At 40.5% G+C, this 115,343-nt stretch carries 112 protein-coding genes and 1 pseudogene (2 of these 113 running past the window's edge); 69 read left to right on the forward strand and 44 right to left on the reverse strand.

Annotated features, from left to right (window positions below; all coding sequences use genetic code 11):
• The 8 genes from F3J02_RS08715 to F3J02_RS08750 all read left to right on the forward strand — a co-directional run.
• Window positions 1–719, forward strand: the 3' portion of a protein-coding gene (locus tag F3J02_RS08715; protein WP_167248614.1) for a metal-dependent hydrolase. Its footprint begins 172 nt before the window's first position; only the last 719 of its 891 coding nucleotides appear in the window; its start codon lies beyond the left edge, outside the window; its stop codon occupies window positions 717–719.
• Window positions 720–891: 172 nt separating this feature from the next.
• Window positions 892–1,482, forward strand: coding sequence for a LemA family protein (locus F3J02_RS08720; protein ID WP_167248615.1), 591 nt, complete (start codon window positions 892–894; stop codon window positions 1,480–1,482).
• A 36-nt stretch (window positions 1,483–1,518) separates the two neighbouring features.
• The gene (locus F3J02_RS08725; RefSeq protein ID WP_167248616.1) at window positions 1,519–2,571 is read left to right on the forward strand and encodes a TPM domain-containing protein; all 1,053 of its coding nucleotides are present in this window, start codon (window positions 1,519–1,521) and stop codon (window positions 2,569–2,571) included.
• Window positions 2,565–3,125, forward strand: a complete 561-nt coding sequence (locus F3J02_RS08730) for a TPM domain-containing protein (RefSeq protein ID WP_167248617.1) — start codon at window positions 2,565–2,567, stop codon at window positions 3,123–3,125. Before F3J02_RS08725 ends, F3J02_RS08730 begins: the two co-directional genes overlap by 7 nt.
• Before the next feature lie 422 nt (window positions 3,126–3,547).
• A complete protein-coding gene (locus F3J02_RS08735) occupies window positions 3,548–4,036 on the forward strand; it encodes a pilin (protein ID WP_416224646.1) in 489 nt (162 codons plus the stop codon).
• A gap of 98 nt (window positions 4,037–4,134) precedes the next feature.
• Entirely contained in the window at window positions 4,135–5,820 is a 1,686-nt protein-coding gene (locus F3J02_RS08740) for an O-antigen ligase family protein (RefSeq protein WP_167248619.1), read from the forward strand.
• Window positions 5,821–5,844: 24 nt separating this feature from the next.
• Entirely contained in the window at window positions 5,845–6,579 is a 735-nt protein-coding gene (gene tfpZ, locus F3J02_RS08745; protein WP_167248620.1) for a TfpX/TfpZ family type IV pilin accessory protein, read from the forward strand.
• Between the two features lie 82 nt (window positions 6,580–6,661).
• On the forward strand, window positions 6,662–8,302 hold the full coding sequence (locus F3J02_RS08750) for an O-antigen ligase family protein (protein ID WP_167248621.1): 1,641 nt from the start codon (window positions 6,662–6,664) through the stop codon (window positions 8,300–8,302).
• Window positions 8,303–8,353: 51 nt separating this feature from the next.
• Here F3J02_RS08750 and bfr read toward each other — a convergent pair whose 3' ends face one another.
• The 6 genes from bfr to gmk form a co-directional block, all read right to left on the reverse strand.
• Entirely contained in the window at window positions 8,354–8,818 is a 465-nt protein-coding gene (gene bfr / locus F3J02_RS08755; RefSeq protein ID WP_004657459.1) for a heteropolymeric bacterioferritin subunit Bfr, read from the reverse strand.
• A gap of 245 nt (window positions 8,819–9,063) precedes the next feature.
• Window positions 9,064–9,258, reverse strand: a complete 195-nt coding sequence (locus F3J02_RS08760) for a bacterioferritin-associated ferredoxin (RefSeq protein ID WP_004776027.1) — start codon at window positions 9,256–9,258, stop codon at window positions 9,064–9,066.
• 171 nt (window positions 9,259–9,429) lie between these two features.
• Window positions 9,430–9,810, reverse strand: a complete 381-nt coding sequence (locus F3J02_RS08765; protein ID WP_004657462.1) for a RidA family protein — start codon at window positions 9,808–9,810, stop codon at window positions 9,430–9,432.
• A 165-nt stretch (window positions 9,811–9,975) separates the two neighbouring features.
• Entirely contained in the window at window positions 9,976–12,093 is a 2,118-nt protein-coding gene (locus F3J02_RS08770) for a RelA/SpoT family protein (RefSeq protein ID WP_167248622.1), read from the reverse strand.
• A gap of 328 nt (window positions 12,094–12,421) precedes the next feature.
• The gene (rpoZ, locus tag F3J02_RS08775) at window positions 12,422–12,700 is read right to left on the reverse strand and encodes a DNA-directed RNA polymerase subunit omega (RefSeq protein WP_004803954.1); all 279 of its coding nucleotides are present in this window, start codon (window positions 12,698–12,700) and stop codon (window positions 12,422–12,424) included.
• 73 nt (window positions 12,701–12,773) lie between these two features.
• Window positions 12,774–13,397 (reverse strand): guanylate kinase, encoded by a 624-nt coding sequence (gene gmk / locus F3J02_RS08780; RefSeq protein ID WP_167248623.1) that lies wholly within the window; start codon window positions 13,395–13,397, stop codon window positions 12,774–12,776.
• 103 nt (window positions 13,398–13,500) lie between these two features.
• Here gmk and ispH point away from each other — a divergent pair, with 103 nt between their 5' ends.
• From ispH to F3J02_RS08880, 20 genes are all read left to right on the forward strand, one after another.
• Entirely contained in the window at window positions 13,501–14,451 is a 951-nt protein-coding gene (ispH, locus tag F3J02_RS08785) for a 4-hydroxy-3-methylbut-2-enyl diphosphate reductase (RefSeq protein WP_167248624.1), read from the forward strand.
• 140 nt (window positions 14,452–14,591) lie between these two features.
• Window positions 14,592–15,038 (forward strand): pilus assembly FimT family protein, encoded by a 447-nt coding sequence (locus F3J02_RS08790; RefSeq protein ID WP_167248625.1) that lies wholly within the window; start codon window positions 14,592–14,594, stop codon window positions 15,036–15,038.
• A 9-nt stretch (window positions 15,039–15,047) separates the two neighbouring features.
• Window positions 15,048–15,563 carry a type IV pilus modification protein PilV gene (gene pilV / locus F3J02_RS08795; protein ID WP_167248626.1) on the forward strand — a complete coding sequence of 172 codons (516 nt, stop codon included), beginning with the start codon at window positions 15,048–15,050 and terminating at the stop codon, window positions 15,561–15,563.
• A complete protein-coding gene (locus F3J02_RS08800; protein ID WP_167248627.1) occupies window positions 15,553–16,596 on the forward strand; it encodes a PilW family protein in 1,044 nt (347 codons plus the stop codon). The genes pilV (F3J02_RS08795) and F3J02_RS08800 overlap by 11 nt, the downstream gene beginning before the upstream one ends.
• Window positions 16,593–17,306, forward strand: a complete 714-nt coding sequence (locus F3J02_RS08805; RefSeq protein WP_167248628.1) for a pilus assembly protein PilX — start codon at window positions 16,593–16,595, stop codon at window positions 17,304–17,306. The genes F3J02_RS08800 and F3J02_RS08805 overlap by 4 nt, the downstream gene beginning before the upstream one ends.
• Before the next feature lie 29 nt (window positions 17,307–17,335).
• Entirely contained in the window at window positions 17,336–21,178 is a 3,843-nt protein-coding gene (locus tag F3J02_RS08810) for a pilus assembly protein PilY (RefSeq protein ID WP_167248629.1), read from the forward strand.
• A gap of 9 nt (window positions 21,179–21,187) precedes the next feature.
• Window positions 21,188–21,823: a type IV pilin protein gene (locus tag F3J02_RS08815; RefSeq protein ID WP_416224643.1), complete on the forward strand. Its 636-nt coding sequence runs from the start codon at window positions 21,188–21,190 to the stop codon at window positions 21,821–21,823.
• A complete protein-coding gene (locus F3J02_RS08820) occupies window positions 21,817–22,296 on the forward strand; it encodes a type IV pilin protein (RefSeq protein ID WP_167248630.1) in 480 nt (159 codons plus the stop codon). Before F3J02_RS08815 ends, F3J02_RS08820 begins: the two co-directional genes overlap by 7 nt.
• A gap of 380 nt (window positions 22,297–22,676) precedes the next feature.
• Complete coding sequence (locus tag F3J02_RS08825; RefSeq protein WP_216076273.1) at window positions 22,677–23,303, forward strand: GspH/FimT family pseudopilin; 627 nt, start codon at window positions 22,677–22,679, stop codon at window positions 23,301–23,303.
• The gene (gene pilV, locus F3J02_RS08830; RefSeq protein WP_167248631.1) at window positions 23,300–23,788 is read left to right on the forward strand and encodes a type IV pilus modification protein PilV; all 489 of its coding nucleotides are present in this window, start codon (window positions 23,300–23,302) and stop codon (window positions 23,786–23,788) included. Before F3J02_RS08825 ends, pilV (F3J02_RS08830) begins: the two co-directional genes overlap by 4 nt.
• A 1-nt stretch (window position 23,789) precedes the next feature.
• Entirely contained in the window at window positions 23,790–24,818 is a 1,029-nt protein-coding gene (locus F3J02_RS08835) for a PilW family protein (RefSeq protein WP_167248632.1), read from the forward strand.
• Window positions 24,815–25,585 carry a PilX N-terminal domain-containing pilus assembly protein gene (locus F3J02_RS08840; RefSeq protein WP_167248633.1) on the forward strand — a complete coding sequence of 257 codons (771 nt, stop codon included), beginning with the start codon at window positions 24,815–24,817 and terminating at the stop codon, window positions 25,583–25,585. Before F3J02_RS08835 ends, F3J02_RS08840 begins: the two co-directional genes overlap by 4 nt.
• 13 nt (window positions 25,586–25,598) lie before the next feature.
• Window positions 25,599–29,771, forward strand: a complete 4,173-nt coding sequence (locus F3J02_RS08845) for a PilC/PilY family type IV pilus protein (RefSeq protein WP_167248634.1) — start codon at window positions 25,599–25,601, stop codon at window positions 29,769–29,771.
• On the forward strand, window positions 29,755–30,330 hold the full coding sequence (locus F3J02_RS08850) for a type IV pilin protein (RefSeq protein ID WP_167248635.1): 576 nt from the start codon (window positions 29,755–29,757) through the stop codon (window positions 30,328–30,330). Before F3J02_RS08845 ends, F3J02_RS08850 begins: the two co-directional genes overlap by 17 nt.
• A gap of 163 nt (window positions 30,331–30,493) precedes the next feature.
• Window positions 30,494–30,751, forward strand: a complete 258-nt coding sequence (gene rpsP / locus F3J02_RS08855; RefSeq protein WP_004660208.1) for a 30S ribosomal protein S16 — start codon at window positions 30,494–30,496, stop codon at window positions 30,749–30,751.
• Between the two features lie 16 nt (window positions 30,752–30,767).
• Window positions 30,768–31,316, forward strand: a complete 549-nt coding sequence (gene rimM / locus F3J02_RS08860; protein WP_005275908.1) for a ribosome maturation factor RimM — start codon at window positions 30,768–30,770, stop codon at window positions 31,314–31,316.
• A 45-nt stretch (window positions 31,317–31,361) separates the two neighbouring features.
• Window positions 31,362–32,102: a tRNA (guanosine(37)-N1)-methyltransferase TrmD gene (gene trmD / locus F3J02_RS08865; protein WP_005185455.1), complete on the forward strand. Its 741-nt coding sequence runs from the start codon at window positions 31,362–31,364 to the stop codon at window positions 32,100–32,102.
• 193 nt (window positions 32,103–32,295) lie between these two features.
• Window positions 32,296–32,667, forward strand: a complete 372-nt coding sequence (gene rplS, locus F3J02_RS08870) for a 50S ribosomal protein L19 (RefSeq protein WP_004657502.1) — start codon at window positions 32,296–32,298, stop codon at window positions 32,665–32,667.
• A gap of 137 nt (window positions 32,668–32,804) precedes the next feature.
• Window positions 32,805–33,698 (forward strand): tRNA pseudouridine(55) synthase TruB, encoded by an 894-nt coding sequence (truB, locus tag F3J02_RS08875; protein WP_167248636.1) that lies wholly within the window; start codon window positions 32,805–32,807, stop codon window positions 33,696–33,698.
• An 11-nt stretch (window positions 33,699–33,709) separates the two neighbouring features.
• Window positions 33,710–34,477 carry a sulfite exporter TauE/SafE family protein gene (locus F3J02_RS08880; RefSeq protein ID WP_167248637.1) on the forward strand — a complete coding sequence of 256 codons (768 nt, stop codon included), beginning with the start codon at window positions 33,710–33,712 and terminating at the stop codon, window positions 34,475–34,477.
• A 14-nt stretch (window positions 34,478–34,491) separates the two neighbouring features.
• On the opposite strand, the gene F3J02_RS08885 is transcribed toward F3J02_RS08880, so the two are convergent.
• The 4 genes from F3J02_RS08885 to serA all read right to left on the reverse strand — a co-directional run bounded on the left by F3J02_RS08885 (window position 34,492) and on the right by serA (window position 38,099).
• Window positions 34,492–35,349, reverse strand: coding sequence for an EamA family transporter (locus F3J02_RS08885; RefSeq protein WP_167248638.1), 858 nt, complete (start codon window positions 35,347–35,349; stop codon window positions 34,492–34,494).
• A 39-nt stretch (window positions 35,350–35,388) separates the two neighbouring features.
• On the reverse strand, window positions 35,389–35,859 hold the full coding sequence (locus F3J02_RS08890) for a GNAT family N-acetyltransferase (protein WP_167248639.1): 471 nt from the start codon (window positions 35,857–35,859) through the stop codon (window positions 35,389–35,391).
• Between the two features lie 22 nt (window positions 35,860–35,881).
• Window positions 35,882–36,763: an EamA family transporter gene (locus tag F3J02_RS08895; protein WP_167248640.1), complete on the reverse strand. Its 882-nt coding sequence runs from the start codon at window positions 36,761–36,763 to the stop codon at window positions 35,882–35,884.
• Window positions 36,764–36,866: 103 nt separating this feature from the next.
• A complete protein-coding gene (gene serA, locus F3J02_RS08900) occupies window positions 36,867–38,099 on the reverse strand; it encodes a phosphoglycerate dehydrogenase (protein ID WP_004657532.1) in 1,233 nt (410 codons plus the stop codon).
• Window positions 38,100–38,446: 347 nt separating this feature from the next.
• Between serA and F3J02_RS08905 the strand changes: the two genes are divergently transcribed.
• Complete coding sequence (locus tag F3J02_RS08905) at window positions 38,447–39,856, forward strand: FAD-binding oxidoreductase (protein WP_005201297.1); 1,410 nt, start codon at window positions 38,447–38,449, stop codon at window positions 39,854–39,856.
• A 257-nt stretch (window positions 39,857–40,113) separates the two neighbouring features.
• On the opposite strand, the gene F3J02_RS08910 is transcribed toward F3J02_RS08905, so the two are convergent.
• Complete coding sequence (locus F3J02_RS08910) at window positions 40,114–40,902, reverse strand: xanthine permease (protein WP_167248641.1); 789 nt, start codon at window positions 40,900–40,902, stop codon at window positions 40,114–40,116.
• Between the two features lie 136 nt (window positions 40,903–41,038).
• On the opposite strand from F3J02_RS08910, the gene F3J02_RS08915 reads away from it, so the two are divergent.
• Entirely contained in the window at window positions 41,039–41,803 is a 765-nt protein-coding gene (locus tag F3J02_RS08915; protein WP_167248642.1) for a DNA polymerase beta superfamily protein, read from the forward strand.
• Window positions 41,804–42,115: 312 nt separating this feature from the next.
• Here F3J02_RS08915 and F3J02_RS08920 read toward each other — a convergent pair whose 3' ends face one another.
• From F3J02_RS08920 to F3J02_RS08930, 3 genes are all read right to left on the reverse strand, one after another.
• Window positions 42,116–42,430 carry a putative quinol monooxygenase gene (locus F3J02_RS08920; protein WP_167248643.1) on the reverse strand — a complete coding sequence of 105 codons (315 nt, stop codon included), beginning with the start codon at window positions 42,428–42,430 and terminating at the stop codon, window positions 42,116–42,118.
• Window positions 42,431–42,443: 13 nt separating this feature from the next.
• Window positions 42,444–43,034: an NAD(P)H-dependent oxidoreductase gene (locus F3J02_RS08925; RefSeq protein WP_167248644.1), complete on the reverse strand. Its 591-nt coding sequence runs from the start codon at window positions 43,032–43,034 to the stop codon at window positions 42,444–42,446.
• A gap of 112 nt (window positions 43,035–43,146) precedes the next feature.
• Window positions 43,147–44,022, reverse strand: a complete 876-nt coding sequence (locus tag F3J02_RS08930; RefSeq protein WP_167248645.1) for a DUF4349 domain-containing protein — start codon at window positions 44,020–44,022, stop codon at window positions 43,147–43,149.
• A 180-nt stretch (window positions 44,023–44,202) separates the two neighbouring features.
• On the opposite strand from F3J02_RS08930, the gene F3J02_RS08935 reads away from it, so the two are divergent.
• Window positions 44,203–44,574 carry a hypothetical protein gene (locus tag F3J02_RS08935; RefSeq protein ID WP_167248646.1) on the forward strand — a complete coding sequence of 124 codons (372 nt, stop codon included), beginning with the start codon at window positions 44,203–44,205 and terminating at the stop codon, window positions 44,572–44,574.
• A 361-nt stretch (window positions 44,575–44,935) separates the two neighbouring features.
• Window positions 44,936–46,171: an MFS transporter gene (locus tag F3J02_RS08940; RefSeq protein ID WP_416224647.1), complete on the forward strand. Its 1,236-nt coding sequence runs from the start codon at window positions 44,936–44,938 to the stop codon at window positions 46,169–46,171.
• 18 nt (window positions 46,172–46,189) lie between these two features.
• Here the strand turns inward: F3J02_RS08940 and yccS are convergent, their stop codons facing one another.
• The 4 genes from yccS to F3J02_RS08960 form a co-directional block, all read right to left on the reverse strand.
• Complete coding sequence (gene yccS, locus F3J02_RS08945) at window positions 46,190–48,340, reverse strand: YccS family putative transporter (RefSeq protein ID WP_167248647.1); 2,151 nt, start codon at window positions 48,338–48,340, stop codon at window positions 46,190–46,192.
• A gap of 241 nt (window positions 48,341–48,581) precedes the next feature.
• Complete coding sequence (sodC, locus tag F3J02_RS08950) at window positions 48,582–49,163, reverse strand: superoxide dismutase family protein (RefSeq protein WP_167248648.1); 582 nt, start codon at window positions 49,161–49,163, stop codon at window positions 48,582–48,584.
• A 108-nt stretch (window positions 49,164–49,271) separates the two neighbouring features.
• The gene (locus F3J02_RS08955) at window positions 49,272–50,366 is read right to left on the reverse strand and encodes an AI-2E family transporter (protein ID WP_167248649.1); all 1,095 of its coding nucleotides are present in this window, start codon (window positions 50,364–50,366) and stop codon (window positions 49,272–49,274) included.
• A 123-nt stretch (window positions 50,367–50,489) separates the two neighbouring features.
• Window positions 50,490–51,134, reverse strand: coding sequence for a ParA family protein (locus F3J02_RS08960; protein ID WP_167248650.1), 645 nt, complete (start codon window positions 51,132–51,134; stop codon window positions 50,490–50,492).
• A gap of 130 nt (window positions 51,135–51,264) precedes the next feature.
• Here F3J02_RS08960 and F3J02_RS08965 point away from each other — a divergent pair, with 130 nt between their 5' ends.
• Window positions 51,265–51,735: a Holliday junction resolvase-like protein gene (locus F3J02_RS08965; RefSeq protein ID WP_167248651.1), complete on the forward strand. Its 471-nt coding sequence runs from the start codon at window positions 51,265–51,267 to the stop codon at window positions 51,733–51,735.
• Here F3J02_RS08965 and F3J02_RS08970 read toward each other — a convergent pair.
• Window positions 51,729–52,364: a class I SAM-dependent methyltransferase gene (locus F3J02_RS08970; protein ID WP_167248652.1), complete on the reverse strand. Its 636-nt coding sequence runs from the start codon at window positions 52,362–52,364 to the stop codon at window positions 51,729–51,731. The genes F3J02_RS08965 and F3J02_RS08970 overlap by 7 nt on opposite strands.
• 161 nt (window positions 52,365–52,525) lie before the next feature.
• Here F3J02_RS08970 and F3J02_RS08975 point away from each other — a divergent pair, with 161 nt between their 5' ends.
• Complete coding sequence (locus tag F3J02_RS08975; protein WP_167248653.1) at window positions 52,526–53,089, forward strand: hypothetical protein; 564 nt, start codon at window positions 52,526–52,528, stop codon at window positions 53,087–53,089.
• Window positions 53,090–53,137: 48 nt separating this feature from the next.
• On the opposite strand, the gene F3J02_RS08980 is transcribed toward F3J02_RS08975, so the two are convergent.
• Both F3J02_RS08980 and F3J02_RS08985 read right to left on the reverse strand, forming a co-directional pair.
• Complete coding sequence (locus F3J02_RS08980; RefSeq protein ID WP_167248654.1) at window positions 53,138–53,707, reverse strand: hypothetical protein; 570 nt, start codon at window positions 53,705–53,707, stop codon at window positions 53,138–53,140.
• Window positions 53,708–53,725: 18 nt separating this feature from the next.
• Window positions 53,726–54,505, reverse strand: coding sequence for a class I SAM-dependent methyltransferase (locus F3J02_RS08985; protein ID WP_167248655.1), 780 nt, complete (start codon window positions 54,503–54,505; stop codon window positions 53,726–53,728).
• Window positions 54,506–54,626: 121 nt separating this feature from the next.
• Here F3J02_RS08985 and F3J02_RS08990 point away from each other — a divergent pair, with 121 nt between their 5' ends.
• The gene (locus tag F3J02_RS08990) at window positions 54,627–55,898 is read left to right on the forward strand and encodes a hypothetical protein (RefSeq protein WP_167248656.1); all 1,272 of its coding nucleotides are present in this window, start codon (window positions 54,627–54,629) and stop codon (window positions 55,896–55,898) included.
• A gap of 65 nt (window positions 55,899–55,963) precedes the next feature.
• Here F3J02_RS08990 and F3J02_RS08995 read toward each other — a convergent pair whose 3' ends face one another.
• Complete coding sequence (locus tag F3J02_RS08995) at window positions 55,964–56,578, reverse strand: hypothetical protein (RefSeq protein ID WP_167248657.1); 615 nt, start codon at window positions 56,576–56,578, stop codon at window positions 55,964–55,966.
• A gap of 617 nt (window positions 56,579–57,195) precedes the next feature.
• Here F3J02_RS08995 and F3J02_RS09000 point away from each other — a divergent pair.
• Complete coding sequence (locus tag F3J02_RS09000; protein WP_167248658.1) at window positions 57,196–57,498, forward strand: hypothetical protein; 303 nt, start codon at window positions 57,196–57,198, stop codon at window positions 57,496–57,498.
• A gap of 75 nt (window positions 57,499–57,573) precedes the next feature.
• Window positions 57,574–58,929, forward strand: a complete 1,356-nt coding sequence (locus tag F3J02_RS09005; protein WP_167248659.1) for a S8 family serine peptidase — start codon at window positions 57,574–57,576, stop codon at window positions 58,927–58,929.
• Between the two features lie 93 nt (window positions 58,930–59,022).
• On the opposite strand, the gene F3J02_RS09010 is transcribed toward F3J02_RS09005, so the two are convergent.
• The 5 genes from F3J02_RS09010 to glyQ form a co-directional block, all read right to left on the reverse strand.
• Window positions 59,023–59,433 carry a hypothetical protein gene (locus F3J02_RS09010; RefSeq protein WP_167248660.1) on the reverse strand — a complete coding sequence of 137 codons (411 nt, stop codon included), beginning with the start codon at window positions 59,431–59,433 and terminating at the stop codon, window positions 59,023–59,025.
• A 223-nt stretch (window positions 59,434–59,656) separates the two neighbouring features.
• Window positions 59,657–60,079, reverse strand: coding sequence for a hypothetical protein (locus F3J02_RS09015; protein ID WP_167248661.1), 423 nt, complete (start codon window positions 60,077–60,079; stop codon window positions 59,657–59,659).
• Window positions 60,080–60,184: 105 nt separating this feature from the next.
• The gene (locus tag F3J02_RS09020) at window positions 60,185–61,939 is read right to left on the reverse strand and encodes an ATP-dependent nuclease (RefSeq protein ID WP_167248662.1); all 1,755 of its coding nucleotides are present in this window, start codon (window positions 61,937–61,939) and stop codon (window positions 60,185–60,187) included.
• Window positions 61,940–62,010: 71 nt separating this feature from the next.
• Entirely contained in the window at window positions 62,011–64,080 is a 2,070-nt protein-coding gene (gene glyS / locus F3J02_RS09025) for a glycine--tRNA ligase subunit beta (protein WP_167248663.1), read from the reverse strand.
• A complete protein-coding gene (gene glyQ / locus F3J02_RS09030; RefSeq protein ID WP_004775941.1) occupies window positions 64,080–65,069 on the reverse strand; it encodes a glycine--tRNA ligase subunit alpha in 990 nt (329 codons plus the stop codon). Before glyQ ends, glyS begins: the two co-directional genes overlap by 1 nt.
• A 784-nt stretch (window positions 65,070–65,853) precedes the next feature.
• Between glyQ and F3J02_RS09035 the strand changes: the two genes are divergently transcribed.
• The 5 genes from F3J02_RS09035 (at window position 65,854) to F3J02_RS09055 (ending at window position 71,136) form a co-directional block, all read left to right on the forward strand.
• Entirely contained in the window at window positions 65,854–67,116 is a 1,263-nt protein-coding gene (locus tag F3J02_RS09035) for a putative DNA modification/repair radical SAM protein (protein ID WP_167248664.1), read from the forward strand.
• 2 nt (window positions 67,117–67,118) lie between these two features.
• Window positions 67,119–67,910, forward strand: a complete 792-nt coding sequence (locus F3J02_RS09040) for a TIGR03915 family putative DNA repair protein (protein ID WP_167248665.1) — start codon at window positions 67,119–67,121, stop codon at window positions 67,908–67,910.
• A gap of 128 nt (window positions 67,911–68,038) precedes the next feature.
• Entirely contained in the window at window positions 68,039–69,304 is a 1,266-nt protein-coding gene (locus F3J02_RS09045; protein WP_167248666.1) for a hypothetical protein, read from the forward strand.
• Between the two features lie 194 nt (window positions 69,305–69,498).
• A complete protein-coding gene (locus tag F3J02_RS09050) occupies window positions 69,499–69,915 on the forward strand; it encodes a lysozyme inhibitor LprI family protein (protein WP_167248667.1) in 417 nt (138 codons plus the stop codon).
• A 120-nt stretch (window positions 69,916–70,035) separates the two neighbouring features.
• Window positions 70,036–71,136, forward strand: coding sequence for an HPP family protein (locus tag F3J02_RS09055; RefSeq protein WP_167248668.1), 1,101 nt, complete (start codon window positions 70,036–70,038; stop codon window positions 71,134–71,136).
• A gap of 72 nt (window positions 71,137–71,208) precedes the next feature.
• Here F3J02_RS09055 and F3J02_RS09060 read toward each other — a convergent pair whose 3' ends face one another.
• Window positions 71,209–71,478 carry a PspC domain-containing protein gene (locus tag F3J02_RS09060; RefSeq protein ID WP_167248669.1) on the reverse strand — a complete coding sequence of 90 codons (270 nt, stop codon included), beginning with the start codon at window positions 71,476–71,478 and terminating at the stop codon, window positions 71,209–71,211.
• Window positions 71,479–71,822: 344 nt separating this feature from the next.
• Here F3J02_RS09060 and F3J02_RS09065 point away from each other — a divergent pair, with 344 nt between their 5' ends.
• Complete coding sequence (locus F3J02_RS09065) at window positions 71,823–72,494, forward strand: hypothetical protein (protein WP_167248838.1); 672 nt, start codon at window positions 71,823–71,825, stop codon at window positions 72,492–72,494.
• 60 nt (window positions 72,495–72,554) lie between these two features.
• Here F3J02_RS09065 and F3J02_RS09070 read toward each other — a convergent pair whose 3' ends face one another.
• Window positions 72,555–74,378: an acyl-CoA dehydrogenase C-terminal domain-containing protein gene (locus F3J02_RS09070; protein WP_167248670.1), complete on the reverse strand. Its 1,824-nt coding sequence runs from the start codon at window positions 74,376–74,378 to the stop codon at window positions 72,555–72,557.
• A 239-nt stretch (window positions 74,379–74,617) separates the two neighbouring features.
• Here F3J02_RS09070 and F3J02_RS09075 point away from each other — a divergent pair, with 239 nt between their 5' ends.
• A complete protein-coding gene (locus F3J02_RS09075; RefSeq protein WP_167248671.1) occupies window positions 74,618–76,939 on the forward strand; it encodes a hypothetical protein in 2,322 nt (773 codons plus the stop codon).
• A 64-nt stretch (window positions 76,940–77,003) separates the two neighbouring features.
• Here the strand turns inward: F3J02_RS09075 and aroE are convergent, their stop codons facing one another.
• Both aroE and F3J02_RS09085 read right to left on the reverse strand, forming a co-directional pair.
• Entirely contained in the window at window positions 77,004–77,792 is a 789-nt protein-coding gene (gene aroE, locus F3J02_RS09080) for a shikimate dehydrogenase (protein ID WP_167248672.1), read from the reverse strand.
• A 60-nt stretch (window positions 77,793–77,852) separates the two neighbouring features.
• Complete coding sequence (locus tag F3J02_RS09085; protein ID WP_167248673.1) at window positions 77,853–79,334, reverse strand: PLP-dependent aminotransferase family protein; 1,482 nt, start codon at window positions 79,332–79,334, stop codon at window positions 77,853–77,855.
• Between the two features lie 113 nt (window positions 79,335–79,447).
• Between F3J02_RS09085 and F3J02_RS09090 the strand changes: the two genes are divergently transcribed.
• Window positions 79,448–79,903: a GNAT family N-acetyltransferase gene (locus F3J02_RS09090; RefSeq protein ID WP_167248674.1), complete on the forward strand. Its 456-nt coding sequence runs from the start codon at window positions 79,448–79,450 to the stop codon at window positions 79,901–79,903.
• 41 nt (window positions 79,904–79,944) lie between these two features.
• On the opposite strand, the gene hemF is transcribed toward F3J02_RS09090, so the two are convergent.
• Both hemF and ribA read right to left on the reverse strand, forming a co-directional pair.
• On the reverse strand, window positions 79,945–80,886 hold the full coding sequence (hemF, locus tag F3J02_RS09095; RefSeq protein WP_167248675.1) for an oxygen-dependent coproporphyrinogen oxidase: 942 nt from the start codon (window positions 80,884–80,886) through the stop codon (window positions 79,945–79,947).
• Window positions 80,887–81,017: 131 nt separating this feature from the next.
• Complete coding sequence (gene ribA / locus F3J02_RS09100) at window positions 81,018–81,620, reverse strand: GTP cyclohydrolase II (protein WP_167248676.1); 603 nt, start codon at window positions 81,618–81,620, stop codon at window positions 81,018–81,020.
• Between the two features lie 306 nt (window positions 81,621–81,926).
• Here ribA and dxs point away from each other — a divergent pair, with 306 nt between their 5' ends.
• Together dxs and F3J02_RS09110 are read left to right on the forward strand one after the other, a co-directional pair.
• The gene (gene dxs / locus F3J02_RS09105) at window positions 81,927–83,822 is read left to right on the forward strand and encodes a 1-deoxy-D-xylulose-5-phosphate synthase (protein WP_167248677.1); all 1,896 of its coding nucleotides are present in this window, start codon (window positions 81,927–81,929) and stop codon (window positions 83,820–83,822) included.
• Between the two features lie 133 nt (window positions 83,823–83,955).
• Entirely contained in the window at window positions 83,956–84,786 is an 831-nt protein-coding gene (locus tag F3J02_RS09110) for an inositol monophosphatase family protein (RefSeq protein ID WP_167248678.1), read from the forward strand.
• Between the two features lie 26 nt (window positions 84,787–84,812).
• Here F3J02_RS09110 and F3J02_RS09115 read toward each other — a convergent pair whose 3' ends face one another.
• The gene (locus F3J02_RS09115) at window positions 84,813–85,226 is read right to left on the reverse strand and encodes a hypothetical protein (protein ID WP_167248679.1); all 414 of its coding nucleotides are present in this window, start codon (window positions 85,224–85,226) and stop codon (window positions 84,813–84,815) included.
• A 410-nt stretch (window positions 85,227–85,636) separates the two neighbouring features.
• Here F3J02_RS09115 and F3J02_RS09120 point away from each other — a divergent pair, with 410 nt between their 5' ends.
• The 6 genes from F3J02_RS09120 to F3J02_RS09150 all read left to right on the forward strand — a co-directional run bounded on the left by F3J02_RS09120 (window position 85,637) and on the right by F3J02_RS09150 (window position 91,234).
• The gene (locus F3J02_RS09120) at window positions 85,637–87,592 is read left to right on the forward strand and encodes a DEAD/DEAH box helicase (protein ID WP_167248680.1); all 1,956 of its coding nucleotides are present in this window, start codon (window positions 85,637–85,639) and stop codon (window positions 87,590–87,592) included.
• Window positions 87,593–88,011: 419 nt separating this feature from the next.
• Window positions 88,012–88,830 (forward strand): ABC transporter ATP-binding protein, encoded by an 819-nt coding sequence (locus F3J02_RS09130; RefSeq protein WP_167248682.1) that lies wholly within the window; start codon window positions 88,012–88,014, stop codon window positions 88,828–88,830.
• Window positions 88,827–89,606 carry a lipid asymmetry maintenance ABC transporter permease subunit MlaE gene (mlaE, locus tag F3J02_RS09135; protein ID WP_065343266.1) on the forward strand — a complete coding sequence of 260 codons (780 nt, stop codon included), beginning with the start codon at window positions 88,827–88,829 and terminating at the stop codon, window positions 89,604–89,606. The genes F3J02_RS09130 and mlaE overlap by 4 nt, the downstream gene beginning before the upstream one ends.
• On the forward strand, window positions 89,606–90,283 hold the full coding sequence (locus F3J02_RS09140; protein ID WP_167248683.1) for an outer membrane lipid asymmetry maintenance protein MlaD: 678 nt from the start codon (window positions 89,606–89,608) through the stop codon (window positions 90,281–90,283). The genes mlaE and F3J02_RS09140 overlap by 1 nt, the downstream gene beginning before the upstream one ends.
• 19 nt (window positions 90,284–90,302) lie before the next feature.
• Entirely contained in the window at window positions 90,303–90,935 is a 633-nt protein-coding gene (locus F3J02_RS09145) for an MlaC/ttg2D family ABC transporter substrate-binding protein (RefSeq protein WP_251110631.1), read from the forward strand.
• A gap of 11 nt (window positions 90,936–90,946) precedes the next feature.
• On the forward strand, window positions 90,947–91,234 hold the full coding sequence (locus F3J02_RS09150) for an STAS domain-containing protein (protein WP_167248684.1): 288 nt from the start codon (window positions 90,947–90,949) through the stop codon (window positions 91,232–91,234).
• Window positions 91,235–91,280: 46 nt separating this feature from the next.
• Here F3J02_RS09150 and F3J02_RS09155 read toward each other — a convergent pair whose 3' ends face one another.
• On the reverse strand, window positions 91,281–92,294 hold the full coding sequence (locus F3J02_RS09155; protein ID WP_167248685.1) for a magnesium and cobalt transport protein CorA: 1,014 nt from the start codon (window positions 92,292–92,294) through the stop codon (window positions 91,281–91,283).
• A 172-nt stretch (window positions 92,295–92,466) separates the two neighbouring features.
• Between F3J02_RS09155 and F3J02_RS09160 the strand changes: the two genes are divergently transcribed.
• Both F3J02_RS09160 and F3J02_RS09165 read left to right on the forward strand, forming a co-directional pair.
• The gene (locus F3J02_RS09160; protein ID WP_167248686.1) at window positions 92,467–93,051 is read left to right on the forward strand and encodes a TIGR00730 family Rossman fold protein; all 585 of its coding nucleotides are present in this window, start codon (window positions 92,467–92,469) and stop codon (window positions 93,049–93,051) included.
• A gap of 10 nt (window positions 93,052–93,061) precedes the next feature.
• Window positions 93,062–93,457, forward strand: a complete 396-nt coding sequence (locus F3J02_RS09165) for an NUDIX hydrolase (RefSeq protein WP_167248687.1) — start codon at window positions 93,062–93,064, stop codon at window positions 93,455–93,457.
• Here the strand turns inward: F3J02_RS09165 and F3J02_RS09170 are convergent.
• Complete coding sequence (locus F3J02_RS09170) at window positions 93,411–94,094, reverse strand: ComF family protein (RefSeq protein WP_167248688.1); 684 nt, start codon at window positions 94,092–94,094, stop codon at window positions 93,411–93,413. The two genes, F3J02_RS09165 and F3J02_RS09170, sit on opposite strands and share 47 nt — an antisense overlap.
• The gene (recG, locus tag F3J02_RS09175) at window positions 94,087–96,132 is read right to left on the reverse strand and encodes an ATP-dependent DNA helicase RecG (protein ID WP_167248689.1); all 2,046 of its coding nucleotides are present in this window, start codon (window positions 96,130–96,132) and stop codon (window positions 94,087–94,089) included. The genes F3J02_RS09170 and recG overlap by 8 nt, the downstream gene beginning before the upstream one ends.
• An 18-nt stretch (window positions 96,133–96,150) precedes the next feature.
• Here recG and F3J02_RS09180 point away from each other — a divergent pair, with 18 nt between their 5' ends.
• Both F3J02_RS09180 and F3J02_RS09185 read left to right on the forward strand, forming a co-directional pair.
• Window positions 96,151–96,969 carry an NAD-dependent epimerase/dehydratase family protein gene (locus tag F3J02_RS09180; RefSeq protein ID WP_167248690.1) on the forward strand — a complete coding sequence of 273 codons (819 nt, stop codon included), beginning with the start codon at window positions 96,151–96,153 and terminating at the stop codon, window positions 96,967–96,969.
• 125 nt (window positions 96,970–97,094) lie between these two features.
• The gene (locus F3J02_RS09185; RefSeq protein WP_167248691.1) at window positions 97,095–98,072 is read left to right on the forward strand and encodes a putative solute-binding protein; all 978 of its coding nucleotides are present in this window, start codon (window positions 97,095–97,097) and stop codon (window positions 98,070–98,072) included.
• 39 nt (window positions 98,073–98,111) lie between these two features.
• On the opposite strand, the gene plsB is transcribed toward F3J02_RS09185, so the two are convergent.
• Window positions 98,112–100,658, reverse strand: a complete 2,547-nt coding sequence (plsB, locus tag F3J02_RS09190; protein WP_167248692.1) for a glycerol-3-phosphate 1-O-acyltransferase PlsB — start codon at window positions 100,656–100,658, stop codon at window positions 98,112–98,114.
• A gap of 298 nt (window positions 100,659–100,956) precedes the next feature.
• On the opposite strand from plsB, the gene F3J02_RS09195 reads away from it, so the two are divergent.
• Together F3J02_RS09195 and F3J02_RS09200 are read left to right on the forward strand one after the other, a co-directional pair.
• The gene (locus F3J02_RS09195) at window positions 100,957–101,829 is read left to right on the forward strand and encodes an acyl-CoA thioesterase (protein WP_167248693.1); all 873 of its coding nucleotides are present in this window, start codon (window positions 100,957–100,959) and stop codon (window positions 101,827–101,829) included.
• 129 nt (window positions 101,830–101,958) lie between these two features.
• Window positions 101,959–103,200: a dicarboxylate/amino acid:cation symporter gene (locus F3J02_RS09200; RefSeq protein ID WP_167248694.1), complete on the forward strand. Its 1,242-nt coding sequence runs from the start codon at window positions 101,959–101,961 to the stop codon at window positions 103,198–103,200.
• Between the two features lie 60 nt (window positions 103,201–103,260).
• On the opposite strand, the gene F3J02_RS09205 is transcribed toward F3J02_RS09200, so the two are convergent.
• The 6 genes from F3J02_RS09205 to F3J02_RS09230 all read right to left on the reverse strand — a co-directional run bounded on the left by F3J02_RS09205 (window position 103,261) and on the right by F3J02_RS09230 (window position 109,844).
• Window positions 103,261–104,205, reverse strand: a complete 945-nt coding sequence (locus F3J02_RS09205; RefSeq protein ID WP_167248695.1) for a metal-dependent hydrolase — start codon at window positions 104,203–104,205, stop codon at window positions 103,261–103,263.
• A 129-nt stretch (window positions 104,206–104,334) separates the two neighbouring features.
• Window positions 104,335–105,111, reverse strand: a complete 777-nt coding sequence (gene yihA / locus F3J02_RS09210; protein WP_005201214.1) for a ribosome biogenesis GTP-binding protein YihA/YsxC — start codon at window positions 105,109–105,111, stop codon at window positions 104,335–104,337.
• 84 nt (window positions 105,112–105,195) lie between these two features.
• Window positions 105,196–105,648 carry an RrF2 family transcriptional regulator gene (locus F3J02_RS09215; protein ID WP_005147145.1) on the reverse strand — a complete coding sequence of 151 codons (453 nt, stop codon included), beginning with the start codon at window positions 105,646–105,648 and terminating at the stop codon, window positions 105,196–105,198.
• Window positions 105,649–105,727: 79 nt separating this feature from the next.
• Window positions 105,728–106,939 carry an NO-inducible flavohemoprotein gene (gene hmpA / locus F3J02_RS09220; protein ID WP_167248696.1) on the reverse strand — a complete coding sequence of 404 codons (1,212 nt, stop codon included), beginning with the start codon at window positions 106,937–106,939 and terminating at the stop codon, window positions 105,728–105,730.
• Window positions 106,940–107,080: 141 nt separating this feature from the next.
• Complete coding sequence (locus F3J02_RS09225) at window positions 107,081–108,631, reverse strand: helicase HerA-like domain-containing protein (RefSeq protein WP_167248697.1); 1,551 nt, start codon at window positions 108,629–108,631, stop codon at window positions 107,081–107,083.
• A 19-nt stretch (window positions 108,632–108,650) separates the two neighbouring features.
• A complete protein-coding gene (locus F3J02_RS09230; RefSeq protein ID WP_167248698.1) occupies window positions 108,651–109,844 on the reverse strand; it encodes a PLP-dependent transferase in 1,194 nt (397 codons plus the stop codon).
• A 169-nt stretch (window positions 109,845–110,013) separates the two neighbouring features.
• Here F3J02_RS09230 and F3J02_RS09235 point away from each other — a divergent pair, with 169 nt between their 5' ends.
• From F3J02_RS09235 to rplP, 10 genes and pseudogenes are all read left to right on the forward strand, one after another.
• Window positions 110,014–110,742: a type 1 glutamine amidotransferase gene (locus F3J02_RS09235; RefSeq protein ID WP_167248699.1), complete on the forward strand. Its 729-nt coding sequence runs from the start codon at window positions 110,014–110,016 to the stop codon at window positions 110,740–110,742.
• A 227-nt stretch (window positions 110,743–110,969) separates the two neighbouring features.
• Entirely contained in the window at window positions 110,970–111,281 is a 312-nt protein-coding gene (rpsJ, locus tag F3J02_RS09240; protein WP_000070912.1) for a 30S ribosomal protein S10, read from the forward strand.
• Between the two features lie 59 nt (window positions 111,282–111,340).
• The gene (gene rplC, locus F3J02_RS09245; protein WP_004657674.1) at window positions 111,341–111,979 is read left to right on the forward strand and encodes a 50S ribosomal protein L3; all 639 of its coding nucleotides are present in this window, start codon (window positions 111,341–111,343) and stop codon (window positions 111,977–111,979) included.
• Between the two features lie 11 nt (window positions 111,980–111,990).
• Window positions 111,991–112,593: a 50S ribosomal protein L4 gene (gene rplD / locus F3J02_RS09250; RefSeq protein WP_004804113.1), complete on the forward strand. Its 603-nt coding sequence runs from the start codon at window positions 111,991–111,993 to the stop codon at window positions 112,591–112,593.
• A complete protein-coding gene (gene rplW, locus F3J02_RS09255) occupies window positions 112,590–112,910 on the forward strand; it encodes a 50S ribosomal protein L23 (RefSeq protein ID WP_004641070.1) in 321 nt (106 codons plus the stop codon). The genes rplD and rplW overlap by 4 nt, the downstream gene beginning before the upstream one ends.
• An 11-nt stretch (window positions 112,911–112,921) precedes the next feature.
• Complete coding sequence (gene rplB / locus F3J02_RS09260; RefSeq protein WP_004660349.1) at window positions 112,922–113,746, forward strand: 50S ribosomal protein L2; 825 nt, start codon at window positions 112,922–112,924, stop codon at window positions 113,744–113,746.
• A 13-nt stretch (window positions 113,747–113,759) separates the two neighbouring features.
• Window positions 113,760–114,035, forward strand: a complete 276-nt coding sequence (rpsS, locus tag F3J02_RS09265) for a 30S ribosomal protein S19 (protein WP_004641066.1) — start codon at window positions 113,760–113,762, stop codon at window positions 114,033–114,035.
• Between the two features lie 11 nt (window positions 114,036–114,046).
• A complete protein-coding gene (gene rplV, locus F3J02_RS09270) occupies window positions 114,047–114,376 on the forward strand; it encodes a 50S ribosomal protein L22 (RefSeq protein ID WP_004657676.1) in 330 nt (109 codons plus the stop codon).
• Window position 114,377: 1 nt separating this feature from the next.
• Window positions 114,378–115,194: pseudogene (gene rpsC, locus F3J02_RS09275) on the forward strand (30S ribosomal protein S3).
• A protein-coding gene (gene rplP, locus F3J02_RS09280) for a 50S ribosomal protein L16 (protein ID WP_004657678.1) crosses the window boundary here: on the forward strand, window positions 115,134–115,343 show its 5' portion. 204 nt of this gene lie beyond the right edge of the window; only the first 210 of its 414 coding nucleotides appear in the window; the start codon lies at window positions 115,134–115,136; the stop codon falls past the right edge of the window. Before rpsC ends, rplP begins: the two are co-directional and overlap by 61 nt.

The raw sequence follows: 115,343 nt of genomic DNA on the forward strand, positions 1-115,343 counted from the left end.
GAGAACAGTATTTTGTGAATAGTGTGCGCAATGTCCGCGATAAAGTACAAGATCCACAATTACAAGCACAGATCGCAGCCTTTATTGGACAAGAGGCGATGCATTCGAAAGCGCATACCGAATTTAATGATGCATGGCGGCGTGATGATTATAATCTCGATCGTTTTCAGGCGTGGTTGGCGAAGCGGGATGATATGCTGCGAAATATTCATCCGAAATTACAACTGGCCTTGACCTGTGCCTTTGAGCATTTTACTGCAATGTTAGGTGGCTATATTTTAAAACATCCAGAAATACTCAGTACGTTAGACGATGATGCAATGAAACTTTGGGTCTGGCATGCAATTGAGGAAATCGAGCATCGTTCGGTGGCTTTTGATGTCTACCAAGAAGTATATGGCGATGATCGTATTCGACGGTTGCTGATGCGTAGCGTGACTACAGGCTTTGCCAGCCTGACTTTTTACGCAACTACTCGTTTGATTTGGCAGGATAAATGGAAGAGCTTACCAAAATTGGGTGGTAATCTATTTGGGATGTATTTACTGAGCAAAATGTTATTACAGTTGATTCCTGAATATTTATCTTATTATCAAGCCGATTTCCATCCAGCGAAACATGACTACACTGCATTGGTAAATTACTGGAAAGGGCGTATGGCAGATGAATATGGTATGGTAAGTTTCCAAGAAGACACTGCATCTAAAATCTATAGTTAATTAAAAATTAAAACTTTGTGCTTAGCATGGCATTACATCAATATTCTTGAGTAATGCCTTTTTTGTTTAAAATCAGATAAAGCAACTTTAATAAATGTTACACAGCTGTCAAAAAATCTCATTACAATGAATTATCGCAAAAATATAAAGAAAAACCTGAGGATAAATTTTTATGAAAATCATCAAACAGACAGCACTCGCAACAGTATTGGCAAGTACATTGTTATTTACTGGTTGTGGTTATAACACTTTGCAAGTTAAAGACGAAGCTGTGATTGCTTCTTGGTCTGAAGTTCAAAACCAATATCAACGTCGTGCTGATCTTGTGCCAAATTTAGTCAATGTGGTGAAAGGCTATGCCAAACATGAGGAGCAAGTTTTGGTTGAAGTCACTCAAGCACGTTCTAATGTTGCGGGCTTAAAAGTTGATAAAGAAGTGTTGGAAGATCCAGCACTATTCGAGAAATACCAACAAGCGCAAAGCCAATTAACAGGAGCGTTGTCGCGTCTCATTGCGGTTTCAGAAAATTATCCTGATTTAAAAGCCAACGAGCAATTCCGAGATTTACAAGCTCAACTTGAAGGTACTGAAAACCGTATCGCGGTTGCACGTAACCGTTACATTACAACGGTTCAAGATTACAACAGCTATGTCCGTCAATTCCCTCAAGCGTTGACTGCTAAAGTCATTGGCATGAAAACCAAAGAAAACTTTAAAGCGGAACAGTCTGCACAGCAAGCTCCAACAGTTTCATTTAATTAAGATCTGAAATTGTTTCGAACTGTGAGGAGTCACCGTATGTTGAATGTGTTTAAGCAGAGAGTCTTGCCTGTTTTTACCATCGTTTTTGCGACATTGTGTTTCCAACATACGGTTTGGGCAGAAGTGGCGACTGCAACTGATCAAAGTGACTTGATCGTTGCGGGAAAAATTATTCAAGAACAGCAAAAGAATAAGCCCACTGCTGCGCCAGCGACGCAAAATGCAGAAACTCCTGCATTGCCACAAGTGGCCAATGACATGGCAGAAGGCGAATCAATCCGCGATTTGCCCACATTAAATCAACCTGTGATTGATCAGGCCAAAGTCTTGAGTGATGCTGAAATGCAGCAACTCAATCAGAAAATCCTTAGTTTGTATCAGCAAGGTAAAGCGCAAATTGGGGTGATTATCGTACCAACGACTGGGCAAGAAGCAATTTTTGATTTTGCTTTGAGAACAGGTGAAAAATGGCAGCTTGGCTCAGCAAAACGTGATAATGGCTTGCTAATGGCGATTGCAGTCAATGATCGTAATATCCAGATCTTGACGGGTTATGGTTTGGAGGGCGTGCTGCCTGATGTGGTATTGAGTCGGATTATCCGCAATCAGATCACCCCTTATTTTAAACAAGGGCAATATGCACAAGGTATTTCTGCTGGGTTGGATGAAATTAGTCGTATCGTTAACTTAGATCCTGAGATTGCGCAGCAAGCCGCACAAGAGTTGAAAGATCGGCATGAGCAAGCAATACAAGCACAGCAGGCCAAAGACAATACTTTAACTATGGCGCTGTTTATTCTTATCGCAGGTGTAGTCGGTTCATTTATCGTCGGTAATCGTTTAAGTGCTTCTACCGCAGCTGTAGCTGCAACCGTTGCAGGTTTGGTCAATGGTGCTGGCCTAGTGATGAGCTTGCTGCTTGGAGTTGGGATCTTCTTTTTATTGATTACTTCACTGGCACAGTTGATCTTCCAGATGTTCTTGTCTGGTGGTGGTCGTGGTGGTGGAGGCGGAGGATTTGGTGGCGGCAGCGGTTATAGCGGCGGTGGCGGTAGCTTTGGTGGGGGAGGAGCATCAGGCTCATGGTAACTAAGACCGATACAACACAGATTATTACTCAACCTAAATTGGATGAGCAGGTACAGCCGAGTTTAAAACGTTGGTTTAAGCATTTCTTCTATGTCTCTTCCGCACATCGGTACTTTAGTAAGCAGGATCGATCCGAAATTGCTAAAGCTGTCCAGCAAGCAGAAAAGGGCCATGTCGGAGAGATTCAGGTGGTGATCGAAGGACATATTCCCTGTTCGCAAGCCTATCATCAAAATACCCGTTTACGTGCGCAACAACTGTTTGCTGAACTTGGGGTCTGGGATACTGAATTAAACAGTGGTGTATTGCTCTATCTCAACCTATGCGAGCGCAAAGTTGAAATCGTGATTGATCGCGGCTTAAAAAATGCTACACCTACTGAAACATGGAATGAGATTTGTCAGCGTATCGTGCTGCAATTGGCTCAGAAGCAGTATCTACACGCAGTGAATAATGGGGTTACGGAAATTGGGCAAGTGTTAGATCAGTATTATGTGAAAACTGAGCTTGATGACCAAAATGAATTGCCGAATGAACCGATTATTCTAAATTAGACGTTATCTTGCCAATTTTAAATTAAGGCTTGTTGTTTTGTTTAAAATCAATTAATGTGCAGAATGTTCTGTATATAAATTCGCTTATCGGTCGATTGTTGCAAATATCTTCTGATAAGCGGTAAAAAAAATATCAATAAATTTTCTGTGAATTGAGTCGCTCAATTTACATACAAGTAGAAAATAGTCAAATTCGTTAGCAAAAAAAATGAATAATTAAGCAGTAAAGATGACGTTATTTGTCATTTTTTTTCTTAAAATGTCTGATTTGATCTTCTTTTATACAGTATGAATTTCTTTTAAGTCTCTGTTTTTTTAAGTTAAAATTAGCTAAGCTAAGGACTGGCATAAAACATGCTAATTACTAAATAGCTGAAAAAAGCTTATAAAAAAATATCCATTGGAGAAATGTTATGAAATCAATGCAAAAGGGTTTTACTCTTATCGAATTGATGATCGTTGTGGCGATCATTGGTATTTTGGCTGCGGTAGCAATTCCTGCTTATCAAGATTATACGGTACGTGCGAAAGTAACAGAAGGTTTATCTTTAGCTGGTAGTGCAAAAGCTGCTGTTTCGGAAAATGCTGCAAATGGTGCACCTTTAGGAAATGGTTGGACTGCTCCAGCAGCAACTAAAAACGTAGCAAGCGTTAACATTGCATCATCGAATGGCCGTATTACCATTACATATCAATCTAATGTAGCATCGGGCAGTACTCTTATTCTAACCCCATTAGATGGATCTAGAACTACAGGTGTGGCATTAGTTGGTACTGCTACAGGTTCAACAATTCCAACAGCTGGTTCAATTACATGGGTATGCGCATCAGCTGGTTCAACTGTAGCAAATGCTAATGTAGGTAAAGGAACTATTGCTGACAAGTATGTTCCAGCAGAATGCCGTAACTAATTCTCATTTTAGACGTTCAGAAAAAAGCCAGTTAATTTATTTAAGCTGGCTTTTTTATTTGTTTATTAAAATAATCTTTTAAGATTACGAGATATGAAATGATGCAATTAACAGAAAGAAAATGTGATTTAGTTTTTACTGTTTTTATTGGATTAGCTTTTTTTTATGGGGTATTGAGTTATCAGCATTATGCACCGAGTTTTCATGATTTTTATATAAATACTTTGGTTTTTTCTTTATGTTCTATAGCAGTTTTTTTTGGTTTTTTAAAAAAAAATATTAAAGTATATAGTCATAGTTTGATGTGGTTGTTTTTTGTTTTGTTGTTTTTTTTACAACCGATTCTAAATAGTATAATTTATGTTGATGGCCTTATTTTTCCAATTGCAATAATGCTTTTATTGTTTTTTTTATCAATTATTGTTTCCAACTTGAATGATAAGGAGGATTTTATTTTTAAAATGAGTTTTATAATTTTATTAACATCATTTTTCTTGTTTTTAACACAACTATTTCATTTTTTTAAACTTAATTTTTTTATTGGTTTGATGCATTTGCCGTTGCAAAATACAAGATTTTCTGGAAATTTATTCCAACCAAATCAATCCGCTTTTGTTCTAGTTCTTGGTATAATTTCTACGATATTCTTTTTTGAAAAGTTTAAAATTTTAATAATTAAATATATGCTTTTAGCTTTTTTTAGTATAGGTATTGCGCTGACATTAAGTCGAAGTGGTGCAATTATGCTGGTATTCGGGGTGTTTTTTTTCAATCTTATTTTGAATTATTTTAACAAGGTAGCTCTGTGGAAGCTAAAAGATTTCATCGTCTGTGTTTTTTTTGGTTTTATTGGGTTTTGGGGTTTTAATATTTCAGTATCTAGTAAAGACATAGAGAGTCGGTTTTCGATTAGCGCTAATGAAGCTAGATTTTCATTATTGCATCAATCATGGATAAATATATCTCAACATCCTCTTTTGGGAGTTGGGTGGAAGAATTTTGCTAGTAGTGGTCTAGAAAATTTTAAAGATATTAAATATTGGGTTTTAACTGATCACTCTCATTTTATAATCGGGCAATTATTGAGTGAGTTTGGCTTGTTAGGCTTATTTTTAATGTCAGTTTTTATATTTATTTTTGTTAAGAGTTTTAAGGTCAATGATAAGAAAAGAGCATATGTTTTTTTTGTATTATTGTGTTTTTTATTTTATTCATTGTTGGAATACCCGCTTTGGTATCTAAGATATTTAATGGTTTTTTGTATATTTTTTTCTTTATATTCTAATGAAAAGTCAAAAATTATTTACATTATAAAAGAAGGTTATTTGATTTGTTTTTTTATAATTTTAATGTTTTTTTCTTCGGTTTATTATGCTTTTCAATATAATAAAATAGCAAAAGCTTATGATTATTTGATTGGAAATAATGGTAGCCTGGTTGAAAGGGCAGAAGTTGTTGATAGTGTAAAATCTATTTTCGGGTTTGGTTTTTTTGATGATGTTTTGATCTATGAGGTTATATCTGATAGTAATTTTAGCTTAAGCTATAAATTAGATGTTGGTAATAGATTGGTTCATTATTTGCCAAATTATTATTATTTTTTAAGACAAGGAACATTCTTAGTATTAAATAACAACAAAAATGAAGCAGTATTCTATTTCAAAGCAGCTTGTCATTATGATCTAGGGAGAAGGTGTGAGGATACAAAAAAATATATCCGTCAAATGGAAGTCAAATATCCAAAAGATTTCTACGGTATATATTTTTTGGTTACTGAAAAATGAATTTATTACATTTGGATTTATTTTATGCTTGATCGGAAGAGATTTTTCTTAATTCATTTGCTATTTTGTTTGGTTTGTTTGTTTGTTTTGTTCCTTGTTGTTGTCTATATTTGGTACCCATCACATCTTGCAAAAGCAGCAGGGGTAATGCATGTTTTTATAATAATAATGATTTTGGATGTAATTGTTGGCCCTTGTTTGGGAGGGGTGATTTATAAAAATGATTTAAAGAAAAGTATTTGTGATATTTTTATCATTATTATTATTCAAATTTCTTTTCTATTTTATGGTGCTTATATTATTTTTCAAGGTAGACCTTCTTGGTTAGTTTATAACGTAGATCGCTTTGAGCTTGTGCGTAATAATGAGATTCTTAAAGAACATATTGCTCAAGCAAGTTTGGAATACAAAGAACCTTCGTGGTTGAATCCCCAGTTTGTCGGTGTTGAATTTTCCAAAGATAAAAATATTCGCGGCGATGAAATGTTTGCAGAAGTTCTCGGAGGAATTTCGATTGCCCAGAAACCAGAACGATATGTACCGTTGGATAAAGTAAAAAGTCAAATTCAACAACGTGCACAAAGCTTGGATGTATTAAATCAATTTAATGATAAAGCTTTGGTGCAAAAGATTTTTTCTCAATACCCACAAGCGACAGCCTTTGTTCCCTTAAAAGCCAATGCAGTTGATATGACGGTACTCATTAATAAGGAAAAAGGCGAAGTGGTAAAAATTGTAGACCTGCGTCCTTGGAAGTAAATTGTAGTTTTTATCTTATATTTAGTTTGTGTATGAAGGCTTAGCGATATAATTCACTAGGCCTTTTTTTCATGTACGAAGTATGCAATTTTTATGCTTTTTCCTTGCCAGCATTTTGATTAGTTTTGCTTGGCTTTCCCCATTTCATACTTATCCTTGGGTGACTTTTTCTAGTGAATTGGCAAGCTTTGGCGCAGCCTTGGCTGTAGGTGGTCTGCTCTTTAATAAAAGCGTAAAAATCCCACGTCCTCAAATCTTGATGTTGGGTATTACGTTTATTCCACTATGCCAGTGGGCTTTCGGCCTGATCACGGATTTTAGCACCGCATTCCTCAGCTTCTCTTATCTGTTTATGTTCTGGTTAATGATTATTGCAGGATATAACTTAAGCCTACAAGCTCAGCAACGTGAAAGGATCATGCTGGGCGTGAGTTATCTATTGCTCAGTATATCGTTTATCAGTGCGATTATGGCGATATTACAATGGTTGAATCTTGAAGCGTACCTTGATGCTGTCATGAAGCTGAGAGGAAACAGACCGTATGCTAATTTTGGGCAACCGAATAATCTGGCTACTTTCTTGATCATGGGTTTAATGGGGGGCTTATATTTATATGAGAAAAGAAGGCTTACCTTGTGGTTGTTAATTCCTACAAGTTTAGTCATGCTATTTGCAATTACACTGACTCAGTCAAGAACATCTTGGGTAGTCTGTATTTTTCTGTTCTTTTACTGGATTTTTAAACAATATAAAAACTCACCTCGATTTAATTTCTCGAGATTACTGCTCTGGGTAGGACTGTACTTTGTTATTGCGAGTTACTTGCTCCCCCTGCTAACCCAATTACTTACTTCAAGTATTGATACTGGTGTCACACAAACAGCATCAATTGCTCAGCGTGCAGGATCGGGGCATGAGCGAATCGGAATGTGGATACAAATTTTACATGCGATTGCTGAGAGACCTTGGTTTGGCTATGGTTGGAATCAAACCAGTATTGCTGTTTTTGAAAGTATTGATTTTAATACCGTGCAGGTTTGGTTTAACAGTGCACACAATATATTTCTGGATATTTTAGTCTGGAATGGTATTCCCCTTGGACTTCTCATTATTGGATATATTGGCTTATGGCTCTTCTGGCTGAATAAAAATGCCAAAGATACGACCTCAGTTCTTGCTATTTTGATGGTCTGTGCAATCCTGATTCATACCATGCTGGAGTTTCCACAACGATATGCTTATTTTTTGCTTCCAATGGGTTTCCTGTTGGGATTGATTCAAGCACAAACCCCAAATCTAAAAGCAATCGTTTTACATAAAAATGTGATTCGTTGTATTTGGCTCGTTGTAATTGTGATCTTGCTACTGATATGGCGAGATTATAAGCTTTTTCAGGAAAATAGCCGTTTGGTTTTTAAAAAGCAGCAACCCACAGTTGAAATATTAGGAAGCTCAAAAATTTTACTGCTTACACAGTTTCAGCAGCGTCTGGATTGGATTGTCTTAAATCCAAAAACAATCATGTCTGAGGCAGATTTAACGCAACTTGGGGAAATGGTGAAGAATAAGGCGACACCTTATAACTTAAAAAAGTATGCGCAATTGCTGGTATACAATAAAAAGATCATTGAGGCAGAGCGGCAATTGGTTGTACTAAATCAGCTATATAAGCAGAAGCTGAGTTTGGCTGAGATTATCGAGCTGAATAATAAAACTCAGTAAAAATAAAAGCCCTAACGAGGGCTTTTATTTTTTTGATGTAGTCTAGCTAGATTAGATTTGGCTTTGAATGTAATTTTCAATGCCTACGTTTTCAACTAGATCAAGCTGCGTATCGAGCCAGTCCCAATATTCTTCTTCTTTCTCTAGAATCTCTTGAACTAAGTCACGGGTCACATAATCTTGTTCTGCTTCTGCAAGTTCAACCGCTTGCTTGATTGCTTCAATATTTTCTTTAACTTTACGAATATCGCAGTTCAGAACTTCTTCAGTATGCTGACCAATATATAACTTACCTAAATGCTGTAAGTTAGGTAAACCTTCTAGGAATAAAATACGTTCAATTACTTTATCTGCATGTTTCATTTGACGAATAGATTCTTTGTATTCGGCTGAACCGAGTTGCTCAATTCCCCAATCATTAAACATACGAGAATGTAAGAAATATTGGTTGATCGCAGTTAAATGATGGTACAGCACCTGATTAAGCTGATTGATAACTTCGCGATTGCCTTTCATTGCTCTTACTCCAAAAACACCAAATGATGCCCTAGTTGCTAAGGCAATTTATATTATATTAATCAACAAACAATAATCTGGCGAGTAATTTATAGAACGGCAAATGAAAATCACAATCAAAAACATCCTAATATGATTCTGATTTTTATAAAAAAACCGCTTTGATGAGGAACTTTTAAGGTTCTACAAGAAGCGGTGGAGTCGTAAAATGTGAATTGAATCTTATGGATTTTTTTATAAATAAACTAAGCAGCTATAGAGATGCGTGCCGCAATTTCAGCAAGTTCATCACTAATAATTGCACGAGCTTCAGGAGCACAACGACCACAACATGTACCTAGGTCGAGTAGGTCACGGATTTCACGATAGCTTTCAGCACCATTTGCAACGGCGTCTTTGATATCCTGATCTGTAATGCCACGACATAAACAAACATACATGGGAGTGAGCCACAAATATAAATGCGATAATTGATATTATTGATAATTATTATCGTTTGTCAATGAATTTCATTCTAACAATGCATATATTCTTATTGAGAATTTGAATAAAAAAATACCACATCATCGGTGGTATTTTTTAAAGTTTATATCTTTTTGATAAATATCAGCTTATGGAATGATGACAATCCCATCCATTTCAACTAAGGCACCTTTCGGTAGGCTGGCAACACCCAATGCTGCGCGGGCAGGATAGGGTTGAGCAAAGTATTCACCCATGATCTGGTTAACTAACTGAAAGTGAGACAGATCGGTAAGGAAGATGTTCAGTTTGGCAATGTCAGCTAAACTACCACCCGCAGCAGTACATACTGCTTTTAAGTTATCAAATACACGACGGATTTGGGCTTCAATGCCTTCTACAAGTTCCATACTGTACGGGTCTAAACCAATTTGTCCTGAAAGGTAGAGCGTATTGCCAACCAGAATTGCTTGAGAATATGTTCCGATAGCAGCAGGGGCGTGTTCAGTATGAATAACTTGGCGTGACATTTAGCTCTCCTAGGTCGTTTTTCTATCTTAAACCATGCGACTTTAACACAAAAATTCAAGCACGAAAGTCTTGAATACTGTGTAGTCGCTCTTGTATAGATATATTGTTAGAACTTTTATGTCTATAAAATGCTTTAGATATTGATTTCACCACTGCACTGGCATTTAGTTTGTGGTTGCTAATTTTGAGACTTCAGGTTGCACACTGGGCATATTTAAACGTTCAATACGTGGGAAACCGAAGTGCATGCGTAAGTCTCGAATGATTTGTGCAATTTGATTTCGGTTACTGACTACGATGTTGACATAGGTTTTCTGGTCTTGAGAATGAACCATTTCTACACCCGTTTTGGCTTTACGGCATTGATAGATCAAATCAGAAATCTGTTCGTCATTCATGCCCATATGAATACATAAATAAGCACTAAAACGAACATCATCAATTTCTTCGGATTGCCAATGCAATGGCATGATGTTTTCTGGATGTAGATGTTGTTCATGCAGTAAATTACGACAACGTGAGCGATGCACGATTAAACCGCGTCGAGATAGATGCCCTTGGATTGGATCACCAAGAACAGGGTTGCAGCAATGTGCATATTTTACATCAACACCTTCTGTACCTAAAATCAGACGATCTGATGCTTCATTATGTTGTGAGTGGTAATCCTGTGCAAATAAATGATTTGCAACCAACTGTGGCAATAGATCACCCACCGCAATCTGTTCGAACAGCGTATCTTTACTACTTAAATGTCGCCACTCAAGTACATTCATCCAGTCGGTTTGTGATAGATCATCAATTGAACGCTGGAATAATTTTAAAGCACGATTTAGAGCTTGTTGTCCAACCAAGCGTTGCTCATCAATATCTTGCTCTCTAAGCATGTTTTGCAGCGCACGACGTGCTTTTTGGGTATTAATAAAGCTGAGCCAGTCTGGGTTTGGTGTTGCTAATACATCAGTAATGATTTCAACCACTTGCCCACTGTGTAATGGTGTCGATAGTGGACGGATTTCCCCATCAACTTTGGCGCCAACAGCGTGGTTGCCTAAAAACAGGCTGGCTGAATAAGCAAAATCAACTACGGTTGCACCTTGTGGTAATTCATGTAGTTGACCATGAGGGGTATAAACCCAAATTTTTTCTTGGTGCAAATAATCGAGCAGATCACTAAAGGTGGTCTTCGCACAGCCACTATCAATTAAGGTATTCAAGTTCTGCATAGACGCTTGAATAGCTGAACGACAGGCTTGCGGCGCATTTTCACCAAGCACCACCCCAAAACGGGCGGCTTTACGCATCAGTTCAGTTTGAATGGTCAATGAAAGTGTGGTTTTTTCACCTTTAAGTTTGATCATTAATGACTGATTGCCACCGGGTAATGGGCGGCGAATATGGTCACTATATTGTAAGACTTGGAAATTATCTTTCAGGGCTTCAATTAAGCGGTCACAATCTGCGATGCTTTGTAAAATAATTTCAAAGGCATGGCTGTGACTGAGCTCATTTAAGTCAATTTCATTTTTAATAAAATGGCGTAGTAATTCGATATTGTTGTTTTTCTTCTTGATTCGACCTTTTAAGTCGTATGCTTTTAACAGCTCAGAGAGTTTCTGTTCCCATACAGCCTGATACTCGCAACGTTTAGGCTTGGTTTCCAGCAATGCAGTTTGTACATCATTAAACATATCTAAATCGAGATTTTGATAACACAGATGCTCAAGGTTATCTGCCATCTCATTCATACCAACAAGCCGAGCCATAGGTACAAAAATATCTAATGTTTCTTGTGCAATACGGGCGCGCTTATCTGGACGCAGTGCGCCTAAGGTGGTCATGTTGTGATAGCGATCGGCTAATTTAATAATAATGACACGAGGGTCTTGTAGCGTCGCTTGTAAAATTTTTCGGAAGGATGCGGCTTTGTTATATTCCTTATCGCTGGAATGGCTGAGTTTGGTAACACCATCGACCAGTTCTGCGACCACTAAACCGTATTTTTGCCCAATTTCATCTTTGGTAAATTCAGTGTCTTCAATCACATCATGTAATAAGGCAGCCATCAGTGTATCGGCATCAAGACGCATATGCGCCAAAATACAACTCACTGCAATAGGATGCAGTACATAAGGTTCACCACTTTTACGGGTAATACCACTATGCGCTAAATCAGCAAAATCACAGGCCGCAAGCACTCGTTGAATGTCACTATCTTTGAGATAGGCTTCAATAATTGCTCTGAGCTGCTGCTTGGCTTGGCTGACCTCTTCGCCTGGCATATGACACCTTTTATAACCTAAATTCAGAAATGCTATGTCTGCTGATACTTCAGCGATATATTGCGTTGATAATTTACGTATTCAATGCATGATGAATGTCGTAAACCTCATTTGATCCACTGAAAACTTACTTTTAACCTAAGTATTCGCAAACATTACGTCTATCTTCTAATGAAAAGCAAATTGAGAAACTTGTCAATTTGTTCATTATAAAAACTCGTAAATTTTTTCAATCACGGATATTGCTTTTATCAATATGTACTGAATTTTGCAAGAAAGAAAAAAGCCCAAAGTCTTCACAATGGGCTTTACGCGTAACAAATTCGATTTAGAAAGTGAAACCTTCTAAGTTTAATGAATTTGTAGACAGTACCATATCAAGGTTTGATGTCTGGTAGTCTTGATCGCGTTGTTTTAAAATTTCTTTAGTGACATGACCAATTGCAATTTCACGCAATGCAACGACTGTTGGTTTGTCATTGTCCCATTCTACAGTTGGTTCCATACCTTGACGTGCTAATTGACGTGCACGTTTACTCGCTACCAGTACTAACTCGAAGCGGTTATCTACATGGTCTAAACAATCTTCAACGGTTACACGTGCCATAAGTTGTCTCGTTTGATGAACATTACATTTGAAAAGACTGAGTAGTATAAAAGGCTTTTAGGCTAGACTCAAGTTATTCGCGATCAAGGGTAAGCAAGTTTTCGATTAATTGTTGGTGGCGCGCACTTTGTTGCAAAGTGACTAAACGATTTGCAGCAATAATCGCTTCTAAATCATGAACCGCTTTATTGAAATCATCATTAATAATGACATAGTCAAAACTTGCATAATGACGCATATCTTCAACTGCACAACTTAAACGATGTTCAATCACCTCAACAGAATCAGTACCTCGATTTGAAAGGCGCTGTCTTAAATCATACTGTGTTGGAGGTAGGATAAATATTTGTTTTGATTCAGGGAAAAGTCGACGAACCTGTTCAGCACCTTGCCAGTCAATTTCAAGTAAAACATCATGACCTTGTAGTAGTTGTTCTTTTACTTTGGCTTGGGAGGTACCGTAATAATTTCCGAATACTTCCGCATATTCAATGAAACCGCCTTCATTAACTTGTGCTAAAAAGCTTTCTTTATTGGTAAAATGATAGTGAACACCATCGAGTTCACCAGGGCGTTGACCGCGTGTAGTGTGTGAGACAGAAACGTGTAAGTTGCTGACTCGATCGAGTAGGGCTTTAACCAAAGATGTTTTGCCTGTTCCTGAGGCTGCAGAAACGACAAACAATAGACCCGACATGATATTTTTCCTGAATATGATAAAATATCTTGGCTATTGTAGTGTAGCGTGCCATTAAACGAAATAGTTTGGTGTAAAAATTCAGTTGATGAGAGAGGATGTTATGGAAATCGTGTTGGCCAATCCACGAGGCTTTTGTGCTGGTGTTGACCGTGCTATAGCAATCGTCAATCGGGCACTGGAGTGTTTTAACCCACCTATTTATGTACGCCATGAAGTCGTACACAACAAATTTGTGGTCGATGATTTACGCCAGCGTGGTGCTGTTTTTGTCGATGAGTTGGATCAGGTTCCTGATGATTCTATTGTGATTTTTAGTGCACATGGCGTATCGAAAGCGGTACAACAAGAAGCTGATCGTCGTGGTTTAAAAGTATTTGATGCGACCTGTCCATTAGTGACTAAAGTTCATATTGAAGTGACGAAATATGCGCGTGAAGGGACTGAAGCCATTCTGATTGGTCATGAAGGCCATCCAGAAGTTGAAGGTACTATGGGTCAGTATGATAAAACCAAAGGTGGCGCAATATATTTAGTAGAAGATGAAGAAGATGTTGAAGCCTTAATGGTAAATCATCCAGATAAGGTCGCTTTTGTAACGCAAACTACACTTTCAATCGATGATACCGCCAAAGTAATTGATGCTTTACGGACTAAATTTCCTTTGATTCAAGGTCCACGTAAAGATGATATTTGTTATGCCACCCAGAACCGTCAAGATGCGGTACGTGATTTGGCAGAGCAGTGTGATGTAGTTCTTGTGGTTGGTTCTCCAAACTCGTCAAACTCGAATCGTTTACGTGAATTGGCAGAGCGTATGGGGAAATCTGCTTACTTGGTTGATAATGCAGATCAGTTGGAAAAAGATTGGTTTAAATCGGAAAGCAAAATTGGTGTAACTGCGGGTGCATCGGCACCAGAAATTCTAATTAAACAAGTGATTCAGCGTTTACAAGATTGGGGTGCAACACCACCCAAAGAGTTACAAGGACGAGAGGAAAATATCACTTTTAGTCTACCAAAAGAGTTGCGTATCCAAGTGATACAAGCCTAATTTTATTAGAAAAATGTGAAATGGAAACGGATGGATTGCACTCCATCCGTTTTTTTTTGGTGCTTATCTGCTTTGTATTGGTTCTGTAAAAATAAAATTTAATATAGAGTAGTGAATTTTAATAATTGGGTGCTGGGGAAATGGGGAAAACTCGGGGGTTCACCTTAATTGAGCTGATGGTGACGATTACGGTGATGGCTGTGATTGCGATGATGGCTGCACCAACATTTACTTCATTGACACGTAAAAACCAGCTTAATACGAATGCTCGTGATTTTGAAAATAAGCTTAAAGAAACACGTTCTAATGCTCTACTAAGACAAAAAACACAAAACCTATCTATGGATGCAAATGATACAGAGGCATGGCGACCCAACACGGAAATTGAATGGAATAGTACCCTAAGTTCTAGTGTTAATAAAATTACTTATAACATGCTAGGGCTGCTGGATTCGACTACAAACTTATGTTTTGTTTTACAACATAAAAAAGATACTGCTTTTAAAGCAGTAATCATTGTCCGTAGAACTGGTTTGGTTATTTATGATAAGAGTCGGACTGATTGTTCAAACTTAGGTACAGATTAAGGAGGGGCTATGAGATCAGATCAGAAAGGTGTAGGGCTGGTAGAAGTTCTAATCGCCTTGGTGCTTTTAGCTATTGCTGTACTGGGCTTTGTGGGATTGCAAATAAGGGCAGTTGCGGCAAGTCAGGAGGCGGGACGTAATGTTCAGGCAATGAATATTGCACGAGATTTATCTGAAAGAATTAGAACCAATCGAGATGGTTTACTTTCTTATACAGCAGCCGAAGCTCCAAAAGAAGGGGAAGAGGCTGAGGATCCGAAAAATTGTGCGAATGTTTTTTGTACAGCTTCGGAGATGGGGGGGTATGATTATGCTCAGGTTACTGAAAAAGCTAAAAATATAGGCATGAGTTTGGATATTTTAAATTGCCAAGGTGGAAGCGAATTAAAGCGTAAATGTATCTATGTTGCATGGGAAGGAACAACGCCAACTAATGGGACTGCGGATACGGATTGTACTCAGGGTGCAGCCTACGTGCCAAAAGCAAAATGTATTATTGTGGAGGTCTATAACTATGCTGACTAAGCCACAAACGGGTTTTACTTTACTTGAACTGATGATTGGCTTGGTTCTTGGAATGCTCATTGTTGCAGCAGGATTGGCTGTTTTCATTAGTGGACAACGTTCATTGATGCTACAAGGGGGGATGAATGAACTTCAACAAAATGCCAATTTTGGTTTAGCAATGCTCACCCACGATTTACGTCATGCCAATTTGAACACACCTTCAACACAAAAAGTGAATAATAAACAAGTAGGTTCAGGAATTATTTTTTTGGCTAAGGATGGTAGTGGAACAGGAACAGCAGGCAATTTACCAGTGAGTTTAGCTACGGTAAATACAGGATTTTTTACTACACAAGGTAAAGATACAGATGCAACTACTGGAAAAAGTGATCAACTCACTATTCAATATATTCCAGCTTATACCAAAAAGATTACAGGTAAGGCATGCCCTAGAACTAAAACAACATGTAGTGCAAATGAGCAAGTAGATGTCGCAACCTACTCATTTAATGGGATTGATTGTGAGGGGGGGAAAATCGAGTTTGAAGAGCAATATGCTGCTCCAGTGATCGTGCAACGCTATCATATCAAAGAAGATACTAATCAAATATCCGGGCAGCCAAAAGCATATTCATTATATTGTGATGCAGGGCATTATGTTGACGGTGATTCTACCATTACAGGTATGAACTCCTTGACTGCTGATGGACAGCAATTAATGCAGCGTATAGATGCTTTTAAAATACGTTTGCAGGTAAAAGACAAAGATCAAAATTTACGTTATATGACTATTGATCAATATAAGACTTTGATGGCAGACACTGTTACCGATTCAAAAGACTATGCCAATGTAACAGGGGTTGAAATCGCAATTTTGGCTCGTTCAACTAGTCCATTAAATTCAGAGAACCTAATTGATAACACTAAGTCATTTAGTATGTTGGATAGCAATGTAACATTAAGTAATACACAAAAAAACGGTTCTAAATTTTTGCGTGAAGTCTTTAGCCAAATGGTCGCATTTAGAAATACATTAGGAGCATCAGAATGAAAAAACAAAATGGTGCAACTCTCATTATTGTATTAATTATTTTGGTTTTGATCGTGATTGTTGGAACATTAGCAGTAAATTCAGGTGTTTTGGGATTAAAGGTCGCGACAAATAGTCAGGTTCGTTCATTGCTACTAGAAAATAGCAACTCTGCATTATTTAATGTTGAAGATCCAAATCAGATTGCCCGTCAATTGGCATTAGACGGTATGTTTAGCTATTTTAACCCAGTAGATAATACCGATGATGAGCTGGTATTTTGCTATCGACCAAGCTCGATAACGACTTTTTATGCGATGGATAAAGCCAGTGTGATTGAGAAAAATGGCAATACCACCAAGATGGGGATTACAGGTTTTTGTCAAGCTGGTGAGTTTACCTCTGGTCGTTCTGCTGTACAAACACAGATTTATTTGAAGAAAAATGTAGAAGAAAACTCAACACCATTTAGTACTGTACCCATAGGCACAAGTCAAGGGCAGAGTGATGTACCCAATGTTTCGCATAATATTGGGGTAACTGTGATTTCAATTTTGCCAAGTTATGCAGGTGCAACTGCGGCACAGATTGAAGCGTGTTTTAAAAAGACGGCAATCAAGAAGAGCAATACAACAGAAACCGCTGAGGAATGTTTTGATGCTTTAAACATACCTTATAACTTGCAACATGCAGATTATATAGTTGGTGGTTCACCAAAACTTAAATCTTAACGGATACCGATCTTTACAGAGGGTAAAAGATGAAAAATTTTAATCAAAAGCTACTTTCAGCATCGGTATGCATGTTAATGACTATGTCGATTTGTCATGTTGCAACCACACTTGCTAGTGATATTGATATTTATAGATTACCTGATGCAACTAAACTCACCATCTATATGATGTTGGATACATCGGGGAGTATGGATGCAAACTATATGGAGAATATTTATAAAAATGGAAGAGCTAAAGAAGGATATAGTGCTTGTGATGTAGCTGAAGCTGATTCTGATAGCGTTGTAGTTGGTGAAATTTCAGCAAATGGTTATACAAAAAATTTCTGTCGTAAAGGAGGGACACAAAAATACTATTATCGCAGTAATAAAAATCAGTCTTCATGGTGGAACTGTGGTGCATCTGGTCAAACTGCAAAAAATGTTAGTATTAATAATTGTAGCTTAAATCCATCAAATATTCGGCCGTATCTAGTTGGTTTTGTTAGAGATACTTCATTGAGTACTCAGAATGACTACTACTACAAATATGATGGAGCAATGAATAAAAGCTATGATCGTATTAGCCGTTTAAAAGACGCATTATATGAGATTGCAACTACTAGTGAGATTCCTAGGACAGTAAAAATTGGGGTAGGGACATACTCTTATGATGGTAGTGGGAGCGTAGGATATATTCGTATTAATGCTGATGATTGGGGAACCGCGAGTTCTGCAAGTACGTCAGGTAGTCAGCGTAATAAGTTATTAACTTTAATTAATGGTATGTCGGGAAGTGGAGGTACACCAACGGCACAGGCGTATGGTGAGGCTGCGGCTGCAATTTTAGGTACAACATCTGGGAGTAATGGTGGTATTGGGAATGCAGAAGATAGTTCAACACAAGTAGTTGGTGGTAAAACATATTATAAAAGACCTGTAGATGATACTGAGCCGATGTGTTCAGGTAAAGGAATTTATGTTCTAACAGATGGTCTACCAAGTACGCCAAGTAATGCAGCTTCAATAATGCAAGCAGCATTAATCAAACGAGGTGGTACAACTACACGTTATGATACCAATTCCTCTACCTTTACTAGTTCAACAGATAATGGTTGGTCTGAAATAGGTAAATTTGCTCGTTCTTTAAGGAAGGAGGATAATCTTACGGACTTTTTCTCTAGTACACAAAATAATACTAAGCATCAGGTAAAAACTGCGGTTGTTGGTTTTGGCTCAGAGTTTGATGCAAATATTCCAAATCTAAAAAAAGACTTAGCTGATCCTAAATCAGGTAAAGTGAGAACTTATTATAATTGTAGTTTATTTCCAAATGCTCAGAAAGACCAAAAGAATACTTGTTACTGGGGTAATAAAACTAAATTTTCCAATGGCACAACAGTCGATAATGGTGATAATACAACTAATGAAAAAGGTTTTGGTGAAGGTGGTTTCTACTCAGCATCTTCAACTGATGAAGTTATAACCAGTTTTAAAAACTTTGTAGATGATATGAAACCTGAGTTTGATCCTACGCCAACAGGTTCGCCGACAATTCCAGTGGATGCCTTAAATCCAATCCAACTACAACCTTATGGTTATTACGCAACTTTTACCCCGAAACCACAGGAAACTTATCAATTATGGCTAGGCAATTTAAATAAATATCATGTTAAAGATGGTCGTTTGTATGATACCACCAAACAAATTAAGTTAATTACCTCAACGGGTGAGTTAGACAAAACGGCAAAAGGTATTTGGGGAACAATAGCGGCTAATGGGAAGGATGGTGTACTTGGGCAATTACTTTTAGGTACAACTGCTGATAGTCAATCTTCAAAGCGTACTGTTTATACAAACCGTTCAATTAATGAGAGTAATCAGGGCGTAGAAGCGGCGAGCCTGCAGCCAGTTAATTTAACTACATTGATTAGTGGAGCTGGAACAGATGGAAAATTTAAAAATGATCCACAGAAAAACTATTGGTTAAATATTTTGGGCTATAACGTTGATATGAATGCAACATATTCAACAGTAGCATCTTTACCGACAGTAGAGCGTCGTCAACTTGGTGCAGTGATGCACTCTAAACCTGTGTTACTCACTCAGGAAGGTAAAATCGTTGTAGCGGATGGAACTCTGTCTACAACGACAGGGCGTAAGGATTATTTATTATTTGGTAGTACTCAGGGTTCGTTGCATGTCGTAAAAGTAGGGAGTGACACAGATACGGATCGGGGGCAAGAGGTCTTTACTTTTGTACCGCATGAAATGATGGCAAATCAGCCAGCAGCATTTTTAGGTGAGGGGGCTGTTAGTGGTGGGCGTGATAACCTCTACTACGGCATAGATGGTGCTTGGACAGCTTATACTCAGTATGTATCCAAAACAGATAAAACATGGACAGTGAATAGCTCAGGCCGTAAAGACAATGATGGAAAGGATTTAAACCAAACAGGCTTGCAGTGGGTCTATGGTGGCCTGCGTATGGGAGGGCGTAGCTATTACGCGCTAGATTTGACGAGTCTGACGAGCCCAAGTTTGAAATTTCATATTGACCCAGAAAATCAAAAAATTATCAATTCTTCTACCACAACCACAGTAACTCCGCTTCAGTATATGGGACAAAGTTGGTCTAAACCAACGGTTGCATGGATAAATTGGGGTGGGACACGTAAATTAGTGATGTTTGTGGGTGGTGGGTATGATGGCAACACCGCAATACAATGTGGGGATTCAACAAAAACGGATCCACTGGCAACAGACTATGATCCACTTAATCGATATAACAATAAAGGTTATGAATGTCCATCATATAACCAAACCAATCAAAAGGGTGCGGGCGTTTATATGTTTGATGCAGGGAATGGGGATTTGTTGTGGTGGGCAAGTGCCAATGTCGGTGCAAATGGTTCAAGTTCAGCAACAACAACCTCTGGGACAATTGCCAATTATGATGAAAATTTAAAATATAGCGTTGCGAGTCAAATCAATGCCGTTGACCGTGATGGAGATGGCCTTGTTGACCACTTATTCTTTGGTGATCTGGGAGGGCAGGCATTCCGGATTGATTTAAACAATAAAGCTGCTGCTCAAGGCTCTTTCGCTAAACGGGTTGTCCGATTATATAATGCTCATCAAACTGATGGAACAAGCCCGCGTTTCTATGAAATGCCAAGTTTTTCAGTCCATAGTGGTGTTAATGGGTACTTTGGGGTAGTTGCACTCAGTTCTGGAAATCGTAGTACGCCATTAGTTGGCGGGGCGGTAGCTCGCAGAACAGGTACGGTCACAGCCAATGATGCTGTTTATGTGATTTACGATAATGATGTAGCTCGTGCCGATCTTTACAGTATTGCAGACTCAGATTTGAGGACTTCATCTGTTACCTTACCAACAGTGACATTTACACAGTTAAAAGCAGGTACATCACAAACCACAACAACGAATGGAAGGACTAGTTATAATGGTGGTTGGAAATACCAATATGACAGTAGTGCTGGTAAGTATAAAGGAATGAATGAATTGTATGCACTTGATAGTATGCTATATGTCAACGTCTATCATAAAGATGGTACAGGTATCTTAGGTAGTTGTAATTCTGGCGTGATTGGTGATACTGAGCTTTATCAATTCTGTTTGCCGACAGGTAAGTGTCCTGCTGGTTTTTACCCAGATGCTGCGACTAGACCAAATAGTATTGTATTGGGGGGGGGGATTCTGGGAACAGGCTTAGGGCTTGGTTATTCCAATAAGTCAGATGAAATGAGTTTGATTAAAGGTAAAGAAGGTTCTGACTGTACAAATAAAGACAATAAAAATAAACCTGAATGTCAACTCTTTAGTACAGGAGCAAGATTACAACATTTACGCTGGTATGAATCTCGCTAGGAGGACGTGATGAAAAAATCCTCAGGTAAAATCTTTGGTTCTAAGATAAGGTTCAGTTTGATTCGCATCTCAGGTTTTACTTTTATCGAGTTGATGGTTGTTTTGATCATTGTTGCTATTTTTATAGCAATAGCGATTCCAAGTTATCAACAATATATGCGTAAAAGAGATTTAGCTGTGGCTCAGCAAATTGCATTGAATATGGCTAGTGAGTTGGAACGCTTTAAATCTAAAAATTTTAGCTATAAAGGTTTTGATGCGAGCTTTTTTTATCCAGATTATGATAAAGAAACGGGAGTGTTATATATTCCTATTGGTTCAACTGCAAGTAATGCAAAATATTGGTTGACTCTAGTAGATGCGGATATAAGTAATCCTGCAAGTGATAGCAAAAAGCCTTTGACCGTTGTCCTAGACTCAGATGGAAAGGAAACAACTAATTCTCAATCCATCCGAGGATTAGCATGGGCAATGTCAGTACAGCGAATTAAATTAGGTGCTGATCCTATAGCCCCTACAGCTCAACCTAAAGATCCTCAGGGCTTTGATTTATTGTTGCGTAGCAATGGATTGCGATGTATGACGATCACAAATAATACTGTTACAGCTTATCAAGGCTGTGGTACGGATAAAAAGGAATGGTAATGCGGTTACAACAAGGTTTTACTTTGATTGAAGTGATGATTGTGGTTGTGATAATTGCTATTTTGGCTGCAATCGCTTACCCATCTTATCAGGATTCGATACGAAGAACTAAACGGGCTGATGTACAAAGTGAAATGATGCGTATTGCCCAACGTTTACAAAGTTACCGAGTCGTGAATCATAACTATAAAGGAGCTACTTTAACAGCTGTTGGAGCAACAACAAACTATCCAACAAACAGTGCAGCTTATACATTCGTATTAACGGATATGAGTACTCCGAAGAAAGCTTTAACGGCTAATGATGCGGATACTCAAACATGGATACTCACTGCTACACCAGTAGGTGGGCAAGTAGGTGATGGTCATCTTGTGCTCAACCATCAAGGTGAAAAATGTTGGGTGAAAGGTTCTGATAAGAATAATGGCTCTGCATGTACTCCATCAGCAACGACAAACTGGGATGGCCGTTAATTCATTAACACATTTATGATGAATATTTTAAAAAAGCAAACCTCTGTGTTTGCTTTTTTTATTTAGGTTCATTTTGTGATCTGTTTAATATTTTTAACAACAATAATTAATAGATGTGAGCTATTTATCATTTATCTGCCCTAACCTACCTTTTATCTCTTAAAGGTGGATTTTGGTACATTTTAGACGGAAATTGGTATTAAACATGAAAACAATCACGAAAATAGCGTTCATTTCATTAATATAACGATTTGATTTTACTTACTTAACCAAGAAACACCTTTAAAAGGTGCAGCGAAAATAATGTGTAGAGTCAAAGTTTATTAAAAATAATTGAAATGCTCGTTAAAACAAAAAGATTTGTGCATATGGAGGACTGTATGCAACAAGCACATGATGACTTACAGTCTTGCGCTCAGAAAGAGCATAGCTTTACCGACTCTTCTACTCGAAGCATAGCTTCTCGTCTTGCGGTAGTGGCGAGTACGGCTCAACATCATCCGTTCAACTTCGGGCATAGCTCTTCGTCTTGCGCTCAGACAAAGCCTAGCTTTGTTCATCTTCGCTCAGGATTTACGTTGGTAGAGCTCATTATCACGATTGCTGTTTTTGCGATCATTGCTTTGCTTGCAGCACCTTCATTTGCAACCATGTATAGCCGCCAAAAGCTAGAATCTTCTGCTCGTGAACTGGTGATGAAAATTTCAGAAGCTCGTAGCCAAGCGGTTTTGTTGCGAGAAAGTACAGGGGTCTGTTTAGCCTCTTTGTCCGACGATGATTGTGCTACAGCCATTGCCATTCCAAAAACAGAAACACAACGAATCTTTATTGCACGTTTAGATTATGGTGTGACCAGCGCTAATAGCTCCTCGACCAATCTTAGCTTTAGACGTAATGGCAGTCTTGCGGCACAAAAGGACTTTATATTACATAGACAAAATCTTTCTTATTGTATTCAGGTTGGGGTGATTGGAGATACCACAATCAAAGAGGGAGCTTGCACATGAATATTCAAAAACAACAAGGTGTTGGGCTCGTAGAAGTATTGGTTGCTCTGGTTTTATTGGCAATCAGTGTATTGGGTTTTACGGCTCTGCAGTTAAGGGCAATTGAGTCCAGTTTTGAGGCGAATAAACAGGTCTTGGCAACAACCATCGCACGTGATCTTGCAGAACGTATGCGAGCGAATCCCCAAGCAACTCGCGCTGGAAAATATAAGGTGAAAGCGGTTGAGGTTCCTAAAACGGATGTCTCAATGGTAGCTGACAAACCTGAAAAAATTGCCCTACAAGATTTACAGAATGCGGCACTGGAAGCAAAAAATAATGGGATGAACCTTGCCATTGATCAGTGCCCGACTGGAAATAATCGACAATGTATTTATGTCGCTTGGGATGAAACCAATCTAGCAAGTGACCAAGGCATCGCAGCATGTATCAAAGACAGTGCTTATGTTTCTGGATCACATTGCTTGTTTTTGGAGGCGTATTGAAATGGAAACGAGCCTCTTAAATCTCAAATATAGTAAGACTCAGGCTGGATTTACCCTGATTGAGCTGATGATTTCGCTGACATTAGGTTTGCTTATTGTGGCGGCAGCTATTCAACTTTTTATTACAGGAATCACCAGTTATAAACTACAAAAAGCAATGGCACATATCCAAGATAGCGCGAGTTTAGGATTGAACTTCATAGTTGATGATATTCGTAAAGCGAATTTAAGTTCACCTGTCCCTGCTGTCAATGATCAGATTGGTTATGCGGGAATTTTGCTGACCTCAAATAATGTGGGTGAAAAGATTGACCTAAATTGTACTGATTGTTTTTCGAATAATCAGATTGCCAGTTTTGGGAATGCTAATGTCACTGGACTGACCAATGATCAATTGCTTATTCGATATCAAGCTCCACAAGGCGGAATTGATTGTTCTGGTCAAGATGTTGCAAGCGGGACTTTTGTGATACAGCGTTATTATGTGGGTTCAACTTCAACTGATTTGCGCCAATCATTACGTTGCCAAGCAGCACAATATACACAAACCGCACTCGATGCAAAAACAACAACAGACCGTTTGAAATTATCTTGGAGTTCCAGTCAGGTCATTTTACCTAATGTTGATTTCTTTCAGGTGCGTTTGGGCTATATGGATGGTGATCTCAATAGCGCAAATAGTACCTTGGCTTATGCTGATATTAAAAACTATATGGCCTTAAAAGCAACTTCAAAAAATATTGATGGAGTCACACAGGCTGTTCGGCCACATATCCATGCAATTCAATTAGGGGTACTGGTTCGTTCTGATGATAGAACGGGTAATCAGTCGATTATTAAAGAGCGGAACAAAGAGCCATTTCAGGTCTTGGGGACCGCAGTGAAGCTTACAACAACTTATCAGGATAATTATTTACGTCAGGTCGTGAATCAAACGATCTCTTTACGAAACGCAATGGGTTGGGTTTCTGAAGGCTGTAAGTATGGGGGATCCAGTACAGCAAAATGTACAGGGGAGAAAGGGACATGATTCAATCTCAACGTGGTGCGACATTAATTGTTATACTCGTGATCTTATTAATAATTATGATCATTGGGACCTTGGCAATCCGTCAAAGTGTCAGTTCTCTCAAATTAGTCAACAATCATCAAATACAAACATTACTGGCACAAAATGCTGATGCTGCGCTGATGTATTTTCAAGATCCGAATACTCAACAAAATCTAGCTGCTGCAAATGGTATTGTAGGGTTCTTTAAAAATGAGAATAACAGGGAAGCAGAACTAGTATTTTGCTTTTCTAAGATTGATCAGGATGGAAAATTAATTAATCCATTCGAACTTAGTAGAGCCAGTTATCGTTTAAATAGTGAATCTTTTTCCAAAATGTCATCGGTCAGTGGTGCTTGTGAAGTGAATAGCGATCCAAAAGAAGATACAGCTTCTCGCTCAAGTGGCCGTAAGCAGGTTGTAACACAAGTGCACATTAAAAGAGCAACATCAGCGACGATGCCTTTTGCAGACCTTTCTAGAGGGACTGAAGTAATAGGCGCAAAAACTGAAAACAATATTCGCTTACGTGTATATGTTGTTTCAGTGATGAGAGGATTGTTGACAGATGATGCTTTATTTAAAGCTGATAATGACCTTAAAAAAGGTTGCCTTACCAAAAGTATTGATAATAACGGTTCTAATGATGTTGCGCTTTGTTTGAAGCAAAATTCAGAAAATCCTATTTATAACATACAAGTTGCTGAATATCGCTTCTTATCTGATTTTGAACCTTCAGGTTCATAAGGGAGAAATGATCATGAAAAATAATAAAATGAAAAGATTAACAAAGCATGAGCATAAACAACAGTATATAAAAAAAGGGTTATGGTTAAGTTGTACTCTATCGGTGAGTTTATTTGTACTATCTCCGATTGCTTCGGCAAGCGATATTGAAATTTATCAAAATCCTAGTAATAGTAATGTGATTATGCTGATGGTGGATGTTTCTCAAAGTATGGGAACAGGCCCTATTGCAGATTTACAACGCGATTACCCACTTTGTTTACAAGGTGGTTTGCTGGGTGGCGTTAAAGGTTTACTGGGTTCTGCTGGTGTTAAAGTCAATGCTGATGTACTAGGTTTAATTAAATTAAATACGACTGCGACTACTATTGATCAAGCTTATTGTGATATTCCATCTGAATTAGTTGTGAATATTTTAGAGACCGTTAATAATGCTGCTGGGGCAGATTTACTTGGATTAAAGGGTTCAGCCCAATATATAAAAGACAGTTGTGAACCTTTAAAAGATGCAACACTTGAAATTATTAAAGGCTATCGTTGTTATAATCGATTAGCACGTGTAAAACAGGCAGTACGTGATGTCATTGATGGTAATGAAGCAAAAGGGATTGGAAAATTACCTGATGGCGTATCAGTAGGGCTTTCTATATTTCCAGCAAATGCAGTTTCAAGCCAAGGAAAAAATGAACTTGCTGGCATGATTGCTGTTGAAGCTAAGCCATTAGATGATGCGCAACGTAAAAGAATTAAAGATGTAATCAATGGGGTAAATAGTGTTGATCCAGTTAATAATATTTTAACGGATGTAGGAAATCTTGTTGATAAATTATTAAAACTCGATTTGGTCGGATTGGTTCTCGGTACATTAGGTACGATTCCAAAATTAATTGATAATTTAAAGGCACTTGCTGGTTTAAGTACCCCAACAGCGACGGCTTATGCAGAAACAGGTGCATATTTACTCGGTAATACTACAAAAGGTACACTTTCGAAGTCTCTTGAGATTGGAAAAATAAAAACAAGTTTGCTTTTTGGAACAAGTTATTTTCAATGTAATAACCAATGGACAGATAGTAAATGTACCCAATGGGTGGAGTCTGATAGTTCTTGGTATAAAAATAAACAATATGATTGGGTATCTGATCAAGGGCTTTTGGAAAAAATTATAGGAGGGATATTGGGTGGAGAAATTATTTTTTATAAATATGATACTAGTTTAGGAAATAATATTTCTTCATATAGTGGTTTTACAGCATCAGTTGTGACAAGTAAAAAAGGTGATTTTTACAATGCACCTATACAAACGAATGCATTATGTAGTGCTAAAGGCATTTATGTTTTAACAGGAAGCACCCCAGATTTAGATCCAAATTTACTTGATGGCTTGTTAGGTTCTTCGAGTGTACGAGAATCATCGACAGCAACAGATCCAGTCCAAAAAATTATGAGCCGCTCTATCAATAAAGACAGTAATACGGCTTTTAATTGTGGCAGGGTACCAACAGGATGGTATACAGGTTCGAGCTCGAATAAAGAGACATGGAACTGCATTGCTAATTATGCAGGGGTATTAAAGGGTAATACGCACAATATAAAAACAGGTGTTGGCGGGATTGGACGTGAGTTTTCACATATTCCAAGTGCCAAAACAGATTTGAATACAACGCAGGCTCCTAATTCTCTTTTATCAAGTTTATTACAACCCGTGGCCAATCTTGTAAAAGCATTAAATCCTGTTTTATCGCTGCTTGGTTTAGGAAACCTGGTTGATAAACTCAATAAAATACTAGATAACGTACTACCTGTACCTTTAGATCAAGAAGCACATAACAAAAATATTGCAAATTTAGCACGTTGGGGGATCTATGGTGGTGGTGGGTGGTATCAATTATCAGATTCTAAAAGCATTGCCCAAAGTATTTTAGATTTTAATGAGGGGCTTGTTACAGAAGCAGCCGAGCCAGTCGGTTTACAAACCCTTCCTGCTGACCCACTGACGCCATATCGCATGTCTAATGATGTTTATAAAAGTATGTTTGAACCTACTGAAAAAGCTAGTTGGTTTGGGAACTTTAAAAAATATGGTCTCGAAACAAACAATTCTGTGAATAAATTAAAAGATGCTTGGGATAGCTCCTCTAAAGATTACGATGTGAAAGATTGGAATAAAGGTGGGCTATTGAAACAACTTCAAGATTTGCCTACTAAAACGAATAATACAAACCCTGATAAACCAATTATCAAAGAGCGCCTTTTATTTACAAATCGTGATTGTGTGTCAAATGGAACTTTATCTAACTTCACAGAAGTGGGACAACTTAAAAAAATTAATAATCAATATTTAAATGAGATTTGTGGCACAGGGACTACAGAGGGAAAAGACAGTAAAGGCCATTTTCTAATGAGCTTGTTGGGTTATAACGTGGGCGATAATGCCACCACAGCAGATCTGACTGAAGTCAATCGTTCCAATTGGCGAGTAGGAATGAATTTACATTCAACCCCACTTAAGTTGACTCAAGAGGCAACTTTTGATGCAAAGGGTGATGTGGTTGAGAACACTCGAAAGGATTATGTGTTATTTGGTACGACACAGGGATTATTACATGTGATAGATGCTAAAACTGGTGAAGAAAGCTTTGCTTTTGTACCGAATGAAATGCTTGAAAATCCTAAACAGCAAGATGCTTTCACCAAACCAACAATAGGACATATTCTTAGTCCTGATAATATGGCTTATGGGATTGATGGTGCTTGGACGATTTATAGCGAATATGTTTATGGGATGAAAGCAGTCAGTAGTAGCAGTACCAGTAGTAAAATTATTGCTACTGTGGGTGAGATTAAGAATGATGGGAAAGTTGTCGCTAAAGGTAAGCAAATTGCCTATGGTGGTTTACGTATGGGGGGGAGTAGTTACTATGCGCTTGACCTAAGTGATATTAGTGAACCTAAGCTTAAGTTCCGTATTGATCCAGACCATAATCAGATTACTCGCCTAAAAACGGATGGAAGGTACGAAACTATCACACCAGAAATAAGTTTAACAGACATGGGACAAAGTTGGTCAAAACCTACCATTGCGACTGTAATGTACAATGGCGCAGCTAAACGAGTGATGCTTGTAGGTGGCGGCTATGATATGGAGTATGAAAAAACTGTACCAACAACGACTAAAACTAAAGGTGCAGGCATCTACATGTTTGATGCAGATAACGGTGATGTGCTCTGGTATGCGAGTGGCGATAACCAAACTACTTCTTGTGGTAAAGGAAATCCAAAAAGATTTGGATTAACAATTCAAAACTTGGGAAGTGTAGTAAGTCGGATTAATACGGTTGATCGTAATGGTGATGGCATAGCTGACCATCTTTATTTTGGTGATTTAAAAGGACAAGTGTGGCGTATTGATTTGAAGGATGATTTGGGAATAAGTGGTTGTGGTAATTATAGTATGCTCTTGCAAGTATCGGGTGAGCGTTTTTATGAATCACCAAACTTTAGTGTGTATGGTTATGAACAACCTTTAGCAGTTGTAAGTATTGCTTCAGGTAATCGTAGTTTACCTCTTAGTGATAAAGACTCAACTAGTAGAATTTATAATATTTTTGACCGAGAGGTTGTAGGCGGGAGTTTTAACACAAAGAAAAATGGTGACTTGAAACTAGAATTGGCTGATCTTCAGCCTATGCCAAATGATTTGAATGGTAAAACTTTGAGTGATGTGAAAAAGGATATCCCAAATGGTTGGTATGTCTCTGCTGCAATTGTTGAGGGTAGAGCGCTTGATACTCAAGGCAATGAATCCAGATTAGAAAAGCAAATTGGAAGTAAGGTCTTAGGGGAGATGGTGGTGATGAACAAGAGTTTATATGCCAGTGTCTATAATCCAAATACAACACCTGGTTGTAAGATTGAAGCTCAAGGCATTACGACAGTACAACGTTATTGTTTACCTTATGGTGTATGTGAGCAAAAAGTGGATCCAGAAAAAATGGGTTTTGGGGCAGGTCGAGGAATTGTAGATGTCATGGTTGGTGCAGGTATTGGTCCATCAGAGACAGGTATAAAACGTCAAGTCCTAAACCCTGGTCTAGTAAATGCCATCAATAAGGCAAATGAAATGCCAATAAATACTGTACGTCGCCAATTGGTACCACTGACTTGGTATGAACGTAATGAATAAAATGCAGTTATGTCGATTGGTCGCTTCGGAAGTAGTAACACTTCGTGTTTTTTACTACTTCCAGCCGAGCACTTCTTTTTGTGCAAAGAGGAAACATTGTACAGGTTTCTCTTTGATTGAATTGATGATTACGGTTGCAATCGTGGCAATTATTGCTGCGATTGCGATTCCAAGCTATGACATCTATATCCGTCGTGCAGACTTATCTGCAGCACAACAAGAAATGCTGAAAGTTGCAGCGCTTTTGGAAAAACATCGGTCACGTAATTTTAGTTATGATGGCTTTATCTTGAGAGATCCTGTGCTTAATCAGGGGCCATATGCAGATGTGGATAATGCGACAAAAACAATGTTGCTTTTACCTGTAAATGCAAGCAGTGGTAACCAAAAATTCACGTTAACATTAACGGTCAATACTCAGGCATGGTCATTAAAAGCCGTGAGTCAAAGTCCGAGGAATTTTTCCTTGTTATTAACAAGCGCAGGCCTTAAGTGTAAGACAAAAACGGCTGCAAATATCACGACATCAGGCTGTGGAAATAGTGCAGAAGACTGGTAACTCAGCAGTTTTTCTAAATTAAATTCAAGACTGTGGATAACCCAAAATTTAATCTTTCTTTCAAGGCAAATATAACGTAGAATATCGCCCTCTATGAAAGGGGTTTGAAGTGTTGCCGATGGTCGGCACAGGGATAATCCGTAAAAATTATAAGGTTGTTCTCATGGTTGTTATTCGTTTAGCGCGCGGTGGTGCAAAAAAACGTCCATTCTATCAAATCATTGTAACTGATAGCCGCAATGCACGTGATGGTCGTTTCATCGAGCGTATTGGTTTCTTTAACCCAACTGCACAAGGTAAAGCTGAAAAAGTTCGTTTAGATGCTGACCGTTTTGCTCACTGGGTTGCACAAGGTGCTCAACCTTCAGATCGCGTTGCTTCTTTAGCTGCTCAAGCTAAAAAAGCTGCAACTACTGCATAATTGTAGTAGGTAGCCCATGACATCGACACAGAATGTGCCAGAAGATCGTATTCAGATTGGACAGTTACGTTCAGCTTATGGATTGAATGGGTGGCTCTGGGTTTACTCTAATACAGAACCTATGAGCAATATGTTTGACTACCTTCCTTGGTACATTGAGACCAAGGCAGGTTGGCAAACTATTGATGTAAAACGTTGGAAACCACATGGCAAAGGCTTGGTTGTTGCATTAAAGGACGTGAATGATCGTACTGGTGCAGAAAATCTGGTTGGCGCGAATATCTGGATTGCCAAATCTCAGCTTCCAAAAGCAGATGTAGATGAGTACTACTGGTCTGATCTTAAAGGCTTAACTGTGTTAGGTCTTGGAGAAGATGAACAGGAAGTTAATCTCGGTCAAATCTACGAACTGTTTGAAACAGGTGCCAATGATGTCATGGTTGTTAAAGCAACCCCTGACAGTATTGATGCTGAAGAGCGAATGATTCCTTGGCATAAAGATGTGGTACAACGCGTTGATCTTGAAGCTGGTCGTATTTACGTCAATTGGGGCGTAGACTACTAATCCTTTCGGGAGAGGTAGCGCAGCAGGAAAATAGAGGAGTCTGCGGTGTTTTTTGCAGTCATCACATTGTTTCCTGAAATGTTTGAAGCGATTACAGCGCACGGGATTAGCGGGCGTGCAGCAAAGCGTGACATCGTGCAAGTCACTTGCATTAACCCACGAGATTTTGCTGAGGGCAACTATAAACGAGTGGATGAACGTCCGTTCGGTGGTGGTCCGGGTATGGTGATGATGGCTGAGCCTTTAGCGCAAGCAATTACCCATGCTAAACAACTTGCAATGCAAGCAGGCTGTGTTCATGCGCCAGTGGTGTATATGTCACCGCAAGGTAAAACCTTAAATGAACAGGCAGTACAACAATTCGTTGATTATGATGGTTTGATTGTATTGTGTGGGCGTTATGAAGGGGTCGATGAGCGTTTAATCCAGCATTATGTTGATCAAGAATGGTCAATTGGGGATTACGTATTATCGGGTGGTGAACTGCCAGCGATGGTTTTGCTCGACAGTATTATTCGTCGATTGCCAAATGTCATGTCTGACGAGCAATCTGCGATACAAGATTCTTTTGTGGATGGTTTATTGGATTGTCCACAATATACCAAGCCTGACTGTTTCGAAGGGCTGGATGTACCTGAGGTACTTAAATCAGGGCATCATGCCAATATTGAGAAATGGCGTTTTTTGCAGCGTTATCAACGGACTTTAGATCGCCGACCAGAATTGGTGGAAAAAGTAGAGTTGAGCAAACAGCAAATTAAATGGTTAAAAAATTCGAAAGGCTAAACTGATATCAGTTTGTCTTTGTACCCAACGAGAAGCTTTGCTTCGAGTTCTACTTAAACTTAGTTTAAGTTAAAAATAGGCTCTTTAAGACGTTTGTCTTAAGGGGAAAGTTAAACGGGAGATATGCGCTTTAGCCTCTATTCCCAGCGGTGTCAGAGACCTCTTCTCTCCCGCACATATTGGAGATTCCACAATGAGTGGTAAACATCCTTTAGTTCAAGCTGTTGAAAATGCACAGTTAAAATCAGACATCCCTGCTTTTGCACCGGGCGATACAGTTATCGTTCAAGTTAAAGTAAAAGAGGGTGACCGTGAGCGTCTTCAAGCATTTGAAGGTGTTGTAATCGCGAAGAAAAACCGTGGTTTAAACTCTGCTTTCACAGTTCGTAAAATTTCTAGCGGTGTTGGTGTTGAGCGTGTTTTCCAAACTCACTCTCCAATCGTTGCTAAAATCGAAGTGAAACGTCGTGGTGACGTTCGCCGTGCTAAACTTTACTACCTACGCGAGTTGTCTGGTAAAGCTGCACGTATTCGTGAAAAGTTACCAGCTCGTAAACAAGGTTAATTTTAACTTTGTTGTAAAGCAAAAAAATGCGCCTTTGGCGCATTTTTTTATGTCTGTTTGGGGCTAAAAGCCAATCCTTTTTTAAATCCTAGGCCGAGTTTTGCTAAAATAGGCCTTTATGCTTTGACTTTTCTTTTATGAAAAAAAGTTCTTATCGCCATTTGAGCGGTGTTTTCCTATTAAATAAACCTTTAGGTTTGAGTTCTAATTCTGCATTACAAAAGGTGCGTCGTCTGTTCAATGCGCAAAAAGCAGGACACACAGGTGCGCTAGATCCTTTGGCGACAGGTTTATTGCCAATCTGTTTAGGCGAAGCGACCAAGTTTTCACATTACTTACTGGACTCAACCAAACGTTATCAAACCACGGTGAAATTGGGGCAAACCACAGCGACAGGTGATGTTGAGGGCGAAATTCTCCAGCAGAGAGAAGTGCCGGCATTGACCGAAGAACGAATTGAACAAATACTTGAGCAATTCCGTGGTGATATTCAGCAAGTACCGCCGATGTATTCAGCGTTAAAACGCGAGGGTCGTCCACTCTATGAGTTGGCACGTCAAGGCATTGAGATTGAGCGTGAAGCCCGCCCAGTCACCATTTATAACTTAAGCTTGCTTGGCTTTACTGAAGATAGTTTGACATTGGATGTGACTTGCTCAAAAGGCACTTATATCCGTGTATTAGGTGAAGATATTGGCGAGGCTTTGGGTTGTGGTGGGCATTTAACTAAATTGCATCGTACTCAAACAGGGCACTTTGAGATTAATCCAAGCTATACCATTGAATATCTCGAAAGCCTTTCTTTGGAAGAACGGGATGCATTATTACTGTCGGTCTATTCACCAGTTGAGCATTTTCCTCGGGTGCAATTGCCAGAAGGGCGTGAAAAGTATTTCGGCAATGGTCAGGAAAGTAATATCGATCATGAAGCCGCAGCTGAAGTGTTGGTGTTCGATGGTGAGCGCTGCTTAGGCTTGGCTGAAATCACCGATAAAAAACGTCTAGTACCAAAACGCTTGTTAAATTTATAAGAGTATCGTCAATGGAATGGGAACTGATTCTAACCTTAGTGTTCTTTGCTTTTTGTGCAGGAACCATTGATGCTGCTGTCGGTGGCGGCGGTTTGATTCAGATTCCTGCATTAATGGGGGCTTTACCACAAACCGCACCAGCCACTTTATTTGGCACCAATAAACTGGCCTCGATTTGTGGAACAGGTTCGGCAGCATTTTCATTTGTGCGCCGTGTCAAATTGCAATGGTCACTGTTGGGCGTGATTGCACTATTTGCTTTTATTAGCTCCTTTATTGGAGCGGCTTGTGTGTCATTAGTACCGACCCATATCCTAAGACCGATTGTCTTGGTTATGCTGATTGTGATTGCGATTTATACTTTTATGAAAAAGCAATTCGGGCAAGTCCATGTTGATCAACAGGTCACGCCAAAATTACTAGTGCTGGCTGCGATTGGTAGTTTAGCGATTGGTTTCTATGATGGTATTTTTGGTCCGGGGACCGGTAGCTTCTTTATTTTCTTTTTTATTCGCTTTTTGCAAGTCGATTTTTTACATGCTTCGGCATTGTCAAAGATTGGCAACTTCATGACTAATCTGGCAGCCCTCAGTTTCTTTATTCCCACAGGTCATGTGCTTTTTGCCTTGGGACTGATGATGGCAGTTGCCAATATTGCGGGCTCGTTATTGGGTGTCCGTTTGGCTTTAAAATACGGCAGTGGCTTTATCCGTATTTTATTCCTGATTTTAGTGAGTATTTTAATCTGTCGCTTGGGCTATCAGATCATTACGGGTTAGTAGCTTAGATTTAACTAAGCTTTTCCTCCACGTAAGGTCACGCCAATTGAAGCCACCATAATACACGCCAAAGCCGCCCATTGAATCAAGCTAATTCGTTCATGTAACAGTACCAGACCAGCTAAGGCTGCCAATGCAGGCGCAAGGCTGGAAAGTGTGCCATAACTGAGCTTAGTCAGCCGTTTGAGTGCCATTAAGTCCAAAGCATAAGGAATCGCAGTTGCGAGTAGGGCAATCACAAGTGCTTTGCCCCAATATTGAGTGTCTAGCAGCACTGGCGCGTTATTCCAAAGACCGAAAGGGAGAAGCGTAAGCGCAGATAATCCGATGGCAATGGTCAAGGCATGCATACCGATATTCTGCTGTACCACACGATGCCCATAATAAATATATAAGGCCCAAAAGAATCCAGCACCCAGCGCACATGCTGCACCAATATAGGAAAAGTGCTGCGCATGAGCATCGTGCCACGGCACCATTAAAGCAATGCCTAAAATCGAAAATGCCACCCAAATATAATCACTGCGCTGTTTAATCGAGAGTAAGGCTAAACCCAATGGGCCAATAAACTCTAAACCTACTGCGATTCCTTGCGGTAACTTACCTAATGAGGTGTAGAACAGAATATTCATACAACCCAAGGCTGCACTATAACAGAGTAAATCTCGCCATTTGAGTTCCTTCAATTTGGAAATAATTTTCCATGAACGGAACATGATCGCTACCAAAATGGTCGCAAAACAGAGCCTTAAAATCGTTACCGTCAGTGGGTCAAGCGTGGCGATTAATTGCTTGGCAAAGGATGCACTGATTTGGTAGGACAGCATGGACAAAACCATGTACAGCACAGCGATTAACTGGATATTTTTCATGTTGATAGCCATGTCATGTAGATGGAAGAACTGAGATATTTATTCATGAACGTCTATCCGTAGTGCAAAGATCGAGCACCATTTGTTTTTAATCTCATCGTTGATTTCAAGCTTGAGCTCAAAAGCGATCTGATTTTCACGAATAATTGTAAAGCCTAAGCGTTTATGGAGTTTTAAAGATGGGCTGTTATTTTTTAAAGCATGGCTGATCAGTGTTGCAACCTGATGATCTTCAATAAATCGAATAAGCTGTGTCATCAGAGCAGCAAAAACTTCTTTGCTCCGATGCTTCGGGTGGATCACTAATATCGGAATAAACCATTTTCGCTGTTCCATGTACTCAACAGTGAAGTAACCTAATAATTGCTTATTTTTTCGATACTCAAATAGATGACCTCGATTTGAAGCGCTAATTAATGAGGCTAAATAGGATGCGTGATCAATCGGCTTACCTGCTTGTTCAGATAAGCCTTCTAAGGTTATCAAGGTGAGTTCTAAATATTCTTTCATATACACTTACTGAATACCCTGATTATCCAGCTTCTTTTTGCTGACGAGCCTGTTGCGTGGTAAAGGTACAGCCAATTGAGGCAATGATAATGGTGCCCAGCGCTAACCATTGATTCCAAAGCAATATTTCACCAAGAAAAATAAAGCCTGAAAGTGCGGCAACCGCAGGTTCTAAACTCATCAAGGTGCCAAAGCTAAGTGGGGTTAAACTACGCAGCGCAATCATTTCTAGGGTAAAGGGCAAGGCGCTGGCTAATATCGCAAGCCCGATAAAATAGTATAAGTTTGGCAGTTCAAAGACTCGATCGATGGCGCCTGAAAAGAGTGCAAAGGGCAGCAAGCAGAGCATACCAATCGACATGCCTAAGCAAACGGTATGGTTGCCTGAGATGCCTGACGGTTTTTGCCCCGCAATAATATACAGTGCCCAACACGCACCTGCACTGATGGCAAAGAATACACCAAGCAGATCGAGACCTTGTTGTGCCTGTTGCAAAGGAAAGAGCAACATTAAGCCCAAGATGGCACAGCCAACCCAGATAAAGTCATATTTCTGCCGAGCATGATATAGCGCGACGCTTAAAGGTCCAATAAATTCAAAGGCAACGGCAAGGCCTAACGGTAAGCGCTCAAGCGATAAATAGAACAGCGCATTCATGCCAGCAAGGGCAACACCATAGGTGAGAATGGCTTTCCAGCGCACCACTTTGAAATTGATGGTCCAGATCTTAAAAATCACCGCCAATATGATTGCACCAAAAAATAGGCGCATAGCGGAAACGGTTAATACAGGAAAGCTTTGAAATAGAATTTTGGCCAAGGAACCACTGCCTTGCACACACAACATGGCAATCATCAATAGCAATAAAGCATGCAGTGGTGTTTTCAGCATTGGGGTCGACATTTTATTATTTAACAGTTGGTATAATATTCACATAATAAGTCAAACGCCCATAAAAAAGCCACAGCATCAACTGTGGCTTTTTCGACATTATTCTAAATAATGCTTAGAACAATACGCGAACGCGGATCGTGCCTTCAACGTGGTTCAAGGTGTCCAGTGCTTCTTGAGATGCAGATGCGTCAACATCCATCACCAAGTAACCGATATCACCTTTAGTCATTAACGACTGACCAGAGATGTTGATGCCTTGTTCAGCGAACAATGTGTTGATCTTCGATAACACACCCGGAACGTTTTTGTGGATGTGAAGCAAACGGTGCTGACCATCAGAAAGTGGTAATGCGATTTCTGGGAAGTTCACCGCAGAAAGCGTCATACCTTTGTCTGAATAAGCAACGAATTTTTCAGCCACTTCTAAACCGATGTTTGCTTGCGCTTCCATGGTCGAACCACCCACGTGTGGGGTTAAGATCACGTTGTCTAAACCACGGAGTGGAGATAGGAACTCTTCACCATTGGCTTTTGGTTCTTTCGGGAATACGTCAACCGCAGCACCAGCGATGTGACCTGATTTAATTGCATCTGCTAAATCTTCGATCACCACACATGTACCACGTGCTGCGTTCAAGAAGATTGAACCTTTTTTCATTTTCGCGAATTGTTCTTTCTTGAAGAAGTTACGCGTAGATGGAACATCTGGAACGTGTAACGTTACTACATCCGCAGTTTCTAAAAGTTCATCTAAAGAGCCAACTTGACGTGCATTACCTAATGGTAATTTAGTCACAGCATCAAAATAGATGACTTTCATACCTAAGCTTTCTGCCAAAACAGAAAGTTGTGAACCAATCGAGCCGTAACCGACGATACCTAAAGTCTTACCACGAGTTTCAAATGAACCCACCGCAGCTTTATTCCAACCGCCCGCATGTGTATCTTTCGATTTTTCAGGTACACGACGAAGCAACAAAATGGTTTCAGCAAGAACCAATTCTGCAACCGAACGAGTATTTGAATACGGTGCGTTGAATACAGGGATACCACGAGACATTGCCGCTTTTAAGTCGACTTGGTTTGTACCAATACAGAAGCAACCGACTGCGATCAGTTTGTTCGCAGCTTCAAAGATTTCTTCAGTTAATTGTGTACGGGAACGAATACCAATGAAGTGAGCATCTTTAACTGCTTCTTTTAAAGCGTCGCCTTCAAGCGCAGTTTTGTGATAATCGATGTTGGTATAACCCGCTGCATTTAAAGTATCGATGGCATTTTGATGCACACCTTCTAACAGAAGGAAACGGATTTTGTCTTTAGGTAGTGATAGATGTTGGCTCATTACGGCTCCGCTACAAAGGCCAAAATTTAGTTGCAGTACTATAGCATAGAGCTTTGAGATATAAATATTCCGTTTAAAATTAGCGCAGCAGAATTATTGATAATTTTTCAGTTGAAGCTGAATTTTATTGGTTATACACATTTTGTTATTACAGTATCTTTATCCTAAGCTTTATCCCATGCCTGCTTCTATGTAAAATGCAGATATCTGATAGTCAAATCTGAAAACATCAGGTTTGCGCTGTTCTGCCGAGTTTCTATATGTTGAATACTGCATTTTAAGATATTGAAAAATATTGTGTTGTTATTCAAATGCTCTATCTTTACTTCTTGCTAGGCCTGTAAACGATGAATGCTTCAGTCGCTTTAACACCTGAGTTATTGACCCAATTAACGGCAATTGTGGGTGAAAACCGAATTAAAACCGATGCCGACAGTTTGGAAAATTGGGGACGAGATCATACCAAACATTTTGATCCGAACCCATCAGTCATCGTTTTCCCTTCAAGCACTGAACAAGTTCAGGCCATTGTTAAACTTGCCAATCAATTTAATGTCGCGATTACCCCGTCGGGTGGTCGTACTGGCCTTTCTGCGGGTGCGGTGGCAACCAATGGCGAAATCGTAATTAGCTTTGACAAGATGAACCAGATTCTTGAGTTCTTCCCAGCAGATCGTATGGTCCGTGTTCAAGCAGGCGTGGTGACTGAGCAATTACAGAATTATGCCGAAGAACAGGGTATGTATTATCCAGTCGATTTTGCTTCAGCAGGTTCAAGCCAGATTGGCGGTAACATCGGCACCAATGCGGGCGGTATTAAAGTCATCAAGTATGGCATGACCCGTAACTGGGTACTCGGTTTGACCGTGGTGACAGGTAAAGGTGATGTGCTGCGTTTAAACAAAGGCATGATTAAGAATGCGACAGGTTATTCGCTGCAACACTTATTTATTGGTGGTGAAGGTACGCTTGGTTTAGTGACAGAAGCTGAAATCAAGCTTGAGCGTCAGCCACAAAACTTACAAGTCATGGTATTGGGTGCGCCTGACTTTGAAGCAGTGATGCCTGTATTACATGCTTTCCAAAACGCAATTGATCTGACTGCTTTTGAATTCTTTGGTGAATTGGCAATGCAGAAAGTATTGGATCGCGGTCATGTACAACGTCCATTTGAAACGCAATGTCCGTTCTATGTGTTATTGGAATTTGAAGCACCGTATGAACCAATCATGGACAAGGCAATGCAGATTTTTGAGCATTGTATGGAACAAGGTTGGGTTGTTGATGGCGTGATGAGCCAAAGTCTTGAACAGGCGCAAAGCTTATGGCGTTTGCGTGAAGATATTTCAGAGTCGATTGCGCCGTTTATTCCATACAAAAACGACATCTCTGTATTAATTACCCATGTACCTGCATTTATTGCAGAAATTGATGCGATTGTTGCAGATAATTATCCAGATTTTGAGATTTGCTGGTTTGGTCATATTGGTGATGGTAACTTGCACCTCAATATTTTAAAACCTGAAAATTTGACTAAAGATGAATTCTTTGCCAAGTGTCAGGTGGTGAATAAATACGTGTTTGATACCGTGAAAAAATATGATGGTTCGATCTCTGCCGAGCATGGTGTCGGTATGACCAAAAAGCCATATTTAGAGTATTCACGTTCGCCTGAAGAAATTGAATATATGAAAGCATTGAAGTTGGCGTTTGACCCGAACGGGATTATGAACCCAGGAAAATTATTTGATCTTTAATGCTTGATTAAATAAAAGAAGTTCTGCTAAAAGCGTATCGAAAGATGCGCTTTTTTTATTATTTAAGAAAATTTTTACATAGATTCATACTTATTAGTAAGTGAGTTTTGAACAATGTTTATATGGGTATTTCCTACTTTTGAAGGATCAAAAGTAGGCAAAAATCCTCTGTGGAACTGACAGTACGTCCTTGTACAGCAGTTCCACACGGCGGCATCCATGCCGCCCGCACGATAGTAATCTGAACTTTGGCTTATCTATCTTCTATACGCTTTCCAACCTGTCAAAATATGATAAATCAGCGGTAAAAGACAGAGCGAAAAGAAGCTGCAAATCGCAACGGCCCAGACAGGTATATTCTGTGGATTGCCCAAAAAGAAATAAGCAAAAATCGAATAAGACAGCATCCCAAACATCGCCATTGTGCCGAGTGGAAGGGTAATTCTAAAAATTAAGACGTTAGCAAAGGCTTTGTAAGGCTCCATATTCCGATTCAAAGCATAGGCAATAATCATGACCAAGATATAGCCCATAATAAACAGCATAAATAGGGTAGCGGCAAACAGTAGTCCTGTGCGCCAACTCTTTTCTTGTGCAGAACGATCACCTGCTTCATAAACGACTTGAATATGATCTCCGACTACAGGCACGTCACCTGAACGGACTGAATTATCCAAGACTAATGTTCTGTTTTGATCATCCTTGAATTGAACCTGAGCCGTATGCATTAAGGTTTGAGTTTTATATTTACGCCCGTTGGAATCTGTACGTTCGGTATCGACCCATTCTGAGCTATAACTCACGACAGTTGCATCATAGCTTGGCTTGGTCGCTAAACCATATACAGCTTGCGACACCCAATAAGTAAAAGGGAAAAATAAGGAGCTGATGCTAAACACCACCACAAATAAATAAGCAAATTCAAACTTACTGCTGTCACGATTCTTAGCTAAACGTTTTAGCCAAAACTTTGTCAGCACAAAAGACCAGACACACAAGATCGCAACCACCACCAAGAAAACCTGTCCCGCATAAGTCAGTTGCATGCATGTTCCTATTTGTTATATTGAATAGAGATTGATTTTATCAAACGATAATTTTTTTAAAATCAAATTAATGAGTACGGTAAAAAATAGTATTGTTTCTCACAAGTATAAATTTTTAAATAATGAAGTCATCGCAATGAATATCCATCACGAAATCGAAAAACTATTTCAACAACGCCAAGATATCCCATTATTTTATATCGAGAGTGGTAGCCGTTTATGGGGCATGGCCAGTCCTGATAGTGACTACGATGTACGCGGTTTTCATCTATCGAGTAAAGATCAATATTTTGATTATAAAAAACATCGTGACTTGATCGAGATCATGGATGGGGACTTTGACTTTGTCTCTTATGACCTGAATAAAATGTTTGGGTTATTGGCAAAAAGTAATCCTACTGTTTTGGAGTGGGTTAGAGCACATATTGTCTATTTTAATGCCTTTCCAGAATGGCAGATCTTCCGTGATGGATTGCTTGAGCGAATCGACTATAGTGCGTTGTATCACCACTATTTATCACTGGCAAAAGGTGGCATGAAAGTGATGCAAACCGCAGATAACTTTACTTATAAAAAAGTGTTTTATTCGATTCGTGGTTTGATGTCAGCCGAATTGGCGACCCGAGAGCAGATGCCTGAATTACTGATTACCGATCTGTTTGCACAAGTGGATGCAAATGATCCATTACGGCATTGGGCAGAAGATTATCTGGAGATTAAAAAGCAGCAGCAAGAAAAAGCACAGCTACCCCAAGCGGAACAAGCTGCGATTCTTCAACTGTTGCAAAGCAAGATTGAGCAACTGGCAGCAAAGTCGATGCCGAAGGCTGATCGTCGTGCAAGCTTGGAAGCTTATTTAACGGATTATAGCCGTCATTTAAAACAGCATTACTATCAGTAAAGCCAGGCTTTATTCATTAGCTGAGTTCGACTTCAATGTCCATCTATCTAATAGAAAATAAGATGATCGGAGTCTGGTCAAATACTCATCCAATTTCAGGATCAGCCACGAAGTCTTGCACTTCAGTTGAAATATATTTCAACTTTGTTCAGGCTAGCCCTACTTTTCTTTCGGGATGAGGAGCGAAGCTCCGCAAGGAACAGTTATCTTGCGGTCAGAAAAAGCGTTGCTTTGTTGATCTTCGCTCAGGTTGTAGTGACGTTGCCGAGTATCATAAAATTTATGAGGGTTCGATTAATCGTGAACCTTTTTCTAAATCCCACTGTTGAGAATACGGATTTTCACATCGGCAACATGGTCTTTGGTTGCTTCAAAATGTTGCTGCATATGGGCAGTTTGCATATGGGCTTCTAAATGAGCAGTACTCTGCCATTTCTCTAACATGACAATCGTATTCTCATCAGTGACCTGCATCTCAATCGCAGGAAGATGATCAATCAAAGGCTCATAGCCATGACAGCCAGCTTCTGCCAGTACCGTTGGAATGATTTTTTCAAAGGCATCTAATACCGCTTGGCGATGTTCAGCACCTGCATATGTATAAATTTCAGCAATAATGGTTAGCATGTTATTTTCTCACTTAATGGCTTGCTGCAAAAAGTTGGTCTAAATGTGCTTTGTACGCTTCGATATAACTTGGCACATTTGGCGCCTTGATGACATCATTCACGATAAAAGTCGGTAGTGAGTCCATACCCAAGAATTGATTGGCTTTATGGAAAGGTAAATAAACACCATCCACACCCACGCCGTGGAAGAACTGATCTGGATCGGTAAAGGCTTCCATCGGTGCGTTCCATGTCAAAGACAACATGTATTTTTTACCTTGGATTAAACCACCTGAACCATATTTTTTAGAGGCATCTGAACGACTACGGCCATCACTGGCATAAAGTGAACCATGCCCAATCGTGAAGATATCATCGATGTATTTTTTCATGGTCCACGGTGCACCCATCCACCAGCCTGGCATTTGGTAAATCACCACATCTGCCCATAGGTATTTGGCAATTTCGGCTTGAATATCATAGTCACTGTCAGTACGGGTGACTTGAACGCTATGACCTAAAGCTTTTAAATGCGTTTTAGAAAACTCGGTTAAGGTGTCATTCAATTCACCATTTGAATGTTCAAATTGTTTGGCGCCATTAATAATTAAAATATTGCTCATGCGATTACTCAAAAATAAATCTCTAAAAACTGGAAAGCATTTTAGAAAATCTATTCATGAGTAAAAATGCATAAATGAGCAAAATACTATTGATCAAAAATCAATAATTGAACTATTCAACTTTGGATTTTTTAGTTTTATACCAACGACGAGCGCCCCATAAAATCGCAATCGCTACGTACAGCGGCCATAGCATGACTAACCAAATAATGGTTTCTCTAAAGCCGTATAAACCCACTTTAATCGCTTCCCAAATCCGACTGAATAACGGATCACTGTCTAAGGTGGCAATACGATTGATATTCAGATCATGCGTTTTACGTACTTGTGACTGCTGGAAGAATTCCAGTCGAATGGTGCTATAGGCCAAACGATCTTTAACTTCTAAATTGGTCAGTTGCTGCAGCTGATTGTTCACCGCATTTGATCCGCTGTTACTTTGATTGGCGGTATTCAGTTTTTCTTCGAGCAATTTTAATTCATAACGCTTTGCTTCATAACTCTGGGTATTAAAGTTCAGCATGAGTGGCAATAAATTATTTAAGAAGCTAGTCACCTGTGCATTAGGAATACGAACCGTGAGTTGCACGGTGGGTGTGATCTTTTCATAAATATCGACACTGCCATCAATACGGTCACGCTCAGATCGGTCACTGACTTGATAATTAATCTGTTTTTCTTCGATATAACCATTGTATTGCAATAACTGTTGTTCCAGTGCTGATGTGGTTTTTAACACGTCCTTCACTTCAAATTGCAGTTGTGCACTTTTGACCAATTGACGATTTTGTTCCAAAGCACTCTGTTGATTGCTGACCAGTTGTTCTGGATTTTGAACGGCATTTTCTTGAACCGCAGTGCTGTCCATTGCCGCACTTTCAGTCGCGACAGCTGCATCACTGGCATGGCCTTCTTCTTTTTTCGAGCAACCTAAGGTGGTGCTTCCGAGGATTAAAATAATCGTTAATTTTTTTGCTAAATCTGACATATCGGCATGTCCAAAGTGTGGTGATATTGCTGTTATAAACTGTGTTTTTTTAATCATTTGTTATGATCATCATCTTGGATGACGACAACAAATTTAATGCATGCCACATACATTTTGTTGCGTGGCAATTTAGTTTTGCATAGTAGCATAAATGAGCTAAATGGATTGGATAGGTACAAAATGCATAAAATTGCGATGATCTTGGGATCTGCTTTATTTCTCACAGCATGTCATCAACCAACAGCACCATCGCAGCAACAAGCGGCTGTGCAAAAGAGTACGGTGATGCATGCGATCTTATCGGATCAGCCCAATCTATTTCATGAGGACAGCAATTTAAAAATAGACCAGCAATTTAACAGTGCCGAGAATCCAACAGATGCACAGGTAACCGTGGAACAAGCACAATTGGATGATTCTGTGATTGCTGTGCGGACAGAATATCAATTAAAACGCAATCAAGATGTTTGGAAAGTGGTGAATAAAAAGCAAAGCTATCAATGTGCCAGAGGCGAGAATACTGAGACTTTCCAATTTGATCTCTGTCCATAAGTATAGGTTCAATTTAGAGCTGCGTACGAAATAACAGCAAAGATGTGGATAACTTTTTGGTTATACACATCTCAATATGGGCGTTATCGGCTGTTTAAATTGCGGTCATTTTGAAATAGTGCTACAGTTGCGCGTGGCAATTTAGCCAAACGGTAAAACATTTACCAATCTCACGTAAATAAATTGTTTTTCTTATATACACCTAGTGAATACGGTGTTTTCACATTTATCACATGCTTTCTCACAGCATGAAATCAAAATTTAATTTAAATCTAAGCCATAAAATCTTGTGGTGATGATCCCTTTTTCATTTTGAAAAATGGGACGAACACGAGTTGGTTATTTTTGTGAATAAAACATGATGACGAATAATCAGAACATGACGTTAAACCGTATAACGCTCATGTTTCCTTTAGCTTTAGTGCTATTCGAATTTTCAGTTTATATCGGTAATGACTTGATTCAACCTGCGATGTTGTCGATTACAGAACAATTTGCAGTCAGTGCAACGTGGGCACCATCGTCAATGTCATTTTATTTGTTGGGTGGTGCCAGTGTCGCTTGGCTATTAGGACCACTTTCGGATCGTCTCGGGCGTAAAAAAGTGCTCTTGGCAGGTGTGGCATTCTTTACGGTTTGTTGTTTACTGATTTTATTGACCCACAATATTGAACAATTCCTGACGCTGCGTTTCTTACAAGGTATGGGGCTAAGTGTCATTTCTGCAGTGGGTTATGCAGCCATTCAAGAAACCTTTGAAGAGCGTGATGCGATCAAAGTCATGGCATTAATGGCAAATATTTCTTTATTGGCGCCTTTGCTTGGCCCTGTATTGGGGGCATTCCTGATTGATTATGTGTCATGGCATTGGGGTTTCGTCGCCATTGCTGCGGTGTCTGTTATCAGTTGGTTTGGCTTAAAGAAATTTATGCCTGCGACCCAAGAAAGCCGTAAACAACCGAAACAGCCTTTTAGTTATATCTTTGATGACTTTAAAAAGGTATTCAGCAACCGTCGTTTCTTGGGTTTAAGCATTGCCTTACCGATGGTGGGTATGCCGTTGATGTTATGGATTGCTTTATCACCAATCATTTTGGTTGATGAGCTGAAATTGAGCAGTGTGCAATATGGCTTGGCACAGTTTCCTGTGTTCTTTGGCTTAATTGCGGGCAATATCATCCTCATCAAAATCATTGATCGTTTCCCGCTAGGTAAAACCATTTTGTATGGTCTGCCGATCATGTTATTGGGTACAGTATTCTTGCTGCTCGGTGTCATTTGGCAAAGCTATTTGGTGCCTTGTTTATTGATTGGTATGACCTTAATTAGTTTGGGTGAGGGGATTAGCTTCTCGGTGATGTACCGTTTTGCACTGATGTCTTCAGAAGTCTCAAAAGGAACAGTTGCGGCGGCGGTCTCGATGTTGATGATGATCAGTTATTTTGTCGTGATTGAATTGGTTCGTGTGCTGTATACGCATTTCCATATTTGGGCATTTGCTTTAGCCAGTCTGGTCTTGATTGTGTTTTGGTTTAGCTCACCACGTCATGCTTTGAAGCAACATATGCTGGCACGTCAACAAGACGGGTTGAATTAACTTTATCCCACTGACTGCTCACTTAATTTCTAAGGTGAGCAGTTTATTTTTTAACATGACTAACTCAGGCAAGGTCTCGAGCAACAGACTCATTTGTTTTAACAGCAAAGGGTGCTTTTCAGAGACCTGATGCTGTTGATTTAGGATATCAATCTCTTCGAGCAAGCCTTCTACTTGCTGTTGCGGAATAGCGGCTTGTTCGATCAGACTTTGCTTGAGCACATTCTCAATTTTATCCAGTAGTTCTAACAACGCCTGATCTTCAATTTTTTCCCGTTGATGTCCCAAGGCTGAGACATAACTAAGTTGGCTATGGCTATAGACCAAATAGCGAAAGGCATGCTGAATGAGTTCTTGGTTGGGCTGAGGTTCGGTACTCAGACTTGAGATCATATTAGACAGCTCGATCTGGGCGTTATGTGCTGCACGGCGAGTGGTTCGGTACTCCAGATCGAGTTCACGCCCTTGATGATACTGCTGTACCACCACATGAAAATAATCGAAGGTGGTTTGATTATTTTTCTTGATGTTGCTGGAGATATTGCGGAAATTCCAATCGGGCCAAATGAAATTGACTGCGAGCCATGCAATCGCACAACCAATAAAAGTGTCAATAATGCGTGGCAGGATAATACTAAAACCTGCACCTTTTAAATTAAAAATCAGTAACACCATCAAGGTCGCCATGACAGTGGCAAGTGCATATTTCTTTTGTCTTAAATAGAAAAATGAGACTCCACAGATGACAGTTAATACCAATTGGCCTTCAATACTTGGCACAAAATAAAGAATGGGGATACCTAGTAACACCCCGAGTAAAGTACCGATGGTTCTGAGCTTGAGACGGCTTTTGGTGGCAAAGTAGGTGATCTGGCAAACAAATAAACTGGTGAGTAAAATCCAGTAGCCATTTTGGGCAAAAGGCAATAAGGAAATGACATAGCCCACTGCAAAGATTACAGCCAAACGGACTGCATGGCGGAACAGCGCTGATTGTGGACTAAGTTGTTGTTTGATTTTTAAAATAAGATCCTGTACACCCTGAATATCATCATCGAGTAAGTTCAAATGATCTTGATGTTGCTGTGGTGAAAGCTGTTCAATATTTTGATTGAGTTGCAGTTGAGTAAATTGCTCATGCACACTTTTTAAATTATTTAAGATCAGCTCTAGATTTTTAACTTCAAGATTATTGGGGTGTTGTTGCACCCAATCTCGCATCGACGATTCTAGATTTTCTAGTGCTTTACTGGCTGATTCACGGGGCTGATAGCTTTGATGATCTAAGATCGCTCGGCTTAAATCATGACACGCCAAGGCTTGTAGCTGCATATTTTTTTGAATACGGAAAATTAAATCACTACGGCTAAAATTCTGATGAATTTTTTCATAATGCAGATAGCTAGAGGTGACCTGTTCATGCATGTCTTGAGCAAAATAATATAAGTTCAGCCAATAAATACTGGTGTTGTTAACTCGAGACGCTTTTAAGCGCGTCAGTAAGGAGTTTTTGGCCTGATTCAGGCTACTGACCACTTGGCTATTTTTTTGAGAGAGTTCGAATAGCAGTGTTTCAACATTATCAATATTATCTGGGTCGAATAAACGTGATTTGGTCTGTAGTAATTCAGCAATATCCTGAAAAATAGTGGAGATCTTTTCTTGCAGTGGTAAGGTTGGGCGAATAACAAAAAATAAGATTGAAGTCAGTCCGTACCACAAAGCACCCAATACAAAATAACTCGGTTGCTGATACCAAGCTGAATATTCTCCTAAACCAAACATGGTATAGATCGAAAGTAAAATCGTGCCAAAGGAAATGGTGGCATAGCGTTGCCCAAGCGCACCCATTATGACCAACGCTGCACTGGAGAGGCTGAGATAAACAATGAACCAAAATTTATAGGGGGCGAGAAACTCTAAAATGGTACTGACCGTAAAGAACAGCACGCAGACATACATCAGATTGCGTAAACGGATACTGAGACGATCATCAAAGTCAGTCAATGCGGTCGCAATTGCGCCCAAGGTCACAGGTACAATCAGTTGCCCGAATCCAAGCTGATATAAGCCTAATGTTGTACCGCAAAGCACAATCAGGATTTGTAAGCAATAAAGCAGAATCGAGTTGGAGCGAAAGCGATTGAATAGGAGGGATAAATTTTTCACGATTCTTATTCTTTAATATGTTCTGAAATCATCATACAAATAAATTTCCCAAAGCAAAGCATTGTTAGCCAACAAGAGGCACTATTTTTTAGCATTAATATTTGTATGATCTTTAAAATAAGAGATGAGATGCAAAATTCATGCTCAGTTGGATTTTGTTATTGTGAGATTGAAAAAGAAATAAAAATGGCTAAAAGCAGAGCAACTGTGGATAACTCGGAAGATACCCACAGTGTTCAGATTACTTAATCACACCACAGGCGATACGGTCACCACCACCGCCTAATGGTTTTGGTGTATCTGAATAATTGTCCCCACCGACATGGATCATGATCGCACGATTCTGAATATCAGCCAGTTTTAAACGTGGCGCAATCACTGGAGTTGTCGCAAAACCTTTTTCATTGACTACCAATACAGGTAAATCGCCTAAGTGGCCCGTTTCAGGCGTACCATGATGTGCGACTTTTTCAGGATTTAAGTGACTACCTGCAGCCAAGGCTGCGCCCATTTTTCCATCTTTTAATGCCGCTTCGCAGGATGGATTTTCATGGATGTGGAAACCATGTTCGCCAGGAGAAAGTTTCCAAAGAGCAGGGGTGATTAATAAACCTTTAGGTGTTTGTTGAAATGAAACAGTTCCGATTGAAGCACCAACACCATTGGCATCGACTTGATAGACTTGGATCAATTGCTTTTGATCAGTTGTGCTGGTCTTGGTCTGGATTTTAGCCGCATTGTTATCGAGAGAAACCGAAGAGCAGGCTGCGATACTTAAACTCAGACAGCCCAGCAGAGAGATTTTTTGAAGCATTGAAGTCATTGCGAAGATATCCTTATAAATTATCTTTATTTGACGATTCAAACAAAGTAAGCGATATCCCGCAAGTAACATTAATCAATTGATGACAAAAATTTAAACAAAACAAACCTACTTACTTTCGGGGGGTGCTTCTAAAGCTGCAACAGGTTCATCTACATTTTCATGCAGCCATTCGCGCCAAATTGCCAACAGGATGGCTAAAATCACAGGGCCAATAAACAGACCGACCAGACCAAAGCTCGCAATACCACCCAATACCCCAAACATAATCAGAATGAATGGAATCTGGGTCGCGCCTGAAATCACCAATGGACGAATCACATTATCAGAGCTACTGACAATCACAACGCCCCAAACCACAACACCAATCGCTTCCATGGTTTGCCCTTGGGCGAATAGCCACAGACCTACCCCAAGATATGAGACAGGTGTTCCAAAAGGAATCAGCGCCAAGATAAAGGTGACCATAGTCAGTAGCATTGGGTTAGGCACACCCGCGACAAAGTAGCTAAGACCAGCCAAAATCGCTTGCGCAACGGCGGTTAAGCCAACACCGTAAACCACGGCACGTGTTGTTTCAGAAATGGTATCCAAGTAATGATGGACACGCGGACCAATTACCATTTCCAAGGCGCGACTGACCTGTGCCAAGATCATTTGTCCATCACGGTAGAAGAAGAACAAGGTCATCAGTGCAAAAGTCAGTTTGACCAAGTTACGACTAATTTCACTGAGTACAAAACGCCCATAGCTGAGGTGGCTTTGAATCCATTCGGCAATATTCTTGGTAATGCTATTCGGATCATTACTGAGTTCATTGACAGTACGGCTGATGTCTTTGCCAATAATCGGTAGATTTTTGATAAATTCAGGAACTTGAACATGGCCTGAAAATAACTGTCGCTGTAAATTAAAATATAAATTACGACCTTCAAGTTGCAACATAAAGATTGCACAGATAAATGGCACACCAATCACGATAATGACCAAGCTAATCATCAGTGTGGCATTCAGTGTAGGTCGGTTTTCACCAAAGAAACGACGCTGTACCCATAGATATAAGGGCCAAGTCATATAGGCAATAATTGCGGCCCAAAGGACAGGGACAATAAAGTATTTGAGAATACTGAATCCCAAAAAGAGCAGGACAAAGAACAGTCCAAACAGCAAAACGCGTTGTAATATGGGAGCGTATTGTTGCACGATAGTATTTCTCAAGTGCTAGAAATTGAATAAAACCATCTTAACTGAAAAAGTAGGCGAGGGAAATTTTCATTTCCCGGTTTTAGGATTTGATATCAAAAGATTACGTTTCTTTGCAAAGCCTTAGAACCACTCGCTCGGATCATCAACTAATTGGTTTAAAACAGGCTGCCATTGGCTCTGGATGCTGACAAAGTTTTTCTGGGTCTTATCAAATACACTCAGTCCTTGCATTGCCAATGTACCGTAGGCGCTACGCTCGGAAATCCAAGCCACAGGATCTTGTTCAATCTTACTAAAGAAGTCTTGAATATCCTTTGAACTGGCACTGTTTGGTTTGACACGATTGGCAATCAACAGGATTTGCACTTTACCTTTACGAATACGCTTGATGTCTTGTAAATGTTTTAAGAAGCGACGGGTACTGTCAATATCAAAGAATGACGGCTGCAGCGGTGTCACAATGGCATGTGCCTCGCTGACCAATTGCTCTGCATGTTCACCTGAAAGTGCGCCAGGTGCATCGATAATTAAATAATCTAAATTCTTTGGTGCTTCACCAATTGATTTTTCATGTCGCCAATCCAGACTTTGAATACCTGTGACGGTTGCAGGACGTTGCTTTAACCATTGCAAAGATGATTTTTGGTTGTCAGCGTCAGCCAGCGCAACTTTATATCCTTTTTGAGATAGTGCTGCCGCCAGTGTAATAGCTGTCATGGTCTTGCCACAGCCACCTTTTTGATTTGCGATTAATATGGTTTTCATGAAATTAGATTTATTAACTAGGCTCTCGTATTCGTTTATACCTTAGCATCTTTTTCGGTCAAGTGTGTTACACATGACAAAAGTTTAATGTTGCAGTTAAATAGCTGCATTCAAAAAAAGGAAAGTTGCTATGTCGGTTTGGCTTGCGATGCTGATTGGTGGTTGTATTGGTGTCGTGATTACGACGATTATTTTATCCAGCACACGTAATGGTCGGATTCAGGCTGAGTATGAAAAATATATCGCTGAACTAGAGTTAGAACATAAACAGGCTTTGCTTGATGCGCAGAAGCGTAGTGTCAATACCAGTCGTGCGGTATTAAAAGGAAAAATGGCAGAGCAGTTTGCACCAATCTTGCCTGAATTTCGTTATTTACCGAGCGATGCCAAGTTTTTGGGTGATCCTGTCGACTACGTTATTTTTGATGGTTATACCGATTTCCGAGATGGGGATGGCACAGCCGAAGATATTGAAGTGATTTTATTGGATATTAAAAGTGGTGGTGCACGCTTAAGCAAAGGACAGCAGGCGATTGCTCAAGCAGTTGCAGAAGGGCGTATCCGATTTGAAACCTTACGAATTGATTTTGAAGATCAATGAGGTGTTTCTAATTTTTGTACACGCGCCAACAGCATTGTTTGTGCCACAGATGGGATTCCTTCTGCATCAAAATATTCTTTTTCGATGAATTTAAACTTGGCTTGTCGTAACTGACTTTCGATATCCCGATTTAGGTGACAACCATCGGCAATACGCTTCTGAATTGGGGTCAGTAGCGTTTGCAAGGACTGTATTTTTGCCGAGTTTGGATGTTTGACATGTTCAACCAGATGGAAGGTTCCTGTTGGTTTCAGCACCCGATATATTTCGGTTAAGGCTTGTTCAAGATCAGCAATGCTACAAAGTGTCCATGTCGACACAATATGGTCTAAAGAAGCATCTGCGAAGGGCAATTTCTCTGCACTGGATTGCACATGTTTAATAAAGAAAGGCGCATGTTGCACGCGCTCAACTGCCAATTGATAAATATCTGGGTTTGGTTCTAAGGCATATAGCGCATCGACATTGCCATAAAAAGGAATATTCAGCCCTGTGCCAAAACCAATTTCGAGCACCTCACCTTCGAGTGGAAGCAATAATTCACGACGTCGATCCATCAAGCTGGCAGTTTGCATGACTTGATTGAGTAAATGAGGAAAGATGTGACGTTGATAAAATTGGTAAATCATAGAGATCCATTCGTCGGTTTTAATAAAGAGGATACTTCACTAACAGCACAAAAATATGACTAAACTGAGTTTGACTGTTACTAAAAAAAGCACTTTTTTTCACCATCTCAGCATACTATCAAGAGAAAGGCTTTTCTAATATTTTCGAGGATAATCGAGCCATGAAAAAACGTCTATGGATGAGTTTATGCATGGTGGCTGCAATTGGGCAAACACATGCATCAACTGGTCAGGCAGAATATAACATTGCCAATGGCTTAGCGCCTGTTGTGGAATATCAATCGATTTCGGTATTAAAACCTTTTGATGGTAATTTCCGTATTCTCGGTTCAAAAGTCTATCATGACGATGAGCAAGCCAAATTTTCTCCGATCGACTATGCGGTGAGTTTGGGAGCATTTACCGATCCTGCAATCGCCCGAACGATTGATGTGCGTCAATATGATCGTTATTTGAATTGGAAAATGAATACCTTGCCAGTGCCACCAGACCAAGCGATCAAACTGGTCTCGAATATGCACATTATTCCAGCCAATCCAGAGATTGCCAAACAAATCAAGCAAGTGAAACGCGGTGACTTGGTTCAACTCAAAGGTGAGTTGGTCGAGATCCGAGATAAGGACTTGGTATGGAAATCCTCTTTGACCCCTGGTGGAGTGGGTGATGGCGCCTGTGAACTATTTCGTGTGAATTCGATTCAGTGGATCGAAAAACAGAATATTTAATAATGAATGTGAAATAAAAGGGGCATCAGCCCCTTTTATTTATTTTAGTTATTCAGCTTGCATTTTGGTTTCAGGTGCTTGTGCACTTTTCCAGTGATGTAACTGGCTTTGGGCGTGTAGATATTCATTCAGATGATTGACTTGTTTGTTTGTGTTCGTTTGAGACTGAGTTGATGCATTTCCTTGTTCTAAAACTTTGGCTTGTTGTTCCCAATAGTCATAGAGCAAGCCTTGGATATAACGTCCTTGTTCAGTTTTTAGTTCCAGATCTTTCAGCATGGCAAGCGCAGATTTTACATTGTCTTTTTGGCGCTGCTGTTCAAATTCAGGTGTTAGCGTATTGGCTTCTTTCATTTTGGCCAATTCAATTTCCATGCTGTCGCTCATGTCGGTAAAGCGATTGTCATAATCTTCTAAAATCGCAATATCATGACCATCATCTGCTGTGGCAGGGAACTGCTTGATCGGTGTTTGATTCAGTTGGCCAATCGCGTCATTAGTTGAACTGCTTTGCTGCTCTTTATTGGTAGAAGGCTCTTTGTCTTTATTACATGCACTGAGCATCAGCGCTGAACTAAGTACACAGGTAATGGCAAATGTGATTTTAAGATTAGGCATAGCTCAACTCGTTCAAGATTAATTTGATATTTTCTGGAAATGGTATGCAAAAGTGGTATAGGGGAAGCTAATCTGATCTTGCGCAGTTAAGCCCGTAAAATCAAATACAATTTGTTCAAACTTTGCTTTTAACTGTTGTTGCTCTGCTGATGGCATCGCAGCGATAAAACTGGTGGAAAGCAAACGTTTACTCACCACCTGTTCGACCGTGCCTTGATGCGCTTGTTGAAAGGTTGTTAATCCATCCAATTTAAATAAGGATTGTCCTTCGAACACCTGTTTCCATTGTTCACTATGATAACGCGGTGTATCCCCTTCCAAAGGCGAAATTTCATCGGCTAGTGCTTTGACCCAATCGACAGCAGTATCGCGTTGATTCCAGATCAGCCCTAAATGGCCTGATGGCTTAAGTGCCCGATGCATTTCACTGAGCGTTTCGATATTGGCAAACCAGTGGAAAGATTGGGCACAGAGAATGGCATCCATTGATGCATCTTTTACTGGGATTTGTGTGCTGAAGGCTTGTAAGCATTCGACAGTGGGATATGCCTGTTGTAGTTGCTGCAACATTTCAGTGACAGGCTCAACTGCAATCACTTTTGCCTGTGTTTGAATCAGGTAAGGTAAGAATTTGCCAGTCCCTGCACCAAGGTCTACAACAGTGGAACTTTCACCTATTTTGAGTCGATCTTGCAGCCAAACCACTATTTCTTGCGGGTAACTGGGGCGTACCTGTTGGTAGAGTTCTGCCCCTAAACTAAAGCCTTTTTGAGCAGTGGGATGTAAGGATTGTGTCATTTTTTGCGCTTTTTAATCTGTCTTATCTCTATAAAATAAGATACTCCGCAATTATGGTTTGGCAAAGCCATCATTTGGTGACTTTTTGCGACAAGCCTAGGATCAATTTTTCAGTGTGAGCATGGATAAGCAAATAATATTTGAAGATGAGCATATTCGCGTTATTTTTTTAAAAGGTTCAAGTGACACTTTAGTGATTTCGTTTGGCGATTTGATTAGTCGTGCTAAAGGAATGTCAATTAATGCTGAAAAATCCTTAATAAAATATCAATACAATGTAATCGGCATTATGCCGAAGCATAAATCATGGTTTCCGAAAAGTAGCATGCTTCAGATGCAGCAGCAGATTCAGCCAATTTTGCAGCAATTCAAAGGCATTGTTGGTTATGGCGGTTCCATGGGTGGCTATGCTGCAATCAAGTATTCAAATTTATTGAATATGCAAAAGATTGTGGCTTTTGTACCACAGTATTCAATTGACCCTGATGTGGTACACGATCGCCGTTATGCTGAGTTTTTTGATGCGTCTATTCATCAAGATATGCAGATTCAGGCCGATGAGGTGGATTCATCACGTGAATACATTATTGTCTATGACCCATATTATGCAGAAGACAAAGAGCATTTCTTAAAGATCCAACCCTTATTACCTAAAATGCATGTGATTCATTTGCCATTTACGGGGCATGAAGCACTTTCGGTCTTGGCTAGTTCTCAGTTGCTGAATGATTTTGTGGTTAAACCATTTGAAATCACTTATTTCTATCAGCGGGTTCGGGAAGTTAAGAAGCAAAGCAAGTTTTATTATCGACACGTGTTGGATGCTTTGTTGCCACGCCATCATCAGGCTTTATTAAAAATACTGCAACAGAACGACATTGCCTTAGATGAGCGTTATTTTGATGCTGCTCTCAAACAGAAGTTGGTACAGCAGCTGTTTAATCTCAAACAAGGCACGGAACAGAATTTACATAAGCTCGGCGTACATCTGCATTTTGCGCAACATACCGAGACCCAAGCTGCCAATGTGGTGAATGTACAGAATCAGTTTTTGGTTTTTAATTTGGCAAGCTTGAAATTAGAGAGTTATAACGCAGAGATCATTGCAGCTAATCCAACATATCTATTGCCATTAAACTTGACTGCCAATAGTTTGGTGAAGCTCAGATTGAATGATGAATATTATTTCTTGAGCATGAATGATCGTGGAATTCACAAATTGGTCAAAGAGGGGGAGCCATTTGCACTTGATCAATCCCCACTAGTGTTTAAGCACTATGCAGATTTTTATAGTCTGAGCTATAAAAATTTGACTTTAAGTTGCGATGCACAAGGTCAGACGCACTTTATTGAAAATAATGCAGATGAGCACACTAAACTGCAATTATGCTGAATGAATCTTTCCCAATAAAAAAGCCCTTTGAATATTCAAAGGGCTTTTTTATATCTAACAGAATGTTAATTTGCACCAATTTTTGCATTGGTATTCACGTTGGCATTTACGCCTAATACTTTAACACCGACATTCGCACCTGTTTGGAGGTTCTTTTTATCCGCATTTAAGCCTGTTTTTGCATTTACGGATGCAGCTTTACCATTCACTTGTGCTTGCGCATTGGTCTGAGCACCTAAGTTTAAAGATTTAGATTTTGAAGTTGTCTGTTTATTTGCAATACGCTGTTTTACATTTGCAGTCGTATCTACAGCCAATTCTTTACCATCAACGGCTTTATCAACTACATAGTCTTTCGTATTTCTGACTGCTTCACCTGTTTTATTTGCCACTTGTGAGCCAACATTTGTTGCTGTACTTACTGTTTTTTGAGTGGCTGCAACGCCAGTGTTTACCGCTGTGTGGCCTACATTATGTGCAGTATGACCTACGCCTTGAGCGACTTGCCCTACACCTTGAGCTGTACCTTTTAATGCACCTGTGACGCCGTTAATCAGACCGCCTGATTGGACATTGACCTGAGCTGAACCACTTGCATTTGCCCCGACGTTCTTTGCAAAAACTGAAGCAGAAGCAAGGATAGTTGTTGTCACGATAGCTGTTTTGATCATTTTTTTCATTGCGATTTCCTTAAGCGATGTACCGTATTGGGGTACTTCATCAACGCCATTGCATCATAGCCAGCAAAAAGTAGAAATCTATGGATTTCATCAAAACGTTACAACCTGATTACAGCTTAAAAACACTGTAGAAGGGAATTGTGGAGAGTAATTACAATTTTAAGAACATGAAAAGTATAATTTTTATTTGAATATAAGCACCTGTAAAAGATCAATTTAGCTACGTTTGGATACAGCAAATTTTTCATTTAAAATTTATATTTTAGAGGTTTTAATATGAAGATTAAGAATATTTAAATAAATTTAAACAGATTCAAAAAAGATAAAAATAGTGGCATTTTTATTGCTTGGTAAATATATATGAAATATTTGTTGCACTTTTTTTATGCAATTTTATTTTTAAGGCGCACAATGGATAGCGTTGTAATCTTGAGCTATCTAGGCAGATATTAAATGGCCTAGTGTGTAAGTACTTTGAATCACCTGTGATTTGAGTACTATCAATTGTATTGAAGTATGTGAAATTTAAAGTGAATTTTAAATTTTATTCATGTGATTTATAGAAAAATAATTGAAAGCCGAGTAAAGGCCAGTAAATAAAATGCTGGAGAAAATGAATGAAACAGATTGCTGCATTTTTAATTGTATTGGTTGGGCTGGGTGTGGTGGTGTTCTATTTCGAGCCATCAGAAGCACCAGCTTCAACTGACGACACTGCGGTATATCACATGAGCACTCAACATTCCGAAACAATAACATCAGAAACAAAACCAGTGGAGGTGAAACGACTAGAACATACCAACTCAAACACATTGGATGCTTCTCAGCAAGATGTCCAATTTTATGACACTAAAAGTGATCCTTCGATACAACCGATCGATCCTGATACTGATCCAGCAAATGAAATCAAAAAACTCTAAATCATCTGGATTTCTTTACCCAAGAAAAACAGGCATTTAAAACAGTTCTTTATCCAAGAACGATGGAGACCAATAGTGAACAATAAAACCTTATTACTATTAAGCCTATGTGCTTTTATAACCACCACGACTTCAGCAGCAACACTCAATGCCGTCCAACTCAAACAACGACTCAGCTCGGCGGCACTCAACAAAGTAGCAAAAGGTAAAATTAATATTGATGCTTTAGTTGATAATGATTCGAATGATTTACTCATCGAGTATGAAAGCAATACTGCGAGCACTACTTTGGGGCTAGAAAAACGTAGTTTGATTGCTGATGGCAAAAGCCAGTTTAAAAATAAATTTGGCAAGTCGACAGGCTTTCAAACTTTACGTGAGTTTAATGGTCTGCCTTTAGGTTTATATCGAATTCAAAATCGTGAAACTTTAGCACAAGTGTTAAATGATCCCGCTGTAAAAGGTGTTTATCCAAACCGTAAAAATGTCCCGACCACAATGGAAAGCCTGCCGTTGATCAATCAGCCACAAGCTGTAAGCAACGGCTTTACTGGAGAGGGTTCGAGTGTGGTGGTGATTGATACTGGCGTGAATTATAAACATGCTGACTTTGGCTGTACTGCGGTCAATACCCCAGCTTCAACTTGCCGTGTGGTTTATGCCTTTGATAGCGCACCTGATGATAATAGCTTGGATGATGATGGGCATGGCAGTAACGTTTCTGGGATTGTTGCCAAAGTTGCATCTAAAACCAAAATTATTGGGATTGATGTGTTTAGAAAAGTTCGATCACAAGGGCAATGGGCAAGTACCGCTTATGATAGCGATATTCTGGCAGGCATTAACTGGGCCGTAAATAATGCGCAAACCTATAACATTAAAGCGATTAATTTAAGCTTGGGTGTGCCTGGGGTGAAATATACATCTGAATGTAGCAACAGTAGCTATAGTACGGCTTTTGCCAATGCACGTGCAGCAGGTGTTGTACCTGTAGTGGCTTCGGGTAATGATGCCTTCGCTGATGGGATTTCTTCACCAGCCTGTGTGAAAGGTGCAGTACGCGTAGGTGCTGTGTACGATAGTAATATTGGTGGTGTGTCTTGGGGTAATCCGTTGAAATGCTCTGATCCAACCACAGCTGCGGATAAAATTACATGCTTTAGTAATGGAGGTTCATTGGTGACTTTATTGGCACCGGGGGCAATGATTACAGCGGGTGGTGAAACTCAAGGTGGAACTTCACAGGCAGCGCCTCATGTTGCAGGTGCAATCGCATTATTACGTGCCAATGGCGTGACACCATCAGAGACCATCGATCAAACTGTAAATCGTTTGAAAGTAACAGGTAAGCCAATTACCGATACGCGAACTGGTTTGGTGTTCCCACGTATTGATTTACTATCTGCAACCAGTGGACTTAGTTCGAATTAAGTTTATTTCATAGTTTAAACATCGATCCAAAAATAGTTTAAAAGCCATGACTCGTTGCAGCTAGAGATAGATGCAACGAGTTTTTTTATGTGCTTAATGACACTGTGCTAGCTTATCCGCACTAAAGTTGCTTTGTAGTTTTTGAAAGTTGGCTTGAACAGTTACATCTTGCACATCAAAGGCGGTTGCAGTTGTTGGTTGAGCAAGTGTTTTATCTTTATAGTGTTGGGTGGCAGAGCCTGCTGAAATTAAACCATTTTGGTCGAAGCGCCAGTGTTCAACCGCCTGACCGCCTTCAAAATAGCCAGTAAATTCGATGTTGCAGTGTTGGTCTTGTTTGATCAGTTTTGCAATATTACCTTCAGTGGATGGTGTGGCACCAATATTCTTCACTTGCTGTAATGTTTGTGCGCCATTGTTCTGTGTAGAGAGTGCTGAGCAAGCAGTAAAGCTGATTGCACTGATGCAGGAAACAAAAATTATTTTGAAAGTACGTTGCTTCATGTGCAAAATTCCAGTCCGATGAATTTATTAGATTTAGTGTGTCGACAAAGTACGTGAAGTTCAATGAATGTTTTGAGCGGACACTGTAAATTTAAAGCCTATTTTTCAAATAACTATAACGGAAGCAAGATAGGTAAATTGTTTTGCATCAGATATAAATAGAGCACTATTTCATTCAAGTACCCATTTTAAAAAAGCCTCTAAGTTGTAGAGGCTTTGGGATTTAGTTTTTAGAGGACTGGCTGAGTTCAGCACGTTCGATCGGGACATTGCCTTCATTGGTGCCAACTACAGCATCTTTGGTGTCTTGCCATTTCTTGGCTGTGTATTGCTTGGCTTTTTCGGTTTGCTCTTGAACAATTTCAGCTTGTTCAGCTGAGTATTCTTTGGTGCTTTTCCATTTTTCACTCATCTTTTGCGATGTGTTTTCAGATGCGCCTTGGATTGAATCACCGAGATTCTGCATGCCTTTACCTGTTTTATATAGCAGAATACGACCTAGGCTTGGATTGTCGCCATAGGGCATGGCTTTTTCAGGGACAGCATTAGATACATTGGCTGTCGTGTTGGTTGTATCTGCTGCCCAAAGCGAAGACGATGCAATCAGTGCCGTCGTAACACATAATAGTTGTACTTTATTCATCATCTTGTCTGTCCTTTCCACGATAGTGTCGCAATCGAGATTTTATATCTTATCGTTAAGCCGAAGAAAAGAGTGGGGATGATATGAAATTGATACATTAGGTAACTATTAAGTTTGGAAAAATCTAGAAATTTCATCTCTTAATAGATATGGGCTTGATTGAATCAAATTTGGTCTACCTCTCACTAACGAGTTTAGTTTATTGGTAAGTAAGCCATATACTTTCTTGCCATAAAATAATGTTTGGATGTTCTCTGAGAACTCCTCTTCAAGAGATTGAATATCTTTATAAGGGTTATCTTTCACATTAACTGAAACCATTCGGTGGTTAAAAAACCTTTTCTTTGAATCTTCATAAGTCTCATGAATACTTTCATTTATCAAATTCTGTATATTTTCTTTAGTAATGCTTGGATATAAGTAATGAATATGATTTATGTTTATAAAGAGGCTTTCTATGTCGATATGTGGTGTAATGAATGCATTATATCCATTTCTTTGAATCTTTTCTTTTAGCTCAGTTACTTCATCTTTAGTTAAGTAGTCTTGATCACGATGTATAATTATTTTTACTTCAGGTCTTTTACTATGAATATATTTAGCTACACTAAAAGCTGACGTTGTGAGCTGAGATGAAGTGTAATAAGAAATTATTTCTGTTATAGGTTTTGGGTAATCGTGTAGTTCCAAAAAAGATTCTAGAAATTTTGTATCTTGATCTTCTGTTAGTACAACATATTTAATTCTGTGCCCTAAACTATCTAATTGGCTTTTTAAATATAAATTTTCATTTTTATAATCATTAATTTGCTTAATGTATGGTGTTATTAAAGGTAATAATCCCATTTCATCATGAATTTCGTCGTCATTCATGATATCTTTAACTACAGTACACTTTGTTTCATCCTTGTAAATGAAACCTACTTTGACTTTCTCCTCTTCCTTTATTGCATAAAAGGCAGGGGAATGAGTAGTTAAAAATATTTGCAAGTCCTGAGCATATTTTAAAAATTCAGTTGCTAGATCAAAACAATATTTCATTTCTAAATTATTTTCGGGCTCTTCAAAACCCCAGATAGTATCAGGCTTTACATACCCAGGTATAGAAAGATTTTGTTCTTCCTTTGCCATATGAAATAATATTATTGGTATGTGTCTAACTTTAATACCATCCCCACGTTGGGCTAAATGATAGATGTTTCCATCATCATTTACTCCAAAGTCAAGTTTTGAAAAAAGCTGTTTAAAATCGGATGGAACTTGTAAAGTATTTTTCAGCCCTAAAGAGCTAAATAAATCATTTGTTATATTTTGAGTTATATCCTGTAGTCCACTAATAAATCTCGTACCTTTTTTACTAATTTCCTCATTGAATTTTAAGTTGAGAACATCATGTAGATCTTCCATTAGATTGTGGAAGTATGTTTCACTTTTTATAGCAGGAACGTATCTATAGCGTAATTTGTTCAACCATTTATAGACATTTGTATTGGGCTCTAATTTTTTTCCATTTTTAATAACAGTTCTTTCATCAATTATTGATCCATCTTGCTTCCATTTTTTTGTCCATTTTATTTCTGAGTTAATATTAAATCTACCTTTTGGTAGGGCTATTGTGAGATCAATTCGTATCTCTTTTCTTGAGCCAGTACCTGTACTGGCATTGAATGAATAATCTTGCTCAAAGCGAAATTTTTTATTTATATCAGTTTCATTATTAAAAAAAAGATTCAGAGCTCGTAAAATGTTGGATTTTCCTTGGTCATTTTTTCCTACAAATATATTTAAATCATTTGCTTTGTAACTTTTGAGATGGTTGATTGACCTAAACTTTCTAATTTCAATTTGCTTTATAAACTTCATATTTGATATCAATAAATAAACCCCACTATTTTATAGCGGGGTTTATTTAAAAGATCAAGTATTATAAATAGTTAACCCTGCAATACACTTACATCCGCAATAGCCGTGAACAAATCACGCAACTGAGCCAATAAACGTAAACGGTTGGCTTTTAATTCTGCATCATCTGCCATGACCATTACACCTTCAAAGAAGGCATCAATTGGTGCACGAAGCGCAGCTAGCTTAGACAATGCTTCTGTGTAGTTACGCGCAGCAAGCAAAGGTTGAACCACTGGAGAAAGGGCAGACAATTCTGCATAAAGCGCTTTTTCAGCAGCTTCAACCAGATTGGCTTCAACCACAGCACCTTCTGGTGTCGCTTCTTTGGCAAGAATATTGGCAACACGTTTATTTGCCGCAGCCAATGCAGCCGCTTCTGGTAAGGTACGGAAATGATTGACCGCAGTGACACGCTTGTCAAAATCAAGAGGAGATTTTGGTGCAAGTGCTTGAACTGCTTGAATCACATCAACGGCAACGCCTTGATCTTCATATTTGGCACGGTAACGACCTTCAAGGAAAGCCACTGCATCCGCACGGGTTTTATCGTGATCTTTAATGATGTCACCATAACCTTGCAAGGCAAAGTTAACGAGTTCTTCAATCGTCACATCAAGTTCATTTTCGATGATTAAACGCAAGATACCGATTGCAGAACGACGTAATGCAAATGGATCTTTCGAACCCGTTGGTGCTTGACCAATACCGAAAATACCGACCAATGTGTCTAAACGATCTGCAAGCGCAATGGTTGTACCTGTTTTGGTTTGAGGTAATACATCACCAGCAAACTTAGGTAAATACTGTTCACCTAAAGCTTCGGCAACTTCGTTATTCTCACCTTCAAGGCGTGCATAGTAAGTACCTGCAATCCCTTGAAGCTCAGGGAATTCACCTACAAGTTCAGAGGTTAAGTCACATTTCGCAAGTAACGCAGCTTTCTCAGCATCTGTAACATTTGCACCCGTAATTGGAGACAATGCCACCGCTAATTTAGCAATACGTTCTGATTTATCCCAAAGTGTACCCAATTGTGCTTGGAACACCATATTGGCTAATTTTTCTTTACGAGATGCAAGCGGTTGCTTTTGATCTTGTAAGAAGAAGAATTCCGCATCAGATAAACGTGGACGTACAACTTTCTCATTCCCTTCAATAATTTGAATCGGATCTTTCGACTCAATATTTGAAATGGTAATGAAGTAAGGCTGCAATTTACCTTCGGCATTGATTAAGCAGAAATACTTCTGGTTATCCTGCATGGTGGTAATCAAAGCTTCTTGAGGAACAGCCAAATAACGCTCTTCAAAAGTTGCACGTAAAGCAACCGGCCATTCAACCAGACTGGTTACTTCATCAAGCAAATCTGCTGGCACAATTGCAGTCGCATTGACTTCATCTGCCAATGTTTTGACTTGTGCTTGAATGGTCGCTTGACGCTTTTCGAAGTTCGCAACTACATAGGCTTGTTCTAAAGTCGCCAAGTAGTCATTTGCATGCGCCAAAGTCACGGCTTCAGGTGCATGGAAACGATGACCATAAGTCACATTACCTGCTTTATGATCTTGAATAGTTGCTTCAACCACTTGATCATCTTTCAGTAACACCACCCATTTTACTGGACGTACGAATTCAGTACGGCTTGCCGCTGAACGCATACGTTTTGCGATTGGCAAGTTATCCAATGCAGTTTGTAAAATTTGTGGTAGTAAAACATCAAGACTTTGACCTTTGACATCTTTCAAGAAGCAAACTTTTTCAACTTTACCTGCTTGGAACGTTGAAAGCTGATCAACCGTAATGCCTTGACCGCGCATAAAGCCATCTAGTGCTTTGGTCGGTTTGCCTTCAGCATCATAAGCAGCTTGTACCGCAGGGCCGTCAAAACGTTTTTGTGTATCTGCTTGAGCCGCATCGATATCAACAATTTTCAATGCTAAACGACGTGGTGCAGCATAGGCTTCGATAGCAGAGAAGTTTAAGCCTGCATCTTTTAGGCCTTTTTCGGTTTCTGCTTTGAGTGCATCACGCAATGTTTTTAAGCTTTTTGGTGGAAGTTCTTCACAGCCAAGTTCGAATAAAACTGTATGTTGAGTCATTATTTATTCTCCTTCGCTTTTTCAGCTTGGGCTGCTTCTGCTTCAACTTGTGCTTTAAGTTGAGCCAATACTTCATCACGCAAATGTGGTTCTGCCATAGGGAAACCAAGTTTCGCGCGTGCAGCCACATAACTTTGAGCAATTGAACGCGCCAAAGTACGGACACGTAAAATATAACGTTGGCGTTCAGTCACAGAAATCGCACCACGCGCATCTAACAAGTTAAAGCAATGAGATGCTTTGATCACTTGCTCGTAAGCAGGAAGTGGTAATTCAGCTTCGATTAAACGAGATGCTTCAGCTTCATAGAAGTCAAACAGTTCAAACATTTTATCGACTGGCGCGTATTCGAAGTTATAGGTTGATTGCTCAACTTCATTTTGATGGAATACATCACCATAGGTTACGGTACCGAATTGACCTTTGGTCCAAACCAGATCGTAAACTGAGTCTACACCTTGCAGGTACATCGCAAGACGTTCTAAGCCGTAAGTGATTTCACCTGTCACTGGGTAACATTCAATACCACCAACTTGCTGGAAGTAAGTGAACTGAGTCACTTCCATACCATTTAACCAAACTTCCCAACCTAAGCCCCATGCGCCAAGCGTTGGAGATTCCCAGTTGTCTTCTACGAAACGAATGTCGTGAGTTAGGGTATCAATCCCGATGGCTTTTAATGAATCGAGATAAAGCTGTTGGATATTGTCTGGATTTGGCTTAAGTACCACTTGGAACTGATAGTAGTGTTGTAAACGGTTCGGGTTCTCGCCATAACGACCGTCTTTCGGACGACGTGATGGTTGAACATAAGCCGCGTTCCAAGTTTCTGGCCCCAATGCACGTAAGAAGGTTGCAGTGTGGAATGTACCTGCGCCCATTTCCATATCATATGGTTGTAATACGACGCAGCCTTGCTCCGCCCAATAGTTTTGTAGGGCAAGAATTAAGCCCTGAAATGTATCAATATGCGATATAGCACGACTCATGGTGCATCCACTGGAATCAAACAAAAATTGTGGTTAAGTATAAGGATTTTGTAGAGGAGTGGCAAAGGCTAGTTGGGGAATTTCAGCTTTGAACATGTTTTAGATTTATTTACTGTTCTGAGTAATAGAATCCAATTCGTCACGGCAAATGTAAGAGAGAAAAAGCAGAGAATAACAAAGAATCTGAATGGGACAATATTGATTTGGGCTGTATTTAAAATGATGATCAAGCTCGGGACAATCATCGTAAACAAGAGGGCATATGCAATGATCGAAAAGAAATGCAGTGCTTGGTATCTTTGCAATAATACTTGAAAGAAATAGGTAGGAAGAAAAACGAAAATGAAATAGATCAATGCAATGTATAGGACAACCAAGAATATCTCATAGAATACTTTGAATATTTCTATGGAAAAGTGATCATTAGGCGCAAAAAAAATGACCAATATAAAATAGATAGGAATACCAGCATACAAAGGTGTTTGAATCAAACAGCGTCGAATTTGTACTTTATTAACAATAAGTTTTTGAGTGAATGGTTGAGCAAGTTTTTGAAGTATGAGTTTCATGCTGGTTTAAATCTATATTTATTTCAATTGCTTATATTTAGGTTGTTGAGTCGGCTAACCTATTGTATTGAATTATCTTATTTTTTGATAATAACACATCTTCGATCCACAACTATACGTCACTTCGTGACGTATTGCATCTTGCATGCTCTTAATTTCACAACTTTGAAATGCTAATTTTAAAACGATATTCTCTGTTCTTCAGGTCGTTTGAAATGTCTGATCGCATTCGTGAAAAGCTGCAAATTTTAGCGGACGCTGCCAAATATGATGTGTCCTGTTCTTCCAGTGGTAGTGACCGTAAAAATAAAGACAAAGGTCTTGGTGATGCCAGTCGGGCAGGGATTTGTCATAGCTACACTGAAGATGGACGCTGTGTTTCTTTGCTGAAAATCCTGTTCAGCAATGTTTGTATTTTTGATTGCGCCTATTGCGTGTCGCGCCGTTCCAATGATGTGAAACGGGCTGCATTTACTGTACAGGAAGTGGTTGACCTGACCATTAATTTCTATCGACGTAATTATATTGAAGGGCTGTTTCTGAGCTCAGGTATTTTCAAGTCAGCCGACCACACTATGGAGCGCATGTTGCAAGTGGTGAAAAAACTTCGTTTGGAAGAGAATTTTAACGGTTATATTCATCTTAAAACTATTCCCGGAGCTTCACCTGAATTGATTCATGAGGCGGGTCTGTATGCTGATCGGATGAGTATCAATCTGGAAATGCCTACAGAAGTTGGACTTAAAACCTTTGCACCTGAAAAGTCGCATCAAGAGGTACAAAAAGATTTGGGGCTGGTTCGAGATCGCTTGATTCAACTTAAAGATGAACGCCAGATTATCAAGCATGTGCCGAAATATGTTCCCGCAGGGCAGACCACACAGATGGTGGTGGGAGCGCATCAGGAAACGGATCAAGATGTGCTGTTTATGGCTGATCGTCACTATAAAGAATTTAAATTAAAGCGGGTCTATTTCTCAGGCTATATCCCGATTAATACTGAAAATAATTATCTACCTGCAGTCGGTTCTGCACCACCGTTGCTACGAGAAAATCGACTTTATCAGAGTGATTGGTTGATGCGTTTTTATGGCTTTCAGGTCAATGAAATCGTCAATGAACGTTTCCCACATTTGGATTTGGATGTCGACCCGAAACTCAGTTGGGCATTGCGACATCCAGAGCATTTTCCTGTGGATTTAAATCGAGCTGACTACTTTATGATTTTACGCGTGCCTGGCATTGGGGTGAAATCAGCCAAGAAAATTGTACAGGCACGTCGTTTTGGCAAAATTCATGTCGATTTATTAAAGCAGTTAGGTGTGGCTTATTCTCGTGCGCAGTATTTTATTCGTTGTGAAGACAGTCCTCGCTTTCAGAAAGAACTTTCCTCTAATTTTATTCGTCAGCAGATTTTAACCCAAGGCTCGTCCAAATATATCAAGCCGCTTTCACCTCAGTTGAGTTTAGGGTTTTAACAATGTTGAATGAGCAACTGAGCTATTATTTTGATGGTTCAATGGCGGGTCTGCTGAGCTGTGTATTTCGTGCCTTTCAGTTTAAAGAGTTTCAGGTTCAGCTTGGTTTATTGGATGAGGCACAACATGGCTTGTTTTCTGAAGTCATTGAGGTTTCGAGTCATGAGCAGCATGCCCAACGGGTTTGGTCTGCTTTACAACAAAAACTGTCTAAAGCAGCTTTGAAGCAGATTTATTTTGCGTCTTTATCTGAGTCACTTGATGCCTACCAGCATTTATTTAACTACTGTATTTATGTATTTCAGCAGCCGCATTCTATAGAAAAAGATTATTTACATTCGAGTGTGTTGGCAATTTCTCAATGGACCAAAAAGGTAGGGCGTGAAAAGCATCGGATGGAGGCTTTTGTACGATTTAAGAAAACCACAGATGGGCTGTTTTTGAGTTTAGTTCGTCCCGATTTTAATGTACTGCCTTTGATTCAGCCGCATTTTAGACGTCGTTATCAGGATCAACGTTGGTTGATTTATGATGAGCAACGCAAATATGGACTCTATTATGATCTGCTCGATGTCCATGAAGTTTATATGGATGCAAATGAGATTGATCGCAATCTCCAAAATGGCGGCAGTCAAAGCTTCCAGTTGCAGCTTGATGAGCAGGAAATTTTATTCGATCAGCTTTGGAAAGATTATTTTAATAGTATCAATATTAAAGCACGTCAAAATATCAAATTACATGTGCAATATCTGCCGAAACGTTATTGGCGTTATCTCAATGAAAAATGTGTTTAGCAAGCGTTCTGATTATCTTTAAAACACCTCTCACTCAAACAAAGCTTAAAAAAAGGTGAATAACTTGTTATTGTTATGTTATAACGTATCAATACATCAAAATTATTCATCCAATAAGGAAAATCAGAGTGAAGCGCATAAAACATCATTATCTGCTTGGCGCATTATTGAGTAGTCTGCTGCTGTCAGCATGTGGAGGGGATTCATCAGATTCAACTTCCGCTGTTACACCAAAACCAGAGCAACCAGCACAAAGTGATCAAGGTCGCTTGGTAATTGCTAATTCAGATATGGTACGACCCTTACTGAGTATTTATGATCTAAAAGAGCAAAAGCTTATTAATACAACAGCACTGAGTTCGGCTCCGTCTGCGATGTATAGTAGTCCTCAATCCCGTTATGCCGTGATGTTGAGTCGAAATGAAGGGGTGGTACAGTTTGCAGATAGTGGAATATTTAATAAAAATGGTGTCTTACAACGTAATGCCCCCAATCTATTGGCATTTCAGCTTAAAGGCGCAACGCCAGCACATTATCGTGGCTTTAATGGTTTAGCAGCTCTGTTCTACGACGGTAGTGATACTGAAGTTTCTAAATTTGATGTGTTTAATGATGCCGCAATTGAAAAGCAGGCCATTTCAACGCAAAAGTTGCCAAAAAAACATCATGGTGTCGCAGAACCACGTGGCGGCTATGTATTGAGTACTTATCTGCCTAAAGATGCAGAGACGCTAAGTCTCGTTAAAAGTTATGAATTACATGGCGATCATTTTCACGAAGAACAAACCCTTAAAAATGCATGTAACCGCTTGCATGGGGCGGCATCGGTTCAGCAATATGCGGCTTTTGGATGCGAAGATGGTGTGTTGGTGGTAGAGCAGAAAGCTAACCAATTTACAGACAAGAAGGTACTTATTGACCAACGGATTACCACGATTGCAGGACATGAAAAGTTAGAGAAATTTGCAGCCTTTGCAACAGGAACGCATGCCTTATTCATTGTCGATCCTAAGAATCTTAATGCCACAAGCTTAGACTGGTCTTTAGGTGCGAAAGAAGCTGATACAACGACGCCAGTTAAGCGTTTACAACAAGTAGTCGACAGTTCAGGTCGTCATTTAGCGATTCTGGATAGCGCTGGTGTGGTACATGTGATTGATAGTCAAAACTGGAAACGTCTTGGGCAAATCAAAGCGATTGCTAACGTCAATGCGACAGAACTTGCAAAAAGCCGTCTAGCGGTTAATGCAGCAGCAGATACCGTTTTTATTAATGATACACAAGCAAAAACCATTGTAGAGCTGGATTTAAGCAATCTAAAAATCAAGCAAACCATTCAGCTCAATGATGTACCAACGACCTTTACTTGGCTGGGTGTCGCAAAAGCTTCTTAAAATTATCAACTCAATAAGCAGTCCATATATTGGGCTGCTTTTGCTTAATAAATATCTATAATGTTTTGATCCATTGTTGTATGGTTTTATAACAAGAAGAAGGCAAAAGTTTATCTACCAAAAAGTTTTAAAAATAGGTCGGTATATTTCTTGATGACGATGGCTAAAAGATGATTAGAACAAAGAGCAGAACCATGACTAAATTAATGTTCACAGTTGTATTGTTTGTAATGACGTGTTTGAGTGCTCATGCTTTTGCCAAAGCACAGGATAAAACCACAGACCCCTATAGCCAATGTGTGGATGAAACCATTCAAGAATTAAAGTTGGGTAACATCAATAATGCAGTTGTAGAAATCTGTAGTACCAGAACAAAAACACGCTATGCCAAGCAGATCGTACAATTACTGGATCAAATTAAAATTCAGAGCAAGCAATATAAGCAGCCAGAACGTTACAACGACATTATGAAATCGCAGCAGCTCTGGAAAAATTTTGTGGATCAAGAGTGCCGCAATGCAGGTGCTTATATCGGCTCACCGATGTATGAGTTCTGCCCGATGCAAAAATATGCAGAACGATTGGAGCAGCTAAAAGAATATTTGAATTGATAGGATTTTCTTTGAATAAAGGTAGTCATGATTTAAAACTGTAATTTAAATACACCTTAAGCTTGAGTAGGCGTATACTTCTGCATCGAGTAGAACCACGCGAATCCAGCAAGGTGCATTGTGAGCTTGACCCAATCAGACTGGCTAAATTTTCTAAAACCGAATTATAAAGTCCTGCCATTAAAAGAGAGGATGTTCTCTGGTCTCGGAGCTTTGTGTGGTTTGGCGATTTCTTCCTTGATTAGCTGGTATGTCTTAGGTGGCATGAACGCATGGTATATCGCACCAATGGGCGCATCTTCTGTGCTGCTATTTGCATTGCCAAACAGTCCGTTGGCGCAGCCTTGGAATGTCATTGTTGGAAATACCTTGGCAGGATTTATTGGTGTGGTCTGTACGCAATATCTGCCTGATCTGACCAGTGCTTTTAGCGTTGCTGTGGGATTGGCAATTTTTGTGATGATGACAACTGATTCCTTGCACCCACCGAGTGGAGCAGTCGCGATTACTGCTGTTTTAGGAGGTGATGCTGTACACCGTTTAGGTTTTCATTTTATCTTGTATCCAGTCCTGCTTAATTCGATTTTATTGCTTGTGTTTGCCGTCTTTTTTAATCGTTTGATTGGTCGCCATTATCCGATCACTGCACATGTAAATGAGCGATCTAAAGATCCGACACCCACCCAGAAAGTCTCGATTCAACCGAAAGATATTGAATATGCTTTAGAGCATCACACAGAGCTATTGGATATTAGTCAGTACGATTTAGAAAAAATTATTTTAGAAGCACAATCGTATGCAAACCAGCGCTTGATTAACGCATTCGTGTGTCAGGATATTATGAGTCGTGATGTAATTAAACTGCATGAACATGATGACATTCATCAGGCTCTAGATAAGTTCAAAGCGGTGAATTTAATGAGTTTACCTGTCGTCAATGCAGAAGATCATTTGATTGGGACATTGGCATTATATGAAGTGGTGGAGTGGTTCAAGGGTGCAACAGATCCACGTAATTCATGGCAGCATTATGTTAGACAAATTATGAGTCATAAGGTTGTGACCGTGAGTCCGTTACAACCTATTCAGGATTTGGTGCCGTATTTTGTTGAGAAATCATTTAACTATATTCCAGTGGTTGAGGAACATCGTCTCATCGGCATTATCAGTCGTGCCGATATGATTGCAGCTTTGCAACAACAGCTTAATCGACAGCTCTGAATTTAGATAAAAAAAAGCTACGGTTGGATTAGGGGTAATTTCAACCGTAGCGACCAAAAAGGTAACTGAAAATTAACGTTTTATGCCTTGGTCTTCATAGACTGTTTTTACTGGTTGTGAATAACCTTGCACATGGTCAACACGCGCTTGCTGCTGTTTTGGAATCACCAGCCATAAAATCAGATACACCAAAATACCCGGGAAGGCAGCACTCATGATCGAGATCACGAAAAAGATTAGACGTAATAAATTTGCGTTCCAACCAAATCGTTCCGCAATACCGCCCATTACACCAGCGATCATGCTTTGTTGGTTTGAGCGATATAAACCAGAGTTGGCCATCGAGTTTGTCTCCTTAAATTAATGAAACAGCAGTAAAAAATAAATAATGTCAGTTCGAGCTGCTGTTAATTATGAAATAGGGTCAAACTACTTTTTTTAAAGTTTAAACAGATGGGAGATTAGTTAAGTTGTGTAAATCGTTGATGGAAAAACCAACAGTATCGCCTAAAATGCACCGAATTAAAGCATACTGCTTTGTCAATTTGCTATTTCAATCCTATCGCATTGGCTATTACCCATTTGGGGAATAGACGAACATGGCAATGATCCCTATATTTTCCGAAGTTCGGGGTCTGTCTGTGAAAAGCACGCGATAACGATATTGATGTTAGAGATTTATGAATATGCAGTTCAGGTTATTCTTACAGTATGTGAGTGTAGGAGTTTTATTGAGTCTTGGCTTGAGTGCTTGTGATAGCCATCATCCCGAGCCAATGAAACAACAAGCCCAGACGCAATCGAGTCGTAATGCAAGTGAAGTACTGGCCGATGAACAGGAGTCAGTTGCATCTGATGCGCAAGGGGTATCGCTGACCCAAGTGGCTGGTCAAGCAACATTGCCGTATTCTGCGGATCGTAAACATAATTTGAGTAAACCTTCAGCAGCCGATTTGGTATATGCTGGCCGTTATCATGCGCGTATCCCGTGTAGCGATGCTTTTGCGGGCTGCGTCAATAACGAGAAAGAAGCGGAATATATCCTGAATTTAATGGATGATGGCTCTGTGTTCTGGACCAATACCAGTTTTAGCCGCCTTGGTTCAGATCCGTCACGTAATATTGCCAAGATTGAGCAGACCTGTAAGCAAGTACAGTGGCATGTGCATAAAGAACTGAATGAAATTATGATTCGTTGTGATGCAGCGGATGTTAACTTGTATTATCAAGTGAGTCCGAGCCAAGACTTGGTGATGGATTTGGATAAGATCTGGAATGGAGATAATGGGCGTAACCGTAAGTTCTTTAAAGAGTATCCATTTCCAGAACAAGCTTATGTATTTAAGAAAGTTGAATAAATAGCCTGTATTGAAAATAAAAAAGAGCGCTTAAAGCGCTCTTTTTTATTGCAGTTTCGATTAGTAATCGAAACTGAAGTGTTCAGGTGCAAGTGAAGTCAAAGTACGAGAGGTTGATACCATAGATTCTGCATGACCTTGTGCACGTGGCAATAAACGGTCGAAGTAGAAGTCTGCAACTTTGATTTTTGCTTTATAGAATTCAGGTGTTTCGATTCCGTCACCTGCTTCTAATTTCTCAGATGCAATCACTGCTTGTTGTGCCCAGAAGTAAGCCATCATCACATAACCAGAGAACATCAAGAAATCAACCGAAGCTGAAGAAACGATGTCACGGTCTTTACGTGCAGCAAGCATGATGCGAACAGTTAATGTATTCCATTGTGCACAAAGCTTAGTTAAGTCCCACGCAAAACGACGCAAGTACTTGTTACGTGCATGTGCAGCACAGAACTTCAAGATTTCAGCAGTATAGTCACGAACAACTTTACCTTTTGAACTTAAAAGAACTTTACGACCAATTAAGTCCAGTGCTTGAATCCCAGTTGTACCTTCATACAAGGTTGAGATACGCGCATCACGTGCGATTTGTTCCATACCCCATTCACGGATATAGCCATGACCGCCATAAACTTGCATACCGTGGTTTGCAGCTTCTAAGCCAAGCTCAGTTAAGAAACCTTTCAGAATAGGCGTATAGAAACCAAGTTTGTCATCATAAGCTTCATAAGCTGCTTGATCGCCACTTACTAATGCATCTGTCATTTTGTCTGCAAGTTTAGCCGCATGATAGATCATTGAACGGCCGCCTTCAGCAATTGCTTTTTGCGTTAACAACATACGACGAACATCAGCATGGTGAATAATCGCATCACCTACACGCTCAGGTTCTTTTTTACCAGAAAGGGCACGCATAGACATACGGTCTTTCGCATAAGGTAAAGCACCTTGGAAAGAAAGTTCAGCATGTGCAATGCCCTGAACTGCTGTACCGATACGCGCAGTGTTCATAAAGGTAAACATCGCGTGTAAACCTTTGTTGATTTCACCGATCAGGTAACCTGTTGCGTTGTCAAAGTTAAGAACTGCGGTTGCAGATGCTTTGATCCCCATCTTGTGTTCGATTGAACCACAAGAAACAGTATTACGCTCACCTACGCCACCATCCGCAGTTGGGATGAATTTAGGTACGATGAATAAAGAAATACCACGGGTGCCTGCTGGTGCATCTGGAAGACGAGCCAATACAATGTGAATAATGTTTTCGGTTAAATCGTGCTCACCTGCAGAGATGAAGATTTTCGTACCAGAAATTTTGTAAGTACCATCAGCAGTAGGTTCTGCCTTGGTTTTTACTTGACCTAAGTCAGTACCGCATTGAGGTTCAGTTAAGCACATTGTGCCTGACCAAGTACCTTCAACCAATTTAGGCATATAAGTATTTTTTTGCTCGTCCGTACCAAACTGCATGATCGTATTCATACAGCCAGTACTTAAACCTGGATACATGGTGAATGACCAGTTCGCCGTTCCCATCATTTCAGATTTGATCAGGTTTAAAGACATTGGTAGGCCTTGACCACCAAACTCTTCTGGATAAGAAAGACCTTGCCAGCCACCCATTACGAACTGGTCATACGCTTCTTTAAAGCCTTTTGGTGTTGTCACTTCGCCGTTGTTAAAGGTACAACCTTCTTCATCACCTGATTGATTGAGCGGAGAAAGTACGTTTTCGCAATAATCTGCTGCACCTTCAAGAATCATATCAACCGTTTCAGCATCCGCATTTTGACCACTTGTCAAAGTTTGGTAATGTGCTGGATAATCTAACATTTCGTTCATTAAGAAACGAATGTCACGGAGCGGGGCTTTATAAGCTGGCATAATCTTAATCCTGTATTTGAATCATTTTGGATTATCTGTTTCGATACTTTGATTATTCACAATGGTGATAAAAATACATTGATAACCACTAGGGAAAAGAATGTCAGAAAAGCGAATTTCCTAAAAGGGAGATTTGTAAAAAAATCACTTTTCTATTGGTCTCAAAACTGATGTTAAACGTGAAAAGTACTCAATTTTATACTTGAAAATATAATGATATAAAGGTGTTTGGTAAAGCTATGCGTATAAAATATTTAACTTTATGCTTAATGGGTCTAAGTCTTTCTGCATGTTCACAGCATGTCATTAAAACCAATTCAGCGTCGGCTAATCTGGAACAGAAAGCAATCAATAGTATTAATGCGATGTATGAATATCCAAGCTATGATTACCGTGGCAAATTTAATATTCATGTTGAACCACAGCAAAATAATGCAAATGGCAAAGTAGACAATGCACCTTTAGATGCAGCGCTCAAGCAAAAGGTGGATCAATATTTACGAGATCAAAAGGTCAATTTAAATAGTAAACAAAAACAGGCGTTGTATGTTGCGCTTGCACAAGAACAAAAAAGCTATGGCCAATCTAAAGTTGATAAATTCACCCAAATCGTGGCCAATGTACTGAATGATATGCAGTTTGAATATGATGGTTCAGTGCATTATCGTCAGAAAATGGGTTCGTTTAACTTAACTGCACGTTATGAAAAACCAACTTTATTGGTACAAGCCAAAGTGCCGATGGTATTGGATTTAAATAACTATAAGTTTTACATCAATTACTTTGCTTTGATGCCATATTTGGTCAATAAAGACAGCCAAAATAATCTGGCTTATTTAGATTTTTCCAAATATCAAGATATGTTCAAACAAGTCGATTACAAAAAATTTGCTGAATATGTAAAAGCTTCTGGCGCGGTCTATTATCGTCTTGCAGATCAAAATAATATCCAAGCTTTGTCTCTTACCTCTGCTGATCAGACGGCAGGTGTGGTAGAGAAAATTCGTTTAAAAAGCTCAATTGAAGAACTGATTTTACAAGCCAATTTGTATAGCAAAGTCAATGAAAAGTACTTCATGCAAAGTGTTCTCAATATTAAAGAAGAGAATCTTGAGAAGCTGATTGCCAACGAGGTTGATGCTGCAAGTTCATCTAAGTCAGGAAAAGCGGCTTCATTATTAGATAAAAAAGATTCGGCTGAAGATGCGAGCGTAGTGAGTCAGGAACTCTATCGTTTGGTGAATAAACATTTCGGTGTTGAAGATGCCGAAGAAGATTATGCCGATGAGAGCGCGGATGCAGCGGAAGATGTAACACAAGCAGCGCAGAGAGCCTATGCCGAGGCTGCTACAGATAGTACGGTTGATGCCACGGTCGAAGACCAACAGGCGGGTTTAACCGAGGAACAATGTACAGCACTGCAAAAAACATCGAAAACAACCTATGGTGATGTTCAATATTGCCAGAGCATTTATGATATCGATGTATTTGGTGAGCAAAAGGCCGAATCAAGTTTCTTGAGTTATATTGGAAAATTACAGACTGTAGAAAAGCAGTTTGCAGCTTATGACCAAAATCAGTTTATTAATGATCAGGCATTCAAGGCACTTTGGATCAAGCATCAAGCTGATATTGAAAAAGCCTTACCGCCTGTAGATAAACGTAATCCATTTACCATGGATGTCGGCTTGGATGCTCAAGGGCGTGCGGTCAAACTCGATTATGATCTGAATTATGGCTTATCTGAATTGAAGTCTCGTTTTAGTGTCAAAGCAGATATGTTGATTTCAAATTATGGCAAAGCCACCCCAATTGATCAGGCACAGTTGAAACGCGCAAAGAGTTGGTCTGAAGCAAGTAAGGGATCGATGCTGGAACAAGCGGTAAATAGCTTCTCTGAGAAATTAGGTCAAGCAGGCGTTCAAGAGCGTTCAGCAGAACCTTATACGTTGTCTTTGGATGATCAGCTCCAAGTGATTGCAGAGCAACGTTATGATGCAACGCAGACTTATGAGCAAACCTATAAAGCAGTATTCATTGCGAAACTGACGGAAAGTACACCGCAAATTGTGCAACGTTATTCGAGTCAAGAGTTGCAAGAAATTGCCAGTGTCTATGCATATTGGTATGCCGATGAGGAAGTTTATAACCCTGAAGGAAAAGCCCTGCAAAGCATTGAAGCTTTGCAAAAGAAACATCATCTTGAAAATGAAGACCAATTTGATGACAAATTGGGGCAAGCGGTGAATCGTATTGTACTTGATGCCATGCGCGGTGATAAAGATCGTCAAGCGTGGAAAAAGCTGCAAGCACAATATAAGCAGCCACAGCAATTATTTGCCAAGCAATATCAAATTCAGTTTGAGCAAGAGAATGGTGCTTCAAGCGAGGAAAAAGTCTTGCTTGCGCAAACGGCAAACATCTTAGGGCAAGTGTATGTGGATGCTCGTAAGAGTAAACTGTCTGAAAAATCAATTCAGTCTTTAAAAATCGAGCATAACGAATTTATTGATTATGAGATTTTTAAAGAGGTGTATCAGAAGATGCTAGCGGTTAAGTAATCAGTTGTATCTTAAAAAAGAGCCTGCAAAATGCAGGTTCTTTTTTTATATGATTTTGAAATAATTATAAAAAATCTTTCAGTTCTGGTTTGACGCCATTCCAAATGGAAAAAGCTTCAATCGCTTGACCGACTAGCATACCGAAACCATCTGTAGACGGGATTTGCCGTTGTTTGGCCTGATCCAGAAAGCTAGATGGCTTGCCATAAGCCATTTCATAAGCGTGATGGAATACTAAACTTTCAGACAGTTGTAGTGTATCTCCAGTTAAACTTGCGGATGTCGCATTAATCACAACATCAAATTCACCTGTCAATTGATCTAAGCCAATGGCTTTTAGCTCAGCTTGCGGAACCGCATCTTCTAAATCTGCAAGCAACTGCTCAGCACGGGCGAGAGTACGGTTGGCAATCACAATCTGCTTTGCACCTGCCTGTACTAAAGGGTAGATCACACCACGGGTTGCACCGCCAGCCCCTAAAATTAAAATACGACTCTCTTTAAGTTCCCAGCCTAAAGCCTGAATCGCTGCAACCAAGCCTTGACCATCGGTATTATCACCATATAGTTTGCCATCCTGCATCCATAAGGTATTGGCGGCTTTGGCGATCTTGGCACGTTCAGTCAGTTGGTCGCAAAGGGCAAAGGCTTGTTCTTTAAAAGGTACGGTTACATTCATGCCGATGCCGTTGTGTGCAAAGAAATCTTTTACAGCACTTTCGAAGCCATCTAGTGGTGCAAGGATTTTTTTATAGTTGAGATCGACTCCAGTTTTTGCTGCAAAGGCATGGTGAAGTTCAGGTGAACGGGATTGTTCAATCGGATTTCCAATAACAGCAAATTGTTTGGTCATTGCGCAGATGTCAGCCAAAGAAAATAGCTGAAGTGTATAAAGTTATTGATCTGATCGCAATCAGATCATGGATACTTTGATGGCTTCAGCCAGCTTTTGAATATTGCGCCAAATTTCATCAGGTTGATGAGCCGCATAACCAAACAGAACAGCGCTTGGGGAAGAGTCGGTTTGGCAATACCGAGAAAGGGGTTGAACCGCTAAATCAACCTTTAAGCAGTAAGCAATAAATTGTTGTTCTGTCCAATTTGGATTTAACCAACAGAGTAAATGAATGCCAGAGTCTGTAGACTGAATTGTTAAAATATCGGCGAGATAGGTTTGAATCGCGCAAATCAATACCTGTTGACGTTCATAACATGCTTTACGGATTTTGCGGACATGCCGTGCGTAGTGACCCTCTTGGATAAAGAGACTTAAAGCAACCTGTTCTAAATAAGAACATTGGCTGTCGATCTGCTTCTTTGCAAGACTAAATAGTTCGATTAATGCCTCTGGTATCACCATAAAACCTAAGCGAAACTCTGGAAACATCATTTTGGAAAATGTTCCTGAGTAAATCACACGTTGCTGATGGTCTAATCCTTGTAAGGCTTGAATAGCACGAGAGCCGTAACGAAACTCACTATTATAGTCATCTTCAAAAATCCACTTTTGCTGTTGCGCAGCCCACTCCAGCAGCATTAGGCGGCGTTTTAAACTCAGTGTACCGCCTAATGGGAAATGATGTGAGGGTGTTGTATAAATCAATTTACTTTGTGCGTGATTTTGAATGATGTCTGGAATATTCATCCCTTCATCATCGCTTAAAATGGGTTGTGTTTTTGCCCCAAAACTCTGAAAAACTGATAAAGCTGCATCATAACCAGGTTCATCCATGCAGACCTGATCCTGCTTCTGCAATAACGCGAAAGCGGTTAAATGAATGGCTTGTTGGGTTCCGTTCACAATCAAAATTTGTTGTGTTGTGCAATTCAAGCCGCGTGTTGAACGGACATAGTTGCAAATTCCTTGTCGTAGAGCCAAGTAACCACGAGGGTCATGCGCTTGCCCCAGTTGGTGGTATGACTGCCGCCAAGCTCGGCCAAGCAGTTTCCCCCAAAGCGAATGTGGAAAAAGATCAACACATCCAACACCCACGTGAAACACTCTTTTTTCTTGTGATACTTGTTGTAACTGCCAGGTTTTAAGATGTTGCGCTAGGTTTGGATTAATATCCAAATGTTCAGTCGTCACAAGGTGATCAATCGGTGTTTGGGTTTGCGCATGAATCAATTGGTCGGGGATGACTGCACTAACATAGGTTCCAGAGCTGGGTTTAGTGATGAGATAACCTTCATCCAATAAACGTTCTAATGCTGCTAAAACCGAGTTACGAGAGATAGACATCATTTCTGCTAAAGCACGACTTGATGGAAGTTTTGTTCCAGCATGCAGTCTTCCATCTAGAATGGCGGTATGTAAGGCTGAGTATAAGGCGTCTTTAATGTTGCCTTGTGCTAAGACGAGATGGGGGAAATGTGCAGCAGAAGGACGTTTCATTTTGAGTAACTGGTACTATGAAATAGATCAAAACTGTATCTTATAAACCATCCACAATCAAAACTACACTACGAGCTCTCATTCCCAAGACTATAAAATTTGAGGAAAATTTCATGCAGCATCAAGACATCCAAGTGGCTCCTGTGCAACAAGATGATTATCAACAGTGGATACCCTTTTGGCTTGCCTATCAGAATTTTTACAAGGTGGAACTGTCTAGTGCCATCACACAAACCACATGGCAACGTTTTCTTGATCAAACTGAGCCCGTCTACTGTGCGGTTGCAAAACAAGGAGATCAGCTTTTAGGTTTTGTACATTACGTTATTCACCGTTCAACTTGGGCAAAAAATAACTATTGTTATTTAGAAGATTTATTCGTTTCGCCAGAGCAAAGAGGGCAGCAGATCGGAAAGCGATTAATCGAATACGTGCAGCAACAAGCGAGGGAACATCAGTGTGATCGCTTATATTGGCATACGCAGGAAACGAATCATAATGCACAGAAACTTTATGACTGGATTGCAGAAAAGCCAGGGATTATTGAGTATCGGATGCGTTTAGATTAAGAAAAAAGCCAAAGCAGATGGTTGCTTTGGCTTTTAGATTGTTAAGTATTCAAACCTAACCAATCTCTTGGTTTTAAATAATAATCTGTGAGACGTTTCTCTGCTGAGTCGTTATCCCATTCAGGACGATACGACCAACCTGCCAGATTTGGCAAACTCACCAAGATTGATTCAATACGACCACCAGTTTGTAAGCCAAACAAAGTACCACGGTCATAAACCAAGTTATATTCGACATAACGACCACGACGATACAATTGGAACTCGCGTTGTGCTTCGGTATACGGCTGCTCACGATGCTTTTCAAAAATCGGCAAGATCGCTGCTAAGTAGCCATTACCCACCGCTTGCATATATTTAAAGCAGGTTTCGAAATCCCATTGATTTAAATCATCAAAGAATAAACCACCAACACCACGTTGCTCATCACGATGCTTTAAGTAGAAATAATCATCACACCATTGTTTATGCTCGGCATAAACATTTTCACCGAAAGGCTGACATAAGTCATACGCGGTTTGATGCCAGTTGAGAACATCTTGATCATCAGGATAGAAAGGGGTTAAGTCAAAGCCACCACCAAACCACCACACTGGATCTTGGCCTTCAGGCTCCGCGACAAATAAGCGGACATTGGCATGCGAGGTCGGGATATTTGGGTTTTTTGGATGAATCACTAGTGATACACCAAGCGCCTGTGCTTTTGCACCTGCGATTTGTGGGTGACGTTCAGTCGCAGAAGCAGGGAGCTTGCTGATATTGATGTGGGAGAACATGACTCCACCTTTTTCAATCACTTCACCATTTTGCAAAACGCGTGAGCGACCACCACCACCTTCGGTGCGTTGCCAATCATCAATGATAAACTCAGCGGTTCCACCGCCTGCACGTTCCTGTTGCTCTAGTCCTGCACAAATTCGCGCCTGTAGATCGAGTAAAAACTCACGAACACGTTGAATATCAACTGAAGTTGGATGCTGCATGATGATCCTCTGAAAGTGATCTAGGGATTGCTTATATCAAAACATAAAACCCATAAAAAAAGTAAGGGTTTTTTATTTTTTACAATAAAAACCCCTTAACTGATTTATTTTTAAACGTTTTGAAAAATGAATTAAAAGTCATCTTTTTTATACAGATGATCCATACGCTCACGTTTAGTTTTTAAATATTGTTCATTGAAAGGATTGCGACCTACCGTTAATGGAACACGCTCAACTACATTGATGCCGAGATCAGTCAAGGCTTTTAGTTTAAGTGGATTATTGGTCAGTAGTTTCACTTCTTTAATCTGAAGGTGATCCAACATAATGCTACACATATCATAACGACGCGCATCGGCAGGCAGGTTCAATAACAGGTTCGCATCAACTGTGTCATGTCCTTGATCTTGCAAGGCATAAGCACGGATTTTGTTGGTTAAACCAATACCACGGCCTTCTTGGCGAAGATAAAGAATGACGCCTTGACCTGCATCATTGATCAAGCTTTGAGTGGCTTGCAGTTGCGGTCCACAATCACATTTTAATGAAGCGAAAGCATCACCAGTTAAGCATTCTGAATGGATACGGACAAGTACAGGCTGGTCTGGAGCCGTTTCTAAACCTTTAGATAGCGCCACATGCTCTTCACCTGTTGCAGGGTCTTGAAACACGGAAATATTGAAGTCACCAAAAGCGGTGGGTAGCTTTGATGTTGCAATAAATTCAATCGGCACAGAGAGCTCACTATGATAATAAAAACAGTTCGAGTATAGCCTAATGTATGAAGATTGCGTGAACTGGAATTTCTGATTTTTCACATAACTTTTTCTTTTTCATACAAAGAACACAATAATGGTTGATAAACAGTGACATAATTCAGGATAATCTATAGGTCATTCTTTAAAATTTACAAGAGAATGTTCAGCACTACATCATTCGCACGTGTGGCTGATTGAAGGTAGATCATATTTAATTGTATGATTGCCCCCATTTAAAACCCAGCTTCGGACTTGCCAGGCTTAAAAAGGCTTTGCCACATTATGTTGTATACCGAAATTCCAACTCAGCGCCCTGTTACGCCATTGTTAGATGAGATTGATCATCCGCAACAATTACGTCAGCTCGAGCAAAGCCAACTCGCACAAGTGGCGGATGAGTTGCGTCAATATATTTTGTATGCGGCAGGGCAAAGTGGTGGACACTTTGGCGCAAATTTAGGTGTAATCGAACTAACCGTTGCGCTGCATTATTGTTTTAATACACCAGATGATCGTTTAGTGTGGGATGTGGGTCATCAAGCTTACCCTCATAAAGTTCTCACAGGTCGTCGTGATCGAATTTCTACGATTCGTAGTAAAAATGGTTTAGCCGCTTTTCCTGCTCGTGATGAATCAGAGTTTGATACCTTTGGGGTTGGGCATTCATCTACCGCAATTTCTGCTGGTTTGGGTATGGCCTTGGCTCGTCGTTACCAAAAAGATCCATGCGATGTTGTTGCAATCGTTGGTGATGGTGCAATGACCGCAGGCATGGCTTTTGAAGCGATGAATGATGCAGTTGCTCATGATGCAGATCTTATTGTTGTGTTAAATGACAATGATATGTCGATCTCGTGCAGTACTGGTGGTTTTGCAAAACACTTGGCCGCGATTTGGGAAACAGGCCAATTAGTGAATGTAAATGAACAAGGGGAAGCCTATGTTCAGCCACATCCAAAATGGACGTATAATTCCCGTTTACATCAGTCTGCAACAGATGCTGCTGATAATTTATTTAAAGCAATTGGTTTTGATTATTTTGGTCCATTTGATGGGCATGATGTAGAACAACTTGCACAAGTTTTCCATGCGCTGAAAAAGCGTAAAGGACCACGTCTCGTTCATATTTATACTAAAAAGGGTAAAGGGTTTGCGCCTGCAGAAGCGGATCCAATTACCTATCATGCGATTACCAAGATTGCACCCGTTACGGCTGCACCAGTCAAAAAAACACCACCTAAATATTCTGATGTCTTTGGGCAATGGCTATGTGATGAGGCGGCACAAGATGATCGTTTACTCGCGATTACGCCTGCGATGTGTGAAGGCTCTGGCATGGTTAAATTCGCTCAGCAATATCCTGAGCGTTTCTTTGATGTTGCCATTGCAGAACAGCATGCAGTGACTTTGGCTGCAGGTATGGCATGTGAAGGACTTAAACCAGTTGTTGCGATTTATTCAACTTTCTTGCAACGTGGTTATGATCAATTGATTCATGATGTTGCTTTGCAGAATCTGGATGTCACGTTTGGTATTGATCGTGCTGGTTTGGTGGGTGAAGATGGCCCAACCCATGCTGGTGCATATGATTATGCCTATATGCGTACCGTACCAAACATGGTGATCATGGCACCGAAAGACGAAAATGAATGTCGCCAAATGCTACATACCGCTTATCTTTATAAAGGTCCAACAGCAGTGCGTTATCCACGTGGGGTAGGTACAGGTGTTGAGATTCAACAGCAGATGACAGCGATGGAAATTGGTAAGGCTGAAATCGTTGCTGAATTTAATGTGGAGGCTGAACAACAGATTAGCGTCCTTGCCTTTGGTAGTCGTGTTGCAGCATCGGTAGAAGCAGCTCAGCAATTTGCACACAAACACTCGATGGGTGTACGTGTGGTGAATATGCGTTTTGTGAAGCCTTTAGATGAGCAAATGCTTCGTGATTTGGCTCCACGGACTCAACTGTTTGTAACGGTAGAGGAACATGCTGTGATGGCTGGAGCGGGTAGTGCAGTCAATGAGTTTTTGGCACAAGCACGAATCGTCAAACCGATCTTGAATCTTGGCTTAGCTGATACCTTCTTGCATCAAGCAACACACCAACAAATGTTGCAAGATAGTGGTTTAGATGCTCAAGGAATCTTGACCTCAATTGAGCAAGCTTGGTTTTAATCTATAAGTTCATGTAAAAGCGAAAATAATTTTTCGCAACATTTTTCCCCTAAAAGCGCTTATATTTGCTAGAATATACGCGCTTTTATGCATTATTCTTTGTCAAAATCTTCAAATTTGTAGTGGGTGTTCAATGGAACCTATGGTGGTTATGGCTGCGCGTGCGGCTCAAACAGTTGGTCAAGAGCTTTTAAAGGCGCATCAGAATCGTCATAAACTCGATTTGCAAGTTGAAGAAAAAGGCATTGATGGTCCAGTAACGCGTGTCGATCGTTACTTGGAGCAACTTACAATTGATACCCTCCGTAAAAGCTATAAAAACCACAGCTTCCTTGGTGAAGAGTTTGGTATGCAAGAAGGTAAAGGTCACGATGCAGATTGGTGCTGGGTGATTGATCCTTTAGATGGCACACAAAACTTTATCAATGGTCTTCCGCATTTTTGTATTTCTATCGCTGTACAGCACAAAGGTGTAACTCAGCACGGTGTGATCTATGATCCTGTACGTGATGAGTTGTTCTCTGCAAGCCGTGGTCGCGGTGCCGTGATGAATCAACGTCGTATTCGTGTCAATGTAAAAGAAAACCTAGAAAACACTTTCCTTGCTGTTGGTCATCCTTACCGTGCAAAGCGTAATGGCGAAATTGTCTCTTATGCGGAACAACATTTTGCTTCATTATTGGCTGTCACTAAGTCAGGTGCACAAATTCGCCGTGGCGGTTCAGCTGCATTAGATTTGGCTTATGTTGCTGCTGGTCGTTTTGATGGTTTCTTTGAGCTAGGCTTAAAACCATGGGATATCGCTGCGGGTGAGTTGATTGTGAAAGAGGCGGGCGGTGTTGTTGTTGATGCTCGTGGTGGCAATGATTCATTAGATAATGGTCAAGTCCTTGCGTGTTCACTTAAAATGTTAAAACCATTGATGCAAGCAGTTGTTCCAGCTTGGGCAGATGCTGCAAAATAATTTTTAGATTTAAAAAAAGAGTAGCATTAGCTACTCTTTTTTTTGTGCAATAAGGCGGGAATAATAAAGAGCTGAAATAAAAGTAGAATAACTGTATTGATTAAATAAGCAGCCCAATAAGGGGGTGCGTGCATAGCACCGAAAATGGCAATCAATAATTGACCAATCACGATGAAGCTACAGATTGAATAGGTGAGGAGGGGATATGTTTTATCTAGCATGAGGGCCGATGCAAAGCCACGAACGATAAAATAAATTGAAAAAGCAAGACAGGTAAACAACACACCTTCAATAGGATATTTAAAGATGTGTCCAGCATCATGAATAAAGGGGTAGGTATTTTCCTGCTGTCCATGATAAATAATATTCAGGCATCCAAATAACCATAAACCCAATAATAATCTGATCAGCATAAAATTATTTTGTATATTATTTTTCATGTTTTAGTTGAAGTAATTCATTGTTGCCAAAAAGAATAATTGTATACTTTGCGGAAGGGTATAGTTTATTTGTGAGCGTTAAGCTCGGTATTTTCTAAAAAAACGTGACTTTCTTAAACTTTCTGCTATAATCCGCCCACGCACTTAAATTCCAGTTCATTACCTGAACATTCAGTTCTATTCATTATTAGCGCACGCTGTCCGTAGAGAGGACCACATCTTGCGCCCAAATCGCTTAGCGATTCTTCAGGTTGAAGCAGTAATCAAGCGTGCGTTAAGTCCACATCGTCGTTATTCGGATCGCCGCTGAACATCATCTATTTTTCAGCTTGAGTCGCTTTGCCGCTTGTTGCCGATGTCTATTTTTTTGTATTTATTAAAATGGAGCACCCATTAGGGTGAAACTCTCTATGAGCAAAACTTTTGCCGAATTTTCTTTACACGAAACCTTACAACAAGCGCTTGAAGGTTTAGGTTTTACCACTCCAACTCCTGTGCAAGAACAAGCGATTCCCGCTGCGTTAGAAGGGAAAGATTTATTAGTTTCGAGCCAAACTGGTTCAGGTAAAACAGCTGCATTTTTACTTCCAACGTTAAATGCATTAGCAGGCGAAGAAGCATTTGTTTCTTTTAAAGACCGTATGAAAGCGGTTACTCAGCCTACTATTTTAGTTATTTCTCCTACGCGTGAATTGGCTCAACAAGTAAGCCAAGACGCGATTGCATTTGTACGTCACATGAAAGGTGTTCGTATTGCTGCAATTATGGGTGGTATGCCTTTTGGTAAACAAATTCAACAGCTTAAAGGTGCGCAAGTTGTTGTTGCGACTCCAGGTCGTTTACTTGACCTTGTAAACCGTCGTCAAATTAAACTTGATAAAGTTGAATCATTAATTGTTGATGAAGCAGACCGTATGCTTGATCTAGGCTTCTCTGAAGATTTAGAAGCAATTGGTGAATTAGCTGCAAACCGTAAACAAACATTAATGTTCTCTGCAACATTTGCGGATCGTATTATCCGTCTTGCTGAACGCATGATGAATGATCCACAACGTATTGCAATCGAAACTGGTCACAGTACCAATACTGATGTAACTCAAACATTACATTGGACTGATGGTTTTGAACACAAGAAAAAATTACTTACGCATTGGTTATCTGACGAATCAGTAGATCAAGCTGTAGTTTTCGCAAGCACGCAAGAAGATACAGATATGCTTGCTGAAGAATTAGCTGAAGCTGGTCATTCAGTTGTTGCGTTGCACGGTGCAATGCCACAAACCGTTCGTAACCGTCGTTTACGTAGTATTCGTGAAGGTCGTGCAAAAATCTTGGTTGCAACTGACGTTGCAGCGCGTGGTTTAGACGTACCAACAATTTCACACGTAATTAACTTCGGTTTACCGATGAAAAACGAAGACTACGTACACCGTATCGGTCGTACAGGTCGTGCTGGTCGTACAGGTCAAGCCGTTACTTTAGCGACTTACCGTGAGCGTGGCAAAATCCGTGCTTTAGAAGATTATTTAGATGCACGCTTAAATGTATCTGAAATTGAAGGCTTAGAGCCATCTCCACCTCCTGCTCGCTCAGGTCGTGATGGTGGTGGTCGTGGCCGTGATGGCGGTGGTCGTGGTCGTGGTGGCCGTGATGGCGGTCGTGGTGGTTTCGGCGGTGGTCGTCGTTTTGAAGGTGAAAGCAGCTTCAAACGTCGTGAAGGTGGTGATGACCGTCCACGTCGTAGCTTCGATGACAAACCACGTGGTGAACGTCCATCATTTGGTGGCGAAGATCGTCCACGTCGCGAATTTAATTCAGATCGTCCACGCCGTGAAGGTGGTTTCGAAGACCGTCCACGTCGCGAGTTCAACTCTGATCGTCCACGTCGTGAAGGTGGTTTTGAAGACCGTCCACGTCGCGAGTTCAATTCTGACCGCCCACGTCGTGAAGGTGGTTTTGATGACCGTCCGAAGCGTAGCTTTGGTGGTGAAGATCGTCCGCGTCGCGAGTTCAACTCTGACCGTCCACGTCGTGAAGGTGGTTTTAATGATAAACCGCGTTTTGATTCGAATGATGACAACCGTGGCAACCGTGTAGATTACAAACCACGTCGTGAAGGTAGCTTCGGTGACCGTCCAAAACGTGATTTTGGTGATCGCCCACAACGTGAAGGTGGTTTTGGTGACCGTAAGCGTAGCTTCGGTGGTGATGACCGTCCAAAACGTAGCTTTGGTGGTGAAGATCGTCCAAAACGCAGCTTCGGTGGTGAAGATCGTCCAAAGCGTAAGTTTGGTGAAGATAGCCCAGCACGTGGTACACGTGAAGAAACTTTCGGTGGTGACCGTCGTCGCAAAAACGATTTTTAATCGTTAAAAACCGATAAAAACAAGAAGCCAGTTGAAAAACTGGCTTTTTTATTTTGTGTTAGTCATGTAAAATCTAAAAAATGTGTACTAATTCAAATTTTATATAAGAAATGAATAAGGTTAAGCAAAATAAAAGTCTTTTGAGTCAAATGTGGTCTTTCATGTGTAGTGAAGGACTACCATGTCTATTTGTCATTCTTATGCTTTGTAATGGTTTGTTCTTTGCTTATGCACTTTTTGATACTAATCACTCTGACTCATTTAATGTCAACTCTCAACATACAACTAGCCAAACTGTTTCGAAGAATAACTACATAAATTAAATAATCTTCATACCATCGGTTATCAAAATAAAAACAAGCGTTTAATGTTTCAGTGTATAGTATGCGTGCATAAAAAGTGCAGGAATGAATGCCATTATGAATAACAAATCTCCTCTCGATAGCGAAGCCTTAATTGAAGTTAAAAACTTGAGCTTTAATCGAGGAGAACGCGTCATTTATGACGATATCAGTCTTAAAATTCGACGTGGTCAAATTACTGCAATTATGGGACCGTCAGGCACGGGTAAGACAACTTTATTACGTTTGATTGGTGGACAGTTGAGTCCAGACCAAGGTGAAGTGCTGCTTGATGGTAAAAATATTGCAGCGATGTCTCGGAATGAGTTATTTGCAGCTCGCGCACGTATGGGAATGTTATTCCAGAGTGGGGCTTTATTTACCGATATGTCGGCTTATGAAAATGTAGCCTTTCCAATTCGTGCACACACCAAGTTACCTGAACATATTATTGCTGAATTAGTAGGCTTAAAACTAGAATCCGTAGGCTTGCGTGGTGCTGAGCAATTAATGCCCTCTGAACTTTCAGGTGGGATGAACCGTCGTGTTGCTTTGGCGCGTGCGATTGCGTTGGATCCTGAGCTGATTATGTATGATGAGCCCTTTGCAGGCCAAGATCCGATTGTCATGGGTGTTTTAACCCGTCTTATTCGCTCTTTGCGAGAAGCTCTCGATTTAACAACCATTATTGTCTCGCATGATGTTGCAGAGACTTTGTCGATTGCTGATTATATTTATGTGGTGGCAGAAGGCAAAATTCAGGGTGAAGGTTCACCTGAACAATTAAAAAATCATGCATCGCCATTTGTACGCCAGTTTTTAACAGGTTCAGTTGAGGGGCCTGTCGAATATCAATTTACACACCAAGCATATTTAGATAACGAGGTTCGTCCATGAATGCGATTGCCTGGTTAGGTAGACTCGTTATTGAGCGGATAAAAGGGATTGGTGCTGCGGCACTGATGCTTTTGCAAGTTTTATTTTCCATGCCATCAAAAGGTGGGTTTCAGCGCTTTATTTATCAAATGTATCGTGTCGGGGTGATGTCCCTGCTGATTATCGCTGTTTCAGGTTTGTTTATTGGTGCGGTTCTTGGTCTTCAGATGTACAGCATTCTGGTCACTTTTGGTAGTGAGGCAATGTTGGGCACTGCAATTTCATTAACTCTGTTGCGTGAACTGGCGTCAGTGGTTGCTGCATTGTTATTTGCAGGTCGTGCAGGTTCAGCATTAACAGCTGAAATCGGCTCAATGAAGCAAAGTGAACAACTCGCCAGCATGGAAATGATTGGTGTTGATCCGCTGAGACAAATCGTATCGCCACGTTTGTGGGCTGGGATTGTCAGCTTGCCGATGCTCACGGTGATTTTTGCAACCATTGGTATTATTGGCGGCAAAATGGTAGGTGTCGATTTCTTAGGTGCGGATGAAGGTTCATTCTGGGGTGGTATGCAAAGCAGCGTACAATTCTGGCATGACATTTTTAACGGCACCATTATTAAAAGCATTGTATTTGCTTTAATTTGTACATGGGTAGCGGTCTATCAAGGTTATGCTTGTGATCCGACGCCAGAAGGTATCGCGACCGCAATGACGAGAACGGTCGTATATTCTTCACTTTGTGTATTAGGTTTTGATTTCGTGTTGACTGCGGTCATGTTCGGAGGGATTTAATGAAATCACGTACTAGTGAGCTGGCCGTAGGTATTTTTGTCATTATCTTCGGTATCGCTCTATTTTTTCTTGCGATGAAAGTCAGTGGTTTAGTTGGTACTAATTTACGTGATAGCTATAGCATGACAGCGCAGTTTGATAACGTAAATGGTTTAAAAGCACGCGCGAAAGTGACCATGAGTGGTGTAACCATAGGTCGTGTTGAGTCAATTACGCTTGATCCTGTAACACGTTTGGCAACCGTAAAATTTGATCTAGATGGTAAGTTGACCAGCTTTAGCCCAGAGCAATTAAAAGAAGTGCAAAAGAATGCACTTGAAGAATTGCGCTATAGCACTGATTATCAACAGGCTGATGCTTCGAAACAAAAAGAAATGGAACAGCAACTTATTGCTAACATGACCTCCATTACCAGCCTTGATGAAGATGCTTATATTATGGTTGCAACCAATGGTCTATTGGGTGAGAAATATTTGAAAGTTGTCCCAGGTGGTGGTGTGAACTACTTGAAACGTGGTGACGTGGTTTCAAATACCCAAGGTACAATGGATTTAGAAGATTTAATCAGTAAGTTTATTACTGGTGGTGCTGGCAAAGCCACATCGAGCTCGACAGAGACAGAAAGTCCAGCTTCAAAGCCAGCGGCTGCTGAAGCAGAACCGTCTTTTGTTGAGTAATTCAGGTTAGGAGATTGAAGTGAACACATTATTGAAACAAACTCTAACAGCAAGCGTATTATCAACAATGCTTGCAAGTGCGGCATTTGCGGCACCAACAGAGACCCCACCTGATTTTGTGAAGCGTGTGGCTGATGGCTTGATTACTCGTTTAAAAGCAGAGAAACCGAAATTACAGAATAATCCAGCTTTAGTCCGTACTATTATTCGCCAAAACCTTGACCCTTATGTGGACTCACAAGCATTTACCCGCATTGTGTTGGGTACTTATGCGAATAACCAATACACCAATGCTGCACAACGTGCTCAGTTTGAACAAAACTTCCGTGCCGTGATTATTGAAAACTACGGTGGTGCTTTTGCAAAATACACCAACGAAAGTTACACCATGCGTCCGTTTAAATCGACCAACAGCAAAAACCCTGTGGTGACTTTAGACTTCTTGCACAATGGCGAGAAAATCCCTGTTTCATTCCAGTTAACGGACAAAGGTGATCAGTGGAAAGTACGTAATATCAATGTATCTGGTATTGATCTAGGTTTACAGTTCCGTAACCAATTTGCGGCGACTGTTCAACGTAATGGTGGTGACATTAATAAAGCGATTGCAACATTTAAACCAGATGCAGATGCTGCAGTTAGCAAAAAATAAGTAGGTGACGGGTGATTCAGTATATTGATCAGCAGTTAATTGTGTCGAAGACGATTAATTTTGAAAATGCAGAACAGATCTATCAAGCTGGCTTAAAGCATATTCAGCAGCACAAGGACTTTCCTTTGGTTGTAGATTTGGCTCAGCTTGAACAGGGTAATACTTTGTCTTTGGCGGTGTTGGTGCAATGGTTGCGTCAAACACCAGAAAACAAAGGTCTGCATTTTAAGAATGTTTCTGAAAAAATGCTAAAGATCATCCAAGCTTGTCATTTACAAGATGATTTGAAATTGATTTGATAAAAATCTTGTAGATATAAAAAAGCACCGCAAGGTGCTTTTTTTATTAGATCCATTTCTTCCAGCGGAAGTACACCATTGGCAGGATCAAGAATGCCATCAGAATGCCAGTGACAATCCAAAAACTGAGACTGCCGTGGGCAAATGGCAGGACATCGGTGTTCATCCCATAAATACTGGCAATCAGCATGGGTGGTGCAAGCATACTTGGTAAAATCGAGAATCGACGAATCGTATCGTTCTGTTCAGTATTAATGAACCCAGAGGTTGTATCCAGTAAGAATCGTACTTTTTGGAATAAGAAAGCATCATGTTCAACTAAAGAGCGGACATCCTCACTTAACTCTCGAATATCAGCATCATAAATATGACTGCCTAAAGCACGTGGACGAGACAAGAAGGTGAGTACACGACGTAAATCAATTAAACACAGTTGTGCTTTCCCGAGCATATCTTCTTGTTGCGCCAAGCGCGTAATCATGTCGTCTAAGTCGAGTATTTTCTCTCGATGATGATTATTGAGGACTTCTGTGGAGTAACGTTCTAAGTCCTTGTGGATATCTTCTAAGATATCCGCAAGCTCATCCAGTTTTGCTTCGAGTAAACCAAGCAAGATCCAAGTTGGATCTTTATAGTCCATATCATAGTCATTGCGACGCGCCCGTGCGCGAAAGGCACGAAAAGCGACTAACTTCTCACCGCGTAAAGTAAATAACCGATCTTTATGCAAAATAAAGGCAACAGTTTGTACCATTGCCAGCATGTGTGAGGAGTCGTCAGTATCTCCGTCGACTTGAAAGTTTTTATTCTTTGTTAAAAAATAGGTGCTGATATGCAAAATTCCATCATCATCACGGTAAAATCGTGCAGATGAGGAAATGTCTTCTAGAGACTTTAATGTTGGTAGGTTTCGTTCATACGCATCCAAAACCCATTGTTGTTCTTCTTGGGATGGGGCGATGAGATCAATCCAAACCAATTCGGGGTGGAGATCGAAACCTCCGTTGATTGTTGCATCTTCTAGACTACCGCGCTCTGTGGCATAAAAGGCTTCAAGCATGTCTTTTTTCCTCGCGCAGTCGATATCATGTTTTCGGCCTTTTACCGAAAAGCAGCGTGTATTTTAGACAAGGATGAAACGAAAAACACTTGCCTAAACGTTATTTTCTCAAAAATCTTGTTACATAGCCTACTTTATCAGCATGACAGTTATATAAAACGGTTTTAATTGTATGAATTCTATATGTGTTTTCTGTGGTTCCTCACTTGGTAATGATCCCATTTATCAGCAAATGGCGCAGGCAACTGGTCAGGCAATTGCTGCGCAAGGCAAAACTTTGGTCTATGGTGGTGGTCGTTCAGGTTTAATGGGTGTCGTGGCTGATAGTGCACTACAGGCAGGTGGGCGTGTGATTGGTGTAATTCCAAATGCTTTAGTTGATCGAGAGCTTGCGCATACGGGCTTAACTGAATTGCATATTGTGAAAAATATGCATGAGCGTAAAACCAAAATGGCTGAGTTGTCTGATGCGTTTGTCGCTTTACCTGGTGGTGCAGGAACACTGGAAGAAATTTTTGAGCAATGGACATGGAGCCAATTGGGGATTCATCAAAAACCATGTGCATTTTTAAATGTTGATGGTTTTTATGATGGTTTGATCCAGATGATTCAAGGTTCAGTTGAGCGTGGTTTTAGTCAGGAACGTTTTGTCGATAAATTGATTGTGGCAGAAAAAATTGAGGATATTCTTATCGCATTTTCGGATTATCAGCCTGCGACACCGAAGTGGATGTCAACTGCTGAAATTCAGGCTTAAGGGGGAACTAGTGAAAATCATCACCGTGGCGGCTGCCGTGATTTTGAATGAACAAAATCAATTACTGCTTGTTCGCAAGCAAAATACACAGGCGTTTATGCAAGTGGGTGGCAAGCTTGAAGTTGATGAAGCGCCTGAGGTCACAATGCAACGTGAAATTTTGGAAGAAATAGGCTGTGAATGTGAATTAACTCAGTTTATCGGTCAGTTTGAGACAGCAGCAGCGAATGAACCTGATCACATTTTGGTGAGTTATGTCTATGCGGTTGAATTAAAACAACCACCTAAAATTGCAGCTGAAATTGCGGAAATGAAATGGATTGATTTGGATGATCAATCGACCTTGCTTGCACCTTTGACTAAAGAGATTGTGATTCCGTGGTGTCAGCAAAAGCAGATGAGCTAGATTTCTGAGTTTGTGCGGCTGCTACGCAGGCACTATAAACCTGTTGGCAGCCAAGTTGGGTCAGTACCTTGGATAAAGCACTAATCGAACTGCCAGTGGTCAGTACATCATCGATAATCAGGACTTTGCGATAACGAATTTGATTCGGTGGTGCAGCCACAAATTGTTGTTCAATGTCTTCGAGTCGTTCTAAGCGCGACAGGCCTTTTTGTGAGTGCTGCGCCAAGCGTTGTACAGGCTGCCAAACGGGAACATTCAAAGCGCTGCCGAGTGCTTTGGCCAACAACAAGGCTTGATTAAAGCCACGTTCAATCAAGCGATCTGTCGAAACTGGCATGGGTACAATTGCATGTACTTTTGGAAGCTTGAGTTGCAATAACAGACCATTCAGCATTCTTTGATGATGTAGTTTTTGCTCATATTTAAACTGTTGAATAATGCGATCAATTGGATATTGATAATGGCAAGCAACAAAGACCTGTTGCTGGTTACGCTCAATGCTTTGCTTCAACCAAGGCAGTTGTTGCCAACAACTGTGACAAACACCAAACTGACGTTTCATGCCGATGTCGCAGAGACTGCACGGTGTAAAATAATCAAAAATCTGCTGTGCTGATGTTCCAAGTCGTTTAAACATAGGCATATCTTGGGGCTTCAGGCAGCCAGCGCTTTAATAGTCCTTCCGCATGCTGTGGATAGTCCTTTAGAATTTGCTCAGCGACGTAATGCGCTTGTGTAAGCAAATGATCATCTCGTTCTAAGCGTGCTACTCGAAAGCCCATATCACCTGTTTGTTTGGTACCGAGTAACTCTCCCGGACCTCGTATTTCTAAATCTTTTTCAGCAATGACAAAACCATCATTACTTTCACGTAAAATTGAAAGCCGTTCCTGACCATTTTGAGACAGGGGTGTTTTATAAAGTAAGGCACAAAAACTGGCGGTTGCTCCACGACCGACGCGCCCACGAAGTTGATGCAGTTGTGAAAGCCCCAAACGCTCTGCATTTTCAATCACCATAATCGACGCATTCGGTACATCGACTCCAACTTCAATCACTGTGGTGGCAATTAACAGTTGGGATTGATTGTCTTTAAAGGCTTGCATGACACTTTGCTTTTCATCAGCCTTCATTTTGCCATGTACCAAACCAATGTTGATGTCTGGAAAACGTTCTTTAATTTCTTGATACGTGGCCTCTGCAGCTTGGGCATCCAGTGTTTCAGATTGCTCCACCAAAGTACAAACCCAATAGGCTTGTTTACCTTCACGGCAATTGCTGGCGATGCGTTGTAATACCTGTTCACGACGGTCTAATGGAATGGTCACGGTTTGAATAGGGGTTCGTCCTGGGGGTAACTCGTCAATAATCGAAGTGTCTAAATCCCCATATGCACTCATTGCTAAAGTACGCGGAATGGGGGTTGCAGTCATCACCAATTGGTGTGGGGTAAATTGATCTGCACCCTTATTTCTTAAAGCAAGACGTTGGTCAACACCGAAACGGTGCTGTTCATCAATAATCACCAAGCCGAGTTTAGAAAATCCAACCGTATCTTGAAATAGGGCATGCGTACCCACGATCAATTGGGCATGACCTTCTTTGATTTGTTGCTCCGCGTGGCTTCTGGCTTTGCCTTTTTGTTTGCCTGAGAGCCATGCGACCTGAATACCTAAGGGTTCAAACCAGCGTTTAAAGTTTAAATAATGTTGTTCAGCTAAAATTTCAGTCGGTGCCATGAGTGCCACTTGCCAATCTGCTTCGAGGGCATGGCAAGCCGCGACTGCAGCAACTAAGGTTTTACCTGCGCCTACATCACCTTGCACCAAACGTAACATCGGTTGATCTTGTTTGAGATCTTGTAGAATTTCCTTAGAGACCCGCTTTTGTGCATTGGTCATTTGGAAGGGAAGTGCTTCTAATAATTTTTTGGCTAATATTTTACTAGCGCTAAAACGAGGTGCGGCAATCTGACGTATATAGGCGCGACGCGTTAATAAGCTAATTTGATGGGCGACCAACTCTTCGAAGATTAAGCGCTGTTGTGCAGGATGTGAACCTTGATTGAGTTGCAACATATTGGCATCAATCGGGGGTTCATGGATGTAATGTAGCGCTTGTTTTAACTCATAGCCATTACTGAATTTGCTCGGTAATAATTCAGGTAGGTCATCGCTATGGTGTTTTAGGGCTTGACGTACATATTCACGTAACTTGGGTTGGGTTAACCCTTCAGTACTTGGGTAAATTGCAGTGAGTTGGGTTTTGGGTAAAGCGGTATGTTGTTGGATAACTTGTATTTCGGGGTGATACAACTCAAGACCACGCGCACCAACACGTACCTCACCAAAAATTCGTAGCCTTTGCCCCATTGTGATGCGATCAGTGAGACCTTTATAAATATGATAAAAGCGTAAGGTCACTTTGCCAAAATCATCTTGTAGCAGAGCCGCAAGCGATTTCTTTTTCCCAGGTGGAAAATCGACTGAACGGACTTCACCTTCAAGCAAGTAACTTCGTCCAACGATCAGCTGATTCATTGGAATAATAGTGCTACGATCTTCATAGTCACGTGGAAGATGGAACAACAAATCATCCGTGCTAAAAATATGAAGCTTTTCTAATAGGGTCGCTGCGGCAGCACCAACGCCTTGTAATTGCTGAACTGATGTCATCTCTGGTCAAAGGTGTGTATGCATATTTTATTTATTGGTTATGGTAAAACATCTCAGCGCGTCGCTAAACACTTATTTGAGCAAGGTCACCACATTAGCACAATAAGTCGTAGTGAAAAAACAGATTGTTACGCGACGCATTATATTCAAGATATTCATCAGCTGGATTTAGAGAAACTGCCACCTGTTGATTTAGTCTATGTGATATTAGCACCTTCACAAAGTGATGTTGATACCTATCAGCACACCTATGTTGATAGTGTATTACCCATTGTCACCTCACTGAAAATACATCCCGTACAACGTATTGTTGTGGTGTCTTCGACCCGTGTTTATGGTGAAAATGCAGGAGAGCGAATTGATGATGAATCGCTGATACAGCCTGCTGATGAGCAAGGGCAGATTCTTCGAAAGATGGAATTACTGTGGCAGCAGCATTACCCACAACAGTGCGTTATTATTCGTCCGACTGGCATTTATGGCACTTCAATTGTTCGATTAAAAAAATTGGCACAACAAAGTCTGACTTATCCGACGATCCATTTTAGTAATCGGATTCATATTGATGATTTAGCAAAGTTTTTGGCTGGATTGGTTAATTTAGCTAAAGTTGAGACAAGCTATATCGTGAGCAATAATAGCCCCTTGCCAATGCATGAAATCCTATGGTGGTTTCAACAGCAGCTTGATGTAAAACCCTTGAAATTATTATCAGAACAACACACTGGCAAGCGAATTTATGCCACACGATTAATTGAGAGTGATTTTAAATTTGACCATTTGATTTGCTTTAATGACTATGCAGCAGCTTTATTAGTACATAGTAATGAAAAATAATTAGATTAGACTGTAAAGAAAGTTTAAAGAGTTGGTATGTATTTTGAATCTTAAATACTAACAAATTCCGTAAAGGAATCGCCTGAATTGAGCACATGGTTTGCGGCGAGGCGTAAAGGTGATACATGAGAAAAATAATTTGCATGATCTTATTGGGGTTGACCACAACCACCAGTTGGGCTGTCGAGCAGTCTTGGTGTGTATTTGATCCTTTAAGTACTCAAGGTGATATCAGTCGCCGACTACAAGATATTCGTTTGTATGCACAGCAGAATCAAGTTCAATTAAAATTTCAAACTTTTAACAATGAAAAAGATGCCATACAAGCATTTGATCAGCGCAAATGTTCGGGCTTGGTGGCTTCCAATTTTAATACCTACCGTTATAACCGTTTTATGGGGACAACAGGGGGGATTGGTCTGATCCCTAATAATCGCGTTGCCAGAGTCTTTCTGCAGCTTTTAAATAATAGCAATGTGGAAAAGCGGATGGTTAATTCGAATTATGAAGTGTTGGGGATGATTCCGATTGGTACCGCTTATATGATTATGAATACCCAACAGATTAATAAAGTGTCTCAGTTAAAGAATAAAACCATTGGAGTTTTGGAGAATAATCCCCCACAGCAAGCATTGGTACAAAGTGTAGGCGCAAAACCAGTCTATGTTGATTTTTCCAATGCAGTGGAATCCTTTAAGCAGAAAAAAATTGATATTTTGGCTGCACCTGCCTATGGAATATTGCCGTATAACTTAAAAAAAGAGTTTGGTGCAGACACGCAGGTGGTCAATTTCCCTATGGCGTATTTTGCGATGAATATCGTGATTCGACCACAAGCCTATCCAACAGAGTTTGGTCACCAAATACGATCTTGGTTTGTACGTAATAGTAATGTGCTTGCTGCACAAGCCATCCAATGGGAAAACCATTTACCAGCCTATTACTGGGCGGATATCTCCAGTTATGAGAAACAGGGTTATGACGCGATGGTGGTAAAGATTCGAAATCGTTATGTCGACTCTGGTTATTATGATGCGTATTTTGTATCGCTCATTAAACGACTGCGATGTTTGGATGATCCAAAGTATTTAGAGTGTCGTTAGCGCATTAAAAAAGGCAACCGAAGTTGCCTTTTTTAATGTTTAAGATTTTTTACGTTTTAAGCGACGTTTGGCTTGTTGTGAGGCCATGGCTTCTAATGCCTCTGCCAGCTCTTCATCGCTGAAGGTGGTGATGTGCTGCAACATTTGTAAGGTGGTTTCATCCAACACCAGTTGTGCACCCGCAGCCATTTCACTGAAATTATCATCGTACTCAATGAGACCTTGCTCGTTGTTACGAATATAATTTTGCTGAGTGAGGACTTTAATAAAGCTTTGGAATAGGGCTTTGTCAAAAAACTCTGGTGAGTTGAACTCATATAACACCGATAGACGTTGACCGAGCAAATGGCTGAGTTCTTCTACTTGCTTGGTTGAAATATTACCTGAACCACGTTGAGTGATCAGTGCAAGGGTCATGTAGTAACGTTCTAAACTCTGTTTGACTGGCATTGCCAAAGTCACGAGTTTTTGATGTTCTTCACTGTTCGGTGTTGGGCTGAATAAGTTGTCTTCATGATCTTGGAAAACAATGCCGATCTGAACCAATGCATTGATATAGCTATCAATTTGCTTTTGTAAATCGGCAGCTTCCCATTTCATGAATAATTCAGCTTTTAAGAACGGATATAAGGTACGAATGACGTTGCTTAAATCGTTCTTGTGAATTTTACCATTGTGCTCAACCAGTGATGCCACCAATGACGGTAAAACAAAGGCATGCAAAATGTTATTGCGGAAGTAAGTGAGTAATACCGCTTGATTATCTTCAATCGCAATAATATCACCTAAAACATGCTGTACTCGTTTGATTAGCTTAAGTTTTAGGCCATAGGCAATAATTTCTTTACCTGATAATGAGGTCACTTGAGTGCGTTCATCATAGGGTTGTTGGGTTGCCAAATCACGATAAATGTCGAGTTGCTTCGCGCAGATTTCTTCATCTAAAGTATGTTTTGGTGTCGCCAATAAAATTAAAGAAAGTAATGACACAGGGTTGATGACGACAGCACGGTTGATGTTTTCTAAAATCAGATTGGCTGAGCTTGCCACAACATTGGAAATCTCGGTGGTGCTTGCGGTATCCGCTTGAATATTCTCCGCACCTTGTTGTTTCAAAATATCATTTAAGAATACAGGTTCGCCGAAGTTCACATGTACTTTACCGAAGATACGTTCAATTTTACGCAAAGTTTTCACAATACCAAAAATTGATTCTGCTTCTTTCGGTTTACCTTGCATTTCTCCTACATAAGTTGAGCCTTCCATCAGGCGCTCATAGCCAATATAAGTCGGGACAAAGACGATTGGTTTTGCAGGGCCACGTAGATGCCCTTGAATGGTCATTGCCAGCATCCCGGTCTTCGGTGGAAGTAAGCGACCTGTACGTGAACGACCACCTTCAATAAAGTATTCGATTGGCGTATTGCGCGATAAAATGCTGTATAGATATTCTTTAAATACAGAGGTGTAGAGTGCATTGCCACGGAAAGAGCGGCGAATAAAGAATGCACCACCACCACGTAACAACTGGCCTACAAACGGTAAATTCAGGTTATCACCCGCAGCGATATATGGAATCATCAAGCCGCGTTTATAAATCACATAAGACAATAGTAAATAGTCGATATGACTACGGTGACATGGCGTATAGACAATTTCATAATCTTTGGCGAGTTCACGTACGGTACTGAAGTTATGCACTTCTACGCCATCATAGAGTTGTGTCCATAAGCGAGTTAAAGCCATATCTGCAAAACGTACCGCAGATGCCGAGTAGTCAGATACGATTTCGTTGACATAACCAATCGCACGACGTTCAGCCTCCAGCATACTGATTTTATGCTGGATGCTTTCTCGGCGAATGGCATCTTGTACCTCAGGTGACTTTACTACCGATTGCATCACATTGCGACGGTCTGATAAGTCTGGCCCAAGTACCACTTCACGTTGCTGGTCTAAGTAGCTATCTAGAGAGCTTGCAATATAGGTTGCCGGCGAAATATTTGGATGATTACTCTTGGCATAATCTACCAACTCACGTAAAGATTGTGGTTCGTGGAACTCTAAATAAGATTGACGGCCATGTAAGCCAATATTCATGAGTTGTTTGACCGTACCAGGTGTTGCCCAAGTATCTGAGAATAATAATTTGAACCAAGAGTCTTCTTTATCTGGTGAACGGCCCCAAAGTACCGTAACGGGTACAAGCTGAATATCAATATCTGCTTGTTGTTCAAGTGCTTCAACTAGTTGTAGTAGGCGAGGTGGGAAAGTTTGAGTATTAAAAAAATTGTTTTCGTTATGGTGTAAAAACAAGACTGAATTTTTTTCTTGATAACTGCCAAAACTCAAGGGGTCTAAGGCTGGCTTTAAATTGAGGCGACGGGTTTCACCATCAACCACCAGTGCATTACTACGCGAATAATTCTGTAAAACATAGCAAACCAGCTTATTTGATTCGGTTGTATTTGGCTCTGCTGTGGTAGATTCTGTAGGAACTTCACCAAGAACATGCGGGGTTACCACAAGGTCAAGTAACTTACTCGAAAGTTGGCGATACATTTGACCAAATCCAGTCTTGGACATTACAAACTCCTAAATAATAATCCTGACATCGAGTCATGATGAACACGACATTCTGCGATATTCTTACATGAAACGGTATGTTATTTTCTGACAAAATATAGCGTATTTGGTAGATTTTATCGTTAAAAATCGTATTTTTAGTCGCTATAAATACATATTAAGATAATCCATGCATCATTATCGTGACGCATGAATCATTTTATCCTGACCATTGCCATTAGAATTTGTGGCACAATCAAAATTATCAACCCTGAAAGGATTGGTTGATCTCTCCTCATTGATGTTGGAAGGCTATTACATGAATGCGTTAACTCAAGAATTGGTTGAACTGTTGACTCTGGAAAAGTTAGAAGAACATATTTTCAGAGGTAATAGCCGCAATTTGGTAGGCAAGCGAGTATTCGGTGGGCAAGTACTTGGGCAGGCATTAAGAGCTGCGTCATATACTACAGATCGTCCCGCACATTCTTTACATGCCTATTTTCTGTATGGCGGTGATGTCAATGCACCAATTATTTATGAAGTTGATTCGCTCAGAGATGGTAAAAGTTTTGCTAGTCGACAGGTTCGTGCGATCCAACATGGTCGTACTATTTTCTCTGCAATGGTCTCTTTTGCCAATCCAGAAGAAGGCTTGAACTATCAACATAAAGAACCAGAGTACCCTGAGCCAGAGACATTAAAGTCTGAGAATGAGCTGAAAGAAAGTTTAATTAACTTTGTACCTGAAAATGTACGTGCCAGTTTTATGCGGGAACGTCATGTGGAAATCAGACCGACGCAATTAATTAACCCATTTCAACCGCAGCCTGAAGCGCCGTTTTATGCACACTACATTCGCACCCATGATACGATTCCAGCAAATTTAGATGAAATTTCGCTGCATCAGGCGATTGTGGCATTCTATTCAGATTTTACCTTGATGACGACGGCTTTACGTCCACATGGTTTGTCATGGATCTCTCCAAATTTACAATGTGCCAGTATCGACCATACCATTTACTTCCATCGTCCGCTGCGTGCAGATGAATGGATGCTTTACGATATGGAAGCCACAATTAGTGCCAGCTCACGTGGCTTAAACTTTGGGCGGATGTGGCAAAATGGACAGTTGGTCTGTAGTACCGTCCAAGAAGGTTTGATTCGGCTCAGAGAAATTGAAACCCAGTAAAAAGTAAACCAGTACTAAAGCCATCATTCTGATGGCTTTTTTTATCATAAGCATGTGACAAAAAATTGCTCGATTCTTCAACATGAGCATGCCATAGTACCGCTAAGTTAAATGTTTACCCATTAAACAATGAATTTAAATACACAAATTTTAATTGCAGCTGTGCTCGGTGTCGCTTTCGGTTTTTTGTTGCTTGCCTATCCACAAACCGCATTTGTTGAATCTAGTCTTTACGGACTGGGCATCTTAAGCAGTGTTTTCATTGGTTTATTGAAAATGCTGTTGATTCCATTGATTTTTAGCTCAATCGTCGTTGGGGTTTCCAATTTACAGGCGGGTGGACAATTCGGGCGTGTCTGGAAAATTACTGCATTGAGCTGCCTGACGACGACGACCTTGGCATTGATTCTAGGGATTAGTTGTGCGCATTTGTTTGATGTGGGTAAAGGCGTTGATATTCAGTTGTTTCAGGCAGCAATGGACAGCCATCAAACACCAGACACCTTAACGCCATCAAGTTTTGTTACCACCTTTATTCAAAATACCCTAATCAATCCATTTAAGGCATTTAGTGAAGGCAATGTGTTGGCTGTGGTCGTGTTTGCCTTATTCTTAGGTGTGGCCTTGGTCAAAGGTGGTGAACGTTTTAGTCTAGTCCGTAACATCAGCCAGCAATTCTTTGACATCATGATGATGTTAGTGGGTTGGGTGATGAAGCTTGCACCTATCGGGATTTTTGCGCTTTTAGCAAAGTTGATTGCGACTGAGGATTTGTCTGTATTAAGTCGGTTGGTTGAATTCGCGGCAGTAGTGACGGGGACGACCATTTTCCATGGCGTGGTGGTGTTACCTGCCTTGCTCTGGATTTTTGGGCGGATGAATCCGATTACCTTTTTTAGAGGGGCGAGAACGGCTTTAGTCACAGCTTTTGCGACCAGTTCCAGCTCAGCGACCATGCCGTTGAGTATGAAGTGTGCACAGGAAAACCTAGGTGTACGACCGCAAACTGCAGGTTTTGTGATTCCTTTAGGCACACAACTGAATATGGATGGTACGGCTTTGTACGAAGCTGCGGCTGCCTTATTTATTGCCAATTTGATGGGCTTGGATCTGAGTTTAACGCAGCAGATTATCGTTTGTTTAACCGCCATGATTGCTTCATTGGGCGCGCCAGGGATTCCAAGTGCAGGGATGGTCACCATGATCATGGTGCTACAGTCGGTTGGTTTACCTGCTGAAGCGATTGCGATTTTATTGCCGATCGACCGTGTGCTGGATACAGTTCGTACTGTGGTCAATGTGCAAGGTGACATGATGATTAGTGTGGTGGTTGATCGCTACGCAAAACAGGCAGAAGCTGAATCAAGCTGATCGTATTGGGCAAAAAAAGCAGGAGATGACTCCTGCTTTTTTTATTCTATAAAAGAATGCTTATGCTGCGGGTAGTAAGGCGCGTTTTGCAGCAGGTGAATTATTTAAATAATTCACCGCATCTTGGGTATTGCCTTCTTTGACTGGGTCATACCAAGGCATGAGGTAATCAATCTGTTGTGCAACCAACCATGCAGGACCCGGCAAGATTTTCGCGTCTTTTAACGCGATCTTCGACCATTCGATCCAGATCCATGGTTTAAATAAGCTTGGCTTCTTGTCCGCAAAACGCGGGTCTTGGCTCATGATATGTGCAGCGCCATCAACCCATAGGCCAAGTACACCGATAATGACGGCAACACTCATATAGTAACGTGCAATATAACCACCGCCCAAATGGCGATAAAGATCAAATGCAACGGTACGGTGTTCAATTTCTTCAGAGCCATGCCATTTGATTAAATCTAGCATTTCAGGATCAGCACCCAGCTCTTCCCAGCGTTTGTTATATAGTGCGTATTTACCTAGTACACAAGTCATGTGTTCAACAGTTGCAATCACACCTAGGCGGAATAAATCCCATTGATGCTCAAGTGCTTTAGGAATTTCTTTATCGAAAGGCTTATCTGCCAAGACTTTGGTAAATAAGAAATCCATAATGTCGAGGTTACGCTGAATATCAATATTACGCTGCGTCAAATATTCCTTATTGGCTGAGGTGTGGGCAACGGCATGCATTGCTTCCTGACGAATAAAGGCTTGGACGTCTTGCTTTAATTTTTCATCGGTAATTTTTGGAAGGACTTTGTTATATAAACGGCAAAACCAAAACTCACCAGCTGGTAAAATATTGTTAATTTCATTAATAAAATAGCTGGCAAAAGGTTGGTTTGGAATCCAATCCACTGGCGTATTTTCCCAGTCAAATTTTACTTTGCGTGGGAGGATTTTATAGTCAATCGAAGAACCAAGAACTTTGTTCTTCACAAATGATAGTAATTTCATCGTTTAGTCCTAATCGATAGTGCAATGAACCAACACTAAGCAGTATATGAAAACTACCTAGTGTTTGTGTTTAGCAATTCGGGACAATTAAAATTTATTTTATGCAACTTGATGCATAAAATGCACTTTTTATTCTTGAATGTCGGTTTCTGAGGCTTCTGGGATCTGACTGAGGTCAAATTCTGTCGGCTGATCAAGGGTGTAATTCAAACGACCTGCCATGACAGTTGCCAGTTCTTCTAAACCAATGCGATTGAGTGACGAGAACAGTTGAATTGAGAAATCGAGTTTCATTTTCTTTAATTGCTGTTTTACATCAAATAAAACTTCATTTGCAGGGCCACGATTGAGCTTATCTGCTTTGGTGAGCAGGATATGCACGAACAAATGACGTGAATGTGCCCATTCCAACATCATCAAGTCAAAGTGCTGTAAAGGATGACGTATGTCCATCAATAGCACCAAGCCTTGTAAGCTTTTACGATGGATTAAATAATTTTCCAGTTCTTTCTGCCAGACAATTTTCATGGCTTCAGGAACTGCTGCATAGCCATAACCGGGTAAATCGACCAAACGCTGGTCAGGATTACCCAAACTAAAAAAGTTGATCATTTGGGTGCGGCCTGGTCTTTTTGAAGCGCGTGCCAGTTGCTTTTGATTGGTTAAAGTATTAATTGCACTTGATTTACCAGCATTCGAGCGACCTGCAAATGCGATTTCATAACCTGTATCTTCTACGCATAAAGCCAGTTTTGGCGCACTCATCAAAAATTCAGCTTGGCGTAACCAAGTTAAAGACTGTACTGCATATTCAGTTAATGCAGGGTCAGCCTTTTTTTCATAACTGATTTTTTGTTTAGGTGCGAGTCTGGCTTTGGTGTCTTTCGATTTTTCACTGCGACGCATAGAAGCTTACTTTTGAATAGAAATAGCAACGACCATTATAAAGGATGTGAGGCGTTCGTGCGAACCCTTCGTCTGTATGCGATTTTAAGCTTTCTGAATAAGTTCTAAAAAATCGATATTTGAGCGTGTGGAAGAGGGGATAATACCCTGTTGGACGACTTCGCCAAGCGTATATTGGTCAAGGCTTTGATAGAAGCATTCTAAGGCTTGATCTAAAATTCCTTTCAGTCCGCAGTTGGCTCGAAGTACACAAGGAGGGGTATTGCATTCAACAATTTGATGATTGCCTTGTAAGGTTCGAACAATCGCACCTAATTTCAGATTCTTGGCTTCCGGATTGAGGCGCAGACCGCCGCCTTTACCGCGAATGGTCACAATCCAGTGTTGTTTACCCATGAAGTGCACGACTTTAACCAAGTGGTTTTGCGACACATGTAAGTCTTCTGCGATATCTGCAATCGTATAAGGTACATCACTCGGACGAGCGACATACATCAAAATTCTGAGTGCATAATCAGTAAACTTATTGAGTTGCATGTGGTTTCACTCAATCTAGTGCAAGAAATAGAAAGGGCTAGTCTAACATAGACTAGCCCTATGCAAAATCTAGGGTGGCTTAGCTGAGTTTGACGCCACCTGTACCAAAGGCTTCGCTGTGAATGTTTGCAGCAGGAATACCACGAGCAACCAGTGCCTGATGTTGCGCTGCCATAAATGGCATTGGCCCACATAAATAATAATCGGCATTGGCTGGCAATAGTGCGGCATCAATGCTGCTTAAATCTAAACGTCCAGCAACATCGTAGTCTTCACCTAGGTTGTCATTTTCGTGTGGAAACTCATATGCCGTAAATGTACTTAAACGGGGATAGTTGCTTTTAAGTTCCTGAATATGTTGCTTCATGGCATGTACTTGGCTGCTGCGGCAGGCATGAATGAAGTTAACAGGTTGCGGCATATCCAATGTCACTAATTGGTTCAACATCGCAATCATTGGGGTTAATCCTACACCACCACTGATAAAGACATTGCGCTTGCTGCTGTCGATTAGATAGAAATTACCTGTTGGTGCAGACACTTCAATTTCAGAACCTTCAGCTAGACCATGTAAAGTGCTGGATACCCAACCACCAGCGAGTTCGCCTTTTTCATCTTCACGTTTGACCGAGATACGTAAATAATCCGCTTGCGGGCTCGTAGAGAGGGTGTACTGGCGTGGTTGTCTTAAATTCAACTCAGGTACAAATACGCGAACTGAGATGTACTGACCTGCTTCATAGTATGGTAATGCGCCACCATCAACAGGCGCGAGATAGAAAGAGGTAATCTCATCACTTTCCACCACTTTTTTGGCAATTTTAAAATTACGCCAGCCTAACCAACTGCCTTGAGTTTGTTGGTGTTGATCATAAATGGCTTTTTCGGTACTGATAAATAGATCAGCCAATTGTCCATAAGCGGCAGCCCATGCACCAATCAATGGATCTTCCATTGAAATATTGAGGACTTCACTAATTGAATGCAAAAGGTTTTCACCGACAATGCCGTAGTCTGGTGATTGAATATTTAAACTGACATGTTTATGCGCAATCATTTCAACCACAGGCAAAAGCACAGAAGGGTCTTCAATATTCTCTGCATAGGCCAAAACTGCACCCGCAAGTGCCTGTGCTTGAGCCCCACTACGTTGGTGTCCCATATTAAAGGTTTCTTTTAATTCGGGATGATTACCTAACATGCGGTTATAAAAGTATCCAGTCAGTGCAACACCATTTTCGCGTAGGACAGGAACAGTGGCTTTTACTAGGTCAATTTGCTGTGGAGTCATGCTTGATCTCTCTTGGCTATCATTTATAAGATGTATTTAAAATACATCTTATAAGGTGTATTTGCAATGCATATTTAAATAAAAGCCATAAAAAAATTAAGGGATAATAAATTATCCCTTAATTTACATATAAGTATGGGTTTATTTTTTACCGAATAATGAACCGAGTAAGCCACGGACAATTTTCTGTCCTGTTGAGCCGCCTAAACTACGTGCTGCACTTTTGGCAAAAGTGCCTACGATGTCTTGGGTAAGTTTCTCGCGATCACGCTGTGACTTTTCTGCAGCTTTTTGCTGCTCACGAGCAAACCGTTCTTGTTCTTTGGCTTGTTGCTTGGCCAAAGCATCTTGCTCCTTGCTTTGCTGTTTGGCTAACTCATCTGCCTCTTTTTGTTGCGACTGTTGCAGCACTTTTTTCTGCAGCATTTCATAAGCGCTGTCTCGATCAACGGCTTGGTCGTAGACACCCGCCACAATACTTTGCCCGATAATCACTTGGCGTTCTTCAGGCGTGATCGGGGTAAAGGAGGAGTAAGGAGGCATCACCCAACCGCGCTCAACAATCTGTGGAGTCCCTTGTTCATCTAGGCAGCTGATCAACGCTTCACCAACGGCAAGTTCGGTAATGGCTTGGTCGACTTTAAACTCAGGATTGGCACGGAAAGTATCCGCTGCGGTTTTGACTGCCTTTTGGTCTTTGGGAGTAAATGCACGTAAGGCATGTTGTACACGGTTACCCAATTGCCCTAAAACACTTTCAGGCAGATCGAGAGGATTCTGGGTAATAAAATAAATCCCCACACCTTTAGAACGGATCAAACGTACCACTTGTTCAATCTTTTGTTGCAAAGCAGGACTCGCATTATCAAACAGTAAATGCGCTTCATCGAAGAAGAATACCAACTTTGGCTTATCCATATCGCCTACTTCGGGCAACTGTTCAAACAATTCTGACATCATCCAAAGCAGGAAAGTGGCATATAACTTCGGTGTGTTCATCAACTTATCTGCAGCCAAGATATTGATATAGCCATGACCATTGGTATCAGTTTGAATGAAATCGAGAATATTTAGGCTTGGTTCACCAAAAAACTGTTCACCGCCTTGATCACCTAATGCCAGCAAGTTTCGTTGGATTGCACCCAGACTGGCAGGGGAAAGATTGCCGTATTCAGCTTTAAGGCTGGCCGCATTTTCGCTGACATAGGTCAGCATGGCTTTTAGGTCTTTAAAGTCAATCAGTAATAGACCTTGATCATCTGCAACACGGAATACTGCCGAAAGTACACCTTCTTGTGTGTCATTCAGATTCAGCATTTGTGCCAGTAATAAGGGGCCAATTTCTGAAATGGTGGTGCGAATGGGATGTCCTTGTTGACCGAATAAATCCCAAAAGATTACTGGAGATGCTGCAAAAGGAATTGCATCTAGTTGCAGGCTTTTTAGACGCTCATCAAATTTAGGATTGCTGCTACCTGCTTTAGCTAGACTGGAGACATCACCTTTAGCATCGGCAAGGAATACCGGTACACCAATACGAGAAAAGCTTTCGGCCATCACCTTAAGGGTTACGGTTTTACCAGTTCCTGTCGCACCTGCAATCAAACCATGTCGGTTTGCAAATTTAGAATGTAAAACAATATCTTGTGTTGTATCAGTGGTTTTTTTTGCAATAACGATTGATGTACTCATTCTTCACCTGTTTTTAATCTCAATCGAGCTGTTTTAATGCGTTTTGAATATCTTGAATTAAATCTTCTGGATGTTCTAGTCCAATACAGAAGCGAACCAATAAACCTTGTTGTAAATGTGTATTCTTCAAAGTACGCATTTGTTTTAAGTCATACAACATTGCCAGACTAATGGGACCGCCCCAACTAAATCCGAGTTTAAACAGCGCTAAGTTGTCGCAGAATATGCGAACCGCATTGAGATCATATTCAGGTTTAAAAATAACGCTGACTAAGCCTGCACTTTTTCCTGTAGTACAAATTTCTGACCAAAATGAATGACCTGCTGCATCAGGATCGCTTGGATGCAAAACTTGATTAAACTGTGGTTGTTTTTTTAACCAGCTCAACAGGGTGAGTGCACTTTGGGCTTGCTGTTCATAGCGCAAAGACATGTGTGCCAAACTGCGTTGGATTTGTGCAGTATCATCGCCCGAAACTGCAATACCTTGAATTGCATGCATTCGATAGAGTTTGTGATGCAGTGTTTGGTCACGGGTCACGACTGAACCCATTAAGATATCACCGCCACCACTTGGGTATTTGGTCAGTGCATGAACTGTAATATCGACAGTGAGGTGCTCATCTGAGAAATCAAAAGCATTAAAAGCCAGTCCTGCGCCCCATGTATTATCCAGTGCGGTGAGTACATTGGCATGCTGTGCTTTTTTAACCAAGTTCTTTAAATCGGGAAATTCTAAAGTGACTGATCCCGCTGCTTCGAGCCAAATCAATTTCGCTTTTTCAGTCGGTTGAAAACTATTGGCATCAATGGGATTATAAACTTTAACTGTGATGCCATAACGATCTTGTAGATGATTTAAATGCTCAAGATTGGGGCCATAAATATTATCGGCGACCCAAACCTCATCACCTGAACTTAAAATAGCACTATTCACGAGATTAATCGCAGATAACCCGCTTGGTGCAAGCAAGCAATAACGTCCACCTTCAATTTGGGCAATGTTGTCCCCTAATGTAAACGTCGTCGGTGTACCGTGTGTGCCGTAACTATAATCATAAGCATCGGTCCAATGGCGCTCAAAAAGGTGCGCCGTGCTTTTAAAAATAATGGTCGATGCACGAAATAAGGGAGGTTGTACGGTTTCAATGTACTGAGGGGCTTGGCGTGGTGCATGAATTAGCTTGGTTTGTGCTTTATTGTGTGTTGTCATGGGGCGTGGGCTAAATAAGTATAATGACTTAGGTTAAGAGAAAATCAACAAAGCCGCTAGTGTTGCGCTGCTTTTGTACAGAATCGGTACGGATTAATAGGATTGCTCAAAACTGGCTTTATTTTTGCTAAGACTAATTATCATTCTAACGATAAATAGGTTTTAGCGCATGAAGTCGCATTTAAGAGTGCATTATTTTCAGCACATTGCTGGCGAAGGTTTTGGCAGTTGCTATGACTTTTTAAAAGCACATAAAGCAAAAATTACCGCAACAGAGTTTTTTGCATTGCCCGTTGATTTGCCATTGGAATTGGAAGCCTTACCACGAGTAGATGAAGTCGATCTATTGATTATCATGGGTGGAACCATGAGTGTGAATGATGAAGCAAATTATCCATGGTTAAAGCTTGAAAAAAGGTGGCTACGACGTTATTTGGCTGCTGGTAAACCTGCTATTGGATTGTGTTTGGGTGGGCAATTGATTGCCAATGCCCTAGGGGCAGCTGTGAGCCGTAATCCGCACCAAGAATTGGGTTGGATGGATGTGGGGCGTGCATCGCATGTGCCTGAAGATTATTTTCAGATTCCAGAGCAGTTGAATATTTTACAATGGCATAGTGAAACCTTTGAAATTCCAAAGGGTGGGGTGCGCTTGGCCGAGAATAAAGTCTGTCGAAATCAAATGTATCAGATTGGGCGTAATGTTCTTGGGTTTCAGTTTCATCCAGAAATGACGCCACAGACCTTGGCACTTTTGATTGAGAATGAAGAGGATATGGCGGTTTTTAATGGTAAATATGTACAACCGATATCTGAATTAAAAAGAACTATCAAAAGTAAATTTGAACAGGGTAATCGTTTGCTGAATCAGGCAATCGATTATGTTGTGAGTGCATAGCAGGATTGATTGCTTAAAAAATGAAAAGAAGAATTGCATAAGACTTAAACAATCGTTATAATGAGCGACCCTCAAATGGAGGGCGTTTACTACGAAGAAAGTAGTTAGCGCATTACAGTCGTGGCATCGATCATGACCTTAGTGATTTTCACTGCCCTTGACACTTACCAGAATGGTGAGGTGCGTCATGGGTGATTCTTTATATATTTGGCTTGGAGTTTACTGGTATGTCTAACCAGAGAATTCGTATCCGTTTGAAGTCTTTTGATCATCGTCTGATTGATCAATCTGCTCAAGAGATCGTAGAAACCGCTAAGCGTACTGGCGCACAAGTGTGTGGTCCAATTCCGATGCCTACTCGCATCGAACGCTTCAACGTTCTTACTTCACCACACGTCAACAAAGACGCTCGTGATCAGTACGAAATCCGCACTTATAAGCGTTTGATCGACATCGTTCAACCAACAGATAAAACTGTTGATGCATTGATGAAGTTAGATCTTGCTGCTGGTGTTGATGTTCAGATCGCTTTGGGTTAAGGCTTTCGGTTGATTAACTTTATAAGTTAATTAGGCCGCTTTTTTAGAGGTTTATGCACATGGCTATTGGTTTAGTCGGTCGCAAATGTGGTATGACTCGCGTCTTTACAGATGCTGGTGTATCTGTACCTGTTACAGTTATCGAAGTCGATCCAAACCGCATTACGCAAATCAAAACACTTGAAACTGATGGTTATCAAGCAATTCAAGTAACTACTGGTGAACGTCGCGAATCGCGCGTAACTAACGCTCAGAAAGGTCACTTCGCGAAAGCGGGTGTTGCTGCTGGTCGTTTAGTTAAAGAGTTCCGTGTTACTGAAGCTGAGCTTGAAGGCCGTGAAGTGGGTGCTTCTATCGGTGTTGATCTGTTCACAGTTGGTCAAATTGTTGACGTAACTGGTCAGTCAAAAGGTAAAGGTTTCCAAGGTGGTGTTAAGCGTTGGAATTTCCGTACGCAAGATGCTACTCATGGTAACTCTGTATCTCACCGTGTATTAGGTTCTACAGGTCAAAACCAGACACCTGGTCGCGTGTTCAAAGGCAAGAAAATGGCTGGTCACTTAGGTGACGAACGCGTAACAGTTCAAGGTCTTGAAATCGTATCTATTGACGCTGAACGTTCTGTTTTAGTTGTTAAGGGTGCTATTCCTGGTTCAACTGGCGGTGACGTTATCGTACGTCCTACCATCAAGGCCTGAGGGGAAATACTGTGAATTTAAAAACTGTTTCCGGCTCTGCTGTTGAATTGTCTGAAGTTGCTTTCGGACGTGAATTTAACGAAGCTCTTGTACACCAAGTTGTTACAGCTTACTTAGCTGGTGGTCGTCAAGGTACTCGTGCTCACAAATCACGTGCAGATGTTTCTGGCGGTGGTAAAAAGCCATTCCGTCAAAAAGGTACTGGTCGCGCTCGTGCGGGTTCTATTCGTAGCCCTATCTGGGTTGGTGGTGGTAAAACTTTTGCTGCTCGCCCACAAGATTGGTCTCAAAAAGTAAACCGTAAGATGTACCGCGGTGCAATGCAATGTATCTTAGCTGAACTTGTTCGCCAAGATCGTCTTGTATTAGTTGAAGAGTTTGCTGTTGCAGCTCCAAAAACTAAAGACTTGCTTGCAAAACTTACAGACTTGAATGCAACTCGCGCATTGATCATTACAGATGCTGTAGATGAGAACTTGTATCTCGCAGCTCGCAACCTTCCACACGTTGATGTGGTTGATGCTACTGCTATTGATCCTGTTAGCTTGATCGCATTTGATAAAGTTGTAATGTCTGTAGCTGCTGCTAAGAAAATTGAGGTAGAACTCGGATGAACAACGAACGTATCTATCAAGTCCTATTAGGACCAGTATTCTCAGAAAAAGCACAAGTTTTAGGTGATACTGCTGGTGTTCAAGTGTTCAAAGTTGCATTAAATGCAAACAAACTTGAAATCAAAAAAGCAGTTGAGCAGCTCTTTGGTGTTGAAGTTGTAAAAATCAATACAACGATCACTAAAGGTAAAACAAAACGCTTTGGTAAAACATTAGGACGTCGTTCTGATGTGAAAAAAGCATACGTCACCCTGAAAGCTGGCCAAGATGTAGAAATGGCTGACTTGGGCGATACCGCTGAAAACGCAGCGGAATAAGGACGAGAATTATGCCAATTCAAAAATGTAAGCCAACGTCTCCAGGACGTCGCTTTGTAGAGAAAGTGGTTCATGACCATCTTCACAAAGGCGCGCCTTATGCACCGTTGGTAGAAGCTAAAAAACGTACTGGTGGTCGTAATAACAATGGTCACATCACTACACGTCACGTGGGTGGTGGTCATAAGCAAAACTACCGTATTGTTGACTTTAAACGTAACAAAGATGGTATTCCAGCGACTGTAGAGCGCATCGAATACGATCCTAACCGTACAGCTCATATTGCTTTATTGAAATATGCTGATGGTGAACGTCGTTACATCATTGCACCTAAAGGCCTACGTGCTGGTGATAAAGTACAATCTGGTAACGATGCTCCAATTCGTCCAGGTAACTGCTTGCCACTTCGCAACATGCCAATCGGTTCTACACTTCACAACCTTGAACTTAAAATCGGTAAAGGTGCTCAATTAGCACGTTCTGCTGGTACTTCAGTTCAGTTGTTGGGTCGTGATGGTTCTTACGCTATCGTTCGTTTACGTTCTGGTGAAATGCGTAAAGTCCACGTTGAATGTCGTGCTGTAATTGGTGAAGTTTCTAACCAAGAAAGCAACCTTCGTTCATTGGGTAAAGCTGGTGCTGCGCGCTGGCGTGGTATTCGTCCTACCGTTCGTGGTATGGCGATGAACCCGGTAGATCACCCGCACGGTGGTGGTGAAGGACGTAGTAAAGGTATTCAACCTGTAAGTCCATGGGGTCAAAAAGCTAAAGGGTACAAGACACGTACCAATAAGCGTACGACTAAGATGATTATTCGCGACCGTCGCGTCAAGTAAGGGAATCTGAATAATGCCTCGTTCATTAAAAAAAGGTCCATTCGTCGACGCGCATTTGTTCGCTAAGGTTGAAGCTGCGATTGCTGCTAACAACCGTAAGCCGATCAAAACATGGTCACGTCGTTCAATGATCCTTCCAGACTTTGTTGGTTTAACAATTTCTGTTCACAATGGCCGTAACCACGTTCCAGTAATTGTTACTGAACACATGGTTGGTCATAAATTGGGTGAATTCGCGCCAACTCGTACCTATCGTGGTCACGGTGTTGATAAGAAGTCTAAACGTTAATAGGTGCTATGATGGAAGTAACTGCTAAATTACGCGGTGCCGCTATCTCGGCACAAAAAGCACGTTTAGTTGCTGATTTGATCCGTGGTAAGTCGGTTGCACGTGCGATAGACATTTTGAACTTCAGCAACAAGAAAGCAGCTGTGCTTGTTAAAAAAGCACTTGAATCTGCAATCGCGAATGCTGAACATAACAACAGCTTAGATGTTGATGACCTTAAAGTAACTACGATTTACGTTGATGAAGGCATGAGCCTTAAACGTATCATGCCACGTGCTAAAGGCCGTGCAGATCGTATTACTAAGCGTACTTGTCACATCACCGTTAAGGTAGGGGTTTGATATGGGTCAGAAGGTTCATCCAATCGGTATCCGCCTAGGTGTTGTGAAACGTCATAACGCTAACTGGTATGCGAGTCCGAAACAATACGCTGAATACTTGCTTAAAGATCTTCAAGTTCGTGAGTTTTTAACTAAAAAACTTAAAAACGCGATGATCAGCAATATTCTTATCGAACGTCCTACAGGCGCTGCTAAAGTAACTATTAGCACTGCTCGTCCTGGTATCGTTATCGGTAAAAAAGGCGAAGATATTGAAAAATTACAGCGCGAACTCACCAACATTATGGGTGTTCCAGCTCAAGTTAGCATCAATGAAATTGATCGCCCTGACTTGGACGCACGTTTAGTTGCTGAAGCAATTGCTTCTCAATTAGAAAAGCGTGTTATGTTCCGTCGTGCTATGAAGCGTGCGGTTCAAAACACTATGCGTGCTGGCGCTAAAGGTATCAAAGTTGAAGTTTCTGGCCGTTTAGGTGGTGCAGAGATTGCTCGTACTGAGTGGTATCGTGAAGGTCGTGTACCTTTGCATACGCTTCGTGCTGACATCGACTATGCAACTATGCGCGCAGAAACAACATACGGTACGATCGGTGTTAAAGTTTGGATTTTCCGTGGCGAGATCTTAGGTGGCATGAAACAAGTCATGAACCCTGCTCCTGCTGAAGAGCGTCCAGCTAAACGTGGTCGTGGTCGTGGTGAAGGTCAAGAGCGTCGTGGTCGTCGCGGTGACCGTGCTGCTGACAAGGGAGAATAATCCATGTTGCAACCTAAACGTACCAAATTCCGTAAAGTGCACAAAGGCCGTAACACTGGTCTAGCGCATCGTGGTAGTACAGTATCATTTGGTTCGATTGCAATTAAAGCAACTGAACGTGGTCGTATGACTGCGCGTCAGATTGAAGCTGCACGTCGTACCATTAGCCGTCGTATCAAACGTGGTGGTAAAATCTTCATCCGCGTATTCCCA

The sequence above is a fragment of the Acinetobacter sp. Tr-809 genome (assembly GCF_011753255.1).
Lineage (GTDB): Bacteria > Pseudomonadota > Gammaproteobacteria > Pseudomonadales > Moraxellaceae > Acinetobacter.

Bases quoted from the DNA above. Each gene is read 5' to 3' on its own strand.
- F3J02_RS08720 (WP_167248615.1), top strand. From the start codon at position 892: ATGAAAATCATCAAACAGACAGCACTCGCAACAGTATTGGCAAGTACA.
- F3J02_RS08725 (WP_167248616.1), top strand. From the start codon at position 1,519: ATGTTGAATGTGTTTAAGCAGAGAGTCTTGCCTGTTTTTACCATCGTT.
- F3J02_RS08730 (WP_167248617.1), top strand. From the start codon at position 2,565: ATGGTAACTAAGACCGATACAACACAGATTATTACTCAACCTAAATTG.
- F3J02_RS08735 (WP_416224646.1), top strand. From the start codon at position 3,548: ATGCAAAAGGGTTTTACTCTTATCGAATTGATGATCGTTGTGGCGATC.
- F3J02_RS08740 (WP_167248619.1), top strand. From the start codon at position 4,135: ATGATGCAATTAACAGAAAGAAAATGTGATTTAGTTTTTACTGTTTTT.
- tfpZ (WP_167248620.1), top strand. From the start codon at position 5,845: ATGCTTGATCGGAAGAGATTTTTCTTAATTCATTTGCTATTTTGTTTG.
- F3J02_RS08750 (WP_167248621.1), top strand. From the start codon at position 6,662: ATGCAATTTTTATGCTTTTTCCTTGCCAGCATTTTGATTAGTTTTGCT.
- bfr (WP_004657459.1), bottom strand. From the start codon at position 8,818: ATGAAAGGCAATCGCGAAGTTATCAATCAGCTTAATCAGGTGCTGTAC.
- F3J02_RS08760 (WP_004776027.1), bottom strand. From the start codon at position 9,258: ATGTATGTTTGTTTATGTCGTGGCATTACAGATCAGGATATCAAAGAC.
- F3J02_RS08765 (WP_004657462.1), bottom strand. From the start codon at position 9,810: ATGTCACGCCAAGTTATTCATACTGAACACGCCCCTGCTGCTATCGGA.
- F3J02_RS08770 (WP_167248622.1), bottom strand. From the start codon at position 12,093: ATGCCAGGCGAAGAGGTCAGCCAAGCCAAGCAGCAGCTCAGAGCAATT.
- rpoZ (WP_004803954.1), bottom strand. From the start codon at position 12,700: ATGGCACGTGTAACCGTTGAAGATTGTTTAGACCATGTAGATAACCGC.
- gmk (WP_167248623.1), bottom strand. From the start codon at position 13,397: ATGTCGGGTCTATTGTTTGTCGTTTCTGCAGCCTCAGGAACAGGCAAA.
- ispH (WP_167248624.1), top strand. From the start codon at position 13,501: ATGGAAATCGTGTTGGCCAATCCACGAGGCTTTTGTGCTGGTGTTGAC.
- F3J02_RS08790 (WP_167248625.1), top strand. From the start codon at position 14,592: ATGGGGAAAACTCGGGGGTTCACCTTAATTGAGCTGATGGTGACGATT.
- pilV (WP_167248626.1), top strand. From the start codon at position 15,048: ATGAGATCAGATCAGAAAGGTGTAGGGCTGGTAGAAGTTCTAATCGCC.
- F3J02_RS08800 (WP_167248627.1), top strand. From the start codon at position 15,553: ATGCTGACTAAGCCACAAACGGGTTTTACTTTACTTGAACTGATGATT.
- F3J02_RS08805 (WP_167248628.1), top strand. From the start codon at position 16,593: ATGAAAAAACAAAATGGTGCAACTCTCATTATTGTATTAATTATTTTG.
- F3J02_RS08810 (WP_167248629.1), top strand. From the start codon at position 17,336: ATGAAAAATTTTAATCAAAAGCTACTTTCAGCATCGGTATGCATGTTA.
- F3J02_RS08815 (WP_416224643.1), top strand. From the start codon at position 21,188: ATGAAAAAATCCTCAGGTAAAATCTTTGGTTCTAAGATAAGGTTCAGT.
- F3J02_RS08820 (WP_167248630.1), top strand. From the start codon at position 21,817: ATGGTAATGCGGTTACAACAAGGTTTTACTTTGATTGAAGTGATGATT.
- F3J02_RS08825 (WP_216076273.1), top strand. From the start codon at position 22,677: ATGCAACAAGCACATGATGACTTACAGTCTTGCGCTCAGAAAGAGCAT.
- pilV (WP_167248631.1), top strand. From the start codon at position 23,300: ATGAATATTCAAAAACAACAAGGTGTTGGGCTCGTAGAAGTATTGGTT.
- F3J02_RS08835 (WP_167248632.1), top strand. From the start codon at position 23,790: ATGGAAACGAGCCTCTTAAATCTCAAATATAGTAAGACTCAGGCTGGA.
- F3J02_RS08840 (WP_167248633.1), top strand. From the start codon at position 24,815: ATGATTCAATCTCAACGTGGTGCGACATTAATTGTTATACTCGTGATC.
- F3J02_RS08845 (WP_167248634.1), top strand. From the start codon at position 25,599: ATGAAAAATAATAAAATGAAAAGATTAACAAAGCATGAGCATAAACAA.
- F3J02_RS08850 (WP_167248635.1), top strand. From the start codon at position 29,755: ATGAACGTAATGAATAAAATGCAGTTATGTCGATTGGTCGCTTCGGAA.
- rpsP (WP_004660208.1), top strand. From the start codon at position 30,494: ATGGTTGTTATTCGTTTAGCGCGCGGTGGTGCAAAAAAACGTCCATTC.
- rimM (WP_005275908.1), top strand. From the start codon at position 30,768: ATGACATCGACACAGAATGTGCCAGAAGATCGTATTCAGATTGGACAG.
- rplS (WP_004657502.1), top strand. From the start codon at position 32,296: ATGAGTGGTAAACATCCTTTAGTTCAAGCTGTTGAAAATGCACAGTTA.
- truB (WP_167248636.1), top strand. From the start codon at position 32,805: ATGAAAAAAAGTTCTTATCGCCATTTGAGCGGTGTTTTCCTATTAAAT.
- F3J02_RS08880 (WP_167248637.1), top strand. From the start codon at position 33,710: ATGGAATGGGAACTGATTCTAACCTTAGTGTTCTTTGCTTTTTGTGCA.
- F3J02_RS08885 (WP_167248638.1), bottom strand. From the start codon at position 35,349: ATGAAAAATATCCAGTTAATCGCTGTGCTGTACATGGTTTTGTCCATG.
- F3J02_RS08890 (WP_167248639.1), bottom strand. From the start codon at position 35,859: ATGAAAGAATATTTAGAACTCACCTTGATAACCTTAGAAGGCTTATCT.
- F3J02_RS08895 (WP_167248640.1), bottom strand. From the start codon at position 36,763: ATGTCGACCCCAATGCTGAAAACACCACTGCATGCTTTATTGCTATTG.
- serA (WP_004657532.1), bottom strand. From the start codon at position 38,099: ATGAGCCAACATCTATCACTACCTAAAGACAAAATCCGTTTCCTTCTG.
- F3J02_RS08905 (WP_005201297.1), top strand. From the start codon at position 38,447: ATGAATGCTTCAGTCGCTTTAACACCTGAGTTATTGACCCAATTAACG.
- F3J02_RS08910 (WP_167248641.1), bottom strand. From the start codon at position 40,902: ATGCAACTGACTTATGCGGGACAGGTTTTCTTGGTGGTGGTTGCGATC.
- F3J02_RS08915 (WP_167248642.1), top strand. From the start codon at position 41,039: ATGAATATCCATCACGAAATCGAAAAACTATTTCAACAACGCCAAGAT.
- F3J02_RS08920 (WP_167248643.1), bottom strand. From the start codon at position 42,430: ATGCTAACCATTATTGCTGAAATTTATACATATGCAGGTGCTGAACAT.
- F3J02_RS08925 (WP_167248644.1), bottom strand. From the start codon at position 43,034: ATGAGCAATATTTTAATTATTAATGGCGCCAAACAATTTGAACATTCA.
- F3J02_RS08930 (WP_167248645.1), bottom strand. From the start codon at position 44,022: ATGTCAGATTTAGCAAAAAAATTAACGATTATTTTAATCCTCGGAAGC.
- F3J02_RS08935 (WP_167248646.1), top strand. From the start codon at position 44,203: ATGCATAAAATTGCGATGATCTTGGGATCTGCTTTATTTCTCACAGCA.
- F3J02_RS08940 (WP_416224647.1), top strand. From the start codon at position 44,936: ATGACGAATAATCAGAACATGACGTTAAACCGTATAACGCTCATGTTT.
- sodC (WP_167248648.1), bottom strand. From the start codon at position 49,163: ATGACTTCAATGCTTCAAAAAATCTCTCTGCTGGGCTGTCTGAGTTTA.
- F3J02_RS08960 (WP_167248650.1), bottom strand. From the start codon at position 51,134: ATGAAAACCATATTAATCGCAAATCAAAAAGGTGGCTGTGGCAAGACC.
- F3J02_RS08965 (WP_167248651.1), top strand. From the start codon at position 51,265: ATGTCGGTTTGGCTTGCGATGCTGATTGGTGGTTGTATTGGTGTCGTG.
- F3J02_RS08970 (WP_167248652.1), bottom strand. From the start codon at position 52,364: ATGATTTACCAATTTTATCAACGTCACATCTTTCCTCATTTACTCAAT.
- F3J02_RS08975 (WP_167248653.1), top strand. From the start codon at position 52,526: ATGAAAAAACGTCTATGGATGAGTTTATGCATGGTGGCTGCAATTGGG.
- F3J02_RS08980 (WP_167248654.1), bottom strand. From the start codon at position 53,707: ATGCCTAATCTTAAAATCACATTTGCCATTACCTGTGTACTTAGTTCA.
- F3J02_RS08985 (WP_167248655.1), bottom strand. From the start codon at position 54,505: ATGACACAATCCTTACATCCCACTGCTCAAAAAGGCTTTAGTTTAGGG.
- F3J02_RS08990 (WP_167248656.1), top strand. From the start codon at position 54,627: ATGGATAAGCAAATAATATTTGAAGATGAGCATATTCGCGTTATTTTT.
- F3J02_RS08995 (WP_167248657.1), bottom strand. From the start codon at position 56,578: ATGAAAAAAATGATCAAAACAGCTATCGTGACAACAACTATCCTTGCT.
- F3J02_RS09000 (WP_167248658.1), top strand. From the start codon at position 57,196: ATGAAACAGATTGCTGCATTTTTAATTGTATTGGTTGGGCTGGGTGTG.
- F3J02_RS09010 (WP_167248660.1), bottom strand. From the start codon at position 59,433: ATGAAGCAACGTACTTTCAAAATAATTTTTGTTTCCTGCATCAGTGCA.
- F3J02_RS09015 (WP_167248661.1), bottom strand. From the start codon at position 60,079: ATGATGAATAAAGTACAACTATTATGTGTTACGACGGCACTGATTGCA.
- F3J02_RS09020 (WP_167248662.1), bottom strand. From the start codon at position 61,939: ATGAAGTTTATAAAGCAAATTGAAATTAGAAAGTTTAGGTCAATCAAC.
- glyS (WP_167248663.1), bottom strand. From the start codon at position 64,080: ATGACTCAACATACAGTTTTATTCGAACTTGGCTGTGAAGAACTTCCA.
- glyQ (WP_004775941.1), bottom strand. From the start codon at position 65,069: ATGAGTCGTGCTATATCGCATATTGATACATTTCAGGGCTTAATTCTT.
- F3J02_RS09035 (WP_167248664.1), top strand. From the start codon at position 65,854: ATGTCTGATCGCATTCGTGAAAAGCTGCAAATTTTAGCGGACGCTGCC.
- F3J02_RS09040 (WP_167248665.1), top strand. From the start codon at position 67,119: ATGTTGAATGAGCAACTGAGCTATTATTTTGATGGTTCAATGGCGGGT.
- F3J02_RS09050 (WP_167248667.1), top strand. From the start codon at position 69,499: ATGACTAAATTAATGTTCACAGTTGTATTGTTTGTAATGACGTGTTTG.
- F3J02_RS09060 (WP_167248669.1), bottom strand. From the start codon at position 71,478: ATGGCCAACTCTGGTTTATATCGCTCAAACCAACAAAGCATGATCGCT.
- F3J02_RS09065 (WP_167248838.1), top strand. From the start codon at position 71,823: ATGCAGTTCAGGTTATTCTTACAGTATGTGAGTGTAGGAGTTTTATTG.
- F3J02_RS09070 (WP_167248670.1), bottom strand. From the start codon at position 74,378: ATGCCAGCTTATAAAGCCCCGCTCCGTGACATTCGTTTCTTAATGAAC.
- F3J02_RS09075 (WP_167248671.1), top strand. From the start codon at position 74,618: ATGCGTATAAAATATTTAACTTTATGCTTAATGGGTCTAAGTCTTTCT.
- aroE (WP_167248672.1), bottom strand. From the start codon at position 77,792: ATGACCAAACAATTTGCTGTTATTGGAAATCCGATTGAACAATCCCGT.
- F3J02_RS09085 (WP_167248673.1), bottom strand. From the start codon at position 79,334: ATGAAACGTCCTTCTGCTGCACATTTCCCCCATCTCGTCTTAGCACAA.
- F3J02_RS09090 (WP_167248674.1), top strand. From the start codon at position 79,448: ATGCAGCATCAAGACATCCAAGTGGCTCCTGTGCAACAAGATGATTAT.
- hemF (WP_167248675.1), bottom strand. From the start codon at position 80,886: ATGCAGCATCCAACTTCAGTTGATATTCAACGTGTTCGTGAGTTTTTA.
- dxs (WP_167248677.1), top strand. From the start codon at position 81,927: ATGTTGTATACCGAAATTCCAACTCAGCGCCCTGTTACGCCATTGTTA.
- F3J02_RS09110 (WP_167248678.1), top strand. From the start codon at position 83,956: ATGGAACCTATGGTGGTTATGGCTGCGCGTGCGGCTCAAACAGTTGGT.
- F3J02_RS09115 (WP_167248679.1), bottom strand. From the start codon at position 85,226: ATGAAAAATAATATACAAAATAATTTTATGCTGATCAGATTATTATTG.
- F3J02_RS09120 (WP_167248680.1), top strand. From the start codon at position 85,637: ATGAGCAAAACTTTTGCCGAATTTTCTTTACACGAAACCTTACAACAA.
- F3J02_RS09130 (WP_167248682.1), top strand. From the start codon at position 88,012: ATGAATAACAAATCTCCTCTCGATAGCGAAGCCTTAATTGAAGTTAAA.
- mlaE (WP_065343266.1), top strand. From the start codon at position 88,827: ATGAATGCGATTGCCTGGTTAGGTAGACTCGTTATTGAGCGGATAAAA.
- F3J02_RS09140 (WP_167248683.1), top strand. From the start codon at position 89,606: ATGAAATCACGTACTAGTGAGCTGGCCGTAGGTATTTTTGTCATTATC.
- F3J02_RS09155 (WP_167248685.1), bottom strand. From the start codon at position 92,294: ATGCTTGAAGCCTTTTATGCCACAGAGCGCGGTAGTCTAGAAGATGCA.
- F3J02_RS09160 (WP_167248686.1), top strand. From the start codon at position 92,467: ATGAATTCTATATGTGTTTTCTGTGGTTCCTCACTTGGTAATGATCCC.
- F3J02_RS09170 (WP_167248688.1), bottom strand. From the start codon at position 94,094: ATGTTTAAACGACTTGGAACATCAGCACAGCAGATTTTTGATTATTTT.
- recG (WP_167248689.1), bottom strand. From the start codon at position 96,132: ATGACATCAGTTCAGCAATTACAAGGCGTTGGTGCTGCCGCAGCGACC.
- F3J02_RS09180 (WP_167248690.1), top strand. From the start codon at position 96,151: ATGCATATTTTATTTATTGGTTATGGTAAAACATCTCAGCGCGTCGCT.
- F3J02_RS09185 (WP_167248691.1), top strand. From the start codon at position 97,095: ATGAGAAAAATAATTTGCATGATCTTATTGGGGTTGACCACAACCACC.
- plsB (WP_167248692.1), bottom strand. From the start codon at position 100,658: ATGTCCAAGACTGGATTTGGTCAAATGTATCGCCAACTTTCGAGTAAG.
- F3J02_RS09195 (WP_167248693.1), top strand. From the start codon at position 100,957: ATGAATGCGTTAACTCAAGAATTGGTTGAACTGTTGACTCTGGAAAAG.
- F3J02_RS09200 (WP_167248694.1), top strand. From the start codon at position 101,959: ATGAATTTAAATACACAAATTTTAATTGCAGCTGTGCTCGGTGTCGCT.
- F3J02_RS09205 (WP_167248695.1), bottom strand. From the start codon at position 104,205: ATGAAATTACTATCATTTGTGAAGAACAAAGTTCTTGGTTCTTCGATT.
- yihA (WP_005201214.1), bottom strand. From the start codon at position 105,111: ATGCGTCGCAGTGAAAAATCGAAAGACACCAAAGCCAGACTCGCACCT.
- F3J02_RS09215 (WP_005147145.1), bottom strand. From the start codon at position 105,648: ATGCAACTCAATAAGTTTACTGATTATGCACTCAGAATTTTGATGTAT.
- hmpA (WP_167248696.1), bottom strand. From the start codon at position 106,939: ATGACTCCACAGCAAATTGACCTAGTAAAAGCCACTGTTCCTGTCCTA.
- F3J02_RS09225 (WP_167248697.1), bottom strand. From the start codon at position 108,631: ATGAGTACATCAATCGTTATTGCAAAAAAAACCACTGATACAACACAA.
- F3J02_RS09230 (WP_167248698.1), bottom strand. From the start codon at position 109,844: ATGACAACACACAATAAAGCACAAACCAAGCTAATTCATGCACCACGC.
- F3J02_RS09235 (WP_167248699.1), top strand. From the start codon at position 110,014: ATGAAGTCGCATTTAAGAGTGCATTATTTTCAGCACATTGCTGGCGAA.
- rpsJ (WP_000070912.1), top strand. From the start codon at position 110,970: ATGTCTAACCAGAGAATTCGTATCCGTTTGAAGTCTTTTGATCATCGT.
- rplC (WP_004657674.1), top strand. From the start codon at position 111,341: ATGGCTATTGGTTTAGTCGGTCGCAAATGTGGTATGACTCGCGTCTTT.
- rplW (WP_004641070.1), top strand. From the start codon at position 112,590: ATGAACAACGAACGTATCTATCAAGTCCTATTAGGACCAGTATTCTCA.
- rplB (WP_004660349.1), top strand. From the start codon at position 112,922: ATGCCAATTCAAAAATGTAAGCCAACGTCTCCAGGACGTCGCTTTGTA.
- rpsS (WP_004641066.1), top strand. From the start codon at position 113,760: ATGCCTCGTTCATTAAAAAAAGGTCCATTCGTCGACGCGCATTTGTTC.
- rplV (WP_004657676.1), top strand. From the start codon at position 114,047: ATGGAAGTAACTGCTAAATTACGCGGTGCCGCTATCTCGGCACAAAAA.